Origin of the sequence: Rhodococcus sp. RD6.2 (assembly GCF_001040705.1) — a bacterium.
In the GTDB taxonomy this organism is placed as follows: domain Bacteria; phylum Actinomycetota; class Actinomycetes; order Mycobacteriales; family Mycobacteriaceae; genus Rhodococcus_G.
In genome coordinates this window covers 519045-632213 of sequence record NZ_CVQP01000001.1, presented here as the reverse complement: position 1 = coordinate 632213, position 113169 = coordinate 519045, and the positions used below count along the sequence as shown (strand labels likewise).

Annotated in this window: 110 protein-coding genes and 1 pseudogene (2 of these 111 running past the window's edge); 58 read left to right on the top strand and 53 right to left on the bottom strand. The window is 67.7% G+C overall.

The features are described from left to right. Positions 1 to 625, bottom strand: partial view of a LuxR C-terminal-related transcriptional regulator gene (locus RHCRD62_RS02815; protein WP_050063112.1) — the 5' portion only. 524 nt of this gene lie to the left of the window's left edge; the window shows 625 of its 1149 coding nt (coding positions 1-625); its start codon is at positions 623 to 625; its stop codon lies off the left edge, out of view. A gap of 113 nt (positions 626 to 738) precedes the next feature. Here RHCRD62_RS02815 and RHCRD62_RS02810 point away from each other — a divergent pair, with 113 nt between their 5' ends. Beyond that, positions 739 to 2151, top strand: a complete 1413-nt coding sequence (locus RHCRD62_RS02810; protein WP_050063111.1) for an FAD-binding oxidoreductase — start codon at positions 739 to 741, stop codon at positions 2149 to 2151. 84 nt (positions 2152 to 2235) lie between these two features. Next, on the top strand, positions 2236 to 2412 hold the full coding sequence (locus RHCRD62_RS26020; protein WP_171018702.1) for a hypothetical protein: 177 nt from the start codon (positions 2236 to 2238) through the stop codon (positions 2410 to 2412). Positions 2413 to 2422: 10 nt separating this feature from the next. Here the strand turns inward: RHCRD62_RS26020 and RHCRD62_RS02805 are convergent, their stop codons facing one another. Beyond that, on the bottom strand, positions 2423 to 2839 hold the full coding sequence (locus tag RHCRD62_RS02805) for a (deoxy)nucleoside triphosphate pyrophosphohydrolase (RefSeq protein ID WP_050063110.1): 417 nt from the start codon (positions 2837 to 2839) through the stop codon (positions 2423 to 2425). Between the two features lie 15 nt (positions 2840 to 2854). Here RHCRD62_RS02805 and RHCRD62_RS02800 point away from each other — a divergent pair, with 15 nt between their 5' ends. Next, positions 2855 to 3142, top strand: a complete 288-nt coding sequence (locus RHCRD62_RS02800) for a 4a-hydroxytetrahydrobiopterin dehydratase (RefSeq protein WP_050063440.1) — start codon at positions 2855 to 2857, stop codon at positions 3140 to 3142. Here RHCRD62_RS02800 and RHCRD62_RS02795 read toward each other — a convergent pair. Then, complete coding sequence (locus RHCRD62_RS02795) at positions 3087 to 4304, bottom strand: mannosyltransferase (protein WP_050063439.1); 1218 nt, start codon at positions 4302 to 4304, stop codon at positions 3087 to 3089. The two genes, RHCRD62_RS02800 and RHCRD62_RS02795, sit on opposite strands and share 56 nt — an antisense overlap. Before the next feature lie 435 nt (positions 4305 to 4739). Here RHCRD62_RS02795 and RHCRD62_RS02790 point away from each other — a divergent pair, with 435 nt between their 5' ends. The 4 genes from RHCRD62_RS02790 to RHCRD62_RS02775 all read left to right on the top strand — a co-directional run bounded on the left by RHCRD62_RS02790 (position 4740) and on the right by RHCRD62_RS02775 (position 7234). Then, positions 4740 to 5510 carry an Rv1157c family protein gene (locus RHCRD62_RS02790; protein WP_172670989.1) on the top strand — a complete coding sequence of 257 codons (771 nt, stop codon included), beginning with the start codon at positions 4740 to 4742 and terminating at the stop codon, positions 5508 to 5510. Positions 5511 to 5616: 106 nt separating this feature from the next. Then, entirely contained in the window at positions 5617 to 5955 is a 339-nt protein-coding gene (locus tag RHCRD62_RS02785) for a hypothetical protein (protein ID WP_050063109.1), read from the top strand. A 53-nt stretch (positions 5956 to 6008) separates the two neighbouring features. After that, on the top strand, positions 6009 to 6542 hold the full coding sequence (locus RHCRD62_RS02780) for a nuclear transport factor 2 family protein (protein WP_253277165.1): 534 nt from the start codon (positions 6009 to 6011) through the stop codon (positions 6540 to 6542). A gap of 206 nt (positions 6543 to 6748) precedes the next feature. Further along, positions 6749 to 7234, top strand: coding sequence for a hypothetical protein (locus RHCRD62_RS02775; protein WP_050063107.1), 486 nt, complete (start codon positions 6749 to 6751; stop codon positions 7232 to 7234). Positions 7235 to 7266: 32 nt separating this feature from the next. Here the strand turns inward: RHCRD62_RS02775 and RHCRD62_RS02770 are convergent, their stop codons facing one another. Further along, positions 7267 to 8037 carry a DUF1906 domain-containing protein gene (locus RHCRD62_RS02770; RefSeq protein WP_050063106.1) on the bottom strand — a complete coding sequence of 257 codons (771 nt, stop codon included), beginning with the start codon at positions 8035 to 8037 and terminating at the stop codon, positions 7267 to 7269. 153 nt (positions 8038 to 8190) lie between these two features. Between RHCRD62_RS02770 and RHCRD62_RS02765 the strand changes: the two genes are divergently transcribed. Together RHCRD62_RS02765 and RHCRD62_RS02760 are read left to right on the top strand one after the other, a co-directional pair. Then, positions 8191 to 8412: a hypothetical protein gene (locus tag RHCRD62_RS02765; protein ID WP_050063105.1), complete on the top strand. Its 222-nt coding sequence runs from the start codon at positions 8191 to 8193 to the stop codon at positions 8410 to 8412. A gap of 141 nt (positions 8413 to 8553) precedes the next feature. Then, the gene (locus RHCRD62_RS02760) at positions 8554 to 8862 is read left to right on the top strand and encodes a PLD nuclease N-terminal domain-containing protein (RefSeq protein ID WP_050063104.1); all 309 of its coding nucleotides are present in this window, start codon (positions 8554 to 8556) and stop codon (positions 8860 to 8862) included. Here RHCRD62_RS02760 and RHCRD62_RS02755 read toward each other — a convergent pair. Continuing rightward, a complete protein-coding gene (locus RHCRD62_RS02755) occupies positions 8849 to 9580 on the bottom strand; it encodes a CPBP family intramembrane glutamic endopeptidase (RefSeq protein ID WP_172670988.1) in 732 nt (243 codons plus the stop codon). The two genes, RHCRD62_RS02760 and RHCRD62_RS02755, sit on opposite strands and share 14 nt — an antisense overlap. Before the next feature lie 121 nt (positions 9581 to 9701). Here RHCRD62_RS02755 and RHCRD62_RS02750 point away from each other — a divergent pair, with 121 nt between their 5' ends. Next, entirely contained in the window at positions 9702 to 11399 is a 1698-nt protein-coding gene (locus RHCRD62_RS02750) for a fumarate hydratase (RefSeq protein WP_050063437.1), read from the top strand. 51 nt (positions 11400 to 11450) lie between these two features. Here the strand turns inward: RHCRD62_RS02750 and RHCRD62_RS02745 are convergent, their stop codons facing one another. Beyond that, positions 11451 to 11906, bottom strand: a complete 456-nt coding sequence (locus RHCRD62_RS02745; protein ID WP_050063436.1) for a carboxymuconolactone decarboxylase family protein — start codon at positions 11904 to 11906, stop codon at positions 11451 to 11453. A 77-nt stretch (positions 11907 to 11983) separates the two neighbouring features. Between RHCRD62_RS02745 and RHCRD62_RS02740 the strand changes: the two genes are divergently transcribed. Genes RHCRD62_RS02740 through RHCRD62_RS02730 form a run of 3 tightly spaced genes read left to right on the top strand, consistent with a single transcriptional unit; the run spans position 11984 to position 14484 of the window. After that, positions 11984 to 12883 carry a sigma-70 family RNA polymerase sigma factor gene (locus RHCRD62_RS02740; protein ID WP_050063102.1) on the top strand — a complete coding sequence of 300 codons (900 nt, stop codon included), beginning with the start codon at positions 11984 to 11986 and terminating at the stop codon, positions 12881 to 12883. Positions 12884 to 12938: 55 nt separating this feature from the next. Next, positions 12939 to 13322, top strand: coding sequence for a nuclear transport factor 2 family protein (locus RHCRD62_RS02735; RefSeq protein WP_050063101.1), 384 nt, complete (start codon positions 12939 to 12941; stop codon positions 13320 to 13322). A 37-nt stretch (positions 13323 to 13359) separates the two neighbouring features. Next, on the top strand, positions 13360 to 14484 hold the full coding sequence (locus RHCRD62_RS02730; RefSeq protein ID WP_050063100.1) for a DNA glycosylase AlkZ-like family protein: 1125 nt from the start codon (positions 13360 to 13362) through the stop codon (positions 14482 to 14484). Positions 14485 to 14556: 72 nt separating this feature from the next. On the opposite strand, the gene RHCRD62_RS02725 is transcribed toward RHCRD62_RS02730, so the two are convergent. Further along, entirely contained in the window at positions 14557 to 15903 is a 1347-nt protein-coding gene (locus RHCRD62_RS02725) for a WS/DGAT domain-containing protein (RefSeq protein WP_050063099.1), read from the bottom strand. A 110-nt stretch (positions 15904 to 16013) separates the two neighbouring features. Between RHCRD62_RS02725 and RHCRD62_RS02720 the strand changes: the two genes are divergently transcribed. Together RHCRD62_RS02720 and RHCRD62_RS02715 are read left to right on the top strand one after the other, a co-directional pair. Then, entirely contained in the window at positions 16014 to 16661 is a 648-nt protein-coding gene (locus RHCRD62_RS02720) for a hypothetical protein (RefSeq protein ID WP_050063098.1), read from the top strand. Next, the gene (locus RHCRD62_RS02715) at positions 16661 to 17836 is read left to right on the top strand and encodes a PrsW family intramembrane metalloprotease (protein ID WP_050063097.1); all 1176 of its coding nucleotides are present in this window, start codon (positions 16661 to 16663) and stop codon (positions 17834 to 17836) included. The genes RHCRD62_RS02720 and RHCRD62_RS02715 overlap by 1 nt, the downstream gene beginning before the upstream one ends. Positions 17837 to 17902: 66 nt before the next feature. Here RHCRD62_RS02715 and htpG read toward each other — a convergent pair whose 3' ends face one another. After that, positions 17903 to 19840, bottom strand: coding sequence for a molecular chaperone HtpG (gene htpG / locus RHCRD62_RS02710; RefSeq protein WP_084734036.1), 1938 nt, complete (start codon positions 19838 to 19840; stop codon positions 17903 to 17905). A 199-nt stretch (positions 19841 to 20039) separates the two neighbouring features. Here htpG and RHCRD62_RS02705 point away from each other — a divergent pair, with 199 nt between their 5' ends. The 3 genes from RHCRD62_RS02705 to RHCRD62_RS02695 all read left to right on the top strand — a co-directional run bounded on the left by RHCRD62_RS02705 (position 20040) and on the right by RHCRD62_RS02695 (position 21542). Further along, a complete protein-coding gene (locus tag RHCRD62_RS02705) occupies positions 20040 to 20660 on the top strand; it encodes an antibiotic biosynthesis monooxygenase family protein (protein WP_216596605.1) in 621 nt (206 codons plus the stop codon). A gap of 67 nt (positions 20661 to 20727) precedes the next feature. Continuing rightward, on the top strand, positions 20728 to 21069 hold the full coding sequence (locus RHCRD62_RS02700; protein WP_050063096.1) for an ArsR/SmtB family transcription factor: 342 nt from the start codon (positions 20728 to 20730) through the stop codon (positions 21067 to 21069). After that, positions 21066 to 21542 carry an SRPBCC family protein gene (locus RHCRD62_RS02695; protein WP_050063095.1) on the top strand — a complete coding sequence of 159 codons (477 nt, stop codon included), beginning with the start codon at positions 21066 to 21068 and terminating at the stop codon, positions 21540 to 21542. Before RHCRD62_RS02700 ends, RHCRD62_RS02695 begins: the two co-directional genes overlap by 4 nt. A gap of 9 nt (positions 21543 to 21551) precedes the next feature. Here RHCRD62_RS02695 and RHCRD62_RS26285 read toward each other — a convergent pair whose 3' ends face one another. Next, positions 21552 to 22055, bottom strand: coding sequence for an O-acetyl-ADP-ribose deacetylase (locus RHCRD62_RS26285; RefSeq protein WP_253277188.1), 504 nt, complete (start codon positions 22053 to 22055; stop codon positions 21552 to 21554). A gap of 45 nt (positions 22056 to 22100) precedes the next feature. Continuing rightward, positions 22101 to 23012: pseudogene (locus RHCRD62_RS26280) on the bottom strand (ADP-ribosylglycohydrolase family protein); the annotation flags it as partial. A 201-nt stretch (positions 23013 to 23213) separates the two neighbouring features. Here RHCRD62_RS26280 and RHCRD62_RS02685 point away from each other — a divergent pair. Together RHCRD62_RS02685 and RHCRD62_RS02680 are read left to right on the top strand one after the other, a co-directional pair. After that, positions 23214 to 23456 (top strand): hypothetical protein, encoded by a 243-nt coding sequence (locus tag RHCRD62_RS02685; RefSeq protein ID WP_050063094.1) that lies wholly within the window; start codon positions 23214 to 23216, stop codon positions 23454 to 23456. A 710-nt stretch (positions 23457 to 24166) separates the two neighbouring features. Beyond that, positions 24167 to 24958, top strand: coding sequence for a phosphatidylethanolamine N-methyltransferase family domain-containing protein (locus tag RHCRD62_RS02680; protein WP_050063093.1), 792 nt, complete (start codon positions 24167 to 24169; stop codon positions 24956 to 24958). Between the two features lie 74 nt (positions 24959 to 25032). Here the strand turns inward: RHCRD62_RS02680 and RHCRD62_RS02675 are convergent, their stop codons facing one another. From RHCRD62_RS02675 to RHCRD62_RS02665, 3 genes are all read right to left on the bottom strand, one after another. Continuing rightward, on the bottom strand, positions 25033 to 25905 hold the full coding sequence (locus tag RHCRD62_RS02675; protein ID WP_157050780.1) for an aspartate/glutamate racemase family protein: 873 nt from the start codon (positions 25903 to 25905) through the stop codon (positions 25033 to 25035). Between the two features lie 169 nt (positions 25906 to 26074). Continuing rightward, a complete protein-coding gene (locus tag RHCRD62_RS02670; protein WP_050063091.1) occupies positions 26075 to 27739 on the bottom strand; it encodes a long-chain-fatty-acid--CoA ligase in 1665 nt (554 codons plus the stop codon). A gap of 201 nt (positions 27740 to 27940) precedes the next feature. Next, positions 27941 to 28786, bottom strand: coding sequence for a TetR-type transcription factor C-terminal domain-containing protein (locus RHCRD62_RS02665; protein ID WP_050063090.1), 846 nt, complete (start codon positions 28784 to 28786; stop codon positions 27941 to 27943). A 525-nt stretch (positions 28787 to 29311) separates the two neighbouring features. On the opposite strand from RHCRD62_RS02665, the gene RHCRD62_RS02660 reads away from it, so the two are divergent. Together RHCRD62_RS02660 and RHCRD62_RS02655 are read left to right on the top strand one after the other, a co-directional pair. Further along, positions 29312 to 29881, top strand: a complete 570-nt coding sequence (locus tag RHCRD62_RS02660) for a VOC family protein (protein ID WP_253277164.1) — start codon at positions 29312 to 29314, stop codon at positions 29879 to 29881. Continuing rightward, complete coding sequence (locus RHCRD62_RS02655; protein WP_050063088.1) at positions 29878 to 30246, top strand: nuclear transport factor 2 family protein; 369 nt, start codon at positions 29878 to 29880, stop codon at positions 30244 to 30246. The genes RHCRD62_RS02660 and RHCRD62_RS02655 overlap by 4 nt, the downstream gene beginning before the upstream one ends. A 98-nt stretch (positions 30247 to 30344) precedes the next feature. Here RHCRD62_RS02655 and RHCRD62_RS02650 read toward each other — a convergent pair whose 3' ends face one another. The 21 genes from RHCRD62_RS02650 to RHCRD62_RS02550 all read right to left on the bottom strand — a co-directional run bounded on the left by RHCRD62_RS02650 (position 30345) and on the right by RHCRD62_RS02550 (position 52284). Further along, entirely contained in the window at positions 30345 to 31124 is a 780-nt protein-coding gene (locus tag RHCRD62_RS02650; protein ID WP_050063087.1) for an IclR family transcriptional regulator, read from the bottom strand. Then, entirely contained in the window at positions 31121 to 32743 is a 1623-nt protein-coding gene (locus tag RHCRD62_RS02645; RefSeq protein WP_050063086.1) for a long-chain-fatty-acid--CoA ligase, read from the bottom strand. Before RHCRD62_RS02645 ends, RHCRD62_RS02650 begins: the two co-directional genes overlap by 4 nt. Beyond that, positions 32707 to 33855, bottom strand: coding sequence for an alpha/beta hydrolase family protein (locus RHCRD62_RS02640; protein ID WP_050063085.1), 1149 nt, complete (start codon positions 33853 to 33855; stop codon positions 32707 to 32709). The genes RHCRD62_RS02645 and RHCRD62_RS02640 overlap by 37 nt, the downstream gene beginning before the upstream one ends. A gap of 2 nt (positions 33856 to 33857) precedes the next feature. Continuing rightward, positions 33858 to 34430, bottom strand: coding sequence for an NADPH-dependent FMN reductase (locus tag RHCRD62_RS02635; RefSeq protein ID WP_172670987.1), 573 nt, complete (start codon positions 34428 to 34430; stop codon positions 33858 to 33860). A gap of 414 nt (positions 34431 to 34844) precedes the next feature. Next, entirely contained in the window at positions 34845 to 35570 is a 726-nt protein-coding gene (locus RHCRD62_RS02630) for a 3,4-dihydroxyphthalate decarboxylase (protein ID WP_050063083.1), read from the bottom strand. Continuing rightward, positions 35567 to 36769 carry an NAD(P)/FAD-dependent oxidoreductase gene (locus tag RHCRD62_RS02625; protein WP_050063082.1) on the bottom strand — a complete coding sequence of 401 codons (1203 nt, stop codon included), beginning with the start codon at positions 36767 to 36769 and terminating at the stop codon, positions 35567 to 35569. The genes RHCRD62_RS02630 and RHCRD62_RS02625 overlap by 4 nt, the downstream gene beginning before the upstream one ends. Continuing rightward, on the bottom strand, positions 36766 to 36963 hold the full coding sequence (locus tag RHCRD62_RS02620; protein WP_050063081.1) for a ferredoxin: 198 nt from the start codon (positions 36961 to 36963) through the stop codon (positions 36766 to 36768). Before RHCRD62_RS02620 ends, RHCRD62_RS02625 begins: the two co-directional genes overlap by 4 nt. A gap of 39 nt (positions 36964 to 37002) precedes the next feature. Then, positions 37003 to 37785, bottom strand: coding sequence for a 3-(cis-5,6-dihydroxycyclohexa-1,3-dien-1-yl)propanoate dehydrogenase (hcaB, locus tag RHCRD62_RS02615; RefSeq protein ID WP_050063080.1), 783 nt, complete (start codon positions 37783 to 37785; stop codon positions 37003 to 37005). Beyond that, on the bottom strand, positions 37782 to 38093 hold the full coding sequence (locus tag RHCRD62_RS02610) for a hypothetical protein (protein ID WP_050063079.1): 312 nt from the start codon (positions 38091 to 38093) through the stop codon (positions 37782 to 37784). Before RHCRD62_RS02610 ends, hcaB begins: the two co-directional genes overlap by 4 nt. Continuing rightward, on the bottom strand, positions 38090 to 38677 hold the full coding sequence (locus tag RHCRD62_RS02605) for a 3-phenylpropionate/cinnamic acid dioxygenase subunit beta (RefSeq protein WP_050063078.1): 588 nt from the start codon (positions 38675 to 38677) through the stop codon (positions 38090 to 38092). Before RHCRD62_RS02605 ends, RHCRD62_RS02610 begins: the two co-directional genes overlap by 4 nt. Before the next feature lie 2 nt (positions 38678 to 38679). Beyond that, the gene (locus tag RHCRD62_RS02600; protein WP_050063077.1) at positions 38680 to 40107 is read right to left on the bottom strand and encodes an aromatic ring-hydroxylating oxygenase subunit alpha; all 1428 of its coding nucleotides are present in this window, start codon (positions 40105 to 40107) and stop codon (positions 38680 to 38682) included. Positions 40108 to 40318: 211 nt separating this feature from the next. Then, a complete protein-coding gene (locus tag RHCRD62_RS02595; protein ID WP_050063076.1) occupies positions 40319 to 41242 on the bottom strand; it encodes an ABC transporter permease in 924 nt (307 codons plus the stop codon). An 11-nt stretch (positions 41243 to 41253) separates the two neighbouring features. Continuing rightward, complete coding sequence (locus RHCRD62_RS02590) at positions 41254 to 42195, bottom strand: ABC transporter permease (protein WP_050063075.1); 942 nt, start codon at positions 42193 to 42195, stop codon at positions 41254 to 41256. Then, complete coding sequence (locus tag RHCRD62_RS02585; RefSeq protein ID WP_084734035.1) at positions 42195 to 43061, bottom strand: ABC transporter ATP-binding protein; 867 nt, start codon at positions 43059 to 43061, stop codon at positions 42195 to 42197. The genes RHCRD62_RS02590 and RHCRD62_RS02585 overlap by 1 nt, the downstream gene beginning before the upstream one ends. Continuing rightward, a complete protein-coding gene (locus RHCRD62_RS02580; RefSeq protein ID WP_253277163.1) occupies positions 43058 to 44257 on the bottom strand; it encodes an ABC transporter ATP-binding protein in 1200 nt (399 codons plus the stop codon). Before RHCRD62_RS02580 ends, RHCRD62_RS02585 begins: the two co-directional genes overlap by 4 nt. Before the next feature lie 265 nt (positions 44258 to 44522). Then, positions 44523 to 46103, bottom strand: a complete 1581-nt coding sequence (locus RHCRD62_RS02575; protein ID WP_084734034.1) for an ABC transporter substrate-binding protein — start codon at positions 46101 to 46103, stop codon at positions 44523 to 44525. A gap of 96 nt (positions 46104 to 46199) precedes the next feature. Then, positions 46200 to 47330, bottom strand: coding sequence for an alpha/beta hydrolase family protein (locus RHCRD62_RS02570; RefSeq protein ID WP_050063071.1), 1131 nt, complete (start codon positions 47328 to 47330; stop codon positions 46200 to 46202). A gap of 18 nt (positions 47331 to 47348) precedes the next feature. Continuing rightward, complete coding sequence (locus tag RHCRD62_RS02565; RefSeq protein ID WP_050063070.1) at positions 47349 to 48263, bottom strand: VOC family protein; 915 nt, start codon at positions 48261 to 48263, stop codon at positions 47349 to 47351. Next, positions 48260 to 49819 (bottom strand): class I adenylate-forming enzyme family protein, encoded by a 1560-nt coding sequence (locus tag RHCRD62_RS02560; RefSeq protein ID WP_084734033.1) that lies wholly within the window; start codon positions 49817 to 49819, stop codon positions 48260 to 48262. Before RHCRD62_RS02560 ends, RHCRD62_RS02565 begins: the two co-directional genes overlap by 4 nt. A 19-nt stretch (positions 49820 to 49838) precedes the next feature. Further along, positions 49839 to 51458 (bottom strand): SMP-30/gluconolactonase/LRE family protein, encoded by a 1620-nt coding sequence (locus tag RHCRD62_RS02555; RefSeq protein ID WP_084734032.1) that lies wholly within the window; start codon positions 51456 to 51458, stop codon positions 49839 to 49841. A 10-nt stretch (positions 51459 to 51468) separates the two neighbouring features. Then, positions 51469 to 52284, bottom strand: coding sequence for an enoyl-CoA hydratase/isomerase family protein (locus RHCRD62_RS02550; protein WP_157050779.1), 816 nt, complete (start codon positions 52282 to 52284; stop codon positions 51469 to 51471). Positions 52285 to 52615: 331 nt separating this feature from the next. Between RHCRD62_RS02550 and RHCRD62_RS02545 the strand changes: the two genes are divergently transcribed. The 7 genes from RHCRD62_RS02545 (at position 52616) to RHCRD62_RS02515 (ending at position 58714) form a co-directional block, all read left to right on the top strand. Continuing rightward, entirely contained in the window at positions 52616 to 53620 is a 1005-nt protein-coding gene (locus tag RHCRD62_RS02545; RefSeq protein WP_050063066.1) for an LLM class F420-dependent oxidoreductase, read from the top strand. Positions 53621 to 53631: 11 nt separating this feature from the next. Then, entirely contained in the window at positions 53632 to 54741 is a 1110-nt protein-coding gene (locus RHCRD62_RS02540; protein WP_050063065.1) for an acyl-CoA dehydrogenase family protein, read from the top strand. Between the two features lie 8 nt (positions 54742 to 54749). Further along, positions 54750 to 55922: an acyl-CoA dehydrogenase family protein gene (locus tag RHCRD62_RS02535; protein WP_050063064.1), complete on the top strand. Its 1173-nt coding sequence runs from the start codon at positions 54750 to 54752 to the stop codon at positions 55920 to 55922. A gap of 13 nt (positions 55923 to 55935) precedes the next feature. Further along, complete coding sequence (locus RHCRD62_RS02530) at positions 55936 to 56550, top strand: NADPH-dependent FMN reductase (RefSeq protein WP_050063063.1); 615 nt, start codon at positions 55936 to 55938, stop codon at positions 56548 to 56550. Further along, entirely contained in the window at positions 56547 to 57695 is a 1149-nt protein-coding gene (locus RHCRD62_RS02525; protein WP_050063062.1) for a CaiB/BaiF CoA transferase family protein, read from the top strand. Before RHCRD62_RS02530 ends, RHCRD62_RS02525 begins: the two co-directional genes overlap by 4 nt. Next, the gene (locus RHCRD62_RS02520; protein WP_050063061.1) at positions 57696 to 58163 is read left to right on the top strand and encodes a nuclear transport factor 2 family protein; all 468 of its coding nucleotides are present in this window, start codon (positions 57696 to 57698) and stop codon (positions 58161 to 58163) included. A gap of 131 nt (positions 58164 to 58294) precedes the next feature. Next, positions 58295 to 58714 (top strand): hypothetical protein, encoded by a 420-nt coding sequence (locus RHCRD62_RS02515; protein ID WP_050063060.1) that lies wholly within the window; start codon positions 58295 to 58297, stop codon positions 58712 to 58714. Between the two features lie 29 nt (positions 58715 to 58743). Here the strand turns inward: RHCRD62_RS02515 and RHCRD62_RS02510 are convergent, their stop codons facing one another. After that, positions 58744 to 60510, bottom strand: a complete 1767-nt coding sequence (locus RHCRD62_RS02510) for a GNAT family N-acetyltransferase (RefSeq protein WP_050063059.1) — start codon at positions 60508 to 60510, stop codon at positions 58744 to 58746. Positions 60511 to 60589: 79 nt separating this feature from the next. On the opposite strand from RHCRD62_RS02510, the gene RHCRD62_RS02505 reads away from it, so the two are divergent. The 5 genes from RHCRD62_RS02505 to RHCRD62_RS02485 all read left to right on the top strand — a co-directional run bounded on the left by RHCRD62_RS02505 (position 60590) and on the right by RHCRD62_RS02485 (position 63814). Beyond that, positions 60590 to 61369 carry an alpha/beta fold hydrolase gene (locus RHCRD62_RS02505; RefSeq protein WP_050063058.1) on the top strand — a complete coding sequence of 260 codons (780 nt, stop codon included), beginning with the start codon at positions 60590 to 60592 and terminating at the stop codon, positions 61367 to 61369. Positions 61370 to 61425: 56 nt separating this feature from the next. Continuing rightward, complete coding sequence (locus tag RHCRD62_RS02500; protein WP_050063057.1) at positions 61426 to 61692, top strand: GlsB/YeaQ/YmgE family stress response membrane protein; 267 nt, start codon at positions 61426 to 61428, stop codon at positions 61690 to 61692. Positions 61693 to 61804: 112 nt separating this feature from the next. Then, positions 61805 to 62242 carry a hypothetical protein gene (locus tag RHCRD62_RS02495; RefSeq protein WP_050063056.1) on the top strand — a complete coding sequence of 146 codons (438 nt, stop codon included), beginning with the start codon at positions 61805 to 61807 and terminating at the stop codon, positions 62240 to 62242. Between the two features lie 4 nt (positions 62243 to 62246). After that, positions 62247 to 62813 carry a hypothetical protein gene (locus RHCRD62_RS02490; protein WP_253277161.1) on the top strand — a complete coding sequence of 189 codons (567 nt, stop codon included), beginning with the start codon at positions 62247 to 62249 and terminating at the stop codon, positions 62811 to 62813. 26 nt (positions 62814 to 62839) lie between these two features. Beyond that, positions 62840 to 63814, top strand: coding sequence for a pseudouridine synthase (locus RHCRD62_RS02485; RefSeq protein WP_050063431.1), 975 nt, complete (start codon positions 62840 to 62842; stop codon positions 63812 to 63814). A 37-nt stretch (positions 63815 to 63851) separates the two neighbouring features. Here RHCRD62_RS02485 and RHCRD62_RS02480 read toward each other — a convergent pair whose 3' ends face one another. Then, positions 63852 to 65306: a phytoene desaturase family protein gene (locus tag RHCRD62_RS02480; RefSeq protein ID WP_050063055.1), complete on the bottom strand. Its 1455-nt coding sequence runs from the start codon at positions 65304 to 65306 to the stop codon at positions 63852 to 63854. Position 65307: 1 nt separating this feature from the next. Further along, a complete protein-coding gene (locus tag RHCRD62_RS02475; RefSeq protein ID WP_050063054.1) occupies positions 65308 to 67020 on the bottom strand; it encodes a DUF3556 domain-containing protein in 1713 nt (570 codons plus the stop codon). Positions 67021 to 67196: 176 nt separating this feature from the next. Between RHCRD62_RS02475 and RHCRD62_RS02470 the strand changes: the two genes are divergently transcribed. Then, positions 67197 to 67871: a TetR/AcrR family transcriptional regulator gene (locus RHCRD62_RS02470; protein WP_084734029.1), complete on the top strand. Its 675-nt coding sequence runs from the start codon at positions 67197 to 67199 to the stop codon at positions 67869 to 67871. Between the two features lie 72 nt (positions 67872 to 67943). Here RHCRD62_RS02470 and RHCRD62_RS02465 read toward each other — a convergent pair whose 3' ends face one another. Beyond that, complete coding sequence (locus RHCRD62_RS02465) at positions 67944 to 69161, bottom strand: DUF7373 family lipoprotein (RefSeq protein WP_050063052.1); 1218 nt, start codon at positions 69159 to 69161, stop codon at positions 67944 to 67946. A 261-nt stretch (positions 69162 to 69422) separates the two neighbouring features. Here RHCRD62_RS02465 and RHCRD62_RS02460 point away from each other — a divergent pair, with 261 nt between their 5' ends. The 7 genes from RHCRD62_RS02460 to RHCRD62_RS02430 all read left to right on the top strand — a co-directional run bounded on the left by RHCRD62_RS02460 (position 69423) and on the right by RHCRD62_RS02430 (position 77541). Next, positions 69423 to 71252 (top strand): dynamin family protein, encoded by a 1830-nt coding sequence (locus RHCRD62_RS02460; RefSeq protein WP_050063051.1) that lies wholly within the window; start codon positions 69423 to 69425, stop codon positions 71250 to 71252. 113 nt (positions 71253 to 71365) lie between these two features. Then, positions 71366 to 72775 (top strand): GTPase, encoded by a 1410-nt coding sequence (locus RHCRD62_RS02455; RefSeq protein WP_050063050.1) that lies wholly within the window; start codon positions 71366 to 71368, stop codon positions 72773 to 72775. A 177-nt stretch (positions 72776 to 72952) separates the two neighbouring features. After that, the gene (locus RHCRD62_RS02450; protein ID WP_050063049.1) at positions 72953 to 74800 is read left to right on the top strand and encodes an Hsp70 family protein; all 1848 of its coding nucleotides are present in this window, start codon (positions 72953 to 72955) and stop codon (positions 74798 to 74800) included. A 93-nt stretch (positions 74801 to 74893) separates the two neighbouring features. After that, positions 74894 to 75517 (top strand): hypothetical protein, encoded by a 624-nt coding sequence (locus RHCRD62_RS02445; RefSeq protein ID WP_050063048.1) that lies wholly within the window; start codon positions 74894 to 74896, stop codon positions 75515 to 75517. Positions 75518 to 75572: 55 nt separating this feature from the next. Then, positions 75573 to 76478: a C39 family peptidase gene (locus RHCRD62_RS02440; RefSeq protein WP_050063047.1), complete on the top strand. Its 906-nt coding sequence runs from the start codon at positions 75573 to 75575 to the stop codon at positions 76476 to 76478. A gap of 86 nt (positions 76479 to 76564) precedes the next feature. Beyond that, on the top strand, positions 76565 to 76906 hold the full coding sequence (locus RHCRD62_RS02435) for a hypothetical protein (RefSeq protein ID WP_050063046.1): 342 nt from the start codon (positions 76565 to 76567) through the stop codon (positions 76904 to 76906). 107 nt (positions 76907 to 77013) lie between these two features. Further along, positions 77014 to 77541 carry an RNA polymerase sigma factor gene (locus RHCRD62_RS02430; protein WP_050063045.1) on the top strand — a complete coding sequence of 176 codons (528 nt, stop codon included), beginning with the start codon at positions 77014 to 77016 and terminating at the stop codon, positions 77539 to 77541. A 162-nt stretch (positions 77542 to 77703) separates the two neighbouring features. Here the strand turns inward: RHCRD62_RS02430 and RHCRD62_RS02425 are convergent, their stop codons facing one another. The 4 genes from RHCRD62_RS02425 to RHCRD62_RS02410 all read right to left on the bottom strand — a co-directional run bounded on the left by RHCRD62_RS02425 (position 77704) and on the right by RHCRD62_RS02410 (position 83254). After that, positions 77704 to 78363 carry a DUF305 domain-containing protein gene (locus RHCRD62_RS02425; protein WP_050063044.1) on the bottom strand — a complete coding sequence of 220 codons (660 nt, stop codon included), beginning with the start codon at positions 78361 to 78363 and terminating at the stop codon, positions 77704 to 77706. After that, a complete protein-coding gene (locus RHCRD62_RS02420) occupies positions 78360 to 79919 on the bottom strand; it encodes an LVIVD repeat-containing protein (protein WP_050063043.1) in 1560 nt (519 codons plus the stop codon). Before RHCRD62_RS02420 ends, RHCRD62_RS02425 begins: the two co-directional genes overlap by 4 nt. A gap of 66 nt (positions 79920 to 79985) precedes the next feature. Continuing rightward, entirely contained in the window at positions 79986 to 82445 is a 2460-nt protein-coding gene (locus RHCRD62_RS02415; protein WP_050063430.1) for a beta-glucosidase, read from the bottom strand. A gap of 191 nt (positions 82446 to 82636) precedes the next feature. After that, complete coding sequence (locus tag RHCRD62_RS02410) at positions 82637 to 83254, bottom strand: TetR/AcrR family transcriptional regulator (protein ID WP_050063042.1); 618 nt, start codon at positions 83252 to 83254, stop codon at positions 82637 to 82639. Positions 83255 to 83373: 119 nt separating this feature from the next. On the opposite strand from RHCRD62_RS02410, the gene RHCRD62_RS02405 reads away from it, so the two are divergent. From RHCRD62_RS02405 to RHCRD62_RS02375, 7 genes are all read left to right on the top strand, one after another. Next, positions 83374 to 84378: a poly(ethylene terephthalate) hydrolase family protein gene (locus RHCRD62_RS02405; RefSeq protein ID WP_157050778.1), complete on the top strand. Its 1005-nt coding sequence runs from the start codon at positions 83374 to 83376 to the stop codon at positions 84376 to 84378. A gap of 136 nt (positions 84379 to 84514) precedes the next feature. Further along, positions 84515 to 85132 (top strand): TetR/AcrR family transcriptional regulator, encoded by a 618-nt coding sequence (locus RHCRD62_RS02400; protein ID WP_253277160.1) that lies wholly within the window; start codon positions 84515 to 84517, stop codon positions 85130 to 85132. Then, entirely contained in the window at positions 85129 to 86142 is a 1014-nt protein-coding gene (locus RHCRD62_RS02395) for a TIGR03617 family F420-dependent LLM class oxidoreductase (protein ID WP_050063039.1), read from the top strand. The genes RHCRD62_RS02400 and RHCRD62_RS02395 overlap by 4 nt, the downstream gene beginning before the upstream one ends. Then, positions 86139 to 86954: an enoyl-CoA hydratase/isomerase family protein gene (locus tag RHCRD62_RS02390; RefSeq protein ID WP_050063038.1), complete on the top strand. Its 816-nt coding sequence runs from the start codon at positions 86139 to 86141 to the stop codon at positions 86952 to 86954. The genes RHCRD62_RS02395 and RHCRD62_RS02390 overlap by 4 nt, the downstream gene beginning before the upstream one ends. Next, positions 86951 to 87883, top strand: coding sequence for an SDR family NAD(P)-dependent oxidoreductase (locus RHCRD62_RS02385; RefSeq protein WP_050063037.1), 933 nt, complete (start codon positions 86951 to 86953; stop codon positions 87881 to 87883). Before RHCRD62_RS02390 ends, RHCRD62_RS02385 begins: the two co-directional genes overlap by 4 nt. Before the next feature lie 66 nt (positions 87884 to 87949). After that, positions 87950 to 90184: an acyl-CoA dehydrogenase family protein gene (locus RHCRD62_RS02380; RefSeq protein WP_050063036.1), complete on the top strand. Its 2235-nt coding sequence runs from the start codon at positions 87950 to 87952 to the stop codon at positions 90182 to 90184. Between the two features lies 1 nt (position 90185). Beyond that, a complete protein-coding gene (locus RHCRD62_RS02375; RefSeq protein ID WP_050063035.1) occupies positions 90186 to 91043 on the top strand; it encodes an SMP-30/gluconolactonase/LRE family protein in 858 nt (285 codons plus the stop codon). Between the two features lie 7 nt (positions 91044 to 91050). Here RHCRD62_RS02375 and RHCRD62_RS02370 read toward each other — a convergent pair whose 3' ends face one another. After that, positions 91051 to 92082, bottom strand: coding sequence for a phosphotransferase family protein (locus RHCRD62_RS02370; RefSeq protein ID WP_050063034.1), 1032 nt, complete (start codon positions 92080 to 92082; stop codon positions 91051 to 91053). Next, on the bottom strand, positions 92075 to 93220 hold the full coding sequence (locus tag RHCRD62_RS02365) for an Rv3169 family protein (RefSeq protein WP_050063033.1): 1146 nt from the start codon (positions 93218 to 93220) through the stop codon (positions 92075 to 92077). Before RHCRD62_RS02365 ends, RHCRD62_RS02370 begins: the two co-directional genes overlap by 8 nt. A gap of 101 nt (positions 93221 to 93321) precedes the next feature. Between RHCRD62_RS02365 and RHCRD62_RS02360 the strand changes: the two genes are divergently transcribed. Continuing rightward, on the top strand, positions 93322 to 93969 hold the full coding sequence (locus RHCRD62_RS02360) for a TetR/AcrR family transcriptional regulator (RefSeq protein ID WP_253277159.1): 648 nt from the start codon (positions 93322 to 93324) through the stop codon (positions 93967 to 93969). 45 nt (positions 93970 to 94014) lie between these two features. Here the strand turns inward: RHCRD62_RS02360 and RHCRD62_RS02355 are convergent, their stop codons facing one another. The 5 genes from RHCRD62_RS02355 to RHCRD62_RS02335 all read right to left on the bottom strand — a co-directional run bounded on the left by RHCRD62_RS02355 (position 94015) and on the right by RHCRD62_RS02335 (position 97808). Next, on the bottom strand, positions 94015 to 94683 hold the full coding sequence (locus RHCRD62_RS02355) for a DUF6891 domain-containing protein (RefSeq protein WP_050063032.1): 669 nt from the start codon (positions 94681 to 94683) through the stop codon (positions 94015 to 94017). 174 nt (positions 94684 to 94857) lie between these two features. Next, positions 94858 to 95256 (bottom strand): hypothetical protein, encoded by a 399-nt coding sequence (locus RHCRD62_RS02350; protein WP_157050777.1) that lies wholly within the window; start codon positions 95254 to 95256, stop codon positions 94858 to 94860. 16 nt (positions 95257 to 95272) lie between these two features. Further along, complete coding sequence (locus tag RHCRD62_RS02345) at positions 95273 to 95710, bottom strand: VOC family protein (protein WP_050063030.1); 438 nt, start codon at positions 95708 to 95710, stop codon at positions 95273 to 95275. A gap of 381 nt (positions 95711 to 96091) precedes the next feature. Continuing rightward, positions 96092 to 97171 (bottom strand): redox-regulated ATPase YchF, encoded by a 1080-nt coding sequence (gene ychF, locus RHCRD62_RS02340; protein WP_050063029.1) that lies wholly within the window; start codon positions 97169 to 97171, stop codon positions 96092 to 96094. A 55-nt stretch (positions 97172 to 97226) separates the two neighbouring features. Further along, positions 97227 to 97808 (bottom strand): class I SAM-dependent methyltransferase, encoded by a 582-nt coding sequence (locus tag RHCRD62_RS02335; protein ID WP_084734026.1) that lies wholly within the window; start codon positions 97806 to 97808, stop codon positions 97227 to 97229. Between the two features lie 40 nt (positions 97809 to 97848). Here RHCRD62_RS02335 and RHCRD62_RS02330 point away from each other — a divergent pair, with 40 nt between their 5' ends. The 6 genes from RHCRD62_RS02330 to RHCRD62_RS02310 all read left to right on the top strand — a co-directional run bounded on the left by RHCRD62_RS02330 (position 97849) and on the right by RHCRD62_RS02310 (position 105312). Continuing rightward, positions 97849 to 99423 (top strand): FMN-binding glutamate synthase family protein, encoded by a 1575-nt coding sequence (locus tag RHCRD62_RS02330; protein ID WP_050063028.1) that lies wholly within the window; start codon positions 97849 to 97851, stop codon positions 99421 to 99423. Between the two features lie 90 nt (positions 99424 to 99513). Continuing rightward, a complete protein-coding gene (locus tag RHCRD62_RS02325; RefSeq protein ID WP_050063027.1) occupies positions 99514 to 101811 on the top strand; it encodes a carbon starvation CstA family protein in 2298 nt (765 codons plus the stop codon). Continuing rightward, positions 101811 to 101981 (top strand): YbdD/YjiX family protein, encoded by a 171-nt coding sequence (locus RHCRD62_RS25330; RefSeq protein ID WP_084734025.1) that lies wholly within the window; start codon positions 101811 to 101813, stop codon positions 101979 to 101981. Before RHCRD62_RS02325 ends, RHCRD62_RS25330 begins: the two co-directional genes overlap by 1 nt. 66 nt (positions 101982 to 102047) lie before the next feature. Then, positions 102048 to 103526 carry a DNA-3-methyladenine glycosylase 2 family protein gene (locus RHCRD62_RS02320; protein ID WP_050063026.1) on the top strand — a complete coding sequence of 493 codons (1479 nt, stop codon included), beginning with the start codon at positions 102048 to 102050 and terminating at the stop codon, positions 103524 to 103526. Continuing rightward, positions 103523 to 104026 carry a methylated-DNA--[protein]-cysteine S-methyltransferase gene (locus RHCRD62_RS02315; RefSeq protein WP_050063025.1) on the top strand — a complete coding sequence of 168 codons (504 nt, stop codon included), beginning with the start codon at positions 103523 to 103525 and terminating at the stop codon, positions 104024 to 104026. Before RHCRD62_RS02320 ends, RHCRD62_RS02315 begins: the two co-directional genes overlap by 4 nt. A 35-nt stretch (positions 104027 to 104061) precedes the next feature. Next, positions 104062 to 105312, top strand: a complete 1251-nt coding sequence (locus RHCRD62_RS02310) for an AI-2E family transporter (protein ID WP_050063024.1) — start codon at positions 104062 to 104064, stop codon at positions 105310 to 105312. A 9-nt stretch (positions 105313 to 105321) separates the two neighbouring features. Here the strand turns inward: RHCRD62_RS02310 and RHCRD62_RS02305 are convergent, their stop codons facing one another. The 3 genes from RHCRD62_RS02305 to RHCRD62_RS02295 are packed head-to-tail and all read right to left on the bottom strand — an operon-like array spanning position 105322 to position 110365. Continuing rightward, positions 105322 to 106173: a sulfurtransferase gene (locus tag RHCRD62_RS02305; RefSeq protein WP_050063023.1), complete on the bottom strand. Its 852-nt coding sequence runs from the start codon at positions 106171 to 106173 to the stop codon at positions 105322 to 105324. 23 nt (positions 106174 to 106196) lie between these two features. Then, positions 106197 to 109178 carry an AAA family ATPase gene (locus RHCRD62_RS02300; RefSeq protein WP_050063022.1) on the bottom strand — a complete coding sequence of 994 codons (2982 nt, stop codon included), beginning with the start codon at positions 109176 to 109178 and terminating at the stop codon, positions 106197 to 106199. After that, positions 109175 to 110365, bottom strand: a complete 1191-nt coding sequence (locus RHCRD62_RS02295; protein WP_050063427.1) for a metallophosphoesterase family protein — start codon at positions 110363 to 110365, stop codon at positions 109175 to 109177. The genes RHCRD62_RS02300 and RHCRD62_RS02295 overlap by 4 nt, the downstream gene beginning before the upstream one ends. 162 nt (positions 110366 to 110527) lie before the next feature. On the opposite strand from RHCRD62_RS02295, the gene RHCRD62_RS02290 reads away from it, so the two are divergent. Beyond that, on the top strand, positions 110528 to 111529 hold the full coding sequence (locus RHCRD62_RS02290) for a DUF6542 domain-containing protein (protein WP_050063021.1): 1002 nt from the start codon (positions 110528 to 110530) through the stop codon (positions 111527 to 111529). On the opposite strand, the gene RHCRD62_RS02285 is transcribed toward RHCRD62_RS02290, so the two are convergent. Further along, positions 111520 to 112530: a 4-hydroxy-3-methylbut-2-enyl diphosphate reductase gene (locus tag RHCRD62_RS02285; protein ID WP_050063020.1), complete on the bottom strand. Its 1011-nt coding sequence runs from the start codon at positions 112528 to 112530 to the stop codon at positions 111520 to 111522. The genes RHCRD62_RS02290 and RHCRD62_RS02285 overlap by 10 nt on opposite strands. An 86-nt stretch (positions 112531 to 112616) precedes the next feature. Between RHCRD62_RS02285 and RHCRD62_RS02280 the strand changes: the two genes are divergently transcribed. Next, positions 112617 to 113169: the 5' portion of a lipid droplet-associated protein gene (locus tag RHCRD62_RS02280; protein WP_050063019.1), read on the top strand. The gene runs 38 nt beyond the window's last position; the window shows 553 of its 591 coding nt (coding positions 1-553); the start codon lies at positions 112617 to 112619; the stop codon falls past the right edge of the window.

Below are 113169 nucleotides of genomic sequence, written 5' to 3'. Positions count from 1 at the left end.
GGTTGTGGTGGTCGAAGGTGAGGACTGCGGGACCGTCCACCCTTTCCGCAGCGAACCGCCCTCCCGATTCGACGCCGACCTCGCCCCCCAATGCCGCGTCCACGATCAGGCCGGCGCGAACCCCGACGGCGAGCGTCCCGGACAACCCCTGGAGGAAATCGGCCTCCGCCGGGCTGAACCCACTGCCACCCGCCCGCCGATAGACGGCCAGGCCGCCCCACACGTCTCCACCGGTCCGGATCGTCGCCCGCATCTCGTGCCCGAGGTCGAACATCGGCTCGAACAGGTCCCGGAACCGGGAGCTGCGCCTCGGATCGCCCCCGGTCTCCTCGTGCAGGATGCTCACTCCAACCTTGCGACGAGCCAGATCGGTGAAGAGACTGACGTTGTCCTCGACGTACTCGTGGAAGGCGAACTCGACCTCGCACGGGTTGTCGAGTCCGGACTTGACCGAACCGGTCACCATCGACGTCGCTGGATCGATCGTGCCGAAGCACGCCGCGTCGAACGGCACCGCCTTCGTCAACAACTCCATGGCAGTCAGGCCGAACTCCTGCCACGACCCACCGGCCCGAGACAGAGCGTCGAGCTTGGTGCGGACCGTTTCCGCGCGCATGGTCGTCATGGCGTGGAATCCTCCCGTGCGCGGCGCAATTCCGACACCCCAGGTTCCTGGGATGTCGAAAGCCCGGTCCCGAGGGATGTGCCCGGCCGTCGCACCGCCGGAGGCTGTCGGCCATGACATCGACACCGATCGACCTCGACGCCCATCGCTCCCGCACCCGCTCCGCCACCGCCGCGTGGGATCTGCTCGCCGCCGACCTCGACGGAACGCTCCACCTTCCGGGCGATCAGGACTGGCCGGCCGCGACCCTGGCGTGGAACGTGAGCGTGACGCAACATCCCGCCGCGGTCGTCACCGCCGCGACCGTCGCCGACGTCGTCAAGACCGTCCGCTTCGCCGCCGACTGCGGTGTCCGCGTGACGGCGCAGCCGGGTGGCCACGGTGCGAACAGGGCGCTCGACGACACCCTCCTGATCCGGACCGCTGCCCTCGACGACATCTGGATCGACTCCACCGCGCGGACCGCGCGAGTCGGAGCGGGCGTGAAGTGGGGTGCGCTGCAGTCCGCACTCGACGGAACCGGCCTGACCGGATTGGTCGGCTCGAATCCCGACGTCTCGGTGGTGGGCTTCTGCCTAGGCGGCGGACTGTCGTGGTTCACCCGCCCGTACGGGCCGGGATCGGGGTCGCTGAGCGCGGTCGAACTGGTCGACGCGGGCGGCACGCACCGGTGGATCAGCGACGACACGTCCCCCGAACTGATGTGGGCACTTCGCGGGGGAGGCGGCGAGTTCGGCATCGTCACCGCGGTCGAGATCGACCTGTTCCCGGCTCCCGAGATCACGGGCGGCCGAGTGGCCTTCCCCGCCACCGACGCCGCGGCGGTGCTACGCGCTGTCGCCGCCCTGACGGCCACCGCTCCAGCGGAACTGTCGGTATGGGCGTCGATCATGCACTTCCCCCCGATCCCGGAGCTGCCCGACGAGATCCGCGGGCAATCGTTCTGCTTCGTCGACGCGATACTGCTGGGCTCGGAGGACGAGCTCACGAACCACTTGGCCTCGATCCGCGCGACGGGCACGGTCCTGCGCGACACGACTCGCCCACTGCTGCCCGGCGACGTCGGCACGATCTGCGAGGAGCCGACGGATCCGTCACCGGGCGTGCACTCCTCGATGATGCTCACCGCGTTGGACGACGACCTCGTCGACCTGGTCGTCGAGCGCGCCGGTACGGCCGGCTCGCTTCCGCTGAGCCAGATCCAGTTCCGCCACCTGGGCGGTCCGTCGCGTACCGGGCGGGCGGGCGCATTCGACCTCCGGCCTCGTGGCGCCGAGTATGCGGTGATGACGCTGACCGTCGCGCCTGCACCCGATCTGCTCGCTGCCGGAGCGGAGGCGATGTCGACGTTGTTCGACGAGCTCGCCCCCTGGTCCGCGGGCCCCACCGTCCCGACGCTGCTCGGGCCGAGCGAGTCCCTGGACCGCGCTTTCGACGCACCGGTCCTGGACTCGTTGCGGCGCCTGAAGGAGTCGGTCGATCCGTCGCACGTGATCCGCGGCAACTACCCGGTGCACGGCCGCTGACCCGGCGTCCCAGGCGACTGAGGACACGCTAACCTCCCTCGGAGAGTCGCTTCGTGGTTGTCGAGTGGAAGGTCCCGGTCGCCAATGAGCAAGGTCAAGGCGAAGAAGGTGTCGAGCCTGAAGCCGAAGAAGAAGTGCTGCCGCAGCAAGACCCGGTGTGTGAAGTGCCCGGTCGTCATCATGCGGATGAAGAAGCTCGAGGATCAGGGTGCAACAGGCAAGGAACTCAAGAAGGGCCTGAAGAAGGCGCGTGCCGCCTGAGCTGACCGACCTACCTGACTGCGAGGAGGCCGATCAGCTCGGGCAGCCAGGCGCGATCGTTGGGTACGAGGTCGGCGCCCAGGAGGTCGGTGGCGCCGACCCACCGCACCGCGGCATGTTCGAGCGCGACCGGGACGCCCGATCTCAATTCCACGGCGTACGCCCGCAGCACCATTCCGTTCGGCAGCGGGACGTCCACACCGATCCGCGCGCCGACGACCGTCTCGACACCGAGCTCCTCGCGCAGTTCGCGTCGTAGTCCCTCGGCAGGCGTCTCGCCAGGTTCGATCTTGCCGCCGGGAAGTTCCCACCGGCCTGCCAGTTCCGGTGGGCTCACGCGCTGCGCGAGCAGCAGCCGGCCATCGTCGACGATCGCCGCGGCGGCCACTTCCCGCCGGTCGTCCCTGTTGCTCGCACCCGTGTGCATGGGACCATCATGACCATGGCCGAGTTGCTGACCGACGCAGAGGTCGCCGAGGCACTGACGGGGCTGCCTCAGTGGCGCCGCGACGGCGCGGCGATCGTTCGAACCGTCGAACTGCCCACGTTTCCCGCCGCGATCACCCTGGTCGACCGGGTGGCCGAGATCGCCGAGTCGGGCAATCACCACCCCGACATCGACATCCGCTGGCGAACTCTCACCTTCCGGTGCTCCACCCATTTCAAGGGCGGAATCACCGATCTGGACGTGACGCTGGCGCGGGCGATCGACCGGCTGGCCGCGGGCTGACCCGACCGGCGTAGATCACCCACAGGAAGAAGGCCGCCGTCCCGATGACGTCGACCGCACCGAGCCACGCCAGCAGGCCGGGCCGGGAGATCAGCCAGATCGAATCCTGGAAGAAGCTCAGCACCCACGGCACACCGACCAGGATCGACGTCAGCCACGCTCCGGCGAGGATCTTCGAGCCGAGACGGTCGGCGAGCGGACCGTGCACCAGCCAGATCGACATCGGGATCAGCCACACCCAGTGGTGCGACCAGGAGATCGGCGAGAGCAGCAGCCCGAACAGTTGGACGATCACCAGCGTGCCCAGCAGATCGTCACGCCCGAGAGACCGCCACGCCAACCACGCGAGCGCTGCCGCGACCGCGACCCCGACGAGCCACACGCCGCCGCTGCCGACGTCGTGACCGGCGACGCGGCTGATCGCGCCGCGCAGGGACTGGTTCCAGACCGACCCGACCGGCCCGATCCGCGACGCGTCTCCGAGCAGGTGCTCGAAGTAGGTGCGCGCCTCGTTCCCGATCAGCAGGTAGCTGAGGGCGACGGTGCCACCGAAGGCGACCGCGGCGAACACCGCGTCCTTCCAGCGGCGCCGCAGCACGAAGTACAACCCGGTTACTGCCGGAGTCAGCTTTATGCCTGCGACGAATCCGACGAGCCCGCCCGCAACCCACCACCGAGTCGAGCGCACCGCGACCATCGCCCCGAGCGCGAGGAAGACGTTGACCTGTCCGTAGTCCAGGGTGGTGCGGACCGGTTCCGTCCACATTCCGACCACGGTCCACAGAAGGGCGATGGAGGTCCATCGGTGGTCGAGTCCACGTGTCCACGCCGTTCGGGTGCCATGAAGCAGTTCGATGCTCATCCTGACCAGCAGGTAGAGCGCTGCGATCGTCGCGAGCTGCCATCCGATGCCGACGACCGGGAACGGCAGATAGTGCAGTGGGAAGAAGACGAGTGCGGCGAACGGCGGGTAGGTGAACGGCAGCGGGAAGTCGGGCGTCACCTCGGAGTACGTGAAGTCGTACAGGTCGCCCTGGAGCAGGGCCGCAGATCCGTCCACGTACACGTGCAGGTCGACGAGGTTCATGCCGTTGGCGCTGAGCAGGGACCATGCCATCCGCGCCGCGACCGAGACGAAGAGGAGCAGGGGTGCCAGCCGCAGGAACCGGTCCGCCCGTGTCCTGGGGCTGCGGGCCGGGGCGGCGTCGTTCGCCTCGGACGCAGGAGTCGTCTCGGACACTGTGCTCGTGTTCTCCAGGGTGGTGGTGTTCCTGCGGGCCGGACCCGACTTGGTCGTCGGCGAGCCTACGTCAGGGGCGGCGGACTCGATGCACGGCGACGGCAGCAAGTAACAGTTGCATCAACTACCTCAGAGTTCACTCCCGTAACACGCTATCGTCGGGACGTCGACATCGTCGGAAGTACCAGTGAGTAGACTTCCGCGGGTGCTCGCCCCTCGCCATTGCGTGGGACGGTCACGGCAAACGCTGTACAACGCCAGAAGCCCTGCATAGAGTGACCCTTCGACAACGAGGGGCCTACTGGGCCAGTCGTCGCCTTAGGGACGCCGACGTTTGACGACAAGGATGGGGACACCGTGCTTCGTACGCGAGGAACGCGCACATCGATCATTGCGCTGGCGATTGCCGCCGCCGCAGTCGCGCTACCGGCGAGCGCGTCCGCCGAGCCCACGGTCCCCCAGATCCCTGAGGGCCTGGATATCGAGGCCCTCGCCTCGCTCGCCCCCGCGATCGTCGGTGCAGCCGCGGGCCCGATCGAGCTCGGCGTGACGGACATTGCCAACCCGCAGGCAGATCTGCTCGCGCAGGCGAAGGCGCTGCTCGAGGCGTCCAACCTGCCCCCGCAGACGAAGTCGACCCTCCAGCGTGTCATCACGTTCCTCGACGGCAGCGGCGGCGGCGGCCCGGAGCTGCCCCCGGAGAGCGGCCCGGTCATCTCCCAGTTCCTGTACCCGACCATCGGCAAGGGCTGCATCGGCGGCAAGTCCGACTCGATCGGTGCGGCGCTCGCCGTTCCCGGGCCCGCGCACCTGCCCCCTCCGGGACCGAAGGCCGGCGAGACGGGTTTCGTGTTCACCGCGCTCGGCACCAGCAAGGCCACCGAAAAGCAGCCTGCGCCGCTGGTCGTCGACTGGGTCAACATCGACCACCCGAAGACCGGCCGCACCGAGCTGACCACCGCGTCCCGGATCAACCCGGACGGCCCGGCCACCCTGTCCGGCATCGCCCAGACCGGCCAGGGCCGCGTTCTCGCCGTGGTCTCCGGTGGGCTCACCACGGAGACCGAGGGCGGCGCAGCCGTTACCTGCAGCTTCCTCCCGACCGTCGGGACCGTGTACGTCCCCTGATCGGGAAGTTCCGATCGACGAACTCACGAAGGCCCCTCGCGTCACGCGAGGGGCCTTCGTTCATTCGCCGGGTCGTGCGGTGGGCCGCACCGTGGTAAACCGGGGAATGGCCACTCGCAGTCGACGCTCCGTCAAGTCCGTGCGCTCCAGTCGGTCGATCCTGTCCATCCGCTCGGAGGGATCCATCCTGTCGATCGGGTCCGCGTACTCGATCCTGTCGATCGGCTCCGCCTTCTCGATCCTCTCGATAGGGTCGATCGGATCCGCCGGTTCCGCGCTGTCGTCCGGCTCGTTCGGTAGCCTCGGTTCCGCGCTGTCGGGCCTGTCCCGATGGTCGGTGCTGTCCTGGCGGGCCGACGGCGAGGGTCCCGGAGACCGCCCACTTCACGTGCTGGCGGAGGAACCGGAACTCGCGGCGTCACCGCTCTCGCATACCCAGACCTGAGCCGAAACCGGGATCGCCCCATCCGGTTTCGACCGACACCGATGGAGGACCCCGTGACCCTGCCCGGCAACGACGCCACACTCGCCCCGACCGGAGGCCGCTGGAGCCGGGAGGAACTGGAGCAGGCATTCGCCGGCTACCAGCGCACGGTGGAGACCGCGAAGGAGACCGGGAACTGGGACCTGTTCGCGGACATGTTCACCGAGGACGCGAACTACGTGGAGCACGCATACGGCACGTTCTCCGGCCGCGAGGAGATCCGTCCGTGGATCAACCGCACGATGTCGAGCTTCCCCGGCAGTCACATGACGGCATTCCCGGCGCTGTGGCACACCATCGACGAGCAGCGGGGCTGGGTGATCTGCGAGATCGACAACCCGATGTGCGATCCGGGCGACGGATCGGTCCACGGCGCGTCGAACCTGACGATCCTGCACTACGCGGGCGACGGGCTGTGGTCCTGCGAAGAGGACGTCTACAACCCGATGAAGTTCCTTGCGATGGCCAAGAAGTGGTGCCGCGCCGCCGAGTCCGCGGGCACACTGCCGGACGAGGCCCGTCGGTGGCTCGCAAAGGTCGGCGGCTGACACCGACCGGCCCGTCAGGGGTTCTGCTGCTCCCCTACGCCTGCGGTCGAGCCTGCGGAGATCTCCTCGTAGAGGTTGGCTGCGAATGCATAGACGAGGTTGATGACAATGTCCACGTGTGATCGGTGTCCTTTCGATTGCGACTCGTTCTTCCCTACGTCGTCCACATCCGCCCCAGGCGTTACGTCCGGGGCTAGGCTCGACACATGAAGCGTGTAGCAGCAGCACTGTTCACCGCGACCGTCGTCTCTCTCACCGTCGCGGGATGCACCTCCGACAGCGAGAGCAGCGACACCACCGTCACCACGACGGCGGGCGTCCTCGATCGGGCATCCGATGCCGTCAGCTCGGCCGCGAACGCAGCCCAGGGCGCCATCTCGTCGGCGCAGGGAGCGGTCTCGTCGATGCAGTCCGCGGCGGCGGGCCTGACGAGTCGCGCGAGTGGCGCGGTCGACGCCATCCAGTCGGGTGCGTTCGTCGCCGCATTCCGGGCGGGCTATCCCGATCTCTCCGAGGGACGCGACGACGCCGCCATCGAGGACATCTACGCCGAGACGTGTGCGGCAATCGACGCCAACGTCGACGAGTCGACGGTGGTCTCCGAACTGCAGGTTCGGGCGGGCAACGGCGGCACCGAGGCGACTCCGGAGCAGGCGCAGCAGATCTACAACATCGCCAAGCCGCTCTGCTGACCTAGGACCGTACAACTACGGCCGGTGGTCGCTCAGGCGAGCGACCACTGGCCGTAGTCGGGCTTGAGGATCGTGTTGAGGTCGACTCCGACCCCGTCGATGGCACGCTTGTCGATCTCGTACTGGTGCAGGTGCGCGGCGGGGTGGACGTAGCCCTCGGGTGTCCCCCAGTCGTGCTGCCAGAAGAAACTTCCCGCGCCTGCCAGCCTCAGTGCGTCGATCGTGCCGGAGTTCGCGTAGACGCCGGTGTTCTCGCGTCCGATCACGGATTCCCAGCCGAGTACGTACGGCAGGACCTTCGTCGTGATGTCGACGGTGTTCGGGTTGTCGTCGATCGACGTGTAGATCGGGCGCCCTTCGGGTCCGCCCGCGGCGCGGTGCAGTTCGAGTCCGCGCCTGGCATGTGTGACACCCGCTTCGAATCCACCGCGCCAGTCGGCGGTCGCACCTTTGCCGAACTGGTAGCAGGAAACGATCTCGAGGCCGGCCTCGATCAACGCGGACGCCTCGTCGGCCCGGATGGGTTTGCCGACCATCCATTCGGCGCCCGGCCTGCGATCGGAGACGTATCGGATGGCGCCGACATGCCCTGCTGCTCGGATGGCGTCGGCGGACGGCACGCCGCCGGAGTAGTCGACCAGTGTGCCGAGCGGCGCGGCACCCGCGGCGCCGGTCACGCCCAGCGCCGCGGCACCGAGCGCGGCCGAGCCCACGGCTGCGAATCTGAACAGTTCACGACGGGTGACATGCACGGGGCGCCTCGCTTCATCGGATCGTCTGCGGTCGGCCTCGGTGAATTGCATCACAGCACAGTGGTGCCCGCCAGTCGCACGCGCCCTGTTGCGTCTCACCCGTAACCGAAGGTGCGGGTGCCGACGGCCGGTTCGGCGGTAGGCTCGGAACCGTATCCGAAGGGCAGCCGACCAGCAGGAAAACCTCCCCGAGGAGGGTGGGCCATGGCTAAGGAAACGTGGTGGGTGATCGCACCCGAGAGCCCGTTCACATTCGAGCAACGCCCCAACGGCGACCTCGTCGTCGCGAGCACCGAGGAAAACGAGGAACACGTTCTCCACGGCTACGAATGGATGCACATCACCCCGGACGACCCGAGTCATCGCATCAAGGTGCACGGCGAGGGGCCTCCGCCGTTCGGCCGGTGGGTTCCGTTCGACCTCTGAGACGAATCTCAGCCGTTCCTGAGGGTTCGCTAAGTCCGGTACGAACCCCGGGTGAAACAGCTCCCCCACCCCGTACCCTCCCTGCAGGGGGTCGACATCAGGTGGCTTCGACAGCCACGCGACGGGGGAGGAACCGAAATCGTGCAGAAGCAACTCACGCCGATGCTGGCCGCGGCGGTGATCGTGCCGCTCTGGGCTGGGACGCTCACGGATGCCGTCTCGCGACGGGAGTGGGAGATGTGCCGGGCGCGCCGCCGGACGTGGATCGCGGCGATCGCGCTGCTGCCGCCGGTCGGTCCCGCGCTCTGGCTGGCCTTCGGGCGACCACGCAAACGTGTTCCGCTTCCGGAACAGCAGCGGATGCACCCGGCGATGTACTTCGCCCTTCAGCGAGAGCTGGCGCGCGACATCGCCGAGTTCGAGAACGGTGGCAACGTCACGACAGGGTGACGTGCCAGACGAGGGCCGCCGCGAGGGCTCCCACTCCGTTGAGGGACCAGTGCAGCGCGATGGGCGCGAGGAGGCTGCCGCTGCGGCGCCGCAACCAGGTGAATGCGACTCCGGCGGCCGCGGTGGCGGCAACGGCGCCCGCGATCCCGACGATCTGCCCGAACAGTCCGGCGCCGAGGATCCCGGTGAGCCCCTGATTACCCGTGGTCAGTCCCAGTGACGACGCGATGTGCCAGAAGCCGAACAGGAGCGAACCTGCCGCGAAGACTCCGCGGGCGCCCCAGACACGTTCGAGCGTTCCGTGCAGGACACCACGGAACGCCAGCTCCTCCGGGATGACGGTCTGCAGGGGGATGACGATCATCGATGCGATCAGTGCACCCGAGACCGTCGCGTACCGGTTGCTCAGGAAGAACTGGCGGGTCAGCGGAAGCGCGATGGCCGCCGCGACCACGGCGAGGACCAGCGCGACCGCACCGAGCGCATAGAGGGTGCCGCGCCGCCAGTGCCGCGGCGAGAGTCCGAGTTCGTGCCAGCCCAGTCCCCGACTCCGGCCCAGACCGAGGAGGACCGCTGCCGCGATCGGGACGGCGGCCACCGACGCCCACACGGTGGTGAAGTGCGCGATCAGGTTCGTGCACACCAGGACCGCGACGACGACCGCGACGTCGAGATACGCGTGGAACCGCGGGCGATGGACGGCGATCGTTTCGGACACCCCGCCCAGTGTACGGACCCCACGAGCAGGGAAAGGCCCGTATGATCCCCGCCTTCGTCACACTCGACGGGCAGGTTTAGCCTGGATCCCGACCTTCACACGCCCATGCCCAGGAGAGATGATGGCCGACTTCCTCTACGAGGACCTGCTGCCGATCGGGGAAGATCCCACCGAGTACCGGCTGCTGACCACCGAGGGGGTGTCCACCGTCGAGGGACCGGACGGACGCACCTTCCTGAAGGTCGAGCCCGAAGCGATGCGGCTGCTCACCGAGACCGCGCTGCACGACATCTCGCACTACCTGCGCACCGATCACCTCAAGCAGGTCGCGAGCATTCTCGACGACCCGGAGGCCTCGGACAACGACAAGTTCGTCGCACTCGATCTGCTGAAGAACGCGAACATCTCCGCGGCGGGTGTGCTCCCGATGTGCCAGGACACCGGCACGGCGATCGTGATGGGCAAGCGCGGCCAGCAGGTTCTCACGCCTGGTGACGACGAGGAGTCGATCGCGCGGGGCGTGTACGACGCGTACACCCGGTTGAATCTGCGGTACTCGCAGAACGCTCCGATCACGATGTGGGAGGAGAAGAACACCGGCAACAACCTGCCCGCGCAGATCGAGCTGTACGCGGACACCGCGAAGGGCCACGAGAACTCCTACAAGTTCCTCTTCATGGCGAAGGGTGGAGGGTCGGCGAACAAGTCGTACCTGTATCAGGAGACGAAGGCGATCCTGAACCCGGACTCGATGATGCAGTTCCTCGAGGCCAAGATCCGGTCGCTCGGCACCGCGGCGTGCCCGCCGTACCACCTGGCGATCGTCGTCGGCGGCACCTCCGCCGAGTTCGCGCTCAAGACGGCGAAGTACGCGTCGGCGCACTACCTGGACGAGCTGCCCACCGAGGGCGCGATCACCGGCCGCGGCTTCCGGGACCACGAACTGGAGAAGCAGGTCTTCGAGCTGACCCAGAAGATCGGCATCGGCGCGCAGTTCGGCGGCAAGTACTTCTGCCACGACGTCCGGGTCATCCGCCTGCCCCGGCACGGCGCGTCGCTTCCTGTCGCGATCGCCGTCTCCTGCTCGGCGGACCGTCAGGCGAAGGCGAAGATCACCCCCGAGGGCGTGTTTCTCGAGCAGCTCGAGTTCAACCCCGGCCAGTTCCTGCCCGAGGTCACCGACAGCCAGCTCGACGCGGAGACCGACGGCATCTCGGGTACCGGCAAGGGCGCCGCGGTCAAGATCGACCTGACGAAGCCGATGCCGGAGATCCTCGCCGAGCTGTCGAAGCACCCGGTGAAGACGCGTCTGTCGCTGACGGGTCCGCTGGTCGTCGCCCGCGACATCGCGCACGCGAAGATCAAGGAACGCCTCGACGCAGGCGAGGAGATGCCGCAGTACCTGCGCGATCACCCCGTCTACTACGCCGGACCGGCGAAGACTCCCGAGGGACTTGCGTCGGGATCGTTCGGCCCGACGACCGCAGGCCGCATGGACTCGTACGTGGAGCAGTTCCAGGCCGCGGGCGGCTCGATGGTCATGCTCGCGAAGGGCAACCGCTCGAAGCAGGTCACCGACGCCTGCAACTCGCACGGCGGCTTCTACCTCGGTTCGATCGGTGGCCCGGCCGCGCGTCTGGCGCTGGACTGCATCAAGCACGTCGAGGTCGTCGAGTACGAGGAGCTCGGCATGGAGGCGGTGTGGAAGATCGACGTCGTCGACTTCCCCGCGTTCATCGTCGTCGACGACAAGGGCAACGATTTCTTCGCGCACACCGGCGAGGTCACCCTGACCGTGGGCAAGCGTCCCGGCCTGTAACCAGATGTGCGGCGGCGGCCCGGTGGGATTCCCACCGGGCCGCCGTCGTGTTCACCAGCCTGCGCCGGCGACCTGCTTGACGGTGGCGTTGAGCCGGTTCCACACATTGATCAGCGAGATCTGCATGATCAGCGCAGCGAGCTGCTGCTCGTCGTAGTGGTCGGCAGCGTCGTCCCAGACGTCGTCCGGGACGGGGTCGGGTCGGTCGGCGAGCCGGGTCACCGACTCGGTCAGTGCCAGCGCTGCCCGTTCGGCGTCCGTGAAGTACGGGGATTCGCGCCACGCGGCGACCGCGAGCAGGCGCTCGACGGTTTCGCCGTCCTTCATCGCCAGCTTCGGGTGCATGTCGACGCAGACGCCGCAGCCGTTGATCTGGCTGGCGCGCAGGTGCACGAGGTGCACGGTGCGGGTCGGCAGTCCGGTGTTCTCCGTCGTGCGGCCGACTGCCTGCAACGCCGCCACGGCGCCGGGCAGAACCATCGCGGGATTGGTCATTCGTGCCTGCATCTCGAACTCTCCTGTCACATCGGTTCTCGCATGTTCGTCACCCCTCTGACGGACCGCTACGAGAGAATGTGACAGCGATGAGTGAAGAGATTCTGGCCAGGCAGTTCGAGGAGCACCGCGACCATCTGCGGGCTGTGGGCTTCCGCATGCTCGGGTCGACCGCGGAGGCCGACGATGCGGTGCAGGAGACGTGGTTACGCCTGGCTCGGGTCGACAGCGACGAGATCCTGAACCTGGCGGGCTGGCTCACGACCGCCCTCAGCCGGGTGTGCCTGGACATGCTGCGCTCGAGGGGGTCGCGCCGCGAGGTGACGCTGGACGAGCCCGGCCGCCCCGATCCGGCCGATGCGGCAATCGGACCGGAAACCGAAGCGGTCCTTGCCGATTCGATCGGTGTTGCGTTGCTCGTCGTGCTCGACACCCTCACGCCCGCAGAGCGGCTCACCTTCGTGCTGCACGACCTGTTCGCGGTGCCGTTCGACGAGATCGCACCGATCGTGGACCGCTCCCCCGCCGCCGCGCGGCAGTTGGCGAGCCGAGCCAGGCGCCGCGTGCAGGGCGGTGGCGTCGCCGAGCCCGACGCGCCGCGGCGCAGGCGGGTGGTCGAGGCGTTTCTCGCCGCGTCCCGGGAGGGTCGTTTCGAGGACCTGCTCGAACTGCTCGATCCGGATGTCGTGCTGCGCGCGGACTCGGTGGCGGTGTCCGCGTCGGCGGCCGGGGTGGCCCACGGTGCGCCTGCCCTGTCGGCGATGGTCGCCGGAGCCCGCGGCGTCGCGGAGGCTTTCAGCGGGCGCGCTCGTGCCGCGCAGGTCGTCACTGTCGACGGGCGTCCCGCGGCGGCGTGGGCGCCCGACGGGCACGTCCGGGCGGTGTACACGTTCGTGGTCGAGGGAGACCGGATCGTCGAGCTGGTCGTGCTCGCCGATCCGGCGTCTCTCGCGGAACTCGACATCAATCTGGCCTCATCAGGGGTGTGATGCCGCTACCGGTGCCACGATGAACTGGACCGCCTCGACTGCCCGAAGGAGAGTCATGCAGCCGGAGATGTCCGAATCCGATCCGTCACTGTCCCCGAACAAGCGCGCCGTCGCCGCGTACGTCGAGGGTTTTCGCACGGGCGACCACGACGCGATCCTCTCCCTGCTCACCGAGGACGTGATCTGGGAGATGCCGGGCGACTTCTCGATCACCGGCAAGGCGGCCTTCCACAAGGAGATCGAGAACGACACGTTCACCGGGAAACCGACGTTGACGGTGATCCGCATGGTCGAGGAGAACGATGTCGTCGTCCTGCTCGGGACGGTGGAGGCTCGGTTCACCGACGGCGGCGAACTGCACGGCATCTTCAGCGACTACTTCCACTTCCGGGAAGGGTTGATCCGGCGGATCGAGTCGTATCAGGTCGACAACCGCTGACACGCCTGGTGTCGGTCACCGCTCCTACACTCGGCCCATGACCGCCGAGGTGTCCCGTGTGCAGGTGCTCGCGTATCGATGGCACGTGCAGCAGCTCGATCGCATGCCCGGTGTCGCCACCGACGCCGCCGACTGCGACCTCCTCGACCTCGGAATCCAGAACACCGGTCCCGACGGCGCAGCGTTGGCGCTGCACCTGCGCGGCACACCGGCAGACACCGGTGACGCGCTCGCGCTGGCGTGGACGCTGCGGGGTGCGCCGCACTGCTATCGCCGTGCGGACCTGCCGAAGGTGGCGGTCGCGACGGCCCCGCTGTCGGAGGCGGACGCCGCCAAGCGGATCTTCGATGCGAACCGACCACTGAAGGCGGCGGGTATTCCGACGTTCGACGCGCTCCGCGCCGTCGCACACGAGATGCGCGACATCGTCCACGAGCCCACTGTGAAGGGCGACATGTCGTCGCAACTCACCGCTCGGATGCCCGAGCCGTACCTCCGGTTCTGCCGGCCATGCAGCGCGACGCACATGTACGAGATGCCCTTCCGGCTGGCGGCGCTTCAGGCAGGTCTGGAACTGCGCCCGCACACGTCACCACCGGTCCTCGAACGCATTCCCGGCTGGCGCGGGGCGGCGTACGCGCACACGGGCACCGACGCCGAGCCGCGGTTCGACGTGATCCGCGGGTACCTGCACTTCTTCGGCCCCAGCGATCCGAAGGCGGTCGCGGCGTACGTCGACGCGCCCGTCCGGGACGTGAAGGCGAACTGGCCGGCCGACGCGGTCGAGGTGACGGTGGACGGGGTGAGCCGCTCGGCGCTCGCCGACGACGTCGACGCGCTGCGTACTTCTCCCCCCGACAGGTCGGTGCAGTTGCTCGGCCCGTACGACCCGTACCTGCAACTGAAGGACCGGGAGATTCTCGTGCCCGACGCGGCGAACCGGAAGTCCCTGTGGCCGACTCTGGGACGGCCGGGTGCGATCGCAGTCGGCGGTGACCTGATCGGCGAGTGGCGACCCCGGACATCTGGCCGCACGCTCACGGTCGAGACGGCGCCGTGGCGGGTGCTGTCGAAGGCGGAGCGCGCCGACGTCGAGAAGCGGTCGACGGCGCTCGCGGAGTTCCGCGGGGTGGCGTTCGGGGGCGTCACCGTCGCCGGGTGACGCAAGGCCTGCATGTCGGGCCCCGGCGGAGCCCCACGCCCACCGGGCCGATTGTCTGTGGTTCGCGGGCGATCAGGACCCGGTCCGATCACGGTCGGTGTGCAGGGCCTGCGCAACTTCTGCGACCGCGTCGCTCAGCAACCGTTCGTACGCGTCCACGTCGGGCAGCACCGCGGGTGAGGTCGCAACGGCGATCGTCACTCGGTCACCGATGCCGTGCACGCCGTGGGTCAGCCCCATGAAACGAGACAGTGCGGGGAATCCTGCCGTGAACCCGACCCGGCCACCCGCGAGGACGAGGTCGGCGGGACCACGGTCGACGCTGGAGACCACCGTGTGTCCGGTGACCTCGTCCGGGACGGCGGTGAAATCGAAGTGCTCGATGCCGTGTCGCAGTAGGGGCGCGGGCACGGCGTCGAGTGCGCGATCCTCGGCGGCCCGCGACGGGTGGTCCGCGCGCAACCTCCGCTCGCGAAGCGACTCCGCGATGGCTGCAGCGCGATCGGCGGGATCGTCGACCTCGGTATGAAGCTCGACGGCGAAGTTTCGGAAGTGATTGCGGGCGTACGGGATTCCCGGCCTGGCGACGGTGACCTCGGCGGCGAGCACCGAGGGGTCCACTCCTCGTTCGAGGAGGTACCTGCCGAGCGCCAACGAGATCGTCGTCAGCGCACCGACGGTGACACTGACGCCGGGCCCTCGCAGGTCGGCGGCCGGAACGACGACGGCTCCGAGGGTCCGCCGCTCGTCCGGTGCGGCATTCGTCGGCAACTTCGGCCGGCCGAGCGGCTTCGGCGGAACCAACCCTGCTGCTGTGTCGCGTTCGAGTTGGCGGTGTGCAAGGTGAGCTGGCCGGGCGCGCAGCAGCATCCGGCCTACCTGCATCGGCAGCCGGACCGCGGCTGCCACGGCGGCGAGGCGGGGACGCCACTGCGGCAGCGGTCGCGTCGGTGTCGGGGCCGCGTCGGCGAACAGGTCGCGGGCGATCGCCGCGGCGCGCCTCCCGTCGGCAAGGGCATGGGACATCTGCAGGACGGCTACCACGCACTCGGCGCCGCCACTGTCCGGTGCATCGACCAACGGTCCGAAAAGGTGGATCCGCCAGGGCGATTCAGCAGGATCGACCTGGTCGAGAACGAGTTCACCGAGAACGGTCAGGCAGTCCTTCCAGGTTCCGGTGTCCTCGTGCAGGCGGATCGACGAGGCGTCCGGCGCGGCAGGCGCCCAGTGAGGAACGTCGAGCCGTCGGGGAACCTCCCGCACCCGCAGGGACAGGTCGCCGATCGTCGCGGCGCGCGCCAGAAGCTGGTCCCGCGCGCTCGTCAGCGGCTCGGTCGTACCGACGAAGCAGTACAGCAGGAACTGGTCTGTCGGAATCCGGCGTGAGATCCAGTACGACTGCGCATCAGGGCTGGTCATCCGCGGCACCGGGTGACGATAGCAGCGGCAACGTGGCGGGGTCGCGAGTGTCGCGGCGGCGACGTGCCCGCCCACGCCCTACCGTTGCACCCAGCGACGCAGGAGGTCCGATGACGCAGGGTGTTTCACCGCCGACCAACCAATTCGACCCGGGTGACCGATGGGTGCCGGTGGACCGGCGGTGGTTGGGGCTCGACCGTGCGACCCTCCTGCCCGCCGTCGTGGTGCTCGCATTCGCCTTCGTACTCGCGGCAGTCCTGCCGGCTGTCAACAGTGCGGTCGAGTACGACGACACCGTCACGGCAGGCGACGTGATGGAGATCGCGGGCGGGGTGACGTTCGAGCCCGCGACCGACTGGGGCATCACCTCCGGCGTGCGGGCCGGCGACCGGCCCGCGACAGGGTCGTATCCGGCTTCCGCGACCGTCGAGGCCGATGACGTGTCCCTGACAGTCCGGACCGGTGCCTTCAGTGGCGATGCCCGCGCCCTCCTCGAACAGATCCGGGACACGACCACGGCGCTGGACGACAGCATCCACATCGACGGCACCCCAACGCCCGTCACGACCGACTCCGGGGAGCACGGATACGTCGCGCGTTACGCCGGGCCCCGGTTCTCCGGGGTCCTCGCGGCGTTCGTCGAGGACGGTCGGGGTGTCCAGGTCGTCGCCACTGGTCCCCCCGACACCGATCAATCACGGGCCGAGGAGATCTCCCGAATGATCACGAGCATCGACCGCGACAGGGAGGAGTCCTGATGACCGCCACCGCGACGGAACGTCGGGTCGCCGCGATCGAGGACTCCGGGTGGGGCCGGTCATTCACCTTCTATCAGCCGCGCAATGCGGCGTTCTGGGTGTATCTGCTGCTGGTGTCGCTCGGTGTGTTCAGTTTCGTGACGATGCTGGTGGGCGCGTCGGGCGCGTACGGACGTGCGATCGCGGTGTCGGTCGTGTTGTTCGGGGTGTACGGCGCCCTCTTCTGGGGATTCACCCAGCACATCGACCGATACTCCCGGCAGCCTGTCGGCATCGTCGTCGTGGCCTTCGGGTGGGGAGCGTTCGCCGCGACCTGGGTGCTGGCGGCGGAGGCCAACACTGCCGCGCTCGGACTGTTCGCGAAAGCGCTCGGGCAGTCGTGGTCATTGGCGTGGGGTGCCGGCCTCGTGGCCCCCGTCACCGAGGAGATCGCGAAGGGTCTCGGGCTGCTCCTGCTCATCGCGCTGGCGCCGCGGTTGATCCGGACCGCGTTCGACGGCTTCATCGTCGGGGCGTTCCTCGGCCTGGGATTCCAGATCGCGGAGGACGTCGTGTACGCGTTGAACTCGGCCGGATCGCAGTTCGGGGCGAACCAGGTGGCGGCAGCGATGGGGACCGTGTGGCTGCGCATGGCAGTCGGGGTCGCGGCACACATCCTGTACAGCGCGGTCTTCTGCGCCGGACTGGTCTACCTGCTCGGCCGGCCCGCCGAGCCACGCCGCGTCGGACGCGGGCTGGCGCTGATGGCGACCGCGATGCTGCTGCACGGGGTGTGGAATTCGCTGGCGGCACTCGCCGGGGGCCGGATCGTTCAACTCGTCGCGACGTGGGTCGTGGTGATCGTGGTGGCCCTGGCCATCGCAGTGCGGGTGTTTCGGATGACGGTCCCCCGCGAACGCGCGTTCCTCGGCGACGTGCTCGGTCCCGAGGTCGCGGTCGGGACCATCACGCCCGAGGAACTGATCGCAGTGTGCGGAGATCACAAGGTGCGCAGGGCGTTCCGCAGGATGGGCGTAGACAGGCGGGACCGCAGGCGCCGCGGCCACACCCTCGACGCGGTCGCCGACGTGGCGGACGCGCTCGCCGCGTCGGGCGGCCGCGACACCCCGGCGGTCGAGTTCGCCCGCACCGAGGTGGGCCGAATCCGGTCCGGGGTGCCGTCGACGCCGCGATGACGACGGACGACACGCCGAAGCGGCCCGGGCACGGCCCGGACCGCTTCGGCGCTGCGTCGAACGGCGTCAGACCGCGGCGGTCAGCCGGTTCGCCAGCAGAGCGGTGAAGCGTGCCGGGTCGGCGAGCTCGCCACCTTCCGCGAGAAGCGCCATTCCGTACAGCAATTCGGCGGTCTCCGCGGACGCCTCGTCCCCGGGGCGTTCGGCGTGCGCGGTGCGCAGCGCGAGCACGAGCGGGTGTTCGGGGTTCAGTTCGAGGATTCGCTTGGTAACCGGGACCGGCTGACCCGACGCCCGGTACATCCGCTCCAGCGCGGGCGACATGGAGAAATCGTCGCCGACGATGCACGCGGGCGAGGTGGTCAGGCGGGTCGACAGCCGCACCGACTTGACCTGCTCGTCGAGGGTCGTCGTCAGCCAGGAGAGCAGATCCGCGAAATCCTTCTCCTTCTCCTCACGCTCGGTCTCGGCGGCGGCCTTGTCCTCATCGCTGTCGAGGTCGACCTCGCCCTTGGCGACGGACTGGAAGGTCATCCCCTCGAACTCGGGCACCTGCGACGCCCAGACCTCGTCGACGGGGTCGGTGAGCAGCAGCACCTCGAGTCCCTTGGCCTTGAACGCCTCCAGGTGCGGCGAGTTCTCCAGCAGCTGACGGGATTCGCCGGTCGCGAAGTAGATCTGCTTCTGATCGTCCTTCATCCGGGACACGTAGTCGGCGAGGGTGGTGAGTTCGTCCTCGCTGGCCGTGGACGCGAACGACGAGATCTTCAGCAGCGTGTCGCGGTTGTCGACGTCGGAGATCAGCCCCTCCTTGAGGGCGCGGCCGAATTCGGACCACAGGGTGCGGTAGTCGTCGGGACGCGACGACGCGATGTCCGCGATCGTGGTGAGCACCTTCTTGGTGAGTCGACGCCGGATGGCGCGAATCTGCCTGTCCTGCTGCAGGATCTCTCGGGACACGTTCAGCGAGAGGTCCTGGGCGTCGACGACACCCTTGACGAAGCGCAGGTACTCGGGGAGCAGTTCGTCGGCGTCGTCCATGATGAACACCCGCTTGACGTACAGGTGGACACCGGTCTTGCCGTCGCGCATGAACAGGTCGAACGGCGCGTGCTGCGGGATGAACAGCAGGGCCTGGTACTCGAAAGTGCCCTCGGCCTTCATTGGGATCGTCTCGAGCGGCGAATCCCATGCGTGCGCGATGTGGCGGTAGAACTCGGTGTACTCCTCCTCGGAGACCTCGTCCTTCGACTTCGCCCACAGCGCCTTCTGCGAGTTCAGAGTCTGGGTTTCGACCTCGACCTTTTCCGGTTCCTCATCGGTCGCCGGGGTACGGCGTTCGACGTCCATCCGGATCGGCCAGGCGATGAAGTCCGAGTACCGGGTGACGAGTTCCTTGATCTTCCGCTCGGCGGTGTAGTCGTGCAGGTTGTCGTCGGTGTCGGCGGGCTTGAGGTGCAGCGTCACCGCAGTGCCCTGCGGGGCATCGTCCACCGTCTCGATGACGTAGGTCGCTTCGCCACTCGACTCCCAGCGGGTTGCCTGCCGCTCCCCGGCCTTACGCGTGAGCAGGGTGACCTTGTCCGCGACCATGAACGTGGAGTAGAAGCCGATGCCGAACTGGCCGATCAACTCCTCGCTCGCGGCTGCGTCCTTCGCCTCCTTGAGCTTGCGACGCAAGTCCGCGGTGCCCGACTTGGCGAGGGTGCCGATCAGGTCGACGACCTCGTCCCGGGACATGCCGATGCCGTTGTCGCGGATCGTCAGCGTCCGCGCGTCCTTGTCGATCGCGATCTCGATGTGCAGGTCGGACGTGTCGGCGTCCAGGTCCTTGTCCTGGAAGGCCGCGAGCCGCAACTTGTCGAGTGCATCCGAGGCGTTGGACACCAGTTCCCGCAGGAACGAGTCCTTGTTCGAGTAGATCGAGTGGACCATCAGGTCCAGCAACTGGCGGGTCTCCGCCTGGAACTCGAGCTGCTCCCGTTCTCCGGTGTGCGCGTTCAATCCGATTCCCTTCGACTGCTCACGAGGCACTGTGTTCGCCGGGATTTTACCGCCCCCACCTGCGCGGCAGACCTACCGGCCGGTAGTCGATCCCGGTCCCACGCAGCCATTGCCTCGGGCTCCGGCGCGGAGGAGGGTGAGAGGCGGGGGTATCCGGTGGCGCCGCCGGGGCGCTGCCTCGAGTGGAAGGGGTTCGATCGTGTACGCACGTTCCACCACGATCCTGGCGCACCCGTCCTTCATCGACGCCGGCATCAAACACATGAGTGACACCGTCATGCCCGCACTCGCGGATTACGAGGGCTGTGCCGGACTTTCGCTCCTCGTCGATCGCGACAGCGGTCGCTGTATCGCGACCAGTTCGTGGATGGACGAGGACGCGCTGCGCGGCAGTGAGGGACCGGTCCGCGCGTTGCGCGACCACGCCACGGAGATATTCCACGGCACGGCGACCGTCGAACGCTGGGACATCGCCGCCCTGCACCGCGATCACCCATCTCCCCACGGCTCGTGTGTCCGCGTCACCTGGCTGAAGCTCGAGCCCGGCCACCTGGCACGGGCAATCGACGTCTTCAAACTGACCGCCCTCCCGCACATGGAGGACCTGGACGGGTTCTGCAGCGCCGGCATGATGGTCGACCCCGCCGCGGGCCGCGCGGTGGTGTCGGTGACCTGGGACAGCCGTGAGGCGTTCGAACGCAACCAGGAGAAGGCCGACGGGATGCGCACCGCTGTGACCCGAGAGATGGGCGCCACGGTGCTCGACACCTGCCTGTTCGAACTGGCCATCGCTCACCTGCACGTGCCGGAAATGGTCTGATCGACGCGTTCCCGCTGACTACCCCCATGGGTTGACAGCGGTTATGCGCGGGGTAACACTGAACTAGATGGTTCAGTATCAACCGCTCGACACGACCTTCGCGGCGCTCGCCGATCCCACGCGTCGCGGAATTCTCGAACACCTCGACCGCTCCGACGCGACGATCACCGAATTGGCAGACGTCTTCGACATGACGCTCACCGGCATCGCGAAGCACGTACACCTTCTCGAACGAGCAGGCCTCGTGGTGACCGAGAAGCGGGGCCGGGTCCGGTACTGCCGCCTGGGCGGCAACACCCTCGACCTCGAGGCCGCGTGGATGGCCCGGCACCGCCGCGTCGTCGCCGAGCGACTGGACCACCTGGGAGCGTTCCTCGACCGCGAACCGAACCATGAGGAGGAGTCATGACCAGCACCACCAACGCAACAGTCACGACATCGGGCGATCGCGACTGCCATGTCGAACGAACCTTCGCCGCGCCACGCGACCGGGTGTGGGCCGCCTACACCGAGCCGGACCTGATCGCGCAGTGGTGGGGTCGCGGAAACCCGGTCGACGTGGAGCAGTGGGAACTCGAAGTCGGCGGCCACTGGCGGTTCGTCGAGCATCACGAGGGCGGCAGCGACGGATTCGAGGGTCGGTTCCGGGAGGTCGTCCCACAGGAACGTCTCGTGTATTCGTTCGAATGGGACGGCATGCCGACGCACGCATCGATCGACTCCGTCGATTTCGTCGACCTCGGCGACGGACGCACGAAGATCGTGGTGGAGTCACTGTTCCTCACGACCGAGGACCGGGACGGCATGCTCGGCTCGGGCATGGAGGAGGGCATGAACGCCAGCTACGCGGCCCTCGACGCACTGCTCACCCGGACCGCGTAGCGGCTGACGTCATTCCAGCCCACGCAGCAACAGATCCGCGGTCGCGGCGTCGAAGGCCACCAGCACGACACGCTCCACGGAACTGTCCGCGCCGCGGATCGCAGCGACGGCCTGCCGTACGGCATCCTGACGGGGCCATCCGTAGGAACCTGACGAGATCAGCGGGAAGGCGACGCTGCGTGCGCCGAGGTCGTCCGCGATGGCGAGGCTGCGGGTGTAGGCGGATCGCAGTTGCACGGAGCGATCCTCCGCGCGCGAGTGCACGGGGCCGACGGTGTGGACGACCCACGTCGCGGGAAGGTTGCCTGCGGTGGTCGCAACCGCGTCACCGACGGCCAGGCCATCCGGAAGAGTGGTGGACCGTATCTTCTTGCACTCCGCGAGAATTCGCGGTCCACCGGCATGATGGATCGCCCCGTCGACACCACCGCCACCGAGCAGCGATGAGTTCGCGGCGTTGACGACCACGTCGACGCGTTGCGTGGTGATGTCGCCGACGACAACCTCGATCACCGGGCCGGACCGTGCCGAAGCGCGGCCCCGAACCGAGGCTTCGGCGAGCCGCACCAGGTCCGGGGCGGAGAGGCCGGGCCAGCCGTGCAGCATCCGCCGCCAGCGGAGCGGAACCGCACCGGCGCCCCACCGCGCACCGAGCAGACCCCCGGCGATCGCCGCCGTGGTGTCGGTGTCGCCGCCCGCGCGCACGGCCGTTTCGAGGGCACGGACCAGGTGCCCGGAGTCCGAATCGTCGGTCGTGCTGATCGCCCACCACGCCGTCTGCAAGGCGTGCACCACCCATCCATTGTTGGAAAAGTCTGCGGGCGAGCCGGTTTCGGCCTGATCGAGGAGCGGCGACCAGAACTCGGCGGCGTCGGAGGGCGCCGTCTCCAGGAAGCCTCGCACACCGTCGAACGTCCCGTGCAGGACCGCATGGCGAATGGCGTGCGTCCACAACTGGCACGCCTCGGTTGCGCGCACGTCGTCGTGAGTGAGGGCGGAGATCGCGGCGGCGGCGTCGCGGCAGGCACGCTCGTCGTCGAGGTACGCCAGAGCGACCGGGGCGGTGCGCATCAGTGACCCGTTGCCCCCCTTGCGTCCGCGAACAGCCTGTGCGCGCGTGCGCATCGCGTCGGCGCCGGCGGGACGGGTCGACAACACCGCCCTCGTCTGGTTGCCGATGTCCGGCGGGTTCGAATCGAACCAGGCGACGAAGCGGGCGGCGATCGCGTCCAGTCCCGCATCGTGGCCGATCGGGGCCCCGGAGGCGGCGACTTCGGCGATCGCCAGTGCCATCGACGTGTCGTCGGTCCACTCCCCCGGCGCCCAGTCGAACGGCCCGCCGCCGATCATGTCGATCACCGCGTCCGCGGCCGGATGCGTGAATTCGTAGCCCGCACCCAGCGCGTCACCCGCTGCACCCGCGAGCAACACTCCGACGGCCCGGTCTACCTGCTGTTCGCTCAGTTCCACGTACACCCCACCCTATATAGATCACTATTGATCTAATCATAGCGCACGTCTCACGCGGCCGACAAGGCCGACCAACCGTCACCCGAAGCAAAAGAAACGCGCATTCCCCCGCAGGCTTCGAATCACTGCGCTAACGTCCGCGAGTCGACATTCAATTCCGAATGCCGACATCGAATGCGACCTTACAGGAGATTACTAATAATGAATCGCCGCTTCGCCGCAAGCCTGATGATTGTCACCGCCGGAATCCTGATGGCGCCCGCAGCCGGCGTCGCCTCGGCCGCAACCGGGTCCGTAATCTGCGACGAACCCAACGAATCGCACAACGAGGGCGGCATGTCCTGCGCCAACTCGGTGAACGAGGAAGTGGGCAACGGTTCCAGCGTCTTCGACATCGACCTCAGCGACTTCACCGCTCTGATCGAGTCGATCACCAAGGGCTGAGCGCGGCACACACCGCGATTCACGTGGCCACGCGCTCCGGCGCGGGCGCCGGTCCACAAGGACCTGCGCCCGCGCCGAGGCGTCCCCCGAACGAGCGCAGAAGAATTGAAAGAAGATGCGCGATGCGAATCCGAGGGAATGGGCATGAGCAATAGCGCACTATCCATGTGAATGAATCTCCGAATTACCGAAACGATCACCGCAACCTTACGTTCGCCGTCACAGGAATCGTTCCGCGTCGAGCAAACATTCCGAGCACGCGAATCCCTACCGAGAATCCGCTCGACTGCGTCCTGAACGCGCCTCGCGGCCACCGCGACCGCATCGATAGCCCGGCCGCCACCGGACATCCACACCCATGCTTCCCACCGGTCGCCGACAGCAAGTCGAAGAGCAGCGGCCGAACCGCATCCTGGACCTTTGTCCATGAAACCCCGCGGTCGGGTACTCGCGAGTATTCGGGATCACGAAATATCATCGCGGGCGCGCCGACGCGCCCCCTCAGCGCACGGCGTAGGCCCTCCCGCCCACCCCCCTCCTGGGCGGGTGGGCCGCCCCCAGGCCAGGAGCCTGCTTCGACACCACTCGGTTGCCCAATCACCCCCTGGACGCCCGTCCGGCATGGTAGAACACGTTACAAAAGTCACGGTCCCTGAACATGGGGCCGCGATGACGCCTACCCGCGGATGACTGCCCGCCAAAGGATTTCGATGAACTGGTACACCGGAAACACCGTCTACGACACGGTCCTGACGGCCGCGTTCGCGTTCACCGCATTCGTGATCATCGGTGGCTTCTTCGCGCAGAGTTCCTACGGCCGCTTCTCCTCCACGAACCTCGGATTCAACCTCAACCCGAAGCTGGGCTGGTGGTTGATGGAGATCCCGGCGACTGTGGTGTTCCTCGGCTTCTACCTCGCCGGACCGAACCGGTTCGAGCCCGCGTCCCTGGCGCTCGCCGGAATCTGGCTGCTGCACTACGCGAACCGCGGCTGGTACTTCCCCCTCGCGATCCGCCAGGTCCCCGGCAAGCGCAGCACCTTCAACGTCTCGGTGATCGTGATGGGCATGCTGGTCACGTCCATGCACGGCTACCTCAACGGCGCCCTGTTCAGCAACGACTACTTCGGCAGGTACACCACCGAATGGCTGACGGATCCGCGCTTCCTCGTCGGGCTCGCGATCTACCTGTTCGGCTTCGCGCTGTTGCTCAGCTCCGAGTCGATCGTGCGGAACCTGCGGGACAAGAACAACCCCGGCGCCACCGAGTACCGCGTCCCGTTCGGCGGCGGGTTCCGGTTCGTCACCAGCCCCGCGTACCTCGGGGAACTGATCGCATGGTCTGGATTCGCGCTGCTGACCTGGGCCCTGCCCGGCGTCGTCATCCTCCTCATCACCGCGGGCAACCTGATCCCGCGGGCGCTGGCCACCCATCGGTGGTACCAGGAGAAGTTCACCGACTACCCCACCGACCGCAAGGCCCTTGTCCCGTTCCTGGTCTGAGTGAGGCCAGCAGCGAAACGACCGCAACCAGATCGCGCAGCGACTGAATCCCCAACGGATCCGACGCGCGCCTGCTACCCCCGATCGAAGGCAGCAGGCGCGCTTACCGGCAGATCACACGAAGCGGTGCCGTCGGCATTCAGCACGCAGACGGGGCAATCCTCCTCATTCGCACCGAGCGCGAGATCGGCTGCCTTCACCATCTCCGTCAGGACGTGATGGCGATCCGATTTGGGTACGCGAGGATCGCGCGCAGGCTGCAGACCAAGTGCGACCATCGACTCGAGCTGCCGGTATCCGGCGGTGGTCGGATCCACGATCGGGACGCTCGCGCGCGATGCGAGCACATCGGCGACCGGGCTCATACAGTTGCAGCCGAGAATGACAGATGTGGCGCCGTCCTGCACCGCACCCTCGATCTCCGCGAGGATGCGCTCGATCATGTGTTCGCGACCGGACCTCATCTGTGTGAGGAAGTTGTCCTCGTCTGCCAGCGTGCTCTGCTCCGCGGGGGTGGAGACGTAGCGCACCGAAATGCACTGTCGGCCCACCGGATTCTCGCGGAGGAGGCGATCGTAGACGAAGCTCATCGTTTCCGGCCAGATCGTGACGATGCTGAACCGGCTTCCGAGCGCCGCGGCCACCAGCAGGCTGGCCTGACCGCTACCGATCACCGGAATGTCCACGGCCGCACGCGCGGCCGCGAGACCGTAGTCCGGCACCCCGCCGATCAGCACCCCCGAGTATCCGTCACGTTCGGCTCGAACGGCCGCTTCCGTGTATGCCATGTCGGAGAGAAGCAGGTCGGTCGCGTCCACGGGAGTAACCCGGATCTCGGTATCCACCACGTCGACGGCGAAGCCGGGCGCGATCACGTGCTCGGGGATCCGAGCCCCCTTCCGCTGAGCGCCGCCCTTCAGATCCAAATATGCGATCCGCTTGGTCAATTGACTCTCCTCTTCACGAATGTGAGCACCGTCACCACGGCGAGGTTAGCAGAAGTAACTTCTCTTCAGAAGAGGAGAACGGGAATCCGGCGGCAACGACGGCCGCACTCGACGACCGAATTGCTCTCCGCCGGAAGCATGTCGGCAGCGCACCGGCCACGACCCACACTCAGTGGTGGGCGCCTCGATAGACGTCCCCGTGCTCGACACGCATCACCTTCTTGTCGAGCTTCCCAACGCTCGTACGCGGAAGCTGATCGACGTACAGGACTGTGTCGGGAAGCTGCCACTTGGCAAATGCGCCGTCGAGCAGCGCGTGGATCTCGGCGAGCGCAACTTCCTCTCCGTCCGTGGTCACCATGATCACGACCGGACGTTCCTGCCATTTCGGATGCTCGACACCGATCACCGCGACCTCGACCACTCGAGGATGGGCAACGATCGCGTTTTCCATGTCGATCGATGAAATCCACTCGCCGCCACTCTTGATGACATCCTTGAGCCGGTCCGCGAGTTTGAGGTAACCGTTCTCGTCGATGGTCCCGATGTCCCCGCTTCGCCAGTAGCCGTCGAGGAATTTGTCGGCGTCGTCGTCGAGCTTGTGATAACGCGCGGTGATCCATGGCCCCCGCAGCAGGACCTCACCCTGACTGTTGCCGTCGTGCGGTAGGTCGTTGCCGTCCTGATCCACGATCCGCACATCGACACCACCGGAGGGCAAACCCTGATATCGCTTGATGTTCCACCATTCATCTTCCGTCACCTTGCCCTGCAAGGTCACCTTGCGGCCGTAGTTGACGAAAGCCATCGGAGCAGTTTCGGTAGCCCCATAGGCATGAATGAAGTCGGCACCGGTCAAGTCGTGGAACCCACGCATGAGGGAGAGCGCGGGCTCGGTGGCTCCGGACAGCAGCCGGGCGCGGCTGAAGTCCGGTTTGACGTCGAGCTTCTCGATGTAGTCGAGCATCGGCTGGAAGATCGCGGGAGCACCGTTCGCGACCGTCACGTTCTCTGCGATCATCACGTCTGCCAGCATGTCGGTGTCCTCCGCCGAATAGCGCCCGGGCAGAACGATCTTGGCCGCTACGTAAACAGCGGACTGCGGCAGACCCCAGGACTGGCTGTGGAACATCGGAGTAATCAGCATGACTGCGTCCGCGGCACTCATTCCGTAGGACGAGGCCTGGGTCAACGTATGCAGGTAGATCGCTCGATGCGAGTAGAACACGCCCTTCGGTCGGCCGGTGGTGCCGGTCGTGTAGCAGGCGCTGTAGGCGGAGCTCTCGTCGATCATCGGCCATTCGATTTCCGGAGAGGCCTTCGCCACCAGATCCTCGAAATGGCGGACGTTCGTCAACGTGGTGGCAATCTCCGAAAGCGGCTTGTCGGACATCACCACCCAGGTGACCTCAGGTGCAAACGACGCCACCGACTCCGCGACGCTCAGCAGGCTTTCGTCCACCAGGACGACAGACGCGCCGCTGTGCGTGGCGACGTATCCGACGTCCTCGGGTGCCAGACGCAGGTTCATCTGCAGCATCACCGCCCCGACACCGGGAATGGACCAGTACAGCTCGAAATGACGCTTGCTGTTCCAGTCCAGGATCCCCACCACGTCACCGGGTTTCACGCCCAGGTCGGTCAGCGCGTTGGCAATCCGCTTGATGCGCGCGTACGCGTCGGCGTAGGTGTAGCCGCCCCATCCTCCGTCGCCGTTGCGATAGACGATCTCGCGTTCGGGGTAGTTGCGTGCCGAATGGCGGATCAGCGTCGTCGTGTTGAGCTGATACGAGTCGTCATTCGTCGACGGATGCCCCGTGACAATCGCGGACATTGCGCGCTCCTCAAATCCGGTTGTTCTACTGGCGCCAGCGGGGGTGCCGGACGGCGGCCTCCCAGCACATGACCCGCGTTCTACGCGAACCGGCCACCCATCCACCACACAATTCTGTCATGCAGAATCATTCTCTTCTCGAAGAATTGCACAGGCCGAGAGCGTAAGTCAAGGATCGAAGTGCGAGGTACGACCGCTTCGTCAGCTCCGTGAGCCCGAGGGATCCGGCGAGCCCGCACTCACCATTGCCAGTGCAAGGTCCGTGTACTCCCGTGCGATCGCGTGCGGCGACGAACTTCCGCCCGGGTTGTACCAATCCGCAACGGCAACACACATCGTGACGATCGCCGTGGCGGTCGACGATGCCGGCACAGCCCCGACCTGCCCCGCGTCACGGCAGGCCTCCACGGCCGCCTGGACAATCGTCCGCACCTGCCGGCGCGCTTGTAGGTGCCGCATTCGGCCGGGCTCGCTGAGGGACCGCAGTTCGGTGGACGTGAGCACCGCCGAGGCCTGACGGTACGTGTGAAAGAGGATGATGCACTCGACGAGGTTCGCCAACCGTTCCTCAGGAGAATCCGCTTCGGCGTCAGCCGCCTGGCAGCGACTGATGAGCTCGGCCATCCCGCTCCGCAACAGCTCGGTGAGCAGAGCATCCTTGCTCTCCACGTGGTAGTAGACACCGGCCATGGACATGCCACACCGGTCGGCAATCATCCTGACCGTGGCAGCGTGATAGCCGACCTCCACGAAGACATCGAGTGCCGTCCGAAAGACCGGCGAGAGTTCCTGCCGTTCGAAGTCCCGCCAGTCGTCGAACCGGGCGGGATCGGGCGGACGTAGATCCAGGGGGACACCGAGCACGGTTGCGAGAGCCTGCAGACGCTCTGTCCCCGGCAGGCTCTTACCGTTCTCGAACTCGCTCAGCGACGACGGACTCATGCCAACCTGCCCCGCCAACTGGCGGAGCCCGACCCCACGCTCGATACGTGCCGCGCGCATCCGCGCGCCGAGTCCCTTCCCGCCGATTCGTCCCGCCCGCTCCATGCGCACCACGGTATCCCGCCGGCACGTGAGTATCCGGCCGTGCGGCCATCCATGGTCGTACACAAGCGATCTCCGGCGCAGGTGGGGACCACAGGGGGCGCGATCGCCGCGACAGCACGACACGACCCGTTCGAAACTTAGCGATCGTTAGGTCTTGACGAGCCGAACGAGCGACCCCTACGGTCTTCATGAGACATCCGAGGAATGCACGTCGGGACACAAGACGATGCGAGCCGGCCGGGACGGAATCCGGACGCCGGATCAGCGCCGAGGTTGGCAACTCGACGCCGTTTTCGCTGACCAGACCCGCACCGAAGCCGCCCGAGTCGGCAGGACACGGCACAGCTGGAACACGCGACCACTCGACACGCAAGGAGCGACCCGCGTGCCGAGGTCGGCTTTTACCATAACGACCCCATCGTTCGACACTTAGCGATCGATAACTTTTGACAAACCGAACGACCGGCAATACCGTCTTGCTCGAACAGCAGCGAGACGAGCGACACACGGCAAGGAGAATGTGACGTGACAAACACAGAGTTCGAGCTGGGCGGTGTGTGCCATCTGGCTCTGGTGTGCCAGGACATGGAGCGCACTGTCGACTTCTACACAAACGTCCTGGGCATGAAGCTGTCCATGACGCTCGCTCTCCCCAACGGCGGACAGCACTTCTTCTTCGACATGGGCGGCGGCCAGTTCATCGCGTTCTTCTGGTTCGCCGACGCAGCGCCGCACGCGCCGGGAATCGCTGCGCCGGCAGCCATTCCCGGTATCGGCAAGGAAATCGCGTCAGCACACGGCTCGATGAATCACGTCTCGTTCAAGATCCCGCTCGACAAGTTCGACGAGTACAAGGCCAAGCTCGAGGCCAAGGGCGTGCAGACCGGGCCGATGCTCAACCACGACCTGTCCGAGCGCGGAATCAGCTTCAAGGAGAGCGACTCCACGTTCGTGCGGTCGATCTACTTCTTCGACCCGGACGGCATCCTGCTCGAGTTCGCGGCCTGGACCCGTGAGCTGCGCGAGGACGACGTCAGGCACGCGCCGCGAACCTCCGACGGTGGCCTCGGCATGCCCGTCGAAGCAGCCAAGTGAGCGAGATGCTCGAGCTCGCGGACAAGATGTTCACTGCCCTCCAGCGGGGCGAGATCTCCGTCCTCGACCAGATTTACGCTCCGGACGTCAGGATCTGGCACAACTGGGACAACGCCGAGCAGTCCCGCGAGGACAACCTCCGCATCCTGTCGGGCATCCCCACCCGCTACGACGACTTCGGATACGACGAGCCGAGGTGCACGGTCCTCGTGGACGGCTTTCTGCGCCAGCACATCATCCGGGCGACCATCGGGGACAAGACCGTCAACGTCCCGGCGATCTTCCGGGTGTTCGTCGACGCGGGCAAGGTCAGCCGCATCGAGGAATACATGGATGCGGGCGAACTCCGCAAGGTCTTTGCCTGACCGAACCCACTCGAGAGGAACAGCCCCGCCGATCGAGAAGATCGGCGGGGCTGTTCCTTGTCATGGCTTGCTGCGCTGCAGGATTCGTTCCGTCCCGTTCACAGGAAGAACGCGGCAACCTCGTCCACGGCATGCGCCAGCGCGGCTGCGATCTCCTCGCGGGTCGGGTCCGACATTCGACTCTTCGGCGTTGACACGTTCAACGTGTAACGCGACCCGCCGTACTCTCCGAGCGAGACCGACACCGAGGTGACCTCGTCCTCGGACTCTTCGTCGCTGGTGGCGTACCCGACCCGGCGGATCTCCGCGAGTTGGCGCAGCAGTACCGACCTTTTGATGATCGAGTGCGAGGTGAGACCCGTCAGCTTCTCGCTGGGGTAGAGCTCACGCACCGCGCGGTCGTCCATGGTGGCGAGCAGTGCCTTGCCCGACGACGTGCAGTGGGCCGGCATGGTCATGCCCATGCGGGACCCGACGCGCACCGCCCGAGAGCTCTCCACCGAGTCCACGAAGGTCACCGTGTTCCCGTCGAGCCGGGCCAGGTGGACCGTCTCCCCCAGGCTGGCCGAGAGCCGCTCGAGCACCGGATGCACGCGCTCCCGCACGTCCGTGTGGCGAAGGACCGCGAACGCGATCGTCGTCAGTGCAGGGCCCGGTTCGTACGCACGCGAGCCCTCGACCTGGCGAACGAAGCCGCGGTACTGCAGCATCGCCAGCAACCGGTGGGCCGTCGACGACGCCACCGAGAGGTATTCACTCACCTCGGTCAACCGGATGCTGCGGCGCTCGCCCAGTAGCAGCAGAATCCGAAGCGCGTTGTCAACGGACTCGATCGGGTACTGCGGACGATTCGGTGGGGCAGCTTCCTTTGCGGTCACGCGGGTAGCGTAGCGGCCGGTGCACGCAACGTGTTCTTGATGACCTTGCCCGAGGCATTTCGCGGCAGCGCATCGACCACCACGAGATCGGTCGGCAGTTTGTACCGAGCCAGCCTTTCCCCTGCCCAGGAACGCAAGGCCTCGATCGTCAGGTCCGCGGCGCCCTGCTTCAGCGAGACCACCGCGACGGGGGTCTCACCCCATCTCTCGTGGTCCCGGCCGACCACGGCGACCTCGGCGATGTCCGGATGACCGGCCAGCGCATTCTCGACCTCGGCGCAGTAGATGTTCTCTCCGCCGGAAATGATCATGTCCTTCGCGCGGTCCACGACATAGATGAAGCCCTCGTCGTCCATCCGTACCAGGTCACCGGAGTGGAACCAGCCGCCGGCGAACGCCTCCGCTGTCGCCTCCGGGTTGTTCCAGTACCCCGACATGAGCCCCGGACCGCGATAGACGATCTCACCGACCTCGCCGGGTTGCACATCCACCATCTCGGAGTCGACGACACGGGCCCAGACCCCGGGTACGGGACGCCCGACGGACCCGAGCTTGCGGCGTGAGTCCTTGGCCTCGAGCACGCATGTCACCGGAGACATCTCGGTCTGCCCGAAGAGTGCGAGGCTCGACGAGCCCGGCAGAACCTCGGCCATCCTGCGGAGCAGAGTGTCACTGGCGGGTGCCGCACCCCAGGAGCTCACTCGGAGCCTGGACAGGTCACGCGGAGTCCGCTCTTGCTCGTCGCACACCGCCTGCCACTGCGTGGGGACGAGGAACGTCGAGGTGACCCGCTCGCGTTCCGCGACGTCGAGGAATGTTCCTGCGTCGAAGGAGATGCTTGGCAACACAACCATCGTGGCGCCCATGAGGATCGACGGCGCCACGAGGCCGAGTGTGCCGATGTGGAACAGCGGTGCGGCACAGAGGCTGACCTCGTCGTGCATCTCGATGCGGAACGCCATCACGTTCGTGGCCGACTGCGCCGCCAGGTTGCGATGCGTCAACACCGCACCCTTGGGGCGCCCGGTGGTGCCCGAGGTGTACATGAGCAGCGCCGACTCCGCTTCGTCTACCTCGACGACCGCAGCGCCGACACCGGCGTGGGCAAGGAGTACGTCGTACGGCGTCGTACCGTCAGCACTGTCGTCGCCCCCGCCGACCTCGACGACCAGGACCTGGCTCTCGGCCGCAGCGGCCGCCCCGATTCCGGTGGCGCCCGCCGACTCGTCCACGAATAGGACTGCAGACCCACTGTTGTCGAGGGTGAACGCCACTTCCTCGACGCTCAGCCGGAAGTTGATCGGCACGGCGATCGCACCGAGGCGGTTCGCGGCGATCATGATTTCGATGTACTCGGCCTGATTGCCCATCAGCAACGCGACGCGGTCGCCACGGCCAACGCCACGCTCGGCGAGTGCGGCAGAGACCGCTACCACCCGCTGCTGGAGCTCGGCCCAGGTGATCCGACGGTCACCGAAGACGATCGCGGTCAGGCCACCACGTTCGAACGCATGGCGAGCAACGTGGTTGACCCAGTGCTGCTTTCGCGCGAGCCGCAACTCGTCGGGCTCGCTGGTCGTCGTCACCACGACGCTTTCGGGAATCGGGCCGCGATCCATTCGCACATGACTTCGGATACTGCGGCGCGGGCGCCGGCCGGTTCCTCGAAGTAGTGATCCCCGGCCATGTCCTTGCGCTGCTTGTCCTCGCTCGCGATCGCGTCGAACAGCCGGTCTGCGTCGCTGGGAAACACACCCGAATCGCCATCCGGGTTGATGACGAAGGCCGGCACCGTGATCCTGGCCAGATGCTGTTCCGCCCGGCACTGGGATTCTTCGAGACTCCACATGTGCAACCAGTTCCGCAGGGTGGACCCGGCGCCGATGCCGCGGTCACCGCGGTTGGCGACCTCGGTGGCGCCGCGGTAGCACTCGCCCGCAGGCCGACTGCTGGGTTCCAGCGTAGCGTCGACCATCCGGGGGTCCGCCCAGGTCCGGGGGACGCCGAAGTGCCGGTCGTAGTAGCCCGCTGCGGTCACCCGGGCCAGCTCTTCCCTTGCCCACGCGGTGATCCGGTGGTTGCGAGCTACCTGCGCCGCACGGTACCGCTCGACGAACTCCTCGGAGTACGGCGGTCCGTTCTGCGGGTTGAACAGGTCGAGCTCCGGATCGGTGAGCGTCGGGTCGTCCTCGTCGACAACGGCCGCGTCCAGCCACGACGTCAGCACATCGGGCCGACCCCCGTGCGCAGCAAGCGAGATGTAGGCGTCCCCTGGGATGAGCTCGTCGATACCCACGGCGGGCTCCATGTCGCGGGCGGGCCGGATGCACGACTCGACGGCCTGCGCCTGATAGGCCGCCATCAGCGACCCTCCGCCCGAATTACCCAGCAGGATCACATGATCCACACCGGCGCACTCCTTCAACCAGCGAACACCCACACCGATGTCGACCAGTGCCTGATCGAGATTGAAGAGTTCCTCGTAGCCGCGGTACCGGGTGTTCCAGCCCAGGAATCCGATGCCGCGCTCGGCCATGAACTCGGCGATGTAGTGCTCCGAGAAGTCGATCTGGTAGTGCGTCGCGATCATCGCGATCCGGGGATTCTTGCCGGTCGGCGTGTAATAGAGCCCCTGACACGGGTAGCCCCCCGCCCCCGCGCGCCTCGCGCCCGGAGACTCGCTGCTGACGAACTCCTTGTGGATACTCGGACTGGTCACAGCACCGGTCATGGTCAGACAACCTCGTATTCGTTGAGACTTGCGTACTTCTTCAGATGCGCGAACATCAGATCGACCCGTTCGAGGACGATCGGATCAGTCAGATTGCCCTGCTCGTCAAAATGATCGGGCGCAAAGCTGAGGAGGATCTCGGGCCCCGGCAACACCGGAGATCGCGAGAAGACGAAGGTGTGACGCAGCTCGAACTGGCTGCGTGCCGTGCCGAGGCGGCCCGGTGTCGCGCCCATGAGCGCCACCGGCTTGCGCTCGAGCACCGAGCGGCCGAGCGGCAGCGAGAGCCAGTCGAGGGCGTTCTTCAGGACACCCGGGATGCCACCGTTGTACTCCGGTGTCGCGATCAACAGGGCGTCGGCGGCCTCGACCTCGGCGCGGAGCGCGTGGACGCTCGCTGCTTCGTTACCGAAGTCGTCTTCGTTGAGCATCGGAATCTCGCCCAGCAACTTCGTGATCCGTACATCGACATCGGCGGGCGCCATCGCCGCGGCCGCCTCGACAAGCTTGCGGTTCCACGAGTCTGCGCGGAGACTGCCTGCAATCGCGCAGACCACGAATTTTCCGTCATTCATCATGCAGCTCCCAGATAGACCGCGACGACTGCCTCGCCGCGAATAACCTCGGCGGGCCTACCGAGGACGATTCCGTGCCCGAAGTCGAAGACGCGGTTCGAGATGCGATGGCCATCCGCTGGTGGTATCCGGACCGGAACCGCTTTCCCCAACACCGTCAGCACATCCCTTCGGGGTTGTGACCCGCCCCACATCGAAACCATGTTCCTGAGCATTGAACAGGCAAGTACGTCACCGCGTCAAGGACTTGTCTATCGATCGCTAAGCGATTCTTCACATACTTGTGAACTGGCCTGATACACGCTGTTTGCTCTATACAGAAATAGCTTCTGCCGAACACGCAGGGTCGGACGACCCGGAGTGACGCTGCCGAGACCGGATCGCCGAACGCGATCCGGTCGATCACAGACGCCACTAATCGAGCCGGGCCACCTCATGGCGCCACGCGGCCCCCACGTTCAGACCGGCACCCAGATTCGGCAAGTCCGCCAGATCCTCGGCACCGATCGGCTTCAGGGTGCCGCCGGTCGAGACGATCGACACCGACAACGACGCGATCACGTCGACGGAGATGGCGCGAAGCACCGCCTCCTGCACCGATGTGCCGGTGGATGTGAGACCGTGGCCACGCATCAGCACCACCGGCCGATCACCGAGGGAATCGGCCACGTCGTCACCCAGGTCGGGATTGTGAATCAAAGCAGACCTCGGGAATACGGGAACTCCCCCGTGTGCCAACACCGCACCCGGAATGTCGTATGCCCCCACGATCGGCATGATGGACAACCCAGCGAGATCTGCGACCACCACATTGCGCGGATGCGCGTGAACCACCGATGTTACATCCGGACGCCGCAGGAGAATCCGGCTGTGCAGAGGCAGCTCGTACGGCACTGTGTAGCCGCCGTCCAGTTCACCAGCAGCGCCCGGCTCCCCGGTGAACCCGACCAACCGAATGTCGTCCGCGGTGGTGTGCGCGAGTCCCCGCTCCCGCGGTCCGCGGCACCGGATCAGCATCCGGGAATCGTCGACTCGAAAGCTGATGTGTCCCAATATCCCTGGCGCCAGATCCCGGGCGGAAAGAACCCGGCAGCCTTCGGCGACCAGAGCCCGCAGCTCGTCGAGATCCCCGGGCGTCATGCCTTCGCCGCCGCGTCGACGAGCTGTGCGTGGACCTGGCCCGCCGGGCCACCGGCTGCAATGGTTCGCCGCAGCTGAACCGAGGCCTTGGGCCAGTTCACGGTCAACCCGCCGCTGGCCCTGCCGTCCGCGGCCTGCCAGATCGCGGCGAGCCGGAATGGCTCCGACTGCTCCACGACGACCGGGTCTCCCGTGACGTCACGAGTGCCGAACAGGTGGATCTTCCAGTCGTACTGGTCACTCCAAACGTAGGCCACCGGGTCGTGTGCGACGGGAGTGTCGGGGGCGACGATGTTGCGCGCCAAGCAGTTCGCCTGCTCAACCGCGTTGGTCCAGTGCTCCACTCGAGCCGCCTTCCCCTGCCTCGGCTGGTACCACCGGGCAATGTCGCCGACGGCAAAGATGTTCTCGGCACCGGCCACACGGCCGTACTCGTCACACTCCACGCCGTCTTCCAGTGCCAGGCCGGAGGACTCCAACCAGCGCGTGTTCAGCACCGCGCCGATCCCGACGACGACGGCGTCCACGAGGACGCACGACCCATCCGAGAGTTGGGCTGTGATGCCGCCCTCCCCGTGCTCGATGGTGTCGACCATGGTGCCGAAGCGGGTGTCCACCCCGTGCGCACGGTGCAGCTGCGAGAAGTGCCTGCCCAGTCCATCTCCCACGACTCGCGCCATGGGAATGGGCGCCGGGTCGACGATCGTGACCTCGATGCCCTGCTTGCGTGCGAGGGAAGCGACCTCTGCGCCGATGAAGCCGGCGCCGACGACCAGCAGTCTGCTCGCGGCCCGCAGACTCGCGCGCAGCGCGCGAGCATCCGCGATGGTGCGGAGCACGTGCACACCGGGACCGGTCCACGGCGACGGCCGCGCGGCCGCGCCGGTGGCGATGACCAGCTCGTCGTATCCGAGGACGACCCCGTCGTCCAGCACTACCTGCCTGTCCTGCGGCCGCAGTTCGACTGCAGTCCTTCCCATTACCAGCTCGATGTCGAGTTCCCGCGTCTCCTCCGCGGTCAACAGCGGCACATGCGCGTCACCGTCGAGCGGAATCTTGGACAGCGGGGGCTTGTCGTACGGGAGCTCGGACTCGGCCTCGACCACCGTGACCCTGCCGACATAGCCCTCGTTGCGTAGCGCACGGGCCGTGCGAATGCCGCCGACCGAGCCACCTACGACGAGGACGCCGCCGCTCATTCGTCCTCCAGCCACAACGCGGAGGCCGGGCAGCTCTTCGCTGCGGTCTCGACGCGCTGACGATCCGACTCGTCCACGCGGGTCTTGAGCAGCACCACCAGGCCGTCGTCGTCCATGTCGTACACATCGTCCGCCGCGACGACGCAGTTCGCGTAGCCCTGGCACAGTTCGAGGTTGACCTTGAGAATTGCCATCCGAGATTCTTCCTTCCGTACGTCGCGCGGACACGACTTCTAGACTTTGATGCCCATCCCGCCATCGGAGTGGACGACGCGACCCGAGATGCCACGCGACCGGTCAGAGGCGAGGAACACGTAGCTCCAGGCATGGTCGAGGCCGTCGAGCGCCACACCCAACGGGTTTCGGCCCGCGAGCTCCTTCGCCCGGTCCGGCCCGTCGAGTCTGTTCCCGGTCAGGCCCAGTGTCGACAGCCCGCCCAGGTCGGTCCCCAGGGTGCCGCCGGGCGCGACTCCGTTGACCCGGATGTCGGGCGCCAGCTCGTAGGCAAGAGTGGTGACCAACCCACGCACAGCGAATTTCGATGCGACGTAGAGGGTTCCGCCCCTACCCGGGTAGTACGCCGAGGTGGACTCGGTGAGCACGACCGCGCCGCCCGATTCACGCAGCGCGGGCGTCGCGGCCTTCACGCTGTGCAGGTGTGACTTGACGTTGACGGCGAACATCTCGTCGAATGCCTGGTCCAGAAGATCGGCATCGATGCTCTCGAGCTTGCGGTAGAAGTCGAAGATGCCGACGCAGTTCACGAGGACGTCCAGGCCACCGAAGCGATCCACGACGGCGGAAACCGCAGCCTGGTTCGCCGCCGCTGTGGTGGCGTCGCCCTGAACAACCTCGACATCGGGGCGCTCGGCCGCGAGGACCTCGCACTTGGCCGCGTCGAGTTCGAGCACCCCGACGCTCGCACCCTCGGCCAGGAAGGCGTCGACCACACCGCGGCCGATGCCCGAACCGGCCCCGACGACAAGCGTGCGCTTGCCGTCGAGCCAGCCGGTCACGAGGCGTCCTCGCTGGGAATCAGCGACTGGAACGGCTTGCCGACCATGGCCGAGAGCGTCGTCTCGTTCTGCCAGGTCAGCGCCTCCAGTTCGAGTGCGTCCAACGTGATCCACTGACCGGACTTCGGCGACTCGATGAGCAACCGAACACCGTTGCGGGTGTGCACCTTCGAGATCCGCATGTCCGAGAACTCGTTCGCGATGACGATGGTCTCGCCGTCACGTCGGTCCTGGAGGACGCCCAACTGCGAATTGGCCCGGGCGGCCGCCGCCGCGTCCTCCGCCTCGCCTTCCCAGGAGAGCTTCACAGGAACACCGCCAGGTTCTGCATGCGCAGCACAGACTCGTCGGCGGCGATGTGCCGGCGGGCGAGCCGCCAGGCGCCGTCCTCGAGACGCAGCAGGTCGACGCGGCCGACCGAGAGCAGTGAGGGCTCGAGCACATCGCCGCGGCTACGGAACAACAGCACGGCCGACTCCACGACGAGCTCGTTCTCGTTGTCCGTCGCGAAGGTGCGGACGTTGGACAGGTGGTGGCGCAGACGCGAGGGCGGGTCCTCCGCCCAGGCGTGACCGGTGTCGAAGCGCGCGACGCGGCGACTCAGCGAATACTTGTCCTCGTCGAAGTGGGCCATGTCCTTGGCCGTGTCGTAGCCGGTGCCCAGCGCCGTGGTGACGCGGATCGGCATGAAGTAGTGGATGTCCTCGGCGAGAACCTCGAGCCAGGCGTCGTAGTCCTGCTGGTCCAGCAGGTAGGACTCTTCCACCAGCCAGCGATGCGCCGTCAGGTGCCGCGGGTCGTCGAAGGCCAGCGACGGACCCGCCGCGGCGGTCGTGGAAGCGTTCTGGCCGAGGGGCGAGCTGGCCGAATCGATCGGAATGTACGTCGACATGACTAGGCCTCCGCCTTCTCGCTGCTGCACTGCGCTGCCGCTTCGCTGCTGCACTCCGAATCAACTTGCGGTGCACCAACTTCGATGGACGACGGTGCGGGCGCCGGCATCTCCAGGTAGTCGGCCCATTCGTTGAGCAGGTGCCGCTGGTTGTACTCGCCGTAGCCGACGTGCGCGACGCCTGGACCGCAGAACTCGTCCTCGGTCAGGGGCGCGACGACGGGGCTGTCGTCGTGCAGCATCCCCATACGGCCGTTGAGCAGCAGTCGGCGAGCCATCGAACCGCCTGCCGTGTTGGTCAGCGAGACCCAGTTCTCGACGTCGTCCTGCTCGAACATTCCGCTGCTGCCGAAGCACATCAGGTAGGCCTTGTAGGACAGCTTCTTGAACTCCTCCGGCGCCTCCTTGTCGACCACGAACCAGGACAGGACTTCGGTCTCGTCGGCGCTGATCGGCTGCCACTGACGGATCGAGATGAACGGCAGGACATCGTCGCCCTCGGCGACCTTCGGCCAGTTGTGAACCAAGCTGATGTTCGGGAAGACGGAGGCCGCCGAGATCATGAAGCCGTCGCGTCCGATGACGTCGATCTGCTCCTGGGACCACTGCTCCTTCATCCGATCGACCATCTCGTCGGGGTAGCCGACGTAGTTCATCTTCTCTTCGAACGTGCCGGGAGGCAGCTTGTACGTGGTGCCACCCCCCTTGCCCGCCCAATAGGTGTTGCCGTCCTTGCGCTTCTCCGCCTTCGGCTCGCGGAACAGGCCGATCTCCACGACGGAAGTATGGGTCTGCGGCGTGTGGTACATGTCGCCGGCGAAGTTCTCCGCGCCGATCTTCCAGTTCGCCTTGACCCGCCAGCGCTGTGGTCCGCGGACCTCGACTCCGCTGGCGCTCTGCTTGGTGTAGTAGTCCAGATAGAACTTGAAGTCGCCGAGGAAGTCCTCGAGCGGCTCGGCATCCGGGTCCATCGACACGAAGATCAGGCCGTTGTAGATGCCCAGGCTCGGGGCGGGGAGCAGTCGCTGACCCTTGCGCGCGAACCCTTCCTCGCCACCGTAGGCCTCCTTGTGGAACGGCATGCCGACGATGCGGCCGTCGTTCTTGTACGACCAGCCGTGGTACGGGCAGCGGAAGTGTGAGGCATTGCCCTGCTCCGCGCGGCAGACCTGCATCCCGCGGTGGAGGCACATGTTGAACATCGCGTGGACCTCACCGGACTGGTCACGGCTGACGATGAACGAGTTGTCCATGACCCGGCGCACGACGTAGTCACCGATCTCCGGCAGCTCCGACTCGTGAGCAACGAACATCCACGCCCGGCTGAACAAACGCTCCTTCTCGGCCGCGAAGACCTCGGCGTCGTTGTAGATGTGTGCGGGGAGCATGCCCCGCCGGACGTTGGCTAGGACGTCGGCCGCGTCACGCATGGGACCTCACTTCGAAGAGGACTGGATGTTTCTGTATTGCAGAAACAGATTCTGCCTCGCGGGGTCAGTCGAGTCAACCCATTACCCGGAGACGAGACCCGGGATCCGAGATCCGAGATCCGAGATCCGAGATCCGAGATCCGAGATCCGAGATCCGAGATCCGAGATGTTCACGATTTCGGCACCGGGAAGCAGAGGGTTCGGCATCTCGTCACGTGTTTCGCCGCAACAGCCGGATCTTTCGGGTCGTGCCGGTGCCCTCCAGGGCGTCACGCAGACCGTCGCCGAACGTGGAGAAGGCAAGAACGGCCGCGACGATCATGACTGCCGGGGCGATCAACGCGGTCGGATCGGTGTAGACGTTGTCGAACGCGTCGCGCAACATACTCCCCCAGGATGTCTGCGGTGATTGGACGCCGAGACCGAGAAAGCTCAACGACGCTTCGGCGACGATCGCAACGCCCGCGGAGAACGTGAGCTGCACGAGAAGCGGGGATGCGGCGTTCGGGAGGACGTGCCGCCACAGCAACCGCCACCGCGAACAGCCGAGTGATCGGCAGGCCTCGATATAGGTTTCGGTGGAGACGGACTCTGCCGCCCCACGAGCAAGCCGAAACAGGGACGGCGCGAGGACGATACCGATCGCGAGCATCGCGTTGGTCAGCCCCGGGCCGAGCACACCGACGATGGCGACGGCCAGGATCAGGGTCGGCAGCGACTGCAACGCGTCGGAGATCCGCGACAGGACGGACCCGACCACGCCACCGAGCAAACCGGCGAGCAAACCGAACGGGATACCCAAGACTGCGGCAACACTCACGGCCTGGACGATCGAAGCGAAGGTCACCGATGCTGCGTCCAACAGTCTGCTGAGATTGTCGCGGCCGTACAGGTCGGTGCCGAGCAGATTCTCTCCGCCTGCGGGGGCGAAACTGTTCGACAGATCCTGAGCGTTCGGGTCGTGCGGCGCCAACATGCCGCCGAACGCGGCGAGCAGCGCGACGAGAACGAGAAATGCCAAGGCAGCCATCGCACTACGATTGCTGCGGAGCAGGCGGAGCGGCCTGCTGGTGGTCCAGAAGTGGACGAGGGGATTCGACCTGGGCGGCGCCGCGGCAACGGTCGTGCTGATCATGGTTGTGCCTTTCAGGCTCGGACGCGTGGGTTGAAGTAGCCGTACGAGGCATCGACGATCACGTTGATCATCACGATGAACACCGCACAGACCATGACGATGCCGAGGATCACCGGAACGTCGCGCGAGAACACAGAGTCGACGGCGAGGGTTCCCAGCCCTGGAAGCGCGAAGACGAACTCGACAGTCACGGCACCGGCGAGAACACGGGAGACCTGCAGTCCCAGCACGGTGACGATCGGAACACCGGCGTTCTTGAGGCCGTGCTTGCCGACGATCACCCTCTGCAGCAAGCCTTTCGCGCGAGCGGTGCGGATGAAGTCTCGTCCCAGCACGTCCACGAGGGAGGCACGCGTCTGTCGTGCCAGTTCGGCGGCAGAGATGGCGGCGATCGCGATCGACGGAAGGATCAGATGCTGCAGCCACGCACCGACTCCGTCGGCGAGCGGCGCGTATCCGGTGGCCGGGAAGATCGGGCTGAGGATCGCCAGGGGGATCACCAACGCCAACGCCACGATGAACGGCGGCACTGCCATCGCCACGCTCGAGAGCACGGTCAGCCCCCGGTCCAACCACGAGCTCGGACGCACCGCAGCGATGATCCCCGCCGGCAGTCCGACTGCCACCACGATCGCCATCGTCACGACGGTGAGCGAGAGCGTCACCGGAAGTCGCTCCCCGATCACCTGCACGACCGTCTGGGAACTGTAGAGCGAGCTCCCCGGATCTCCGGTCAACACTCCGCCGAGCCATTCGATGTACCGAACGATCAAGGGCTGGTCCAGCCCGAGCGCCTGCCGGGTCTGTTCGATCTGCTCGGGGCCGGCATTGTCACCGGCCAACTGTGTCGCTGCATCGCCAGGAACGAGATCGACCAGTGCGTAGACGAAGAAGCTCACGAACAACAACATCGGGATCGCCGAGACGATCCGCTTCGCGATCAGGTTCACCATCAGGACTCCTTCACGGAACCGGCGGTCATCGGCACCGCTCGGCCGAAACCGGACTCGGCGCGTCGAGCGAGGAAGTGGGCCCGCGGATCCGGGATCGCGTCGAGCAGCTTCTTGGTGTAGGGATGCTGCGGGTCGGTGAACACCTGTTCGGTGGGACCGGACTCCACGATGACCCCGTTCTGCATCACTGCCACCCGGTGCGCCAGGAACCTCACCAGCGACAGGTCGTGCGAGACGAACACGTACGCCAGTCCTCGCTCTCGTTGCAGGTCGATCAGCAGATTGAGCACCTGCGCCTGAATCGACACGTCCAACGCGGCCACCGGCTCGTCACACACGATGAAGTCCGGCTCCGTGGTCAACGCACGCGCGATCGCGATGCGCTGCAGCTGCCCGCCGGAGAACTCGCGCGGATACTTGTCGAGCTGGTCGGATCGGAGCCCGACCCGCTCCAGCAGCGCGGTCACCTCGGCGTCCCGCTCCGCTCTTTTCAGGCCACGGTGGATCGAGAGCGGTTCCCCGACCGCATCACGGATGGTCATGTGCGGGTCGAGAGACGAGAACGGATCCTGGAAGATCATCTGTGCCCGTTGCCGAAACGCGAGCAACTCCTTCCGGGACAGGCCGAGGACGTCGCGTCCTTCGAACATCACCGAGCCGGAATCGGGTTCGATCAATCGCAGCACGAGGCGGCCGACAGTGGATTTGCCGGCGCCGGATTCGCCGACGATGCCGAGAGTCTCACCCCGCTCGACGGTGAACGAGACATGATCGGTCACCACGGCACGTTCGCGCACCCGGCCGAGCATGTTCCGCTTCACCGGATAGGTCTTCACCAGATCCGACACTTCCAGTAGCGGGCTCATCCTGTAATTCCTTCCAAGAACAGATCATTCGCACGCACACACCGCACTGCATGCAGGGAGTCGGCCGGCGCGATGCTCGAGAGCGGGATCGAAGCGGCCTCGCATTCCGGTCCTGCATGGGGGCATCGCGGCGCGAACCGGCACGACTGCGGCCAGTCCCACGGCGCGGGCACCGCGCCCGGGATCGACTTCAGCGGGGTCAACCGATCCCGGTGATCCGGAATCGCATCGAGCAAACCCTGCGTGTAGGGATGCTGCGGGGAGAGAAAGAGACTCTCGACCGGTGCGGATTCGATGACCTGGCCCGCATACATGACGTTGACGACATCGCACATCTGAGCAACGACACCGAGGTCGTGTGTGATGAACAGGATCGACACGTCGACCTGCTGCTGCACATCACGCATCAGATCGAGCATCTGCGCCTGCACGGTCACATCCAGTGCGGTGGTCGGTTCGTCTGCAATCAGCAGTTTCGGCCGGCACACCATTGCGATCGCGAGCATCACCCGCTGGCACATGCCGCCGGAGAACTCGTGCGGGTAGGCATGGGCGCGACGTGTCGCATCGGCGATCCCCACCGCATCGAGCATCTCGACCGCGCGCTTCCAGGCGGCCTTCCGATCCACGCCTTCATGTCTTCGCACGACCTCGGCGATCTGGGAACCGACCGTGAAGGCGGGATCCAGACTGCGACGCGGCTCCTGGAAGATCATCGACACCTCGGCGCCCCGCACCTCCGCCAGCTCACGATTGCTCATACCGACGAGTTCACGGCCCGCAACCCGAATCGATCCCGACACCCTCGACGTCGCGCCGGGCAGCAACCCCATCACCGCCAGCGATGTCACCGTCTTGCCGGAACCGGATTCCCCGACGACACCGACCACCGACCCTGCCGGTATCGACAGGTCTATCCCGTCGACCACCCTGGTCCACCCGTGGTCGGTGACGAAGTCCACCGACAGACCCTCGATTTGCAGCACCGGTCCCGCATCAGAGCGCGCCGACGTCGATCGGTCAACGACATCGATACTCATGTAACAACTCCCGAACTCCGTGGGCCCGCGGCAAAGAACGCCCCGCAGCGCCGAGAAAATATGAGGCAGTTCACATCTCTGATCAAAGCTAGTGATCTTCTGCACAGCATGCAATAGCTCCGCAGAACAGAAACTCCAGACGCGACGCACCTGCATCGACCCATGCCTCGCACCACAATCACTGCCCACGAACATGATTGGGACTTCTCAGGTCAGAGGAAGTCGACACCAGCGCGGACCCTCGGATCACCCGACGAAGTCGGCGATATCGGTCCTGACCTGGCCGGAACAGCGAAAAACGCTGCGCTGGAATGAGATATCCAGCGCAGCGTTGTATTGGTCCATCACACGACTCATCGTCGGCGGTGAGGCCGTATCCTCACCGCCGACGGGTTCGGTAGCGTTCGTCCTCGGGTGCAGACTATTTCGCCACACCGACGTACCGCAGGTCAGGGACGCCCTGAATTCGGGACATCGCCATCTCGGTCGCCCCGATGACCTTGTCGGAGTATGCGAACTGGGTCGGGGTAGCACAGATGAAGACGTTCATCGCCTGCTCGGTTGCGATCGCCGCCGTGTCTTCGAGAGCTTGGTTCTGCTGGTCCGGGGTGAGGGCCGGGTCGAACGCCCGGTCCAGGGCCTCGTCGAAGCCGGCGGGGCGGGGGCCGGGGAACAGCTGCGGCGTCCGGTACCAGTACTGGAACGACTGCAGCGAACTCGGACGGGGTACTCGACCGTTGATGACCGCGTCGTAGGCGTCACCTCGACTGAAACGTGCGTTCATCTCAGCCTGATCGACTTCTTGGAAGTTCACCTTGATCCCGATGTTCTCGAACTGCGAGCGGACCGCGGTCGCGATCTCGACCACCGGTGAAACCCTTGCAGGAGCCATGATCTCGAGTTCGAGGCCGGCTACCCCTGCCGAAGCCAGGATCTGTTGGGCACGCTCAGGGTCGAAGCCGTACCGAACCGGCGGCTCATCGAGGTATCCGACAGTTCCTGGCGTGGCGGCTTGTGGATTGGGTGTGCACTGACCATGCAGGATCGACTTGTTGATGCCGTCCCGATCGATCGCGAAGTTCAACGCCTGGCGCACCTCCGGCCGAGCCATGTCGGCAGAGTTGGTGTTCACGTTCACGACGTACGCGGTGGACGGCGGGTACGAGTAGAACCCGAATCCGCGGCCGAGGTTCGACGCCTGGGCGTAGTCCACAGGCATTGCGTATGCGAGGTCGATCTGGCCGGAACGCAGCGCGTTCATGCGCGCGTTGCCGTCCGCGAAGCCCGTGATGGTGATTCGCTCCGGAAGCTGGGCGGACTTGTCCCAGTACCCTTCCCGGCGCACGTACGAGACCGAATCGCCGACGCGCAGGGTATCCAGAACGTAGGGCCCGGACCCGACCGGCCGCACGTCGAGGTCCGGGTTGCCGACGGCATTCGGGCTGATGAGCATCCCCTCGACGCCCGACAGGACGTAGGGCAGGTCCGACGCCGGGCGGTTCGTTCGAATCGTCACCGTCGACGGATCGACGGCGTCGATGCCCTCGACCATCGAGTAGTAGCTGGAGACTGTCGAGCCCGGCAGGCGCATTGCACGCTCGAGCGAGGCCTTCACTGCCGCCGAATCGAGTGCCGTGCCGTCGGAGAAGGTGACATCGTCGCGGAGCTTGAACGTCACGGACCGGCCGTCCGGACCGAACTCCCATCCGGTGGCAACCATCGGGCCCAGCACCGCGCCGTTCTCCCCGTTCACGATCTGGGTGAGGCGATCGTAGAGCGGGGTCAGGTAGGGGTACGCCGCGACGGTCGAGGGAACCGTGTAGGGATCGACGGGGCGAGGGGGCAGGAAGTAGCCCACCCGCAGGTGCCCGGACGGGTCGGCGTCGGCAGCATCCAGGCTCGCCCCTGCGCCGCTCTGCGCGGCAGGCTGACCACCACATCCAGTCACCGCCAGGGCGAGCATCACAGCGGCGCCGCACAGTTTCACACCTGGAAATCTCATGGATTGTTCCTCTCGCTGAAGTGCCTTCGAAGCCGGTACCCGAGCGACCGGGTCCGGTGGGTAGACGCGCTACAGATGTCCTACGAGGTCGTTGTGCTACGGCCGGAACCGCTGTCCGATCCATTCGGCGATGACGTCGGCGACCTCCGGGCGGGTGTCGGTCGGTCGGTCGAAGTAGTGGTCGCCTGGCATCTCCACGCCGGCCTTGTCCGCCGAGGCGAGGCCTTCGAGGAGTGCCTTGGCGTCGCTGGGGAACACCCCGGTGTCCGCCGCGCCGTTGACGACGAAACTCGGCACCGCGATGTTCGCCAGATGGGGACCGGCGTTGCACTGCGAGGTCTCCTGACTCCACATCGAGAGCCACGTCCGCAGCGTGCACGAGGTCACCAGGCCCCACGTCGAGCCGTTCGACTGCTTGGGCTCCCCGTGGTAGCACCAGTTCGGCTTGCGATCGTTGGCGTCGATGGTCGGGTCGACGAAACGCGGGTCGGCCCACGTCCGCGGCACGGTGAAGACACGATCGCGCTGGCCGGCGGCCGCGAGGCGTCGCAGTTCCGACTTGGCCCAGTCGGTGATCCGCGCGTTGCGATCTCGCTGCGCAGCCCGGTAACGGGTCAGGAACTCGGCAGTGAACGGCCGCTCGTGTTCAGGATTCCACAGGTCGAGTTCAGGATCGGTGAGCGTCGGGTCGTTCTCGTCGATCACGGCGGGATCGAGCTGACTGGTCAGCACGTCGGGGCGCCCCTGGTGCGCTGCGAGAGCAATGAACGCATCACCCGGAATCAGGTCGTCGATTCCGGGTGCGGGTCGCATACCCGGCAGGGCAACGACATTCGGCGTGGTCGCGTGTGACTGGTATGCCGCCATCAGCGAGCATCCCCCGGAGTTGCCGAGGATGATCACCGACTCGACGCCCATCTCTTCGCGTAGCCACCGCACTCCGACACCGATGTCGACGAGCGCCCGATCGAGGAGGAAGTGCAGCGGATCGTTGCGGAACCGGGTGTTCCAACCCAGGAATCCGAATCCGCGTGCCGCCAGGTGGTCGGCGATGTAGTGCTGGGAGAAGTCGACGTTGTAGTGAGTTGCGATCACGGCAACCTTCGGCCGAGTTCCGCGGGGGCGGTAGTAGACGCCCTGGCAGGGCCAGCCACCCGCTCCCGCTCTGGGCTGCCCCGGTGCGGCCAGGCCGACGAACGTGGTCTCGATCTCGGATAGCTGCGTCACGAGTTGCTCATGCCTCCATCAGGAATGCGGATCTGTCGAACCGGAGATCCGGGTAAGGAATTGGACGAAGGTGCCGGGTGATCGGGTGGGGTGCACCCAGAGCTGTCGGCACGGCCCCCAGGGAGACTGCGTGGGCGAATCGGTGGGCGGCCCCAGCGTCTCCACACCGGCGTCGGCCAATCGCTTCGCCAACAGATCGACGTCGTCGACCTCGAAGGTGGTCATGTAGTGGCCGGACCGCCCGGCGTCGAGTGCGCGCCGAAGTGCCGCGCCCTGAGGCCTCGCCGTGTCGGTCGGTACGGCGATCTCCATGTTCGTATCACCCGGCAGCTCGAATACCGTTGCGCGAAGACCCCATTGCGGTACCTCGTACGACGGGTTCGGGATCGAACCAAGCCCCGTCATCGTCGCGACGATCCGCTCGGAATCGTGTCCGACCAGGACCTGGGTGAACAGTCTGGTGCCGGGCGTCGTGGCCTCGAACTGCCGCGGTCCGTCGTGCAGTCGGAGGAGCTGCGTGAAAGCACCACCCATCGCCGACGGTTGCAACCACAGCATCTCGGCGCGTTCGCCGACCGAGGCCGGGGCGAACTGCGGAGGCCCCACGACGTCGATCCCGGCTTCTCGGACACGGTCGTAGGCGGCCGCCATATCGGCCACTTCGTAGCACGAGAGATAGGTTCGGGCACCGAAGCGCTCGACGAACGCTGCGATCGCAGCACCGTTGCGCTTGGTCGTGTCGACCCCGCTGACCAGCTCGAGGTAGCTCCCGTCGGCGAAGCCGAATGTTGCCACCTCGGCGCCCCATTCGGTGCGATACGAAAGGTTCGAGACCACGAAGCCCAGGCGCGAATACTGCTTGACCGCCGCGGTGAGGTCGGGAACGGCGATCGCCACCCCGACGTACCGCCCGATCGTCGAACCCACCGTCATGCCGTGGTCCGCGTGTGATCCCCGGTGAGGCCGAGGATTCGCAGGGCCTGCTCACGGACCTCGCTCTTGTGCACCTTGTTGGACATGCCACGAGGTAGCGGATCTTCTTGGAACAAGACGTACTTGGGCGCCTTGTAGCGCGCGAGGCGCTGGCGGCAGTATTCGATCAGCTCGTCCGCACTCGGGCGCTCGTCTGCGTTCGGGTCACGTCGGGCAATCAGCGCCGGCACCTCACCCCACTTCTCGTCGGGGGCCGCGATGACGACCAGTTCGACGATCCCGGGGTAGCCGGCGAGCACACGCTCGATCTCTGCGGGGTAGATGTTGACGCCGCCCGAGATCAGCATGTCCTTGGCGCGATCGACGACGTAGAAGTAGCCGTCCTCGTCCTGCCTGACGAGATCGCCCGTTCGCAGCCAGCCGTCGATGAACGCGTCCCTGGTCGCCACGGGATCGTCCCAGTAGCGCTCCATGATCTGAGGTCCCCGAAGCAACAATTCGCCGACCTTCCCCTGGGCGACGTCCTCGCCGAACGCGTCGACCACCCTGACCGAAGTCTGCGGCGTCGGGATGCCGGTCGAACCCAGCTTCGCCTCCGCCATCTCACCGGGCAGAGCCAGGCTCAAGCCGCTACCTTCGGTCAGCCCGTAGCCCTGGCACACGTACAGCCCTCTGCGCCCGAATGCCTGCAGCATCGCGACCGAGATGGCCTGGCCACCGGTGCCGAGCATCCGCAGGCTGGAAAGGTCGGTTGTCTCGAAGGTGCCGGCCTGAGTGAGCGCTTCCAGGATCGATCCGACCGCGATGAACTGGGTGATGCCGCGCCGCGCGAACACCTCGAGCGTCCGTTCCGGATCGAAGTCGTCTTCGAGCACGGTCTGGCCGCCCACCGAGTACAGCGGCATCCACATCGCGATAAGTCCACCCGTGAACGCGAGCGCGTACGGGAAGTACGTGCTGTCGGTCGAGTTCCAGGCATCGATCGCGATCCGCTCGGCGCACACTGCGAGCACGTTGCGGTGACTGAGCACCGCCCCCTTGGGCGCACCTGTCGTTCCCGATGTGTAGCAGATGAATGCCGGATGGTCTGCCGCGAACTCCACCCGCGGGTCCTCGGGCGAGGAAGTGGCGACCACCTCCTCGAACAGGCTCTCGCCTGCCCGCGGCGAGGTGGTCACGATGCGCGGAAGCTCACCGACCGACCGCTGGTCGTACTCGAGGAGGGCGTCCAGCATCGCGCGATCTGCGACGATCGCCGCCGCACCACAGCGGTCGATGATCTCGGCCAGCTCCGCAGGAGCGAGCCGGTAGTTCAACGGCACGAACGTCGCACCCAGTTTGAAACAGGCCAAGACGGTTTCGCAGAACTCGATGCAATTGGGCACCAGCGTCGCCACTCGATCCCCCGGCCCGACCCCGAGGCCGCGCAGCCCCTGCGCCAGCCTCGAGGTGCGGCCGTCCAGCTCCGCCCAGCTCAGTTCGCGATCACCCATCGCGATCGCCATTCGTTCCGGGTCACGCTGCGCCCAGTACCGCAGTGGTCCAGCAAGATTCATTTGGTTCCTCCCGGCAAATTCAGCTGCGAGCGACGCGGCGGACGCTCCCGTCGCCGTCGCATCCGACGATGATCGACCCGTCCTTGGCAAGGGTCACCGATGATCGGCGACCGTCATCGGCCTGCAGCCGGGGCAGTCCGAGGGGCAGATCCGATGCCACGACCTCACGTCGCTCCCCGTCGAGGCTTGCATGGACGACCTGTCTCGCCCCCTGGTCGGCGACCACCACACCGTCCTCGGTGAGCGCCACGCCCTGGGGTCGTTTGAAACCGTCGAGCGCGAGCGGTCCACCGTCGCCGAGAACGAGAACCGATCCGGCGTTCTCGTCGCTGACGACGATCGCGCCGTCGCGGCCGGAGATCGCCGTGACGGTCGCGAGGCCGGACGCTCGCCGGGACTTCACGGTGCCGTCCACATCCAGGACGACGACGTCGCCGCGGAGCATTCCCACCAGCAACTGTCCGTCATCGATGCCGATCGCGTTCACCCCGTCCGAGTCCTGCCCGAAGTACTCGGAGTTCGCGCCGTCGAGCGAGCCGTAGATCTTCACCCACTCACCCGAGTCCTCGAGCCGGAACACCTCCCCGGCCTGACTCAGCGCCACCAGGATTCCGTCGACCTCGGCGACACCGACTGCGACGAACGGTTGGTCGAGAAGCAGCCTGCTCAATCTTTCGAAGTTGCCGAGGCCGTCCATGCGACACACACTTCCGTGGTCGGCGACAACGTATCCTTCGGCGGCACTTGCGATCTGGTAGGGACCCAGGAAGGAACTCACCGAGAGGGCCTTGTCGAGTGCACCGGTCTCCATCGTGTATCGCGCCACACTCGCCTCCACGAAGTTGGAGACGTAGATGTTGCCGCGGTCGTCGATGTCGAAGTTGTCGACACCCGGAGCGAGACTCACCAACTTCTGCCGCTCGCCGGTGGCCAGATCCACCGCGGTCACCTCACCGAGGCTCGACTGCGTGACGACGAGCCGGCCGTCGGGTGCGAACTTGACCGCGGTCGGGTGCGCCAGGCCGTCGACCACGGTCTCGACCGCACCCGTTTCCGGGTCCACTGCCAACACCGTGCCGGCGAAGACCTGCGGCATGTACAGCCGCCGGTCCGGACCCATTTCCAGGGCATTGAGCCAGTCCAGGCCCTCAGCGATCACCCTGACCTGGTTTCGCTGGTGCCGGTCGATCTCCAGGACCCGGCCGCCCTCGCGCATCTCGTCGACATACAATCTGTCGGTCTCGGGATCGACGGTGATGCCGTTCACCGCAGGGCATTCGTCGACCAACACGAAGTACGAACCGTCGGCGCGTCGACCGCTCACCCGCCCGTTCATCGTCTCAGCGGCATAGACGGTTCCTTCGGAATCGAAGGCGATGTCGTCGGGACCTCGAAGCTCCGAACCCATCGGCGACACGTTGGACAGGACGTCGTTGTCCGCATCCCATGCTGAAAGATGTTCACCTACAAGCTCCGAGACCCACAGTCTCCCGTCTGCATGGAGCCGCACCCCGTTTGCCCCGAAGAGCCGGGACGGCTCCCGGATGGTCTCCATCGACCACCCGGGAGCCGCACTCGGTGAGGTGTCCAGATAGAGGTCGAAACGAGAGACCCTGGGGTTGCTCGACGACTCGCTCATCCAACGCCTCCTAGACTACGGCGGGAACATCGGAGAACACGGCCTTGCGCTTCTCGCGGAAGGCGAGCTCACCCTCGGCCAGATCCTGGCTCAGCACACAGACGACCTGGGTGCGATCCTCCATGGCGAGTGCGGCCTCGAGGCTTCCGATCTCCTGGGAGGCATTGAGCGCCTCCTTCGACATCCGCAGGGCCAGAGGCGCCTTCGCGGCCAGGACCTGCGCCACCTCCAGTGCGGCGTCGACGACACCGTCGGAGCACACCCGGCTCACGAACCCGATGCGTTCCGCCTCGTCGGCCTGCATCCGCCGTCCGGTCATCAAGATCTCTGTCGCGCGGCCGCCGACGATCCTGGGAAGCAGGTAGCTGGCGCCCATCTCCGAAACCGACTGACCGATATTGATCTGGGCCGCAGAGAAATACGCCTCCGGCGCGGCCAACCTGATGTCACTCGCCATCGCGATCGAGAAGCCGCCGCCGACAGCAGGCCCGTTGACGGCCGCGATCACCGGCTGAGGGATTCGGCGTAGCTTGGCGATCACACCGGAGTACCACGACTGGACGGCCGTCCAGTGCCGATTCGGGTCGCCTTCGACGCCGGTCGGGAACACCTCACCGGACAGGTCGGCACCGGAGCAGAAGCCACGGCCGGCGCCGGTGAGCACGACGACCTTGATGTCGTCGGCCCGCACGAGTTCATCGAGCTGCTTGGTGAGTTCGATGATCAGGCCGGGGTTGAGGGCATTGAGCCTGCTGGGGCGGTTCAGCGTGATCTGCTGGACTCCGGGGGCGGGCCTCGAAACGAGAATCAGGTCATCCATGGCCATAATCAGGGCTCCATTCAACGACTGCGGGCTCGAAACCGTCTCGGACGGCGGCCCTACTACCTGGTCGGTAATTTTCGATACCGATTGTGCGGCGCGCCTTTACGGGCGGATCGCGGTGTGATTTTCGGCGCAGACAGAGCATTACACGAGTTCGCGGAGGGCACAAGAGTTTTCAGAAAATCCCTCTGCACATCAGAATCTGCTAGTCTCCGGGGTGCAAGCGCGACATCAGGGATGACCTCCTTGACGAGCCCATTTCCCTCCGGCGGCGCCATCGGCCGCCCCCTCCGGCGGCACCTTCGTCCGCCCGAATCCGTGTTTGGAGGATGCCATGAAGCTCGGCCTGAATCTCGGCTACTGGGGCTCTGGACAAGACGACACCTTGGGACTGGTACAACTCGCGGAAGACGTCGGGTTCGACTGCGTGTGGTCCGGCGAGGCCTATGGGTCCGACGGCGTCACTCCTCTTGCCTGGCTCGCCGCGAGAACATCCCGGATCGGTCTCGGCACCGCCGTACTCGGGATGGCCGGCCGCTCCCCCACCCTCACGGCTCAGACCGCCGCCACGATGGATCACCTGTCGAATGGCCGATTCCGCCTCGGACTCGGCATGTCGGGGCCGCAGGTCGTCGAGGGCTGGCACGGCATTCCCTACGGCAAGCCGTTGAAGCGGACCCGCGAGTACGTCGACGTGGTTCGCCAGGCACTTCGCCGGGAGACCCACCTCGAGCACCACGGCACCTACTACGACATCCCGTACACGGGAAGCGACGGCACCGGCCTCGGCAAGCCGCTGAAGCTGATCCTCCATCCCCGCCGCGCCGATCTCCCGATCTATCTCGCCGCGATCGGCCCCCGGAACATCGAACTTGCATGCGAGATCGGGGACGGCTGGTTTCCGGTGTTCTTCTCTTCTCGCCGATACGACGCGATCCTTCCCTCCGGTTTCACACCGCGCCCCGACTTCGACCTGTGCCCGATCCTCGACGTGGTCGTCGGGGACGATGCCGCCGCATGCCGAGCCCAGGTCAAGCCGAGCATCGCGCTCTACGTCGGCGGCATGGGTGCTCGCGGGAAGAACTTCTACAACGACGTGGCACGCCGGTACGGCTACGAGGACGCGGCGGAGAAGATCCAGGACCTGTATCTCGCCGGGCGCAAGGAAGAAGCGATCGCCGCCGTTCCGGACGACCTGGTCGACGAAGTCGCACTGTGCGGCCCACCCGAACGGATCAAGGAGCTCCTCGACTTCTGGACGGCGGCACCGATCACCTCCATGTCCCTCATGACCCGACAGCCGGAGGCGGTCCGCCTCATGGCCGACCTCCTCAGTTAGGCGGAACGATCGTGCAATTCGGTTTCAATCCTGAGCAGGCCGCGCTCCGCGACAGCGTCGGTCGGTTCCTCGGCACCTCGGACCGGCAGCAGCTCCGAACCCTCGTGGACGCCGGCCTCCCGTACGACGAGGCATCCTGGCGACGAGCCGCGGACGAACTCGACCTGATGTCCGTGCCGATCCCGGTCGAGTACGGCGGGGCCGGTGGCGGAATGGTCGAGTTGGCGATCATCCTCGAGGAGTTCGGTCGCCATCTCGTCAGATCGCCGTACCTCGCAAGCGTCGGCCTCGCTGCCACTGCACTCCTCGCTTCCGGTGACTCCGCGGCCTGCGCCGACTTCCTTCCCCAGATCGCCAACGGCAAGCTGATCGCCACGTTCGCGCTCCCGGTCGGTGTCGGATCGATTGCAGCCCTTCCGATCCACGCCGACGGCAGCGCGCGGCTGACCGGCGTCGCCGAAGCGGTCATCGACGCGGAGACCGCGGATCTGCTGATCGTGCCGGCACGCACGCCCGACGGAACCGACCTTTTCGCTGTGCACCGCGCCGCGCTCACCGCTGCCATCGACGACCCGACAGCCGCCTACGACCTGGTCACCCAATCGGGCCGAATCCGCCTCGAGGACACCCCGGCGATCCGACTCGGCGCTCACGCCTCGGACAAGGTCGAGCGAGCATTCGCACTCGCGAGCGTCGCGCTGGCGGCCGAGCAGTTGGGCGGCGCCCAGGCCTGCCTCGACCAATGCGTCGAGTATGCCAAGACCAGAACCCAGTTCGGGCGGGCGATCGGGTCCTTCCAGGCGATCAAGCACCGGTGCGCAGACGTACTCATCAAGGTCGAGGGCGCACGCTCCCTGGTGTACCACGCTGCATGGCTCGCCGACCAGGGCGCGACCGAGGAGCTCAGCCTGGTGGCCTCGATGACCAAGGCGTGGTGCTCGGACGCCTATACGGAAGCCGCGGAGGCGAACCTCCTGACCCACGGAGGAATCGGATTCACCTGGGAACACGATGCACACCTCCATGTCCGTCGATCCCGCAGCCGCGCGCTGACACTCGGCAGCTCCGACGATCACCGCGACGCGGTCGCCGCCCGACTTCTGCTCGCGCAGACCCGATAGGAGCAACCATGGATTTCGCCGATTCGGCCGCCGACGTCGCATACCGAGAACGTGCCGCAGCGTGGCTGGCCACCAATGCACCTGCGTTCGAGGAGCCGGACACGGGCAGGCTGAGCGTCTTCGGCGCTCGCACCACCGAAGAATCCGTCCGACATGTGGAGCAGTCGCTCGCGTGGCAGGCGCGCAAGTACGAGGAGGGGTGGGCGGGTATCGGGATCCCCACCGAATTCGGCGGCGCGGGCGGTGATGTCCCTCAGAAGCTGCTGTTCACCGAGGAGGAAGGCCGCTACCGTCTCCCGCTCGACGCCCAGTCGGTCACGATGGGAATGATCGTGCCGACCCTGTCCCGGTGGGGTACCGCCGAGCAGCGCGAGCGATACCTGACGCCACTCCTGGCCGGTAGGCAACTGTCGTGCCAGTTGTTCTCCGAACCGGACGCCGGATCCGATCTCGCCGCCATCCGGACCACAGCACGCAAGACCGCGGACGGCTGGCTGATCAACGGGCAGAAGATCTGGACGTCCTACGCCCAGTACGCATCCTTCGGCTACATCCTCGCCCGCAGCGAAGATGCTCCCCGACACCACGGACTGACCGCGTTCCTCGTCGACCTGAGGCAACCGGGCGTCACGACTCGACCGCTCAAGCAGGCCACCGGGGCACACACCTTCAACGAGGTCTTCTTCGATGACGCAGTCGTCTCCGCCGACGCGGTCCTCGGCGAGCCCGGCCAGGGATGGGAGGTCGCGATGACCACCCTGATGGCCGAGCGATACTCGCTCGAACCGGAAATTGTCGGTGCACAACCACTGCTCGAGCTCCTGCGTTCCTGCGAGCACCTCACCGACCCTGCCATCGGCCGCCAGTTCGCCGACGTGCACACGATCCAGCACATCCTCGGCATCTTGAAGCTTCGGCTGCGCACTGCGGCCAACGAGGGCCGTCCACCCGGACCGGAGGGGTCGATCACCAAATTGCTCTCGACGACCGGCCAGTATCTCGCAGCGGACACAGCACTGCGCGCGCTCGGCCCGGACGGCGTCCTCCAGAACCCCTGGACCGAACTGCTTACCGGTGCCCTGGGGCTGCGGATCGGGGGAGGTACCGACGAGATCATGAAGAACGTCATTGCAGAGCGGGTATTGGGACTCCCCCGCGAACCACGACTCCAACAGCAGTGAGGGGCCCTAGACAATGACCAGCGATGTGACCATTCCCCGAAGGCTCCGTGCAGTTGCCATCGTGGGCAGCCTGCGGGCAGATTCCTACAATCAGTTGTTGCTGGACAACGTCATCCGGCTGAGCCCGGATGAACTGGAGATCCGTCAGTTCCCGCGGTTCGCGGAGATCCCGTTGTTCAACGAGGACCAGGCCCGCATCAGCACACCCGACGCCGTGGCAGAACTCCAGGCCGAAGTTCGCGCGGCGGACGCTCTCGTCATCGCAACCCCGGAGTACAACTACGGTGTCCCCGGAGTGCTCAAGAACGCACTCGACTGGATCTCGATGCCGCCGGGAAACTCGGGGCTCGAGGGCAAACCGGTGGCCCTCGTGGGCGCGTCGCCGAGCATCCTGGGTACGGCGCGCGCGCAATCCCAGCTGCGCCAGTCCTTCGTCTCCACACAGTCCCACGTGGTGAACACTCCGGAGGTCTTCGTCACCCGCGCGCACACCCGCTTCGAGGACGGGGTGCTCATCGATCCCGGCGCCACCAAACTCATCGGCCGCCTGCTGGACAACCTGGTGATGCTGGCGCGCACCGTGGGTGCGACGGACCAGCGGTCCACCGAACGGGTCGGAACACGATGAGCGGACCGCTGGCCGGACTTCGAGTGCTGGAAATCCAGGGCATGGGTCCCTTGCCTTTCGCCGGCATGCTGCTCTCCGATCTCGGTGCGGACGTCGTTCGCGTCGACCGCATCGCACCTCGCGGCGAAACGCTCGTCGAACACGAGCCGGTCGCCAGAGGCCGCCGCTCGGTGGCCCTCGACCTCAAGGATCCCGCAGGCGTGGCCACCCTCCTACGCCTCTGCGAGAGCGCGGATGCGCTGATCGAGGGCTTCCGCCCCGGTGTTGCCGAACGCCTCGGCATCGGTCCCGGGCCCTGCCGGGAACGCAACCCGCGACTGGTCTACGGGCGAATGACCGGCTGGGGCCAGGACGGTCCGTTGGCCCAGACCGCCGGTCACGACATCAACTACATCGCACTGGCCGGCGCCCTGCACGGCATCGGTCCACGCGATCGCCCCGTCCCACCGGGCAACGTGGTCGGCGACTTCGCCGGTGGCGGAATGCTGCTCGCCCTCGGTGTGGTCAGTGCGCTGCTGGAGGCGAAGTCGTCCGGGCGGGGCCAGGTGGTCGATGCCGCCATCGTGGACGGAGCAGCGCTGCTCACCACCGCCATGCACGAACTCATCAACTCCGGGGAGTGGTCCGAGGAGCGAGGTGACAACGTCCTCGACGGTGGCGCCGGCTATTACGACGTGTACGAGACCGCCGACCATCGCTTCGTGACGATCGGTGCCCTCGAATCTCGGTTCTTCGACGATCTGTGCACCCGTCTGGGCGTCGACGTCAACCGCACCGACGAGGAATCCACTCGTTCCGTGTTCACCGAGTTGTTCGCCAGCCGTACCCAGCAGGAATGGTGCGCGCTGCTCGAAGGTACCGATGCATGCTTCGCCCCGGTGCTCACACCGACGGAGGCGACCAGGCATCCGGCAAACCTCGCACGGGACGTCTTCGTCGAGATCGGCGGTGTCGTCCAACCTGCGCCGGCCCCCAGGTTTTCGCGCACGCCTCCCCACACCCCAGCACCGGGCGTCGCCCCCGGTACGAATACGCGCGCAGTTCTGGCCGAATGGGGCCTCGACGCCGTGGAGATCGACGGCCTGCTCGCCACCGGGGCAGCCGGCGAAGGTCCGCAAATCACCAGCACACGAAGGAGTCAGTGAATGAGCCAGGAGCGTTTCGATGCCGACGATCGCGCGGCGATCGTCGAGACCTGCACCAAGATGACCTACTACATCGACGAACGCAGGTGGGCTGACCTCCACACGGTGTTCACTGAGACCATCACCCTCGACTACGGCGACCTCTTCGGCGGCCCGCCGACCGACACACCGCGTGCGGTCTACGTCAAGAACGCCGAGCGGCTGCTCGGGAACCTGGACGCAACGCAGCATCTGGTGTCCGGGCATCTCGTGAGCGGCTCCGGCGACCAGGCCGGGTGCATCTCCCAGGTGGTGGCATTCCATGTGAAGCCCAACAGCTCCGGAGGGCCGATGTGGACCTCCGGTGGCCAGTACGACATGCGTCTACAGCGCTGCGAGGACGGCTGGCGTATCAGCGCGGTGCGTGCGGTCCAGCGCTGGTGCACGGGCAACCGCGAGGTCCTGCGGCTGGGCAAGCTCGACGCGTAGCGGCAGCCCCGGTGTGTCTGTGGGATTCGGCCGGATCACCCACGGACCAGCGAGCACCGGCGTACGCGACGAACACGTCGTTGCGTCGGTGCACAATGGGGGTTCACTCGGCGCACTGAGAGGAATCACTGATGAAACTCGTTGGCAAGCTCGGTGTCTGCGCGGCCACACTGACCCTCTCCGGACTGTGCGCGACAGGGCTCGCCGCAGCGACGACGATCCCGTTTCAGCTCGATCCTGCACCGTTCAGCAACCCCAACGGAAGTTTCGACGCACCGTCGGTGCGCTGCGTCGCCGAGGTCGGCGACCAGCCGGGCGACATGACCATCACCGGTGGCAAGCCCGGCGGATGGGGCTGCCTGCTCTCGTCCCAGGTCCGCTGGGTGAACCTGTCGACCGGGGCCTCAGGATCCGCCCGTCTGTCGGACGGACTCAACGGCATCCCCGCCGCGGCGACAGTGCACACGGGAACCGGGCAGGTCGCCGTCCTGCTCGATCCGGCGACACCGGGGCCGATCACGCCCGGTCTCGCGACGTTCTTCGTGCCGTAGCCCGCACTGCGGCAGGACCGTCGGCGGCGTCAGAGAGTCCGCTTGAGTCCGATGTGACTGTTGCCGTACCCGAGCCGCGCATAGAACGTGTGCGCCCGCTCGCGCTCCCGATCGGTCGTGACCTGCGCGAGGGTCGCACCGCGGTGCCGACCGTGCTCGTGCGCCCACTCGAGCATCGCGGTTCCGATACCGCGGGAGCGCTCGGAGGCCAGAACCCGGACCCCCTCGACCTGCAGTCGAGTGGTTCCGCCCCGAGACAGTCCGGGGAGGATGGTCAGCTGCATGGTGCCGACGACCCGGTCGTCCTCGTCACGCACCACCGCCAGGTAGTGCGACGAGTCGCGGCCGATGGCGTCGAACGCCTCCTCGTACCGGGCGAGCTCCGCTCCCTCGCGTGGGCGGCTGATCTCGTCGTCGGACAGCAGTTCGACAAGCGCCGGGACATCGTTCCGTCCGGCGCGCTGCACCCGATAGGTCCGGTCACCGAGCCGGAGCCTTCCACCGACGGATTCCCTTGCCCGCGAGCGCAGGTGGAAGATGAGCGTGTCCAGCCAGCCACCGACGTGCCGCCGGGCCTCGGGGGTGTCGGGATAGCGACACCGCAGGTGCAGGCCGAACTCGTCGAGAATGAACCAGAGCATCACGCCGTCGGTCCGGATCGACGCGCCGACGTACTGCGCCTCGAGACCGGTCGCATCGACCCGCACCGGCAACCTGCGCAGGTCCAGCCACGAGATCGCGAACATCCCCGGAACCTCGGGCATCCCACCCCACGGACGGAGGAGGTCCTCCAACGGCCAGGACCCCATTCGGACGGCCTCCTTCACCGCCTCCGCGCTGGCCCGGGGATCGGAGTCGGTCGACTCCAACACCGAGTTGGTGATGAACCAGCCGACCGAGTCGTGCCAGGTGGAGTCATACCGGCTGTGCACCGGAAACACCGCGCGCAGCGGGGCGTCCGCGAGCGATCGCGTCACCTCGGTCATCGCGGCCACCACCAGCGCAAGGGTCGAGACCCCCTCCTCACGGGCCTGAGCGGAGAACGCGGCGGTGTCGTCGACGTCGAGAACGTCGCGCACCTCGACCCGCTCCTGCTGCAACGTCGCCGGGCCGAGCGGCAGCGGGAACCGCGGCATCACGTCGCCACTCGCCGCCAGCACCTCGGCCCAGCGGCGGTGCACCTCGGGGGGCGCCGCCGGTCGGTCCCGCAGCGCACGGGTGTGCTCGGCGAAGGCGGGCGTGGGCGGCAACGACGGCGCTCGACCGTCCTGCACCTCCGCCAGTGCGGTCAGCAGGTCGCGTGCGATCACCAGCATCGACCACATGTCGACGTGCGAATGGTCCGCGGCGACAACCACCGTCGGCCCCACTGCGGTCTCGAGCACGCACAGTCGATACGAGGGACTGCTGTACGGCGAGCACGCGCGGTCGAGCACCTCACGCAGCGCGTCGTTGACGGCCTGCCCGGGGGCGATCGAGTGCAGGACCCACTGCCCGGGGAGGATCTCGACCTCGTGCAGCCGCGGCTCACCGTCTTCGCCCGGCACGAACACCGATCTCAGCGTGCCGTGGCGCGCGATCACCGCCAGCCATGCGGCCGCGAGCTCGTCGAGTGGTACCGATCGGGAAAGCCTGAACGACAACGCCATCCAAGAGCCGGCACGGTCTCCGGCTCCGACGTGACGTCGTTGGTCGAACGAGACAGGGAGCGATCGGCCCGGCGCTCCGACGGTCACGTCGTAGCCCAGCAGTCGGCCGAACGGCAGGCGCAGGTGCGCGACGTTGGTCAGCCGCATGGCGCTATCCTAGGCGCTTTCCACGAGTCACCCCGCTTTCACGAGCCACCCCGCTTTCACGAGCAAACCAGGAGGTACCGTGCCCACCTTCAGTGTTCCGGGTGCCGAGCTCGACGTGGAGTTGAGCGACGAGGGCGGCCACCCGGTCGTCCAACTCCACGGCCTCACCTCCAGCCGCCACCGCGACCGCCTGATGGACCTCGATCTCGGACGCGGACTCAACGGCACCCGGCTGCTGCGCTACGACGCGCGCGGGCACGGCCATTCGACGGGACGCGCAGTCCCCGAGGACTACCGCTGGCCGGTACTGGCCGACGACCTGCTGCGGCTGCTCGACCACTGGTTTCCCGGTGAGCAGGTCCACGGCGTCGGCCCGTCGATGGGGACAGGGACCCTGCTGCACGCGGCCGTGCGTGATCCGGACCGGTTCGTCGGCCTCACTCTGCTGGTGCCTGCGACCGCCTGGGAGACCCGCGTCGCCAAGGCCGAGATCTACCGGCGCAATGCCACTCTGATCGAGGAGCAGGGGCTGGACGCGTTCCTCGTGGCCGACCTCGCCGCCCCGCGGCCGCCGGCGACCGTGGGGACGCCCGAGACCGGGCCGGACGTCACCGAACGCCTGCTTCCGTCCCTGTTCCGAGGGGCCGCCCTCAGCGACCTGCCCGCACCGGACGCGATCGCCGCGATCGACGTGCCGACCACGGTGCTGGCCTGGATCGACGACCCCGGCCATCCCGTGTCCACCGCCGAGGAACTGGTCGCCCTGATGCCGAAGGCCACCCTCGCGGTGGCGCACACGCCCGCGGATCTCACCCGCTGGCCGAGCATCCTGTGCGAGGACGTGGCGCGACACGGATAGCACGCCCGACTTCACGACAACCGGCCCCGGCGGTATCCGAGCCATATACTCCCGCCATGTTGATCATCGGGATGATCCTGTTCGGACTGCTCATCGGCGCCGGCGCCCAGTTCCTCCTGGGCAGATCGAAGTCCGGAGTCGACTGGACCCTGGCGTTCGTGGCGGGCGTCGGCGGCTCGTTCGTGGGCGGTCTGCTGATCAGTCTGCTCGCGGGGGACGGCCTCGACTTGCGCCCCAGCGGCATCATCGGCTCCATCGCGGGCGCGGTCATCGTCACCGCGGCGTGGATGTGGTGGAAGGGCCGCTCCGTTTCGGCCGACTGACACGATCGCACCGAGCGGGCGGTGACCGGGACACGTACTCGACGTTCGTTCCGAGAACCGCCCGTTCGTCGTCGGTCCCACCGTCCGGCAGTTCACCGATAGGCTCGGCCCCGTGCCTCACAGTTCTCTTCCCGTACCGTCGGACTGGGGTGTCTTCACACGGGCCACCACCGTGCTCACCGATGGCGACACGCTGGTCCACGACTGGTTCACCGTGGACGGCGAGCCCGAACTCATGCTCCGCGCCACGGATTCCGCCGAGGCGACAGCACTGCTCCCGGCGCTCGGCGCGTTCTTCGCCGATCGTGCTGCCTGGCACAGGCGGGCCACCGACGCCGTCGTCACACGGTTCGGCGAGGGTGATCCGGAACCGACCGAACTCGACGACGCCGCGGACGACCTCGTCCTGGCCACCGTCGAGGTTCTTCCCGGACGCGAGGTGGTCCTGCACCTCGACGACTCGTGCGGTCAGCACTTCCCCGACGGGTACTGGCCCGCGGTCCGATTCGACGAGAGCGGTGCCGTTGTCGACGTCACCGTCGAGGCGTAGGGCGTTGGCCGACAACGAGTTCGAGATCTCCGAGGGCGACCACGCACTGACCGTGAACGGTCCACCGACCCTCGAACACATCGATTTCGTCGCGCTGGACTCCCACCGCTTCCCCGACGGCGGCGGCTTCCCCGACTCGTATCGCGTGTTCGTCAGGAAGGCCGGATGGGCGCGGTCCTTCGGACTCTGGTTCGTCTACCCGCCCGTCCGTTCCGGGTACGCCGACGGCTGGCACGCCCGAGCAGGCAACCTCACGTCGCATTTCCGGGCCACCTTCCAGGACGGCCGGAGCGAAGGGTTCGACTGGATGGTGGAACCCGACGCCGACTGGTCACTCACCGACTCCCTGCACGTCTTCGGATGGAGCGAGAACGGCAACGCATTGCTCTGGGACACGGCGGCACGCACCGCGGACGGGGAATTCCCAGTCTGGGAGTCCCGGTCGTTCAACTCACTGCATCGGCTCGGCGGAAACCTCCGCGACGCGCTCCCCCTCCTGCGTGCCCGGACTGTCGGCGCATCCGGGTCCCGCCCGTACGACATCGAACCGCTTCCGCCCACTCGCCTATGACGACAGCCGACCCAGCGGCCGGTGAGATGATGGCGTACGTGCCGATGCCCGCCCCGCTGCCCGTCAGGAACGGCGTCGGACCGACGCGGCTCCGCGTCCCGGCGTCCGGGCCGTGGGCGACGATCGCCGAGTACGTCGCCGAGAGGTTCGACCACCTGGCGGCCGACGAACTGAGACGGCGGTTCGAGGCCGGCGAGGTCGTCGGCGCCGACGGTCACCCGATCGATCCCACCGCCGCGCTCGGCACGCACACCTTCGTCTGGTACTACCGCGACCTGCCTGCGGAAGAGCCGATTCCGTTCCAGGAGCAGATCCTGCACACCGACGACGACCTCGTGGTGGTCGACAAGCCGCACTTCCTCCCGACCACCCCGGGCGGGCGATACCTGCACGAGTCCGCGCTCGTCCGGTTGAGGGTCCGGCTCGACAATCCGGCACTGACGCCGATCCATCGACTCGACCGCGCGACCGCGGGCGTCGTGATGTTCTCGGCCCGACCCGAGACGCGCGGCGCCTACCAGTCGTTGTTCGAGCAGCGAGCGGTCACGAAGGTCTACGAGGCGGTGTCGGCGCGACCGCCCGGATGGGATCCGGCCGCACCGACCCTCGCCGGACACGCCCTGCCCGTCGTCTACCGGAACCACATCGTGTCGCGTCGCGGCAAGTTCCGGGTCGGAGTCGACGACGACCGGGAACCCAACGCCGAGACGGTGATCGGGGTTCATCGGACGGGCATCAGTGCCTCTGGTCGCGAGGTGGTGCACACGGTCCTGCGTCCACGTACCGGGCGGATGCACCAGTTGCGGGTGCATCTGGCTGCACTCGGCGTCGGGATCCTCGGCGATCGTCTCTATCCCGACCTGCTGCCCGAGGCACCCGACGATCACCGCCTCCCACTCCAATTGCTCGCGCGGGAACTGGAATTCACCGATCCGCTGACGGGGAATCCGCGGCGGTTCGTCACCGAGCGCACGTTGAGCGAGTCGCCACCGTTGCGCTGAACCAGGCCAATCCAGAGGCCGCGTCGTCCCAGGCAGGTCAGTTGGTTCGCGGCCCGATCGGCTGCACGTCGACGCCCAGACTGCGCAACGCGCTGGCGGCAGCGCCGGCCCCGCACATGCCGTGCACACCCGCGCCGGGCGGCGTGGAGGCCGAGCACAGGAACATGCCGTCCACCCCGGTCGCGTACGGGTCGAGCCCGAATCCCGGTCGCCCGACCATCTGAAGCGGCGTGTTCGCCCCTCCCCCGATGTCGCCCCCGACGTAGTTCGCGTTGTATCGCTCGTACTCCGCGGGACCGGTGGCATGCACGGCGACGACCCGGCCACGGAAACCCGGCGCGTACGCCTCGATCTGGTCCAGCACGACCTCTGTCGCGTCCCCGTCGTAGCCGGACGGGACGTGCGCATACGCCCAGATCGGATGCACTTCCCCGGCTGATCGGGTCGGGTCGGCCAGGTACTGCTGCCCGACGAGCACGAACGGCCGCTCCGGCATCCGGCCGGCGACGACCGCGGCCTCCGCGGCCGCCACCTCATCGGCGGTACCGCCCAGGTGGACCGTCCCGGCCCGGCGCGCGGATTCACTGGTCCACGGGACCCCCTCGCGCACGGCCAGGTCCACCTTGAAGGCGGCGGGGCCGAACTTGTAGGACCGATACCGGCGCCTGCGTCGCCCGCCGAAGCGCTCACCCAGGATCTCGGCTGCCGCCTGCGGAGTCGTGTCGAACAGCGTGACGTCGGCCGCAGGCAGATCGGCGAACGACCTGACCGGAGCGTCGACCTCGATCTCCCCACCGCGCTCGCGCAGGATGGAGACCAGCGCCGACGTGATCGCCTGCGAGCCGCCCTCGGCGACCGGCCATCCGTGGCGATGTCCGGCCGCCACCAACATCACGCCCACCGACGCCGACAGCGGACGGTTCAGCGGTTGGAACAGGTGTGCCGCGCAACCCAGGAACAGGGCCCGGGCCTGTGGGGTACGGAAGGCCTTGGCCAGGACGGTGGCCGGGAGTCCCGCCCGAAGTCCGAACCTGGCCAACGCGATCGGGTGCCCGGGCACTCGCAGGAGCGGACCGAGCACGTCGGGCGCAAGCGCGTCGAAGGTGCGCGCAAGCGGCCCGAAGACCCGTCGCCATGCGCCCGCGTCCACACCCATTCCGGCGGCCGTGCGATCGACGTCGCCGACCAGCACACCTGCCGACCCGTCGGCCAGCGGATGGACGAGGTCGATCTCGGGCCATCGCCACCGCAGGCCGTGTTCAGCGAGCGGCAGGGTCGCCATATACGGCGAGGCGACCCCGAACGGGTGCACCGCGGAACAGACGTCGTGCAGCATTCCGGGCAGCGTCAGTTCGGCGGTGCGCGCGCCTCCTCCCGGACTGTCGGCACCTTCCAGCACCGTCACCTTCAGTCCGTGCCCGGCCAGCCGGACGGCGGCGGCCAGCCCGTTGGGGCCGGAACCGACCACGACTGCGGTCCTCGCGTTCGCCATGTCAGCGCGCACTAGCGTCGTCGCTCACCGTCACCGGCATGTCGTCGGCCCACGGTTGCCGGTTGACCATGTCCGCGACCCGAACCGTGCCCCGCTCGAACTCACCGGTGGCGGCGTCCAGCAACCGGTAGGCCTGGGTCTGCCTGTGGATCGGCTGGGCGTCCAGGACCAGCACCCTCAATTCACCCGGTTCGAAGGCACACAGGCCCTGGAGCGTCTCGACGAGCTGTTCGGAATGCAGGTGCCCGTCACCGAAGTTCCAGCCGAGCAGGACGCCGGCCACCGTCTCACCGTCGAGTTCGACATACTCCGTCGTGGGTTGGTCGGCCAGGAGTCGGGGCAGCAGGGCTGCGTGCGCGCGACCGTGCGTGTGGACCGCGCGGAACGCGAAGCCCGTGAGTCTCGTGACCCGGGCCTCGTCCTCTCCGCCGTAGACCTTCTCCAACTGGCGGTGCGGCAGCATCGCGAAGCGGATCGTGCCGTCGGTCAGCTTCTGCTCGCCGCTCGGCGAGAGGCACCACACGGTGGTGTCCCAGTTCCCGGCGTAGTAGCGCATCCCGAACAGGAAGCAGATCCTTTCGGGGAACAGGTTTCCGAGGATCACCAGAAGGAAGCTGACGGCCGGGATCAGCAGGACCGCGGGATGCACGAGATCACCGAGTCCCAGGGATGCCTTGTCCACGAACAACGTCAGCACGGCGAAGATCATGAAGACGTTCCACTCGAGCGGCGTTCCCATCGGAATCGTCACGATGATGTGCAGGTGGAACAGGATCATCACGGTCGCAGCCACCGTCGTGACGGCGCCGCCCCCGGACAGGATCAGCACGAGCGGGACGACGAACTCGATCGCGGTTCCGCCGTGGGCGAGCAGCTTAGAGAGCCCGGACGGGCGCAGGTCATCGGGGTACGACCGGGTGAAGAGGTGCTTGATGCGCTTCGTTCTCCACAGCGGGCTGTTCGCCTCCATCGCCTGCACCACCGACGGGAAGTGCACGTTGAGCTTCGAGACCGCCGCGCCCCACCAGATGCACAGCAGCACGAACTTGGCCGCCACGATGGAGTCGGGGAACGGCACGAGGAAGGTCACGGCAATCGCGCCGTAGACCTCCGCACGGGCGGCCAGGAAGATCGTCCGGTCGCGCAGTCCGATGACCGCGAGCACCCCCAGGACAACGGCCACCTTCTGCCACGGCAGCTGAACCGTCCCGGCAGCGGTCGCCGACACCAGCGCCATCAGCAGCGAGACGAGCAGCGCGGCGTACAGGACGATGTCGACGACGCCGCGCCGGTCTCCGGAGGTCAGCGGAACTCGCCGCGGCCACGGAGGCATCCGGATGGTCCCGCGGCGGAACCAGTAGAGGAACGAACCCAACGGCGGCAGGAAGCGCAGGTTCAGGGGCCCGAATCCGCAGCCGAGACCGGTGACCTCGAAGAGGATGCACCACAGCACCACCTTCTGCCAGACGACCGGCAGGGCCCACCACTGGCTGACGTCGAACAGGCCGTCCACGCCTGGCGTGGTCAACGCGAACAATGCCGCGCCGAGGATGAACAGAGCGATCTTCATGAGATAGCCGACGTACACCACATCGGGCGTCCCGAAACCTTGCGATAGGTAGTTCTCCGAGAGGATGCGCATCTGGGTGGATCGCCCACCGCGGCGCAACTCGTCCGCATCGATATCTGGTTCCACCGGTCGCAGGAAACCCATACGTCCTCCGCTGCGCTCACCGTTCCGACACGACGTCGACTCGGATGGCGACCGGGCCTCCGTACGGCCGGTCGTGGTGGAGAACGTAGGACTTGTCGGCAGTATTTGTAGACACTTCCGCAAAAGTGCCTACAAAAAGCCTCACCACACGTGCCCGGTCCTATGATCGAGCGGCGATGAGACCCCACTCCAGCGCCGTGCGCGACCGCATCCTCGATGCCGCCGAAGTCTGTCTGGCGCGCGACGGTATCCGCCGCACCACCGTCCGCGCCGTGGCCAAGGAAGCCGATGTCAGCCGCGCCTATCTGTACCGATTCTTCTCCGACAAGTCGACACTGCTGTCGGCGGCGCTGATCCGCCGGGGAGCGGACTTCTGGGAGGACGCACGCGATCGGATCGCGAAACAGGACAGCGTGTCCGGCATGCTGACCGAGGCCGTCGTGCTGTCGAGACAGAACCCTCTGGGGCCACTGGCCGTGGAACTGGCCGCCCGGGAACCCCACGAGTACGCCGAGATCATGGGCACCTACTCCCACGACGTGGTCGCCCAGCTGTCGGACTTCTGGGTGGACCGACTGCGTGATGCCCAGCAGCGCGGTCTGGCCCGCGAAGATCTCGACCTGCCCGGCGCGGCAGAATGGCTGATCCGGATGCTCGTCTCCCTGGTCGGGACGCCGGGAACCGCGGTCGATGTCGATGATCGGGACGCCCTGTCGGCCTACCTGCAGACGTTTCTCGGACCGGTGTTCACTTCCACTGTCCACCATGATGTTTCACCGACGTCGAGCGACCACGGTCGCGGCAGCGGCCCGCCCGGGTCGCCCGCGTCAGCGTCTCGACGGCGGACGTAACGACAACGGGCGGTTCCCGGGACGCGTCCTCGACATTCGTCCCGGGAACCGCCCGTTCAGCGGTCGGCTGCGTCAGTCTTCGGCAGCCTGAAGGATCAGGTACTGCGCGGCGGCCATCTGATGCAACTCCGGCAGGTTGTCGAGTCCACCGAGTTCACCGAGCCGCTTACCGAACTGCACGAGGCAGTAGTACTCGGTTCCGCTGTACGTCTTCGCGCTGAGGCAGGCGGCGCCGGGGACATTCGGTGGTGCGGCGTCTTCGGCCATGTCGTTTTCCGTCTTCATCTCCGCGAGGAACGCGTCCCTGAGTTGCTGCGATCCTTCCTCGGTCTCGGAGAGATACACGTTGGTGGCGTCCACCGCCTGGTGGGTGGTGCCCGTCCGCGTGAAGTTCTCGAGGTTGGCGAGAGCGTTGGTCGAGCGGTGCGCGGCGCCGCGCGAGCCGTACACGGCGAGGCTGCTCGTGGTCTGGCTGCCTTCCATCGGAAGCGTGTATCGCAGGACGCCGTCGACGTCGATCTCGAGGTTCGCGTAGTTCGCGGGATCGGTTGCCGGGAACTTCTCGATCATCGGAGCCTGGAGTTCGTATGCCTTGGCGATGACGTCGGCGGTCCAGTTCTTCTGCGCCGCAGGGGCACTCGCCCAAGTGTAGATGACGTACTCGTTGTGCGGGGTGAAGGCGTTCGCACTGAAGACCCCGCCGGATTCCGACGTGCTGGCGAGCGCCTGCGGGAGTGCGGTGATCTTCCCGACGGCGGGCAATCCGTTCCCGAAGTCGTAGCCGAGGACAGATTGGTGCATCGCGTTCGCTGCTTTCGTCGCGGCAGCCGCGTCGGGGAAGCGAAGGACGGCGTGGACAAGGGAGCTGTCGTTGGCCTTGCCGGGGGTCGACCTCGAAGTGCTGAATCCGACGAGCATGCCGTTGTCGGCTGCGACCTGCGGTGTCGGGCCCGGCAGGAGGATGCCGAGGGACTTGCCGTCCTTGATGACGTAGGTGGACATCGACGCCGACTCCGTGAGAGTCGGGTCGACCTCGGGAGGAAGGACGACGAACTCGGCCATCCGCTGGCCTTCGACGGATCGTCCGAGGAAGTCGTCGCCGACGGTGGTGAACGGTGGGCGGGGCGTGGTGGGGAAGGTGCCGGTGTCGAGGGACGCCGGGTCGACCGCCTCGGTGTCGCCGCCGGACTTGACTGCCTGACCGGTGGTCGTTCCGCCACCGCACCCCGTCAACACCAGTGCTGCCGCGACTGCCGCGGCGGCGATCGGGGCAAGCTTTGTCGCACGCATCTGTTCCTCAGTTCCCTTCGGTCGGGTGCTCGGGGCACCGCGTTCACCTCACCTGGTCGCGTCGAGCGTCCGGGGTCGGGTGTTCGTTCACATTCTTGGAGGCGCCTGGGACCCGGAAAGTTCCCGACGACTTCCCTCGCTCGGCGGCGGCTGCTTCTCCCGCGGTGCCTGCGCCGGGGTGGCAGGGCGCGGCACTCGCCGTTCGGTAACCTCTCGTGGCGGCCCTCCAAGCGGCCCGGGGACGTACGGACAGGTCGGGGGATGGTCGTGGAGTCAGCAGCCGGTACCGGTGTATCCACGTCGGCCGAGGATCCGGCCGCCGCGACGCTGGCGAAGGCGTGCACCGTCCTCCGCAAGTGCGGATACACGGCGGTCGCCGAGCTCGCCGAACGCAAGGCCTCGACCGAACTGCAGGTGCAGTCGATCGTCGTGGTCGGCGAGGTCAAACGCGGGAAGAGCTCCCTGGTCAACGCCCTCGTCGCCGAACGAAACGCATCCCCGGTCGATGTCGCGTCGAGTACGTCCGCGACGATCCACCTCGCACCCCCGGCGCCCGGCCGCGTCCCGGGGACGGTGGAACTGCTGTTCCCCGGGCAACCCCGCACCGTTGACCGGAGCGAGCTGGCGGACTGGGTGAGCACCTCTGGTGCCCGCGTCGTCGACCGCGGCACCGAAACACTGCCCACCGGCGCCGTGGTCACCACCCGCGCCGACACGTTCGGTGGGGCCGTCGTTGTCGACACTCCCGGTGTCGGAGGTCTCGACCCGTCCCATGCGCAGCTGGCGATGCGCACCGCGCAACGCGCCTGCGTCCTCGTCGTCACATGCGACGCGACGACCCCGCTGACGGCACCGGAGATGGAATTCCTCCGGGACGCCACGGCCACCGTCGACTCGGTGGTGGTTGCGGTGACGAAGACGGACAAGAACCTGCGGCGTTGGCGGCCGATCGTCGACGAGAATCGGCGACTGCTGCAGAAGCACCTGCGACGCCCCATCCCGGTCGTGGGGGTGTCGAGTCTGCGCGCCGTCGAAGCCGCCGAACGCACCGACCCGGAGACGCGCGCAGCGGGTGAGGAGTCGTCCGGCATCGCCGAGCTGCGCAGGCACATCCGCGCTCGCCTCGCTCTCGGGGAGAACCTTCCCACGGTCGACGGACTCCGAACGGCCCTGGAAGGACTGCGGAAGGTGCACGCCGCGTTCGCCGAAGACCTGGCGATCGCGCAGAATTCGGCCGCGGTACTGCCGGAGCTGACGGCCGAGCGAGACCGCCTGCAGGAACTCAAGGACCACTCCGGTCAGTGGGAGCACTACCTGGGTCGCGACCTCACCCTGGCCCGCCAGTCCGCTCTCACCTACCTCGACGAACAGCTCGAGCAGATCCGCGAGTCGTGGACGAACCGGATCAACAAGTCCGGGGTGCAGGTGCTGCGCCGCAACCCGCAGCATTTCACCGCGCAGATCGAGTCCGAACTGCGGGTGGCGATGGCGGCGACGGTGCAGCGGTTCCTCGATCAGACGCGCGCCGCGGTCACTCCCCTGTTCGGGTCCGATGTGCAGTGGGAGGAGATCCAGTCACGCACCCTGGGCGGACTCGACCCGCAGCTGCGGACGGGGCAGGTCGCATCGAAAAGCCAAGGGCTGCTCGACCCGTCGATTCTGACGATGGGCATGATCGGCACCTCGATGCTCGGCGCGGTGATCGGCGTCGGTGCCGTCGCCGGCGTCGTCTGGGTGGGCGTCAACCTCGGCTACAAGGCGCTGCGCAGTGGGAAGACGAACCTCCTGACATGGCTGCGGGAAACCCTGGGAACCGCCCGCACCAGCACAGCCCGCCTGCTCGAAGCGGCACTGTCCACGGCACGCCCGGAGGTGGTGATCCGGTATCGCGAGCACCTGGTTGCGACGATCGCACAGGTCCAGCAACGGATCACCGACGCGAAGGAGGCGGCGCGGTTGGACGAGGCCACCCGGGAGCAGACCGTCAAACGCCTCTCGACGAACGTGCGCGCGGTCACCGCGACGATCGCCGAGGTCGAGAACCTGATCGGCCGACTCTCGGCGACCACCGAAGGGCGGTCCGACACGTGAACGGCTACCCCGTAGGAGCCGCCGGTCAGCAGTGGAACGCGTCGGGACAGCAGTGGAATCCTGCCGGTCAACCCCCGGGCGCCCCACCCGCTCCCACTCCTGCGCTCGACCCGGTGCGCACGGTCCTGGACCGCTCCCTCCATTCGCTCGCCGCACTCGGCGGCGATCTCGTCGGGCACGCGAACCGGATCGGCGCGATCCTGTGGTCACCGCCGCGGGTGGTGATCCTGGGACGACTCAAGGCCGGGAAGTCGACACTGGTCAACGCGCTGATCGGGGCGCCGGTCGCCGAAACCGCTGCCCTCGAAGCGACGAACGTCGTCGCGATCTACACCGACGGCGCACCCTCTCGGGCGGAGGTCGTCGGACTGGACGGCGCCCGTCGGCCGTTGCGCGTCGAGTCGGGCATGCCGGTCGACCTCGGTTGCCCCGCAACGGAGGTCGCGTACATAGAACGGTGGATTCCGTCGCAGGCGATTCGCGGCCTCACCCTCATCGACACCCCCGGCCTCGCGACACTGACCACGGAGAACGAGACGGCGACACGGCGCGCGCTGATCGACGGATTCGAGCAGACGCGCACCGCCTCGGTGAACGCCGACGCGGCGGTGTTCCTGTTCGACTCCGTCCCCCGCGCGGACGAACTCGAATTCCTCCGCCAACTCGACTTCACCCCGCTGAACACACTCGGTGTGCTCTCTCGCGCGGACGGGTTCGGGGAAGGACCACTCGGACAGCGCGATCCGATCGCGTACGCCGCCGAGCACTCCGCGCCGATGGCCGCCGAACTCTCCGACACGGTCGGGACGGTGCTGCCGATCGCCGGACTCCTCGCCGAAACCGCTCTCACCGGGCAGCTCACCGAAACCGACGCGCGGGCGCTGGCGTCACTGGCCGGATGGGAACCGTTCGCCCTGATCGAGCGCCTCGACTCCGACTCCCCCGCGCCCCCACTCGACGCCGCGGTCCGGGACCGCCTGCTGGACCTCGTCGGCGAGTACGGCCTCGTCCACGCCCGTACCGTCGCCCAGGGTGGTGCGCACACCCTGAACCGGTGGCTGGCGACCGTGTCCGGTATCGAACGCTTCCGGCACGAACTGCACACGTCGCTGGCGCGGTTCGCGGCGATCCAGCGCGCAGGCCGGATCCTCACCGAACTCGACACCCTCGCCTTCCAACATCCCGCGCGCGATCACATTCGCGCGATCGTCGGCGCCGCCCGCCGCGATCCCGCGATGAACGAAGTGGTGCTGTTCGGGTGTCTGCGCGCGATGCTCGACGTGGACCACGACTCACCCGTCGTCGACGAGTTGACGCGAGTCCTGCGCGCGCGCAGCGACACCGACGTCGTCGGCCTCCCCGCCACTGCTGGGCCCGATCAGGTTCGGGTCGCCGCCGCGGAGCGACTGGCGTGGGTGCAGCGGCAGTCGCTGTCCACGATGTCGGCGGCGGCGGACTCCGCACTGACGGCGCTGCACGGCACCTACGCCGCGATCGGCCGCCGGACACAGCCGACGGGATGAGTTCGGCGTCCGGCCGATCGGCGGGACGCCGGGTGGCGGCGGCATCGACGTGTCGTGGCAGGATTCAGACCGCGCAGCGGGTGGGCTTGCTGCGGCCGCCCTCACGGGCGGCACCGCGACCTGGGGCGTCAACCGTCTCCCACGCGGGCACCGACCGAGCCGCGAGGGGAACGACTCATGTCCGGGGAATGGGTGTTGGGCGTCGATTTCGGCACCTCGAACACGGCAGCTGCACATCTCGACCTCGCCACCGGTTCGGTCGCCACCGTACCGCTGACCCATCAGGGCAACCTGATGCCGTCCGCGGTGTTCGTCGAGTCACCGGATTCGATCCTCGTCGGCGAGGTCGCACTGAATCGGTCGGAGTCGAATCCGGGTGGATTCATCCCGTCCCCGAAACGTGCCCTCGTGCAGGGCGTGCTGCATGCCAACGGATACGACCTGCCGCCCTCGGCCGCCGTCGCGGCGATCCTGTCCGCGGTGGTGACGCGCGCGACTGCGGCGCACGCCGGGCGTCCACCTGCGCGACTGGTACTCACCCACCCGGAGGCCTGGTCCCCCCGCGAGATCCAGGTGCTCCTCGACGCGGCCGCCACCATCGGATTCGATCGGACCCGGGTCACCACGATCTCGGAACCGCGGGCCGCAGCGCACTTCTACACCCGCGGTAACGCCCTCACCACCGGACAGACGATCGCCGTGTTCGACTTCGGTGGCGGCACCCTCGACGTCGCCGTCCTCACCGCCGGACCCGCGGGCGCCTTCGAGGTGATCGCTGCCCGCGGGGACAACAGCCTCGGCGGCAAGAACCTCGACGCGCTGATCCGCCGGTGGATCGACACGGAACTGGCCGACCGCAATCCGGAACTGCTCGACTACCTGCGCCGCGGTGCACCCGTGCACGTGCTCCGCGGACTCGAGGATTCCACCCGCCGCGCGAAGGAACTGCTGTCGGAAGCGCCGTCCGCGACTGTCACCATCTCCACGCCGGTCGGGCAGGAGACGCTCTCACTGACGCGCGGCGAGCTCGACGACCTGATCAGGCCGGTTCTCGACCAGGCCGTCGCGCTCGCTCGGGCGACATTCACCGATGCCCGACTGACCGGTCCCGGCGCCCTGTCCGCGTTGTACCTGACCGGCGGCAGCAGCCGGATTCCGCTGGTGCACACGCAGTTGGCCACCTTGGGTCCGATCGCGACTCTCGACGACCCGAAGACGGTCGTCGCGCAGGGAGCGTTGATCGCAGCCGCGAACGCCGGCGCCTTCGCCGCCGCAGCGCGGCCCGCCGACCGTGTCCCCGCCCCGGCTCCGCCGCAGTGGCCCGCCTCGTTCCCTGCCGCCCCAGCGACTGCGGCGAACACGCGGCAGCAGGTCGCGGCCGACGGACCCCGGCCGGACGGCGGTGACACCGCGAGATCGCAGATCGCTGTGCCGGCGCGGAAGTCGAAGCGAGGCCCGATCGTCGCAGGTGTTGCCGTCGTGGTCATCGTCGGAGCCGTGGTCGCCGCGATCGTCCTGTCCCCGGACGACACGTCGGATGCCACAGAGGCCTCCGGTGACGACACCGGTTCGACCTCGCAGACCACCACCGCGAGTGCGCCGCTGGTGGGCGCCGACGGCGTCAAGGCGGTCATCAATGCCCTGCCGCAGTCGCTGGAAATGGACAGCGACTGCACCGATGCCGGCCTGAGCAGCAAGACGCCGAAGGTTCAGAAGATCTCCTGCGAGGTCGACTCCAAGTCGTTCGCGGTGTACGAACTCAACCTCCCCGGGTATGTGACGTTCCAGGCGTCGATCGACAAGGACAACGCGAACAAGGCGATCGGGGGCTGGCGTGCCGGCAACATGGGTGGGGACCTCGTCGAGAACAAGGACGGTACCGCCGGTGCGTACATCAAGCCCGGCAAGAACTACGTCGAGTACGTCAGCACCGTCACCGGCCTCAATCTCGGGATGACGGTCCCCGGAACCGTCGACAAGGACGTGCTGGTCAAAATCCTCGAGCGTGCCGACATGTTGGATTGATCGAGAGTCGTCGGGAACTTTCCGGGGATCCGGCAACTCCTATCTGTGATACCAGCGGAAGCCGCCGCTGACGACGAGCAGAGGGAGCACATCATGACGAACCCGCAGCAGAGCTTCGAGGACAGCATCGACGACGTCACCGCCGCCCCGGACGTCCCGCAGGTCGACACGGCGACCGAGTCGACCTCGCCCACCGGCACCGCGCCGACCGCGGCACCGCAGCCGGAGGCCGCGTGGGTCGAGGATCCGTCGCAGCCGTACGTCTCCCCCCGTGACCTCGACGGCGACGGCAGCATCGACACCGTGCACATCGACCTCGACGGTGACGGCGTCACCGACGAGATCGCCCACGACACCAACGGGGACGGCAACATCGACGTCATCGAATCCACCACCGGCAACGGGCACTTCAACGTCGTCGAACGTGACACCGATTTCGACGGCGTGACCGATCGGCTCGACACCGACACCGACCTCGACGGCCTGACCGACAACGTCGCGTTCGACCACGACGGGAACGGGACCATCGACGAGATCGACGCCGACACCGATGGCGACGGGATCATCGACACCGTCATGCTCGACAGCAACACCGACGGGATCTTCGACTACCACGGGGTCGACACCGACGGCGACGGCAACGCCGACCACATCTACACCGATGCCGGGCAGACCGGCGACTGGAACGAAGTCCCCACTTCGACCGACCTGATCTGATCTCGCCCCGCGCGTACGTTCCGCTCGCCACCTTTCTGCTCGAGGAGCATCCACCATGGACGACATCGCCGGTACCGCACCGGATCTCGACCCGCCCACCTTCGACATCGGGGACGACATCGACCCGTTCACCGATGGCTCGGAGGTACCGTCGGGCGAGCCGTGGCAACCGAACGGCATGGGAACGATGCCGTCCATCCCGGACCTCATCGACGGAATCGACCTTCCCGCACCGGACCTCACCACGCCGGAGCCGGCCGCGCCCGCACTCCCCGAGCCCGAGCCGGCCGCTCCGGTACCACCCGAGTCCGAGCCTTCCGAGGATCCCGCGGAGCAGCCACCCTCGGACGGCACCTACGGCAACGCCTCGGCGTGGACGACGGAGTGGTTCTACCAGGAGGTCAACGGGTTCTGCGGCCCGTCGAGCGCGGCGCAGCTGATCTCCGAGTACACCGGCCTGGACATCACGAGCCCGCAGCAGATGGTCGACCGCGCACTCGAACTCGGACTGTTCCTCGGCGACGACCCCTCGCAGGGCATGACCCTCGACGGCATCGAGGCGCTGCTCGACGACCAGAACGTCCCCTGCCACATCGAGTCCGGCACCCTCGACGACCTGAAGACCAAACTCGATGACGGCTACGGCATCATCGCGATGGTCGACAGCGGCGAGATCTGGTATCCCGACGAGGAGATCGCCGAGGACAGCACCCCCGACCACGTCGTCGTGGTCGCGGGCATCGACGAGACCCGCGGCGTCGTCATCCTCTCGGACCCCGGCAGCCCCACCGGCAACGGACTCGAAGTTCCCATCGACCAGTTCATGGACTCGTGGGCCGACGGCGAGAACCAGATGATCGTCGCCGACGAACCCGACCCCGACCTGGACGCGACCGACGACAGTGTCGCGGCGCTGCAACCGAGACCGTGGGCGATTCTCGACCTCATCGGGTTGCAGTGATCGGACCGCTCACAATGGGGTGGGAACATTGACGAACCCGGCACATCGCACTTCCCTGCTCCTCGACACGAAAGGACGGACACGGCATGGACGACGCGGAATCACCATCGTTGTGGGATGAACTCGGTGTGAGCGCCGACGAGCTCACCCCGCCGATGCCCGAGCACCTCTGGGACACCGCGATCGCCGCCGCGATCGACCCGGACACCCCACCCCTCGACAGCGACCTCGTCCCGTACAGCGACGACGCCGCCACCGGTGCCGACGCAGCGGCCGGCGATCTCGGCTTCCCGGACGCCGACGTTCCCGGTGGATCCCACGACACCGCCGGATCGTTCGACGATGCCGGAGCCGATCCGGACGACTCCGACGGGGACTGGGGCGACGCACACGTCGACGACATCGACTTGGGCACGGACGGGTTCTGAACCGCCATGACCTCAGCGAACCGGCGTCACTCCCTGCGCGTACTGCGGGGTCGGTTACGATCCAGCCCGGCCCAGTGGAGGGCCGAACTGTTCCGGGGGGATCGACCATGACCGAAGCCGAACTGCTCGACCTGTGCCGCCAAGGTGACGCACGGGCATTCGCACAGCTCGTCGAACCACATCGCCTCAAGGTGTGGGCGGTGTGCAGCCGAATCACCAGGAACCAACAGGATGCCGAGGACGCGTTCCAGGACACCCTCGTCGCCGCCTGGCAGAACCTGCACAAGTTCCGGGGCGACTCCCAGCTCGGCACCTGGCTGCACCGCGTCGCTGCCAACGCCTCGCTCGCCGTGATCCGCCGCCGCAAGGACGTGCTCTCCGCTCAGGACGATTTCCTCGACGTGGTCGACCCGGCACCGTCGGTTGCCGACCGGGTCACCACAGTCGCGGCGGTCCGGGCCGCGATCGACACCCTTCCCGACGACTTCCGCGAGGCGATCGTCCTCCGAGAAGTCGCCGGGATGACCTATCAGGAGATAGCGGACCACCAGCGAATCCCCGTCCAAACGGTCCGAAGCCGCATCAGCCGCGCCCGCGCACGACTCGTCGCCGAACTCACGCCCTCGATCTCGTGACCGCTGCGCGGCCCTACGACTCGATCGGGTCGTACCAGTCCGCGTTCGCGAGCAGCACCCGCGTGCCCAGTTCGCGATTCCATTCCGGCTCGATCATGTCCGCAAGCCGCTGTTTCCGCGGCGGTGATGAATTCGGTGCGGCAACCCGCTGGTCGCGACCGGCTACGGGGTCGGGTGCCCGCCTCGCTGGGCGAGGAGGACACCCATCAGTCCGGCTTCTTGACTCTGGGTCGCCATCATGTCGCGCGCCGCTTGCTTGACCGGTCCACCGGTGAGTATGGCGTCGGCGGCCTGCGCCATCGCGACGCCGCCCTGGTGGTGGCGGTACATCAGCTGGAGGAACAGCACCTCGGCTTCGCGGCCACGGGCGGCGGAGAGGGCGTCGAGCTCTGTCATCGTCGCCATGCCGGGCATCGGTCCGAGTGGCGGGTCGGCGGCGCCCGCCGGTGCCGGATGATGGTGGGCCGCAGCGGCGTCTGCCGCCATCCAGGCCATCGGATCCCGGTTGGTGGGCGACGCATCGGCGAGGCGGAGCCAGCCGAGGAGCATGCCGATCTCCACGGACTGCGTGTCGTGGATCTGCCGGGCCAGGGCCACGATGCCGGGGTCGGCGCCCGGGTCGAGTCGTTGCACCATCTGCATGGCCTGCTGGTGGTGGGCCGCCATGTCCGCGGCGAAGCCGACCTCCGTGGCGCTGAGAATCGGGTCGGCGACGGCCGGGGCGGTCGGGGCGATCAAGGGCCGCAGGGCCGCGCCGATCACCAGCAGCAGTGCTGCCAGTGACACGAACGCGACCCCGCGGACGAGCGTGGATCTCGTCATGACCCGAAGGTCGACCGCTGGTTCGCCGGCGGGGTGTAGACGTCCTCGTCGAGGTGCAGGGCGAGGAAGCCGTTGTCGGAACAGGTGACCCAGAGGTCGTTGCCGCGCCATTCCGGCGGCGACATGCACCAGTCGGTGGACAGGTCGCCGCCGAGGAGCATGCCCGTGCGACTGCTCTCGGCCTGCGCAGGATCGAACACCCCGCGTTCCTTCGCTCCCTGCGCCGCGAGTTCGGAGAACACTGGGTATCCGAGGACCGACGCCAGCGCGTGCGGAGAGTTCCAGCGTTCCAGGTTGCGACCCTTCATCGCCGGCGGGTTGAAGTATCCGATCTCCTTCGCCGAGAAAGGATCCCGCACGTCGAACACTCGGATACCCGAGGACGCCCAACCGCAGGCGAGTGCCGTCGGATCCACGGGCCGATCCGCGGTGCAGTAGTGCGGGTCGTAGGTGAACGCCGATCCACCGGACGCCGACGCGATCTGACTGTCGACGTTCTCGGGAAGGTTGATCTCGAGCTTGATGCCACCCACGATCTTCGGTTTCGCATCGTCGGCGACGTCGATCAGTTTGACCCCGCCGGACGCGGCCTCGTCGACGACGAAGATGTACGGGTGACCGTCGTAGCTCACCGGGACGCTGTGCTGGGTGGCGATTCCGTCGGTCCACACCATCTGGGCCAGCACGGGCACCTGTGGATTCGGGTCGCGGCGCTGCACCGCGCTGGCGTCGAGGACGCGGAGGCCACCGGCGTTGTCCGCGAGGTACATCCGGTTGCCGTCCGGACTCATGCCGAAGCCGTGAGACGACGGGCCGGACAGGCCCTGCCAGATCACCCGCGGGTTGACGGGGTCGGCCAGGTCGACCGCGCTGACCAGGCCGGGGACCACTCCCGAGGACCAGTAGGTCATGCCGTCAGGCGAGAACCCACCCTCGTGGGAGGTGACGGGAAGGGGCATCTGAAGGTTGGTACCGGTTCCCGGGTTGAGCAACCGGGGGTGAGCACAGTCCGAGATGTCGTACACCGAGAGCAGGCCGGCTCCCGTCATTGCGGGAACCCCGGTGCCCACCAACAGCTTCCGGCCGGTGTGAACCTTGAGGCTCTCCCAGGTACCCGCGAGCATCGCCGGCTCGGTCAGGTTGACGGTCGGAACCGGGTTGGCGGGGTCGGAGACGTCGAGGACCTGGACACCCGGTGCGGGTCCGAGCAGGTCGCCGGGGAAGATCGTGCCGAGGTAGGCGCAGTGGTCGAAGCTGGCGGAGACGATACCTGCGCCACGTCCGGCGAACCCGCCGACCTGGGAGATGTTGCAGTCGTAGCCCTCGGTGCTGCGTCCGCTGTCCCGGTCGGCCGCGGGCACGTCCCCCTGCAACCCTGTCTCCGGTCGCGATCCGGGCCCGCAGTCCGCGGGCGCAGCCACGCTCCGGCTGACCTCGTGCGACTCGATCACCACCCCCGAGGGGTCACGCTGGGACGCGGCGGCACCGATCACAGGCACCAGTAGGGCCAGGGCAGCCGCGCCCGCTACGCCGCGAACGGCAGTCGAGAACCTCATACGTTGAATCTCCCTCGAATCGGACACCACTGTCCGAGCCAGATGTGCCGAAGTGTGGACGCGGTGTCAGCCGGCGGCCGTGATGCGCAGCGTGCGAGGACAGTTCGCGGACGAGGCGCCGACCTGGAGGTCGTACGCGCCGGGGCGGTGGACCCACTTCCGGCTAGTCTCGTCCCACGTCTCGAAGGCGCGCTGCGGCAATGCGATTGTGGCCGTGGCGGTTTCGCCTGCCATCGCCTCGATGCTCGCGAAGCCGGCAAGCGCACGGGCGGGCCGGGACGTGTCACCGTCGACTGGGGCGAGGTAGACCTGCACGACCTCGCGTCCCGGGCGGGATCCGGTGTTGCGGACGCGGACCGTGACGGTGTCGCCGTCCCACTGGGCGTCCTCGTACTCCCAGCTGGTGTAGCCGAGGCCGTGCCCGAACGAGTACGCGGGCGCGACGTCGGACCGGTCCCAGGCGCGGTAGCCGATGAACAGGCCCTCGGTGTAGTCGAGCTTGCCGTCAGTCGGGGTCACCTCGGTGACCGGGCAGTCCTCCAGCGTCGCGGGCCAGGTGGTGGGGAGCCGGCCGCCTGGCTCGGCCGCGCCGGTGAGGACCTCCGCGAGCGCCGCGCCGGCCTCCTGGCCGGGGAACCAGCTCAGCAGCACCGCGGCGACGTCGTCGCGCCACGGCATTTCCACGGGGGCACCGGAATTGACGACCACAACGGTCCGCGGGTTTGCCGCGACGACGCGGGAGACCAGCTCGTCCTGACGGCCGGGCAGCGCGAGGGTGGTGCGGTCGAAGCCCTCGGACTCCACCTTGTCGGTGGTCGCCACGACGACGACGGCCACATCGGCCCGAGCCGCAGCAGCCTCGGCCTCGGCCATCAGCTCCTCGGGGTCACGCTGCGGCTCGAGGTGCCCCAGGCTGAAGCTGACGACGGCGATCGGTGCGCCTTCCATCTTCATCGGGTCGTATCGCAGGGAGACCTCGACGGTGCGCCCCGCCTCGAGCTCGACGACGGCACGGTCCTTCGGCGAGCCGAAGAACATCTCGAACGGATCGAAGCTCTCCAGTGCCTGCTCGCCCTCGAACACCGTCTCGCCGTCGACGGCCAGGGTGAACCGGCCGATTCCCTTGGTGCCGAAGCGATGCGGGCCGGACAGCTCCGGCGTGAAGCTGCCGACGATCTCGACGGTCTGCAGCGACGGGTAGTCGATGCCCTCGGGGAGGTCGCCCATCCACATGATGTTGCCGTCCGCCAGCGGCAGCTCGCGCTGCAGCGTCCCGTCGGCGCTGAGGCAACGGGCGCGCAGGTCGAACCCGCGGTCGGCGACACCCATGTCCTCGCTCAGCACCGTGCCGACGCTGTAGCCCAGCGCACCGTCGGGCAGCGCCGCCGTCAGCCCGTCGAGCGGGGAGACGACGGTTTCGGGGAAGACCATGGCGGAGCCGCCGCCGAGCACGCGGGCGTCGCGAGCGGCCAGTCCGATGAGGGCGACCGTGGACTCGGCGGGTGCGATCGGCAGCACTGCACTGCCGGCGACCTCGGTGTTGCGGACGAGCACGAAGGACCGCCGGGCGACCTCCCGCGCGATCTCGCGGCCGTCGATCGCCGCGGGGAACTCGGTGACGGCGGCCGGTGCGCCCTCTAGCAGGCCGACGCGCGCGGCGAGCAGCAGGACGTGGCGGACGGCGCCGTCCACGACGGACTCGTCGACCTCGCCGTCCCGGACCGCCTTGACGAGGAGCTCGCCGTAGACGGACACCGGACCGGGCATGGCGACGTCGAGGCCGCCCATGATGGCGCCGACCGTCGAGCGGGTGCCCATCCAGTCGGAGACCACGATGCCGTCGAAGCCCCACTCGTCGCGGAGCACACCGCGCAGCAGCTCGGCATGCTCGCTCATCGTGGTTCCGTTGACGCTGTTGTAGGCGGACATGACGGCCCACGGGCCGGCGTCGCGCACGATCGCCTCGAACGGCGCGAGGTAGATCTCGCGCAGCGCCTCCGGGGAGACGATGTTGTCGACGAACATGCGGTCGGTCTCGGCGTCGTTGGCCACGAAGTGCTTGACGGTGGCGCCGACGCCGCCGGACTGCACACCGCGGACGAAGCCGGTACCGATGGCGCCGCTGAGCAGCGGGTCCTCGGAGTACGCCTCGAAGTGCCTGCCGCCGACGGGGGTCCGGTGCATGTTCACGGTGGGGGCGAGCAGCAGGTGCACGCCCTTGCGACGGGCCTCCTGCGCGAGCAGCGTTCCAGCACGGGCGATCAGCTCGGGATCCCAGGAGGCTGCCATCGCGGTGGGCGAGGGCAGCAGAACGGACGGGTCCTCCGGCCCCCAGCTGGCTCCGCGCACACCGACCGGACCGTCGGACATCACGAGGGAGCCGAGCCCGATCTCGGGGAGCGGCGGCAGCGTCCAGATGTCCTGCCCCTGGAGCAGTCTCGCCTTCGCGTCCAGATCGAGCTTGGCGAGTGCCGATTCGACGGCCTCGCGCGTCGCCTCGTCGTGCATCGTGGACTCCTTCGTCATCGACGGTTCGCCAGGCATCGATCGGAGCGGCACCGATGCGATCAATCCTTGGCGCACTTGCCTTTCCGATGGCGAGATTACCCAGCACACGCACGACAGCCGACCGGTTGCGAACACGGTGGTGTGGTCAGGCTAGCCGTTCACCTAACGGTGATTAAGTGTCGTTATCAAACCGTTACTCGATGGGTCGACTACCGTTCACCCGAATCGTTCCCGGCCCGGTCGACGGCGGTGAGCAGCGCAACGAAGTTGCGAAAAGCGGCGGACATGTCCACCTCATCCGGAGCCAGCAGCCACTGAATCTGCACACCGTCGATGACGGCGATCAGCAGAGGCGCCGCCTGTTCGGGGGTGAGATCACCGGGCAATCGGTCGCCGAATTCCGCCCTCAGCAACTCGGCGAGCCTGGCGCGCGCGGCAGCGTAGCGCTCGGTGAAGAACTCGCGTGCCGGATGCTGACCGGTCGTACTCTCGGCAGCCAAGGCAGTGAAGGTCTGGACAACGCCGGGTCGAGCAGCGTTGAATTCCACGACTTGCTCCAGGTGCGACAACCTCACGTCCGCCGAGGCCGCGAGCAGGGCGGCGGTGTCCCATCGGTCCCGAGCTTCGAGAACACCTATCAGCAGGTGTTCCTTACTGGGGAAATAGTGCAGGACACCCGGCTGGGTCAGTCCAACCCGCTCCGCAACGGCGGCAAGGGTGGTGGCGCGGTATCCACTCGCCGCGATCTCGGCCATCGCGGCGTCGAGAATAGCCTCACGCCGAGCCTCCGCCCTGGCTGCACGCCCACCCCGCCGTCGCTCGGTCACGGTGCGAGCCTAACGACAGGGTCGACGATCCAATTCTGCGACCGGTTCCGGGGAACCAATTTATAACGATGATGTAACAACCACTAACGACGACTAGGTGAATAGTTAGCCTCGTCGCCATGAGCAGTCGCTTGAGTAGAGGCGCAATCCTCCTCGCCGCAGCAACCCTGACCATGTTCGGGACCGGCGCCACGGCCACGGCCGGCGCGCCCGCCCCGAGCAGTCAGCCGACAACTTCGGTCGAGAGCACGTACTCCGAGCGCGGACCGTGGGAAGTGACCGAGCAGCAGGGTTTCGGTTGCTGCGACTCTTCCGGCCACAAGTTCGACGTCTGGTACCCCACCGACCTGGGCGCAAACGGTGAACGCCACCCGATCATCACCTGGGGCAACGGCACCTTCGCGCACCCCTTCCAGTACGACTATCTGCTCTCCCACCTGGCGTCCTGGGGTTTCGTGGTCATCGCCCCCGACAACACCAACACAGGCTCCGGCCAGGAGATGCTGCAGGCGGTGGACTTCCTCAAGGGGCAGAACGACGACCCGTCGAGCGTCTTCTACCAGGCACTCGACACCGACAACGTCGGAGCCATGGGCCACTCACAGGGCGCGATCGGCACCCTCAACGCCACGATCGCCGCCGGTGGCACCGTCAAGACCGCGGTCCCCATCGAACTGCCCGGGCAGTACATGTGCACGCTCAACCTGCCGAAACCCGAGGCGGCGATGACGATCTGCACGGATCCCACGAAGCTCACCACCGGCTCCGTCCTTTACGTCAACGGGTCCGGCAGCCCCATCTCGCCGTCCACCCAGCCGCTCCCGTTCGAGCAGATCGGCCCCCAGTCCGCGCAGGGCTACTTCGCCGCCACCCCGGACTCGGTCCAGAAGGCGATGGCGACGCTGAACGGCCCTAACCACAACGACATTCAGGGCCAGCCCGGCTGCCCCCCGAACGATCCGGGCTGCGTCAGCGGCGTGCAGGGCTTCCTCGGCACCCTCACCGCCTGGAACATGGACAAACTCCAGGACGACGAGTACGCACACAGCGCATTCGTCTCCGGGACGGGCGAACTCTTCAGCCGGCAGGCATGGAGCAATCAGGCGAGCAACATCGCCAACTGAGCCAGGGGGAACAGGGGGGACGGGCCACGGGAGCTGCACAGCAGCTCCCGTGGCCCGCTTGCATCAGAGGGGCAGGGCCGCGGCCGGATCGGACAAAAACCCTCGCCCGACTAACGTAACGGCTTACCATGTAATGGTGAAACCCCAGCCCTCACCTCGAATGGGGCGCCCCCGCGACCTCAGCAAGGACGAGGCGACCCTCGTCGCTGCCCGACGCCTCCTCGGCGAGGTGGGCTATCAGCAGACGACCGTCGCTTCGATCGCGCGCGCCGCAGGCGTGAACACCCCGGCGATCTACCGGCGGTGGCCCACACGGGAGGCCCTGATCGAAGAGGCCGTGCACGGGACGGGCGGCCATCCGCTGCCCGAGGAGTCCAGTGACCTGCGCTCCGACCTGGCGACGTGGGTGCGGATCTTCCTGATTCGCGCCGCGCGGCCGGCAGCGCGGGCGGGTGTGCCCGGCCTTCTCGCCGACTCGCAGACCGAGGAGGCACGCCAACGGTTGCTTGCCATCGGGGCGCCCGTCCGGAAGGCCTTCCAGGGCCTACTCGACGGCGCCGTCGACCGCGGCGAGATCGCGTCGGGTGTGGACGCGATGTTCCTGTTCGACCTGCTCTCGGGTGCCACGACGATGCGCGGGCTGACGCGGGGCACCGAAGACGAGGACGAGTTCGTCGAGTCCCTGGCCGGCGCCCTGTTCGTGCTGGCCGCACACGCCGCCGAGGCGGTCGACACCGGGCCGGTGCAGCGATGAAGGTCGACGTTCAACTGAACCGCCGACCGGAAGATGCCGCGGAACGCGCACAGGAACTCGTCGCGCTCGGCGCCGACGGACTGTTCACCTTCGAAGGGGCCCACGACGTGTTCGTCCCGCTCGTCGCGGCATCGGCGGTGACGTCGGCGGACCTGATGACGAACGTGGCCGTCGCACTGCCGCGCAGCCCCCTGCACCTGGCCCACACCGCCTACGACCTGCAAACCCTCAGCCGTGGGCGGTTTCGTCTGGGTCTCGGGTCGCAGGTGCGCCCGCACATCGAGAAGCGTTACGGCGCAGAGTGGTCCAGGCCCGCCGCCCGCATGCGCGAAGCGGTGCTGGCGATCAAGGCGATCTTCGCGGCCTGGGAGGGCCGGGCGCCGCTGAAGTTTCAGGGCGAGTTCAGCACACACACCCTGATGCCGCCCACCTTCAACCCCGGTCCCAATCCCTACGGTCCGCCGGAGATCTGCCTCGGCGCGCTGGGGCCGTTGATGACCCGGGCCGCGGCCGAGGTGGCGGACGGGCTGCTCGTCATGCCGTTCAACAGTGTCCGACACTTCCGGGAGCGGACCGTGCCCGCGATCGACGAAGGGCTCGAGCGCGGCGGACGCTCGCGCTCGGACCTCGCGATCTACCCCCAGGTCATCGTGGGTGTCGGCCGCACGCCTGCGGAACTCGACGCCGCGGCTCGCGGTGTGCGGGGCCTGCTCGGGTTCTACGGATCCACCCCGGCCTACCGGCCGGTGCTCGAGGTGGAGGGCTGGGCGGACATGCAGCCGGAGCTCAACACGCTGTCCAAGCGCGGTGAGTTCGCCGCGATGAGAGAGCTGATCGACGACGACATGCTCGCCACCCTCGCGGTGCACGGCACGCCCGAACAGTGTGCGGCGCAGATCGTCGCCCGCTTCGGCGACCACGCGGACCGGGTGTGCTGCTACTTTCCCGGCTACCCGGTATCGGATGTCCATGTCGCCGAACTGATCTCGGCCGTGAAGGCGGCGTCGTGACGGGCGGGGTGCGCGTCGAGGTCGAGCGCGGTGTCGCGGTGGTGACCCTCGACCGGCCCGAGCGACGTAACGCGTTCACCAAGGCCATGGGCCGGGCACTGGGCTCGGCCTATCGGATGCTCGACGACGACGACGCCGTCCGGGTCATCGTCCTCACCGGCGCTCCCCCGGCGTTCTGCGCGGGCGCCGACATGGCGGGCGGTGACGGCACCTTCGCCGCACCGGAGCACGACACGTTCACCGCGTCACCCGTCGACCCGCCGGCATTCGACCTGCGTAAGCCCGTCGTCGCCGCGGTGAACGGGCACGCCATCGGCATCGGCCTGACACTCGCGATGCAGGCGGACATCCGGATCCTCGCGACCGACGCCAAGTACTCGATCCCGCAGGTCCGCCGCGGGGTGCTCCCGGATGCCATGTCGCACTGGACCGTTCCGCACATTGCAGGGATGGCGGCGGCAGCGGACATCCTACTGACGGGCCGCACCTTCGACGGCGCCGAGGCGCTCGGGCTGGGCCTGGCGAGCCGTTCCCTGCCTGCGGACGACGTTCTGCCTGCCGCGATGGACATCGCCCGGGACATCGCCGTGAACGTCGCGCCGATGTCGGCCGCGCTGTCCAAGCGGCTGCTGTGGCAGACCATCGGGCGCGGCTACTCGCCGGAGCGCGTCGCGGAACTGGAGACGGAATTGCACCTACGGGTCATGGGCACCCACGACGCGACCGAGGGGGTGCGGGCGTTCACGGATCGACGTGAACCCCAATGGCAGTCGAAGCTGTCGCGCGACTGGCAGGAGGTCGATCCGCGATGACCGCCCCGACCACCGACCACGTCCTCGCCGGCATCGATCTGACCGGCCGTACCGCGCTGGTCACCGGCGCGAGCGGAGGGCTCGGCGCCGAGACCGCCCGCGCGCTCGCCGCCGCGGGTGCGCAGGTCGTTCTCGCCGCGCGGGAGGTCACCGCGGCCGCCGCGGCCGCCGACCGGATTCGTGAGACACATCCCGCCGCGAACCTGGAGACGTACGGCGTCGACCTCACCGACCTCGACAGCGTGCGCTCCTTCGTGGATCGGCTCACCGAGCGTTGCCTGCCGGTGGACTTCCTGATCAACAACGCCGGGGTGATGTACCCGCCGCTGCAGCGCACCAGGGACGGTTTCGAGGCGCAGTTCGGTGTCAATCACCTCGGCCACTTCGCACTCACGACGGCACTGCTGCCCGCGCTGACCGCCGCGGCCGACCGGTCCGGAGTCCCGGCCCGGGTGGTCACGGTGTCCTCGGATGCGCACCGCGCGCACCCCGTCGATCTGGCCGACCCGAACTTCGAGCGCCGCGGCTACGACAAGTTCGTCGCCTACGGGCAGTCGAAGTCCGCCAACGTCCTGATGACCGTCGAGCTCGAACATCGTTTCGGCAGCACTGGTGTCCATGCCTTCGCGGTGCATCCGGGAGTGTGCGCCACCGGACTCGCCCGGCACATGTCGCGCGAGGACTTCGCCGAGATGAAACGCCTCTCGGCGGGCACGCCGAATGCTCTGACCACTCTGAAATCCGTCCCTGCCGCCGCGGCGACGTCGGTGTGGGGAGCCACGGCGCCGGAGCTCGACGCGGCCGGCGGGACGTACCTCGTGGACTGCGCTGTCGGCACGGCCGCCGGCCACGCCACCGATCCTTCGACGGCGTCGACCCTGTGGGAGTTGTCCACCCGGTTGACCACGGTCGACGCGCAGCGGCTGTAGCCGCACCCGACCCCATCAGGTGTCGGCACTCCCGGCCCCGGCCGGCCGTTCCTTCGAGGAGGACTCATGGCTCTACCCATCGACGAGGATCAGCGCGCGCTCGCAGATTCCGTCGCGGCCTTCGCCCGCCGAGCGGCACCGGTTGCGGACACCCGTGCCCGGTTGGATGCCTTGTCATCCGGTACCGCACCGGACCCGGTGTGGGAGGCGGTGCTGCGTCAGGGACTGCACACCGTTCACCTCCCGGAGGTTGCGGGAGGTTCTGCGTGCGGGCTGCCGATGCTCGCTGTCGTCGTCGAGCAGCTGGGCATGGCCCTGTTCCCCGGGCCCTACCTCCCCACGGTCCTCGCCGGTGCGGTCGCCTCGACCGCCACTGCCGGTGCCTCGGAACTTCTCGCAGCGTTCGGCGAGGGCGCGACCGGCGCTCTCGTCACCGGGAGTCGCTTCACGGCACGGGAAGGCGACGGAGGATGGATCGTCGAGGGGACGTCCGATCCCACTCTCGGGCTTCCGGGTGCGGCGCGAGTGCTGGTGCGCGCGTCGCGGGAGAGCTCCGGTGCGAGCCTGTGGTTCTGGCTCGACGATACGGATCTCGGCAGGATGACCGCGGCCGTGACGGCATTGAAGGCGACCGACATCACCCGATCGGTCGGCCGGCTACATCTGACCGGACATCACGTCGCCCCCGCTCGGACACTGTCCGGACTGGACCAGGACCATGTCGACCTTGTCGTCGCGGCCCTTTTCGGCGCCGAGGCGAGCGGGATCGCCGCGTGGTGCCTGGAGACCGCCGTGGACTACGTGCGGGCCCGGCACCAGTTCGGTCGACCCGTTGGCAGCTTCCAGGCCGTCCAGCACAAGGCGGCCTTGATGCTCGTCCGTTCCGAAGTGGCGTGCGCAGCCGCGTGGGATGCCGCTCGCGCCGCGGAAGACACCCCCGACCAACGCCGCCTGGTAGCGGCACAGGCCGCCCTGACCGCAGCTCCGGCAGGAGTCGACCAGGCGCTCGACTGCATCAGCCTGCTCGGCGGTATCGGATTCACATGGGAGCACGACGCGCACCTGTACTGGCGTCGGGCCGTCGCCGTCGCCTCGGCAGTGGGCGCCGACGACACCTGGTCGACCCGGCTGGGTGAGGCGGCCCTGCACATCGAGCGGGACTTCTCGTTCATCGACGAGGACACCTTGCCCGCACTGCGGGCGCGGGTCTCGGCTGCCCTCGACGACGTTCTCGCACTCCCCGAGGACGAGATCGCGACGGAAGGGTGGGCCCCCTCGCGTGGCGGGGCCAGGCGGGCCAGATTGGCGGCCGAGGGCCTCACCGCACCGCACTACCCGCAGCCCTACGGCCTCGACGCGGGACCGGTGGAGCAGGCGGTGATCGCGGACGAATTCGCCCGGCGTGGGCTGGCGCGGCCGGACACGGGAATCGCGGAATGGGTGCTGCCCACCCTGATCTCGCACGGCAACGAGGAGCAGCAGAAGCGATTCGTGCCCGCAACCCTGCGCGGCGAACTCGTCTGGTGCCAGCTGTTCTCCGAGCCTGGCGCCGGCTCGGACCTCGCGGGCCTGTCGACCCGGGCCCGCAGGGTCGACGGGGGCTGGGCACTCACGGGACAGAAGGTGTGGAACTCGCAGGCGCGGGAGGCGGACTGGGGTGTGTGCCTCGCGCGGACCGACGCAGACGCGCCGAAACACAAGGGCCTGACCTACTTCCTGATCGACATGGCCTCGTCGGGGGTCGACGTCCGTCCGCTCCAGCAGGCCACAGGAGTGTGGGAGTTCAACGAGGTGTTCCTCGACGAGGTCTTCGTTCCGGACGACTGCGTCGTCGCCGGGCCCGGCGACGGTTGGCGTCTCGCCGTCACCACCCTGTCGAACGAACGCCTCAAGATGGGAACTGCGGGCTTCGGGCACGGCGCCGCGGACACCGTCCGGCAACTGCTCGACAGTGGAGAGTACGGCGCCACCCGCGACGAGGTCGTGCGGGTGCTCGGCCGAAACACCGGCCGTGAACTCGCTGTGTCGGCCATGAACCTGAAGTCGGTGCTCCATCGGCTGAACGGGTCGGAGGACACCACCGGCGCGTCCACGAGTGTGCAGAAGGTGTTCCATGCGATCGCGCAGCGCGACGGGTCCCGGGCGCTGGTCGCGTTGCTCGGCCCGCTCGGCTGTGTGGGAAGTCCGGACGAGCCGTATGTCCAGGACTACCTCGGCGTCCCGGCCGTGCTGATCGGCGGCGGCACCATCGAGATCCAGCTCAACGTCATCGCCCAGCGGGTGCTGGGACTGCCCCGCTGACATGGACGTCACGCTTCTCGCCGACGGCCTCGGCTTCACCGAGGGCCCGATTCTGCTGCCGGACAATCGGATCGCCGTGGTGTCCATGAGTCGTGGTTCGGTGCTCGTACTCGACCGCGACGGAACCGTCGCGGTCGAGTACCAGGTGGGAGGCGGCCCCAACGGTCTCGCCCTCGGGCCCGACGGCGCACTCTACGTCGCGCAGAACGGTGGCATCTGGGCGGCGCGGGCATCAGCCGAGCCGGGAATCCAGGTCATCCGGAACGGGGAGGTGTCCTACCTTGCGGCGGGGATGGACGCGCCGAACGACCTGGCCTTCGGGCCGGACGGACGGTTGTGGGTCACCGACTCGCGGGAGGAAGTCGACTTCGCCCACCCCGAAAGTGCGCTGCCCGGCAGGGTCTGGGCCGTCGATGTCGACAGCGGCGTGGCGGAGCTGATGCTCGAGGGGCCCGTCTTCGTCAACGGGATCGCGTTCGACGGCGTCCGGCTGTTCCTGACCGAGACCGTCAGCGGCCGGGTGACGGCATACGATCTCACGCCGGAACCACGCGCGACCGCGGCGCCGGTGTGCACGATCGTCGACGGGCACCCCGACGGACTCGCCATCGACGACACCGGCCGACTCTGGGTCGCCACCACCAGCGGCGACCGCATCGACGTCATTGGTTCCGGGGGTGTTCTCGAGGAGACACACCTCCTCGATACGGGCAGCATGCCCACCAACATCTGCTGTGGCCCAGCGGGTTCGGGAGAGTTCTACGTCACTGCCGCAGGGGCGGGGTCCGTCCTTCGGCTCACCGGCAAGGCACCGGCGCCCATCCCCCGGCGAACTCCACCCTGTTCGCCGGGGGTGTGAGCAGCGGTCAGGCGTCACCCAACAGTTGTGCGAGTCTTGCCAGGCAGAAGCCGTGGATGCTCACGTTGTCGCCGAGCTGCAGGTGCGTCGACAGTCGCAGCAGCGGCACGGAGAGCAGCACAGCGCCGAGCACCTCGTTGAACAAGAGGTTCCGCACCTTCCAACCGGTCAGTTCCTCGTAACGGGCGATGGTCTCCTCGCGCGTCGGAGTACCCGGCAGCGGCGGGTGGCCCTCGTACACACTGCACGCCCAGTCCAGGAACAGCACCCACGCCAGGTCGGCCTCGTGGTCACCCAGATACGCCATCTCCCAGTCGAGTACACCCGCCACGGCCAGGTCCGGCGTGTACAGGATGTTCGACATGCGGGCGTCGCCCCAGACCAGCGTCACGTGCTCCGGCTCGTAGACGTTGTCCTTGAGCCAGGTAAGGGCCCGCTCCATCACCGGCGGCAGTTCCGGTGCCGCCCAGCGCACCGCCCGGTCGAGGTAGTTCACGATCTGCTCGACCGGCGTGTCCCCGAACTTGGGCATCGCGAGGAACCCGAGCCGCAGTTCCTCGGGGTCGAGGGCGTGCACCTGCGCCATCGTCTCCACGCACTCCCACCACATCTTCGCCCGACCCTGCTCGTCGGCGTCGAAGTAGTTCCCTGCCGTGTGGTAGGACGGGAAGTCGCTGGGCGCCTCGGCATTTCCGATACGGTCCATCACGTAGTACGGACTGCCGAGCGGGTTGTCGTCCGCGTCGATCCACCGGACGCCGGGGACCGGGAGATCGGTCGGTGCGAGCCGCTCCGCGACCAGGTACTGGCGCCGTAGGTCGTAGTCCGGGAACAGTGAGACCTCGGGCGGCCGCCGGAAGACATACCCGGCCGACTCGTGCTCGGCACCCTCGAGGTCGAACAGATAGGTCTCGGTGGAGAACCCGCGTTCGGTGCGCTTCCAGTCGACGATCTTCGCGTTCTGTGCGCCCGGAATACGCTGCTGGACAATTGGTTCGAGGGCAGCCGCCAGGTCCTCCGGCGCGACCCGCTCAGCCATTGCTCTTACCCTCCCGGTTGGCGCTCCAGTCGGTGTAGCCGTAGCGCGGGTTGACGCCCATGAACACCATCTCCACGAGCCCGTGCCCGACCTTGTCGCCCATCCGGACCTCGCAGAGGGTCTCGCTGAGCATGCTCACCTTGCGGATCTCGTTCACGTCGGTGATGTCGACGTCGAAGCTGTCGCTGAAGTCCTTGCCGCGGTACATACCCGATGCGTAGCCGTTGTACTCGTCGTAGCCAGCGAGGCCCGGCCAGAAGTCGCACACGGGCGTGACCTCGATGACGTCGGTCGAGCGGTCGGCGCGGTGCACGGTGAACGTGCCGGACTTGACGACGCGGAGGTCGTCGCGGAAGTCCAGGTCGTGCTCGACGTCGATGATCGGCAGCGGCTCCTTGCCGGAGTCGATCGGGAAGAGCACCTCGCCCTCGAACTGCCAGCGCTCCCCGGTGTGGGTCTCGCGCTGCGCGAAGTGCACCACCTCGTCGTCGAACTGGAAGATGCCCATGTAGTAGAGGACGCCGGCAGGCACCTCGGAGGGCTGCATGTTCCCACCCTCGGGCAGGCTGCCGCCGCCGCCGCCGTGGCGCACGCCCCACGAGTGGTCGCGGCCGAACCACCAGTTCTCGGGGTCGATCTCGATGCGCTCGCCGTCGATCTCGATCCAGCCAGTGATGGTGCCGTTCTGGTAGAACCGGCGCGCATCCTCGCGGACCCGGCCGCGGCTGCGGTGGAAGGCCGCGGTCTGCTCGTAGACCGGGAAGTCGCCGGTGAAGTCGAGCTGCAAGCTCAGGCCGTGATCGTTGGACTCGACGGTGGAGCGCACCTTGCGCAGCGGCTCGACGATCTCGTACGTGTACGGGCCGACACTGAACGCGTTCAGGGCCCCGGTCTGGGGGTTCAGCTCGGTGGACAGGCGGACGACGCGGGCCTGTTCGCCCTTGCGGGTGACCATGGCGTAGGCGTCGAGGACGTTGCGGTTCGGGTACTTCGCCATGCCGGTCATGATGCTGATCTCGCCGGACTTGTCGAAGCCGTACATCACGATGCGCTCGGTCCATCGGAGGTCGCTCTGCGAGACGTGGTCGAGAGTGGTGGGGAGTTGGTGGATCAGCAGTTCGTCATGCGGAGTGATCATGGCCTGACCTTTCGTCGGGGAGGAGGGCTGACCAAAATCTATTACGGAGCGCTCCGCAACGTATTGGTTTCGACGAAAGACGTCCGGTACTGTCCGCGATTGTGGATGAGCGCAGAGATCGCCGGACCGGCACCGCCGGAGTGGGACGGCCTCGCGATCCACAGGTCGACGAGGCCATCCTCGCCGCGACCAGGGAGTTACTGGTGGAGTGCGGCTATCAGAAGACCACCATCACCGCTATCGCCCGCCGTGCGAAGCTGGGCACCGCCGCGATCTATCGGCGCTGGGCGACCCGGGAGTCGATCATCGAGGACGCGATCTTCGGGATGCAGGACGTCGCCCTGCCCGAGGCCACCGACGACCTGCGCGCGGACCTGCTCACCTGGACCCGGATGTTCCTCGTGCGGATCGCCGAACCCGCGACCCGGGCCGCGATCCCGGGACTGCTGTCCGCCTACCACTCCGACGACGGTGTCTACGAGCGCCTGGTCACTCGGTCCGAGGCGCCCGCGCGCGCCGCGCTCACCGCCCGGGTGGCCGCGGCCTTCCCGGAGCGTTCCGACGACACCAACACCGCCGTGTCCGACGCCGCCTTCGACCTTCTGATGGCCGCGACCACCATGCGAGGTCTCACCAGCGGGCTCGCAGACGCCGACACCTTCTGCGCCCGCACCGCCGAGTCGTTGACGCTGCTCGTGACCGTGGACCGCGCCGACACCGCCACCGATCGGTCGTCGAGCCGCACCTGACGGACGATCCTGCTCATCGCAGGCCATCTACGTGAATCTCGTGCCCTACGCCTCGATCGGGTCGTACCAGTCCGCGTTCGTGAGCAGCACCCGCGTGCCCAGGTCGCGATTCCATTCCGGCTCGATGCCGTGTCGCCGGAACACGGGAAACATCACGTCCTCGAGCAGCCTCGTCACGTCGGTACGGTAGAGGTCTTCCTTCGCAGTCTCGCTGAGCGTGTCATAGGCGTCCTCGTCGAAGTCCTCCGGCGGAAACGCGCCATAACCGATGTAGGTTTCGCCGTCCACGACGAGGCGCTCGGTGTCCTGCTGGTGGAAGTAGACATACCCCTTCCAGTGTCGACTGTCGTCGCGTTCGCCCCAGATCTCGCCGGATGCACAGGTTCCGCAGCAGGAGAAGTCCGCGCGGGCGACCACGCCGTGAGCATTCAGCTCGTCGAACGCGGCGATAGTCCGGGAGGCGTACGCACCGATCTCCGCCTGCTGCCGCAGCCGGGCGGTGCGCAGCGCGTCGAACGCCGCGGCGAGCTGGTCGTCGGTGAGGTCGTACTCGTCGCCGTAGATGTCGATGAAGTCGTCGACGTCGTCGCGGCCGGTGATCAGCTGCTCCCAGATCTGCTGGGTCAGCTCGGCGCGCGCGTCCTCGTCGAGGGCGAGGTCGGGGAGGGTCGCGTAGGGCGGAATCACGTTCGGGTTGTTCGATACTGGACTCACAGCGCCACCTCCGAATCAGGACGAAATCGGGCGAAGCCACCCGGCGGCGACGATGGTAGCCACCCCCGCCGACACAGTGTCGTCTCAGCCGTCGTCAGCCGTGCAGAGGCACGACGAGCATCTGCCGCACGGTGCCCGCCGTCACGAGGTGGTCGATGAATGCGTCAGAGATGTTCATTGCCCGGTGAGTGAGCCCGGTTCCGTGAGGAACACGATCTTGCGAATCTCTGCGTCCACGTCAACCGTCTTGTCCTTGGCGGCGATCCGCTCGATCATCTGTTGCAGCGCCAGGAAGATCGCCTGCCGCAGAAAGCCACTCAGCTCCGACGCATCGCGGATGTCGGAGCGGTTGACGCGAATCTGCGCCGTCATCCGGCGCTGCGCCACCGACACGCGGGGCGCGTACAGTCCGGTCGGGTCCGTGGTCGACGAGATCTCGCCGCCGACGTGCAGGAGGATGTCTAGCTCGTAGGCGAAGTCGATGTCACGCAAGCTCCGCTTGATGGCCGCCGTCGCCCCCACCCCGTCCGGATCCGGCCCGCCGAACACCGTGCGAAAGACCATCGCGCCCAATCGAGGAACCCACCCCTCAGCTCTTCGCCAACTCTTGGGCGAGCATCACGAGGATCCCGCTGGGACCGCGGACGTAGGTGAGTTTGTAGATGTCCTGGTAGTTGGCGACACCGCGGAGTGGGTGGCAGCCGTGCCTCGCGGCCACCGCGAGGGCGTCGTCGATGTCGTCGACGGAGAATGCGACACGGTGCATGCCGATCTCGTTGGGAAGGGTGGGTGTCGTCTCGATCGCCTCGGGGTGGATGTACTCGAAGAGTTCGAGGCGGCCATGCCCGTCGGGCGTCTGGAGCATCGCGATGTTGGCATGGTTGCCGTCGAGTCCGACTGCGGTGTCGGTCCACTCGCCACTGACCGTGTCGCGTCCGAGGACGCTGAGTCCGAGGTCGACGAAGAAGGCGATCGCCGCTTCGAGGTCCCCCACGGCGATACCGACGTTCTCAAGTTTGATGGCCATGCGCCCACGCTAGCGACTGGACGAAACCCGAACACGGATCTCGGCCGCGGCTCGCCCACACATGCATCGACGCCCGCCGCCTCTGGTGAGGCGACGGGCGTCGACGAATCGTGTGCTCAGGACCCCAACGCGTCCTTGACCAGGTCCGTCAGAACCTTCGACAGAACACCGATGAGGATCGTTTCCGCGCTGCCACCCATGTCTGCTCCTTAGCTGTATTTCGTGTTGCGTACAGAACAGTACGGGGTACGACGGCCACGCGGGTCTGTTTGCCGAACAAGCGTCCAAGACGTCCCGGCTACACGCAGCAAACGACGAACGGGCGATTACGGGGAAACGTACTCGGCCTTCGTTCCGGTAGCTGCCCGTTCGCGGTGTGGGTCAGACGTTGAAGCGGAACTCCACGACATCGCCGTCCTGCATGACGTAGTCCTTGCCCTCCATACGCACCTTGCCTGCGGCCTTGGCTGCGCTCATGGAGCCGGCCTCGACGAGGTCGGCGAAGGAGACGATCTCGGCCTTGATGAAGCCGCGTTCGAAGTCGGTGTGGATGACGCCCGCGGCCTGCGGGGCGGTGTCACCCTTGTGGATCGTCCAGGCGCGCGATTCCTTCGGCCCTGCCGTGAGGTAGGTCTGCAGGCCGAGGGTGTGGAAACCGGTACGCGCGAGCGCATGGAGGCCGGGCTCGGACTGACCGATGGAGTCGAGCATCTCCTGCCGGTCCTCCTCGTCTAGCTCGAGGAGTTCCTGCTCGACCTTCGCGTCGAGGAAGACGGCGTCGGCGGGGGCGACAGAGGCCCGGAGCTCGGCGACCTTGGCCTCGTCGGTGAGGACGGCCTCGTCGGCGTTGAAGACGTACAGGAACGGCTTGGTGGTGAGCAGGCTCAGTTCACGCAGGAGCCCGAAGTCGAGCTTGTCCTTCACGCTGAACAGCGTCTTGCCCTCGTCGAGGAACGCCTGAGCCTTGAGCGCCTCGTCGTGCAGGGGCTTGAGTTCCTTGTTCTTCTTCGCTTCCTTCTCCAGGCGCGGAAGGGCCTTTTCCAGGGTCTGCATGTCGGCGATGACGAGCTCGGTCTCGATCACCTCGATGTCGGACGCCGGGTCGACCCGGCCGTCGACGTGCACGACGTCGTCGTCGGCGAACACGCGGACCACCTGGCAGATGGCGTCGGCCTCACGGATGTTGGCGAGGAACTTGTTGCCGAGGCCTGCGCCCTCGGAGGCGCCCTTGACGATGCCGGCGATGTCGACGAAGGACACCGTCGCGGGCAGCAGGCGCTCGGAACCGAAGATCTCGGCCAGCTTGGCGAGCCGCGGATCGGGCAGCTCGACCAGGCCGACGTTGGGCTCGATCGTCGCGAACGGGTAGTTCGCAGCCAGCACGTCGTTGTTGGTCAGCGCGTTGAACAGGGTGGACTTGCCGACGTTGGGCAGTCCGACGATTCCGAGGGTAAGGCTCACGGTCTGCGATACTACGGAATGGGCGTCATCCCAGGTCGCGCCGGGCGGTCTACGGTCAGGCCGCCGGCATTCGCGCGACGGTCACCGCCCAGTCTGCGTCGTCCCGCCAGGGCCGAAGATCCCACGTCGCGAACCGTTGCTCGACACGGAATCCCGCCGCGACCAGGTCCCGGTCGAAATCGTCGACCGTGTACGGGCGGTCGGTGGCGAACCCCGTGACCAGCACTCCCCCGGGCCTCAGGTGGGCGGCGAGCCGCTCGCAGACCAGGCGCTCGGTGCCCGGTTCCACGAAAACCATCACGTTGCCCGCCGCGACCACGGCGTCGAACGTTTCCTCCGGCAGATCCAGCTCTGCGAGATCCGCCTGGACGACGTCGAGCAGACCCGTGGCTCGTGCGGCGTCGAGCAGCACCGGATCGAGGTCGACGGCGGTGACGCGGTGTCCGCGCCTGGCGAGCTCCGCACCCACCCGGCCCGTACCGCAGCCGGCGTCAAGCACCCGCGACCCCCGTGCCAGCAGCGCGTCGACCATCCGGGACTCGCCGTGCAGATCGGCTCCCTGTTCTGCCAGTTCCTCGAACCGCGTGACGTAGGCGCGCGAAGCGTCCTCGTCGCGTTCCCGTTTCCATCGCGTCACGTGGTCCAGACTAGGGCCAGGACCGAGGAAGGGGTGTCGGGTGAGGTGGTTGATCGTGGCCGGGGTGTGGCTGGTCGGCCTGGCGTTGGGCGCGCTCGCACCGATCGCCGGATGGGGTTTCTGGATCCTCGCGGCGCTCGTGCTGGTACTCGCGGGCACCGGAACCTACGACCTGATCCAGCGCAGGCACAGCATCCTGCGCAACTATCCGATCCTCGGGCACGCCCGCTTCCAGTTGGAACGGATCCGACCCGAGATCCAGCAGTACTTCATCGAATCGTCCACGGATGGAACACCGTTCGACCGCGAGACCCGCGACCTCGTCTACGAGCGGGCGAAGGGGACGAAGGACGCGGAGCCGTTCGGTACCGAACGCGACGTGCACGCCCCCGGCTACGAGTTCATGACGCACTCGCTGCGCGCCCGCCACGCCACCGATCTCACCCCTCGCGTCCGACTCGGGGGGCCGCACTGCACCCAGCCGTACGACATTGCGCTGCTGAATGTTTCGGCGATGAGCTTCGGATCGCTGTCCGGCAACGCCGTCGAGGCGATGAATGCGGGCGCCGCCCGAGGCGGATTCGCCCACGACACCGGGGAGGGCGGGATCAGCCCGTACCACCGCCGCCACGGCGGTGACCTGATCTGGGAGATCGGCTCCGGCTACTTCGGCTGCCGCACCGACGACGGCCGGTTCGATCCGGACCAGTTCGCCACGAAGGCAGTCGACCCCCAAGTCAAGGCCATCTCGATCAAGTTGTCGCAGGGCGCGAAGCCCGGCCTCGGCGGCGTCCTTCCGGGCGCGAAGGTCTCCGAGGAGATCGCCGCGACGCGCGGGGTCCCCGTCGGGAAGACCGTCATCTCACCTCCCGCCCACGGCGCCTTCGGGACACCCAACGAACTGATCGACTTCATCGTCACACTCCGAACCCTGTCCGGCGGCAAGCCCGTCGGCTTCAAGCTGTGCGTCGGGTCGCGGATCGAGTTCCTCGGCATCTGCAAGGCGATGATCGAGCGGGACATCACCCCGGACTTCGTGATCGTCGACGGTGCCGAAGGCGGAACGGGTGCCGCACCCGTCGAATTCGAGGACCACATGGGCACCCCGTTGACGGAGGGCCTGATGATGGTGCACAACGCGCTCGTCGGGTCGGGTCTGCGCGACCGCATCCGGATCGGCGCGTCCGGCAAGGTCGCCAGCGGCAGCGACATCGTCAAACGGATCATCCAGGGCGCCGACTTCACGCTCGCCGCGCGCGCGATGATGTTCGCCGTCGGCTGCATCCAGGCGCAGGCCTGCCACACGAACCACTGCCCGGTCGGCGTCACCACGCAGGACCCGGCGCGCACCAGGGCCCTCGACGTCCCCGACAAGTCGGCGCGGGTGTACCGCTTCCAGAAGTCGACGGTCGCGAGTGCCGCGCAGATGGTCGCGTCGATGGGCGTCGACTCCTTCTCCGACCTGCGGCCCTCGATGCTCAACCGCCGGGTCGACGCCCACACCACAAAGACGTACGCGGAACTGTACGAGTGGCTGCAGGACGGGGAACTGCTCGAGGATCCGCCCACGTCGTGGCGCAGCGACTGGATCGACGCGGACGCCGATCGATTCTGAGCACGGGCCCGGGCCACTCTGCCGGGCGTTGACCCTCCCGGCGTCCTAGTGTGAGGTGAGCCACATCCACGCACGGAGGGATGCCAGCACATGACGACGGCCACGAGTCCGACACCCAGCTCCGATCCGAACGTCGAGTACCTCTACACCGACCCGGACCTCCCTCCGGTCGGGGTGGTCGATCGCAGTCCGATCACGCCGGCGAAGAAGCTGATCTTCGCGGCGATCGGCGTCCTGGGCGCGGTGGCGTGGTCGATGATCGCGATCGTCCGCGGCGAGCAGATCAACTCGGTCTGGTTCGTCATCGCCGCCGTGTGCACGTACGTGATCGCGTACCGCTTCTACGCGCGGTTCGTCGAGAACAAGATCGTCAAACCCCGCGACGACCGCGCCACGACCGCGGAGATCATGGAAAACGGCAAGGACTACATGCCGACGGACCGGCGGGTCCTGTTCGGCCACCACTTCGCCGCAATCGCGGGCGCAGGCCCCCTGGTCGGCCCCGTCCTCGCCGCTCAGATGGGCTATCTGCCCGGGACGATGTGGATCATCATCGGCGTCGTGTTCGCCGGCGGTGTCCAGGACTTCCTGGTGCTGTGGATCTCGTCGAAACGGCGCGGCCGCAGCCTCGGCCAGATGGCACGGGAGGAACTCGGCCTGGTGGGCGGCATCGCGGCGATGGTCGGCGTCTTCGTCATCATGATCATTCTCATCGCGGTGTTGGCGCTCGTCGTGGTGAACGCTCTCGCGGAAAGCCCGTGGGGCGTCTTCTCCATCGCGATGACGATCCCCATCGCCCTGTTCATGGGCGTCTACCTGCGGTTCCTCCGCCCCGGCCAGGTGTCCGAGGTCTCGCTCATCGGCGTGGTCCTTCTTCTGCTCGCGATCATCTCGGGCGGCTGGGTCGCCGAAACCGCCTGGGGTGCAGACTGGTTCACCCTGTCCAAGGTCACGCTCGCGTGGCTGATGATCGCGTACGGGTTCGCCGCGTCGGTGCTGCCGGTGTGGCTGTTGCTCGCGCCGCGCGACTACCTGTCGACGTTCATGAAGATCGGCACCATCGCGCTGCTCGCGGCCGGAATCCTGATCGCGCAGCCCGCGATCCAGATGCCCGCCATGACGGAGTTCGCGAAGAACGGCGAAGGTCCCGCTTTCGCGGGTTCACTGTTCCCGTTCCTGTTCATCACCATCGCCTGCGGCGCCCTGTCCGGATTCCATTCACTGATCGCGTCCGGCACCACCCCGAAGTTGCTGGAGAAGGAACGTCAGACCCGGATGATCGGGTACGGCGGCATGCTCACCGAGTCGTTCGTCGCGATCATGGCACTGGTCACGGCCTGCATCCTCGACCAGCACCTGTACTTCGCCCTCAACGCGCCCGCCCCGCTGACCGGCGGCACCGCGGCGTCCGCACCCGACTACCTCAACAACCTGGGACTGCCCGGCGCCGACATCACTGCCGAACGACTCAACGAGGCCGCCGAGGCTGTCGGAGAGGAGTCGATTGTCTCGCGAACGGGCGGCGCACCGACGCTGGCGTTCGGCATGTCCGAGGTGATGCACCAGTTCATCGGCGGCGAGTCGCTCAAGTCGTTCTGGTACCACTTCGCGATCATGTTCGAGGCATTGTTCATCCTCACGACCGTCGACGCGGGTACCCGCGTGGCCCGGTTCATGCTCTCCGATTCGCTGGGCAACTTCGGCGGCGCCGCGAAGCGCTTCAAGGATCCGTCGTGGCGTCCCGGTGCGTGGCTGTGCTCGATCATCGTCGTCGGACTGTGGGGCGGCGTCCTGCTGATGGGCGTCACCGATCCGCTCGGCGGCATCAACACCCTGTTCCCGCTGTTCGGCATCGCCAACCAGCTGCTCGCCGCGATCGCGCTCACCGTCGTGACGGTCGTGGTGACGAAGCGCGGCCTGTTCAGGTGGGTGTGGATTCCGGCGGTCCCACTGGTGTGGGATCTCGTCGTCACGATGACCGCTTCCTGGGAGAAGATCTTCTCCGACGTCCCGGCGATCGGATACTGGGCCCAGCACAACGCATTCCAGAACGCGAAGGATGCCGGACAGACGTCGTTCGGTACGGCGAAGACACCCGAGGCGATGGACGCCGTCATCCGCAACACCTTCATCCAGGGCACCCTGTCGATCGTGTTCGCGGTGCTGGTTCTCGTCGTCGCCGTCGTCGGCCTGTGGGTCTGCGTCAAGGCCTGGCGGGCGGGCGGCTTGCCGGATACGGAAGCACCGACGGTCCCGTCGAAGATCTTCGGCCCGGCCGGTTTCGTTCCGACGAAGGCCGAGAAACAGATTCAGGAGCAGTGGGACGTGTTGATCGCCGAGGGCAAGGTCCGCGCACCCGGCGCCGCGCACACCGTGGAGCACCACTGATGAGCGGCCTGCTGTGGTGGGTGCGGACCCTGATGGGCGATCACGACTACGAGCGGTTCGTCGCGCACCGAGCGCGCGTCCACCCGGGCGAGCCGGTACCGACCGAGCGCGAGTACTGGCGCGCGCGGTACGCCGACGCCGACCGCAACCCAGGCGCCCGCTGCTGCTGATACCGAGCGACGGCGATGTCTGATTTCCGCTAGCGCGCGGCGCGGACGGCTGCCACGCTGGACGGCATGGACCTCGACTTCGACCGCTGCTACCGCGCCGTCTCGTCGCGGGACGTGCGCTTCGACGGGCAGTTCTACACCGCCGTCCGCACCACCGGCATCTACTGCCGACCGTCGTGCCCCGCGATCACACCGAAGCCGGGCAACGTGACATTCCTTCCCACCGCGGCAGCGGCGCAGCAGGCCGGATACCGGGCATGCCGTCGCTGCCTGCCGGACGCATCGCCCGGCTCACCCGAGTGGAACGTCCGCTCCGACCTGGCGGCGCGGGCGATGAGGCTGATCCGTGACGGCGCCGTCGAGCGTGACGGTGTCGCAGGCCTGTCCGCGACGCTCGGGTACTCGACGCGTCAGCTCACCCGGACCCTCACCACCGAACTCGGCGCAGGACCACTGGCGCTGGCCCGCGCACACCGCGCCCACACCGCGCGGACACTGATCGAGACCACCACCATGTCGATGGGCGACATCGCCTTCGCCGCGGGATTTGCGAGCATTCGGCAGTTCAACGACACCCTGCGCGAGGTGTTCGCCGCGACGCCGACCCAACTACGCGCGGGAGCACAGCGCCGCGCCGCCGTCCCGACGCCGGGCGCGGGCACGGTGTCGCTGCGACTGCCCTATCGCCCACCCCTGGACCGCACCTGGCTGACCTGGTTCCTGTCCGCCCACGCGGTTCCGGGACTCGAACACTGGTCGGAGGGCGTCTATCGGCGGACACTGGGACTGCCGCACGGCAGCGGTGTCGTTGCCGTCCGGTTCGACGACACCCATGTCCTCGCCGAGCTGTCCCTCGGCGACATGCGCGACCTGGCCACCGCCGTGTCCCGGCTGCGGCACCTCCTCGACCTCGACGCAGACCCCGTAGCCGTCGACGACGCGCTGCGCAGAGATCCGCACCTCGCGGCCGCAGTCGACGCCGCGCCGGGAATCCGGGTTCCCGGCTGCGTCGACCCCCAGGAGTTGCTGCTGCGCACCATGATCGGGCAGCAGATCTCGGTGGGCGCCGCGGCGACGCACACCGCGAGGCTGGTCGCCGCGCTCGGCGAGCCGATCCCAGCGCACCCGCACCTGACGCACACGTTCCCTGACCCGACGACCGTCGCCGAGCGGGGGCGAGAGGTCCTCACCGGTCCGGCCCGACGAGTCGACGCCGTGATCGCCGTCGCGGGCGCGCTCGCCGATGGCTCGCTGTCGATGCACGCCGGCCGCACCCGGGACGATCTGAGGTCGGATCTGGTGTCCCACCGGGGAATCGGACCGTGGACCGCCGACTACGTCGCGATGCGAGTGCTCCCCGACCCCGACATCCTGCTCGACACCGATCTCGTCGCCGTTCGCGGCGGCGACCTTCTCGGCGTCGACCTGGCCAACTCGAGCTCCTGGGCGCCGTGGCGTTCCTACGTCTCCATGCATCTGTGGCGTGTCGCACTGACCGCCCGCGGAGCCCTGTCCACCACACCCGATGAGGAGAATCACCGATGACCTCGTACCACTGCACCGTCGACACCCCGATCGGTCCGTTCACCGCCGTCGTCGATGCCGACGGCGCCGTCCTGGCGTCCGGATGGACGCCCGACACCGATGCACTGCTGCCGGTGATCCACCCTTCGCTGCGCCCGGGCACACTCGCCACGCGCACCGATCTGGGCGCCGTCACGCGCGCAGTGACCGACTATCACGCCGGTGACCTGCGATCCATCGATTCGATTCCCGTGAAACAACACTCGGGCCCGTTCCTCGAAACCGCATGGGACGTCCTACGGAAGGTGCCCGCGGGCGAACCCGTCACCTACACCGAGTTCGCGGCCCTGTCTGGGCGACCCGCCGCGATCCGCGGCGCGGCGTCCGCCTGCGCCCGCAACGCCGCCGCCCTCTTCGTGCCGTGCCACCGTGTCGTTCGGGTCGGCGGATCGCTCGGCGGATTCCGTTGGGGTTTGCCGGTCAAACGCTGGCTCCTCTCCCACGAGGGTTCCGCCGGGTAGATTCGCCCCGAGTGCCACGTCAGAAGGGACCGCCGGTGACCGAAACACAGCAGACCGCCGTCAAGCCACGACGCCGCCGATTCGCCGACCGCGGTGAGGTGATCGGAGTCGGCGGCCTGTGGTTGGCCAAATGGTCGCTGTGCCTCGTCGTCATCGCCGCCGGCGCCTGGGTGGTGTGGGAGATTCTCGGCGAACTGTGGGTCGTGGTGCTCCCCGTCCTGCTCGCGCTCGTCGTCGCGACGGTGCTGTGGCCGCCCACGGGCGCCATGATCAAGCGGGGCGTCCCACCGGCAGCGGCGGCGGGAATCACCATCGCCGCGTTCTTCGCGGTCCTCTCCGGGATCATCGCGCTCATCGTCCCGTCCGTCGTGGACCAGGCGCCGCAGATCGCCGACCGGGCCACCGAGGGCCTGTACAAGGTGCAGGACTGGCTGCAGGGCCCACCCGTGAACCTGCGCGAGGATCAGATCGACTCCGCGATCGACGCGATCACCTCGAAACTGCAATCGAGCGCACAGTCGATCGCCACCGGCGTGTTCTCCGGTGTCAGCGCCGCGGGATCGATGCTCGTCGCGATCTTCCTCGTTCTGGTCCTCGCGTTCTTCTTCATCAAGGACGGCCCCCGGTTCATTCCGTGGCTGCACTCGGTGAGCGGTGGGCGCGCGGGCCGCCACTTCGAGGCCGTCTCGATCCGCGTATGGGACACCCTCGGCGGATTCATCCGCACCCAGGCACTCGTCAGCTTCGTGGACGCATTCTTCATCGGACTCGGCCTGGTGATCCTCGGAGTTCCGTTGGCCCCGGTGCTGGCCGTGCTGACCTTCCTCGGCGGCTTCATCCCCATCGTCGGCGCCTTCGTCGCGGGCGCCCTCGCCGTGCTGGTCGCACTGGTCACGAAGGGCTGGACGACCGCACTGATCATCCTGATCATCGTGCTCGCCGTGCAACAACTCGAAGGCAATGTGCTGCAGCCAGTCCTGCAGTCCCGGAGCATGAAGTTGCACGCCGCGATCGTTCTGCTAGCCGTCACCGGCGGCAGCTCCCTGTTCGGCATCGTCGGCGCCTTCCTCGCGGTCCCCGTCGCCGCGTGCGTCGCGGTGGTGATCCGCTACATCGGCGAACAAATCGACCTGCAACTCGATGCGCAGGCCGAGCAGCCGGGTTCCGACCCCGACGGCGAGTCGGCCGCCGCGGACGACGATCGCTCGCCCTCCGACGATCCGGTGCCGTCCGACGATCCGGTGCCGTCCGACGATCCGGAACCCGACCCGGTAGAGGAACGCTGACCTCGGAGGTCAGGACGCTCCGGCACCCGTCTCCACCGGGTTCGCCGAATCCGATGACCACTGCGACCACGACCCCGGAAACAGTGCCAGCGGAACATCCGCGACTGCTGCCGCAGCCGCGAGAACCGCTGCGGTGACGCCGGATCCGCAGTAGGCGCCTGCGGTCACCGTCCCGTCCGTTCCGCGTGCACGGAACAGCGCCGCCAGCTGCTCGCGGTCAGCGAATGTGCCGTCCTCGCGGAGAATCGACGTGGACGGCAGGTTCACGGCACCAGGGATGTGACCGGCCACCGGATCCACCGGCTCCACCTCACCGCGGAATCGTTCGGGGGCACGGGCATCCAGCAACACCCCGGTGCTGCCGAGTTCCGCGGCATCCCCGGCGCTGAGCGTCGGTAGTGCACCCGAGTACAGGTCTGCGTGCCGCACCGTGACGGCGCCCTCGGCCACCTCCGACACGCCGGTCTGCACCGGCCCACCGGCGGCGCGCCACGCAGCCCATCCGCCGTCGAGAATCCGCACATTCGCGAGCCCTGCGGCCCGCAGCACCCACCAGGCCCGCGACGATCCCGCTCGGTTCCAGTCGTCGTACACGACAACCGTGTCGCCGTCATCGACTCCCCAGCGCCGCAACGCTGCCTGGAGATCGATCCCGGCCGGCAGTGGGTGCCGTCCGCGTCCGGAAACGGCATGGTCACTCAGGTCGGATTCGAGGTCGACGTAGACGGCGCCCGGAACGTGCCCGGCCAGGTAAGCCGCGTGCCCGTCGGGTTCGGCGAGCGTCCAACGGACGTCGAGCACCGAGACAGACGCGTCGGACGCGAGCAGCTCGACGAGTTCGGGCGCGGATACGAGTGTCATCGATGGTTCCTGTCGTGTGGTGGTCAGCCTGCGATCGACTCCAGCGTGGACCCGTTCCTGCCGCGCAGCACGTGCAAGCGGCTCGGGATGCGCTGGCGCATCTCGTCGACGTGGCTGACGATTCCGACGACCCGTCCGCCCTCCCGGAGTTCGTCGAGCACGCCCATCACGGCTTCGAGGGTGTCGGCATCGAGGGTGCCGAACCCCTCGTCGATGAACATGGTGTCGAGCACCAGCCCGCCCGATTCCGCGGCGACGACGTCGGCGAGCCCGAGTGCGAGGGCCAGCGACGCGAGGAACGACTCGCCACCAGAGAGGGTCTTCGCGGACCGCACCACACCGGTGTAGTCGTCGCGGATGTCGAGTCCGAGGCCGCCGCGCTTGCCGCGGGGCCCGGCACCGTCCTCGTGGACGAATTCGTAACGGCCACCGGACATCCTGCGGAGCCGCACGGACGCGGACAGCGCGACCTCCTCCAGCCTCGCGGCGAGGACGTACGACCGCAGCGACATCTTGCGCCCGTTCTGTCCGCGTCCCGCGACGACCTCGGCCAGCGCCGCGAGTTCTTCGTACCGCTGCAGCGCGGGACCCAACTGCTCGACCTCGGCGCGCAGTGCACCTGCGTAGTGCTCGACCTTCGCGGCGCGGTCGTCGGCGGCGGTGGCGGTCCGCATCGCCGCGTCGCGGGCTTGCGCCGCCGCGACGTGAGCGGCCTCGATGGCAGGCAGGTCCGCGGGTTCCTTGGCGATCGCGGCGACCACGGCCGGGTCCGCGAGGATTGCCTCGGCCCCCCGCCTGTCCTCGCGGGCAGCGGCGAGAAAGGCACCGATCTCGTCGATCCTGTGCTGCGCCCGGACCGCGGAGCGTGCGTCGGCGAGGTCCGCGAAGCCGGCGTCGGCCGCGACGTCGGCCGCGTCCGTGGCAGCAGCGGCGGCGGCCGTTGCCGCGCGTGTCGCCGACGCCCGCTGGTCGCGGAGGGCGTTCGCCGTCGACGCGAGCCCCTCGAGCCGGTCGCGCCGCGAGCGCAGATCGGTCTCGGCCCCGATGGCGAGTTCGATCTCCCGGTCCAGGTCGGCGAGGCGCCGGGTGTCGTCCGCGATGCGCTGTTCGAGGCCTGCGAGTTCGGCGGACAGTCCCTGGGCACGGGAAGCGAGATCGTCACCTTCGGCGCGCAGACGTGACAACGACTGCGCCGCAGCCGGTTCCGCCTTCTCCGCGGCGCGCGCCTCGGCATGCGCCTTCTCCGCAACGTCGAGTGCGGCGACGAGGCTGTCGTGGTCCGCATCGCCGACCCGGGCCGCGAGCACCTGAACCTGCCGATCCAGTTCGACGACCGCCGCGGCCTTGGTCTCGGCGTCACGCCCGCGTCGCTGTTCGATCGCCCGCGCCGCATCCTCGTCTGCCTTGGTGACGGCGCCGTCGGCGGGCAACGCGAGTGCGGGATGCTCGGCCGAACCGCACACCGGGCACTGGTCACCGGCGGCGAGCCCGGATGCCAGCTCCGCAGCCATTCCGGCGATCCGCCGCTCACGCAGGTCGGCCAGCACCTCCCTGGCATCGAGGTGGGCGCGGCGCGCCTTCTCGTGCCGGTCTGCCGCGGCCGCACACTCGACACGAACTCGTCCGAGTTCCGTTGACGCCGTGATCTTCTCGCGTGCCGATGCGAGGAGGTCGACTCGGTGCGGCACCGTGGCCGCGAGCTCACGCAGATCGGCCAACCGGGTTTCGCACTGTGCGACCTCACCGGGCAGCCGAGCGCGCCGCTCGTCCACCTCGCGTGCGACGGTGGACAGTTCGACCCGCCGTGCGCGTGCGGCGTCGAGGTCGGTGTGCGCCTGGCGCCGGGTCGCGTCCCGTGCGATCAGCTCGTCGAGCCGCGTCACGTCGGCGCCCCAGCTGCGCACCGCCTCGGCGAGCGTCGTCGCGTCATCTGCACCGTCGGGCCAGGACAGACGACCCACCAGCGCGGCGCCCTCGGGCTCGCGGGCGACGGTTCGGGACAGCGAATCGACCAGGCCGAGTTCGGCCTCGAGAACCGTCCGGGCCTGCGCCGCGCGAGCGTCCGCGGCGGCGACGGCGACGGCACGCACCGCGCGGGTGTGCTCGACCTCGAGAACGTCCCTGTGCTCGCGTCCCTCGTCGATCTCCGCGAGACGGGTGCGGGCCTGAGCGGCGCGGTCCTGCAGCTGCCGTACCTCGCGCGCCTTCTGCAGCATGGTCTCGGATCGGGACGCCGCATGCGTCGCCGCGGTCAACACCGTGCCCGCGGCGTCGGCGGCATCCCGTGCCTCGTCGACGAGCCTGCGCGACCACCCGACCGGGTCCGCGTCCGCGCCCGCCTCGATCCCCGCCGCCGCGGACACCTGCGCGGCAACACGATCCACCGCGTGCTTCTTCGAGGAGATCGCCGACTCCTCCGAGCGGCGCTGCGCCGCGAACCACTCCTCGACCGTGGCGAACCGGCCGGTGTCGAACAGCCGCTCGAGGAGCACACCGCGCTCCTCGGTGTCGGCACGAAGGAACCTCGCGAAGTCGCCCTGCGGAAGGAGGACGACCTGGAAGAACTGGTCCGCGCTCATCCCGAGCAGGCGTCCCACCACCTCACCGATCTCGTCCAGCCGGGTCAGGTTCTGCCCCTGGCCGTCGAGCCACTCGAGCGTCCCCTTGGCGTTCTCCTTCGTCGTGCCGGTGCCGCGAAGTTTCGGGCGCTGGTACTCCGGACTGCGCGTCAGACGCAGGCGCCTGCCGCCGATCGTCGCCTCCAGCACCACCTTCGGGGGCGTACCCGGGGCCGCGTGGTCCGACAGCAGCCGCTTGCCCTCCTGCCGCGCCCCGGGCACCCGGCCGTAGAGCGCGAACGCGACGGCGTCGAGGATGGTCGTCTTGCCCGCGCCCGTCTGCCCGTGCAGAAGGAACAGCCCATCGGCACCCAACTCGTCGAAGTCGACCCGCACGGTGTCGCCGAAGGGCCCGAACGCCGTGACCTCGAGATGATGCAGCCTCACGCGACGGACTCCCCCACACGGTCCTTCTCGGCGACGGCGCCGTCCGATTCCCTCGCCGCGACGCCGAGCGCCCGCTCGATCCACTGCAGTTCGCTCGCCGTCGGCTCGGCTCGCACATCCGTCAGGAAGCTGGTGACGATCTGGCGGTCCGTGCGACCCCGCACCTTGTCCCGGTACTTCAGGTCCGTGTCTCCTTGTGGACGAACCCATTCCACGTGAACCAGGTGAGGAAACCGCTGTTGCAGCACACGCATGGCGTCCACCGGCCGCACCGGATCGGTGAGCACCGCGGACACGTAGTCGCCGACGGCGGATTCGAATGCGTCGTCGCCCAGCAACTCGTCGACGGTCCCGGTCAACTGGCTCAGGCCGCGCACCACGGGAAGATCGCGTCGCGTGACCTCGGCGAGTCCGTCGGCGTCGAGATCGACGATCCACACCGCCTTGCGATGCGTGCGTTCACCGAACGAGTACGGCAGCGGCGAACCCGAGTACCGGACCCGGTCCGTCAATGTCTGCGGTGAGTGGAGGTGCCCGAGTGCCACGTAGTCGACGCCGTCGAACGCCGACGCAGACACCGTCTCCACACCGCCGACCGAGATCGAACGCTCCGATCCCGTCGCCTCGGCACCGACCACGAACGCGTGAGCGAGGACCACCGAGCGCACCGGCGTGCCCTCGTCCGTGCGCGCCGTCAGATCGCCCCGGATCCGGCCCATCGCCGCGTCCAGGATGTCCGCGTGCGAGCGCGCCGTGGGAACCCCCAGTTCGACACGTGTGGTCTCCGGCTCCAGATATGGAATGCCGTAGAACGCGACCGGACCGTGCTCGTCGGACACCACCACGGGCATCGCGACCTCGGCGACCCGGGTCATCAGGTGCAGGCCGCCCGCTGACGCGAACGCAGCTCCCGCGCCGAGCCGTGCGGGCGAGTCGTGGTTGCCCGACGTGGCCACGATCACGGCACCTGCGTCACGGATCGCCTCGAACGCACGATTGCACACCGTCACCGCATCGGCGGCGGGAACCGCGCGGTCGTACACATCGCCGGGAACCACCACGACGTCCACGCCCTCGTCCGCCACCAGCCTGGCCACCGCCTCCAGAGCCGCGGCCTGATCGGCCAGCAGGTCGACACCGTGGAAGGTGCGTCCCACGTGCCAGTCGGAGGTGTGCAGGATTCGCATGAGCCGACCGTAGACGAGGGCACCGACACTCTCCCCCGGCCCCGACCGCAACACTCCGGCCCGCAGCGCGGGAGCGTCGATCCGATCGGAATTCCGCGAGATCGTTCCCACAAACGGTCACGCCAGCGCGGGAATCGTGACCCGAGCCGCTAATGTCTAGGCGTGTCTGCAACCCAACGCGCTCGATCCGGGGTGCCGCTCGCACGAAGGTCCGCGCTGCCCACGATCCCCGGTGTACCGGCCTTGGGCGCTGTCGCAATCGCGGTGGGGGCCACATTCCTCGGCTTCCTCATCGATGCCATCCGCGGCACCGAACTGACATCCGCGTTCTCGGTCTTCTACTTCCTCGGATGCCTCGCCGCGGTTCTCGCCGTTCGAAACCGGGGCCTGTTCACCGCGATGGTGCAGCCACCGCTCCTGCTCGTGGTGGCCGTCCCGCTGGCCTATCAGTTCTTCACCCCGGGCGGCGGTGGCCTGAAGGATCTCGCGTTCAACGTCGCGATCCCCCTGGTGAACCGGTTTCCGCTGATGGCACTGACCACCGCGGCCGTGATTCTCGTCGGCGCGGGACGGATGTACATCCGCAGGCAGGCCGCAGCCGCAGCCCGACCTGCCCGGAAGTCGACCGCGGCGCGGCGAACGGCGGCTGCCACACGGACCGGCACCGACTCGGCCGACGCCACCTCGAACGTGGACCCGACGCCAGGTCAGGACGCCCGCGTCACGGAGCAGCCGACCCGCCGCGCCGAGACCCCCGCAGGCAGACCCGCGCACGCCCCGGGCAGCTTTCCCACCGGCCGGTACCCGAGCCGCTCCCGGCACAGCGGACCTCCGGAGGACGAGACCGAGACATTCGATCGGCCGCGGCAGTACGGGCGGTCACCCCGACCGGACGCCGACGTACGGGCCGAACGACCGCAGCAGCGCGAGCCGCGCCGAGCCGAACCGCCCCGCCGCGAGCCGCCGCGACACGAACCGCCCCGCCACGAACCGCCCCGCCAGGACGCGCCCCGGCGCGATCTCCCTCGCTACGAATCCCTGCAGGACCGGCGGCCGGCAGGGCCCTCGGACCGGCACCGCGATCCCGAGACGCCCCTGCACCCGATCCCGCAGGTCCGATACCGGGACCGCGACGAGCAGGACCCGCCCTACCGCTACCGCTGAGTGGCGGCAGGTTTGCGCAGTTCGCGAGGCAGGGAGAACACCAGCGTCTCGTTCGCGGTGGTCACCGTCTGCACGTTGGCGAAGTCGTGCTCGGCGAGCAGGTCGATGACACCGCGGACCAGAATCTCGGGAACAGACGCACCCGACGTGACGCCGACCGTCCGGACACCGTCGAGCCACGTGGGATCGATCTCGCGGGCGTAGTCCACTAGATGGGACGCCTTCGCACCAGCGCCGAGCGCCACCTCCACCAGCCGCACCGAGTTCGACGAGTTACGTGAACCCACCACGATCACCAGGTCGCACTCGGGTGCCATCGCCTTGACGGCGACCTGCCGGTTCTGCGTGGCGTAGCAGATGTCGTCGCTCGGCGGATCCTGCAGCTTCGGGAACTTCTCCCGCAGGCGCGCGACCGTGGCCATGGTTTCGTCGACGCTCAGCGTCGTCTGCGACAGCCAGATCACCTTGTTCTCGTCACGGACGGTCACGGCGTCGACCGATTCGGGTCCGTCGACGAGCTGCACGTGGTCGGGGGCTTCGCCTGCCGTCCCCTCGACCTCCTCGTGACCCTCGTGCCCGATCAGCAGGATGTCGAAGTCGTCGCGCGCGAACCGCTTCGCCTCCTGGTGCACCTTGGTCACCAGCGGGCAGGTCGCGTCGATCGTGTGCAGGCTTCGCTCGGCCGCCGCCTCGTGCACCGCGGGCGAGACACCGTGCGCCGAGAACACCAGCACCGACCCCTCCGGCACCTCGTCCGTCTCGTCGACGAACACGACGCCACGCTCGGACAGGGTGTCGACGACATGGCGGTTGTGGACGATCTCCTTACGCACGTAGATCGGCGCACCGTGCTTCTCGAGAGCACGTTCGACCGTCTCGACGGCACGATCGACCCCGGCGCAGTAGCCGCGGGGCTCGGCGAGCAGTACCCGCTTGCCGGTGGCCGCATCGGACACGCCGGAGCCGGTGATTCCCAGATTGAGGGGCACAGCGGAAGTCATGACACCAGGGTACGGGGGCCGACGCGTCGGGGTCCGTACCGCGTCCCAGCTACCAAATACCCGCGCCGTAGTGCACGCTGGACACCATGTTCCGACCTCCTTTCGCCGCCCGCGTGGCAGCCGGAATCGCAGTGACGCTCGTCGAAGAGGTGCAGAAGCTCCCCACGACGGCGATCACGCTGCCGATGACCGCCGTCAGCCAGGTGCTGCAGACGGGCATGCACGTTCAGCAGACCGTCACCGCCCTGGCCATCAAGGGCGACGAAGCACTGGCGGTCCTGTTCCCGCCGACCGACGATCAACCCTCGTGGGCGACCTTCGACGAGGACGCCCCCGCACCCGTCGCCACCAACGGTCGAGACGTCCCCGAGTCCCCCTCGAACACCTCGAACAACGGGCGCTTCGAGCTGTACTCGATGTCCCCGGCGGCCGACGGACAGGGCCCGGAATCGGCTGCCGAGCCGGAGGAACCGGTCGCCACCGCAACCGGTGAGCGTCCCGAGATCGCCGACTACCTCGACTACGACAACCTCACCCTCGCGCAGCTGCGCGCGCGACTGCGGAGCCTGTCGGTCGACGAGTTGACGGCGTTGCTCGACTACGAGAACGGCACCCGCGAGCGGGCACCGTTCCTGACGA

What these genes read in the sequence shown, in the direction of transcription:
- RHCRD62_RS02725 (WP_050063099.1), bottom strand. Translation starts at nt 15,903, where the DNA reads ATGACCAGCCCTGATGCGCAGTCGTACTGGATCTCACGCCGGATTCCG.
- RHCRD62_RS02480 (WP_050063055.1), bottom strand. Translation starts at nt 65,306, where the DNA reads ATGGCGAACGCGAGGACCGCAGTCGTGGTCGGTTCCGGCCCCAACGGG.
- RHCRD62_RS26020 (WP_171018702.1), top strand. Translation starts at nt 2,236, where the DNA reads ATGAGCAAGGTCAAGGCGAAGAAGGTGTCGAGCCTGAAGCCGAAGAAG.
- RHCRD62_RS02515 (WP_050063060.1), top strand. Translation starts at nt 58,295, where the DNA reads ATGAAACTCGTTGGCAAGCTCGGTGTCTGCGCGGCCACACTGACCCTC.
- RHCRD62_RS02680 (WP_050063093.1), top strand. Translation starts at nt 24,167, where the DNA reads ATGAACTGGTACACCGGAAACACCGTCTACGACACGGTCCTGACGGCC.
- RHCRD62_RS02445 (WP_050063048.1), top strand. Translation starts at nt 74,894, where the DNA reads ATGACGAACCCGCAGCAGAGCTTCGAGGACAGCATCGACGACGTCACC.
- RHCRD62_RS02385 (WP_050063037.1), top strand. Translation starts at nt 86,951, where the DNA reads ATGACCGCCCCGACCACCGACCACGTCCTCGCCGGCATCGATCTGACC.
- RHCRD62_RS02415 (WP_050063430.1), bottom strand. Translation starts at nt 82,445, where the DNA reads ATGACGAAGGAGTCCACGATGCACGACGAGGCGACGCGCGAGGCCGTC.
- RHCRD62_RS02745 (WP_050063436.1), bottom strand. Translation starts at nt 11,906, where the DNA reads ATGCAGGCACGAATGACCAATCCCGCGATGGTTCTGCCCGGCGCCGTG.
- RHCRD62_RS02425 (WP_050063044.1), bottom strand. Translation starts at nt 78,363, where the DNA reads ATGACGAGATCCACGCTCGTCCGCGGGGTCGCGTTCGTGTCACTGGCA.
- RHCRD62_RS02700 (WP_050063096.1), top strand. Translation starts at nt 20,728, where the DNA reads ATGGTTCAGTATCAACCGCTCGACACGACCTTCGCGGCGCTCGCCGAT.
- RHCRD62_RS02285 (WP_050063020.1), bottom strand. Translation starts at nt 112,530, where the DNA reads ATGACTTCCGCTGTGCCCCTCAATCTGGGAATCACCGGCTCCGGCGTG.
- RHCRD62_RS02580 (WP_253277163.1), bottom strand. Translation starts at nt 44,257, where the DNA reads ATGCAGGTGCGTCGCGTCTGGAGTTTCTGTTCTGCGGAGCTATTGCAT.
- RHCRD62_RS02765 (WP_050063105.1), top strand. Translation starts at nt 8,191, where the DNA reads ATGGCTAAGGAAACGTGGTGGGTGATCGCACCCGAGAGCCCGTTCACA.
- RHCRD62_RS02770 (WP_050063106.1), bottom strand. Translation starts at nt 8,037, where the DNA reads ATGCAATTCACCGAGGCCGACCGCAGACGATCCGATGAAGCGAGGCGC.
- RHCRD62_RS02530 (WP_050063063.1), top strand. Translation starts at nt 55,936, where the DNA reads ATGACCAGCGATGTGACCATTCCCCGAAGGCTCCGTGCAGTTGCCATC.
- RHCRD62_RS02315 (WP_050063025.1), top strand. Translation starts at nt 103,523, where the DNA reads ATGACCTCGTACCACTGCACCGTCGACACCCCGATCGGTCCGTTCACC.
- RHCRD62_RS02510 (WP_050063059.1), bottom strand. Translation starts at nt 60,510, where the DNA reads ATGCGGCTGACCAACGTCGCGCACCTGCGCCTGCCGTTCGGCCGACTG.
- RHCRD62_RS02370 (WP_050063034.1), bottom strand. Translation starts at nt 92,082, where the DNA reads ATGGCTGAGCGGGTCGCGCCGGAGGACCTGGCGGCTGCCCTCGAACCA.
- RHCRD62_RS02450 (WP_050063049.1), top strand. Translation starts at nt 72,953, where the DNA reads ATGTCCGGGGAATGGGTGTTGGGCGTCGATTTCGGCACCTCGAACACG.
- RHCRD62_RS02430 (WP_050063045.1), top strand. Translation starts at nt 77,014, where the DNA reads ATGACCGAAGCCGAACTGCTCGACCTGTGCCGCCAAGGTGACGCACGG.
- RHCRD62_RS02575 (WP_084734034.1), bottom strand. Translation starts at nt 46,103, where the DNA reads ATGAGATTTCCAGGTGTGAAACTGTGCGGCGCCGCTGTGATGCTCGCC.
- RHCRD62_RS02435 (WP_050063046.1), top strand. Translation starts at nt 76,565, where the DNA reads ATGGACGACGCGGAATCACCATCGTTGTGGGATGAACTCGGTGTGAGC.
- RHCRD62_RS02595 (WP_050063076.1), bottom strand. Translation starts at nt 41,242, where the DNA reads ATGATCAGCACGACCGTTGCCGCGGCGCCGCCCAGGTCGAATCCCCTC.
- RHCRD62_RS02730 (WP_050063100.1), top strand. Translation starts at nt 13,360, where the DNA reads ATGACCGCCGAGGTGTCCCGTGTGCAGGTGCTCGCGTATCGATGGCAC.
- RHCRD62_RS02685 (WP_050063094.1), top strand. Translation starts at nt 23,214, where the DNA reads ATGAATCGCCGCTTCGCCGCAAGCCTGATGATTGTCACCGCCGGAATC.
- RHCRD62_RS02620 (WP_050063081.1), bottom strand. Translation starts at nt 36,963, where the DNA reads ATGGCAATTCTCAAGGTCAACCTCGAACTGTGCCAGGGCTACGCGAAC.
- RHCRD62_RS02405 (WP_157050778.1), top strand. Translation starts at nt 83,374, where the DNA reads ATGAGCAGTCGCTTGAGTAGAGGCGCAATCCTCCTCGCCGCAGCAACC.
- RHCRD62_RS02395 (WP_050063039.1), top strand. Translation starts at nt 85,129, where the DNA reads ATGAAGGTCGACGTTCAACTGAACCGCCGACCGGAAGATGCCGCGGAA.
- RHCRD62_RS02640 (WP_050063085.1), bottom strand. Translation starts at nt 33,855, where the DNA reads ATGACCGGTGCTGTGACCAGTCCGAGTATCCACAAGGAGTTCGTCAGC.
- RHCRD62_RS02545 (WP_050063066.1), top strand. Translation starts at nt 52,616, where the DNA reads ATGAAGCTCGGCCTGAATCTCGGCTACTGGGGCTCTGGACAAGACGAC.
- RHCRD62_RS02460 (WP_050063051.1), top strand. Translation starts at nt 69,423, where the DNA reads ATGGTCGTGGAGTCAGCAGCCGGTACCGGTGTATCCACGTCGGCCGAG.
- RHCRD62_RS02720 (WP_050063098.1), top strand. Translation starts at nt 16,014, where the DNA reads ATGACGCAGGGTGTTTCACCGCCGACCAACCAATTCGACCCGGGTGAC.
- RHCRD62_RS02590 (WP_050063075.1), bottom strand. Translation starts at nt 42,195, where the DNA reads ATGGTGAACCTGATCGCGAAGCGGATCGTCTCGGCGATCCCGATGTTG.
- RHCRD62_RS02475 (WP_050063054.1), bottom strand. Translation starts at nt 67,020, where the DNA reads ATGGGTTTCCTGCGACCGGTGGAACCAGATATCGATGCGGACGAGTTG.
- RHCRD62_RS02635 (WP_172670987.1), bottom strand. Translation starts at nt 34,430, where the DNA reads ATGAATGACGGAAAATTCGTGGTCTGCGCGATTGCAGGCAGTCTCCGC.
- RHCRD62_RS02380 (WP_050063036.1), top strand. Translation starts at nt 87,950, where the DNA reads ATGGCTCTACCCATCGACGAGGATCAGCGCGCGCTCGCAGATTCCGTC.
- RHCRD62_RS02560 (WP_084734033.1), bottom strand. Translation starts at nt 49,819, where the DNA reads ATGAATCTTGCTGGACCACTGCGGTACTGGGCGCAGCGTGACCCGGAA.
- RHCRD62_RS02740 (WP_050063102.1), top strand. Translation starts at nt 11,984, where the DNA reads ATGAGTGAAGAGATTCTGGCCAGGCAGTTCGAGGAGCACCGCGACCAT.
- RHCRD62_RS02465 (WP_050063052.1), bottom strand. Translation starts at nt 69,161, where the DNA reads ATGCGTGCGACAAAGCTTGCCCCGATCGCCGCCGCGGCAGTCGCGGCA.
- RHCRD62_RS02520 (WP_050063061.1), top strand. Translation starts at nt 57,696, where the DNA reads ATGAGCCAGGAGCGTTTCGATGCCGACGATCGCGCGGCGATCGTCGAG.
- RHCRD62_RS02375 (WP_050063035.1), top strand. Translation starts at nt 90,186, where the DNA reads ATGGACGTCACGCTTCTCGCCGACGGCCTCGGCTTCACCGAGGGCCCG.
- RHCRD62_RS02440 (WP_050063047.1), top strand. Translation starts at nt 75,573, where the DNA reads ATGGACGACATCGCCGGTACCGCACCGGATCTCGACCCGCCCACCTTC.
- RHCRD62_RS02305 (WP_050063023.1), bottom strand. Translation starts at nt 106,173, where the DNA reads ATGACACTCGTATCCGCGCCCGAACTCGTCGAGCTGCTCGCGTCCGAC.
- RHCRD62_RS02695 (WP_050063095.1), top strand. Translation starts at nt 21,066, where the DNA reads ATGACCAGCACCACCAACGCAACAGTCACGACATCGGGCGATCGCGAC.
- RHCRD62_RS02735 (WP_050063101.1), top strand. Translation starts at nt 12,939, where the DNA reads ATGCAGCCGGAGATGTCCGAATCCGATCCGTCACTGTCCCCGAACAAG.
- RHCRD62_RS02485 (WP_050063431.1), top strand. Translation starts at nt 62,840, where the DNA reads ATGATGGCGTACGTGCCGATGCCCGCCCCGCTGCCCGTCAGGAACGGC.
- RHCRD62_RS02800 (WP_050063440.1), top strand. Translation starts at nt 2,855, where the DNA reads ATGGCCGAGTTGCTGACCGACGCAGAGGTCGCCGAGGCACTGACGGGG.
- RHCRD62_RS02645 (WP_050063086.1), bottom strand. Translation starts at nt 32,743, where the DNA reads ATGGATCGCGGCCCGATTCCCGAAAGCGTCGTGGTGACGACGACCAGC.
- RHCRD62_RS02585 (WP_084734035.1), bottom strand. Translation starts at nt 43,061, where the DNA reads ATGAGCCCGCTACTGGAAGTGTCGGATCTGGTGAAGACCTATCCGGTG.
- RHCRD62_RS02600 (WP_050063077.1), bottom strand. Translation starts at nt 40,107, where the DNA reads ATGCGTGACGCGGCCGACGTCCTAGCCAACGTCCGGCGGGGCATGCTC.
- RHCRD62_RS02320 (WP_050063026.1), top strand. Translation starts at nt 102,048, where the DNA reads ATGGACCTCGACTTCGACCGCTGCTACCGCGCCGTCTCGTCGCGGGAC.
- RHCRD62_RS25330 (WP_084734025.1), top strand. Translation starts at nt 101,811, where the DNA reads ATGAGCGGCCTGCTGTGGTGGGTGCGGACCCTGATGGGCGATCACGAC.
- RHCRD62_RS02810 (WP_050063111.1), top strand. Translation starts at nt 739, where the DNA reads ATGACATCGACACCGATCGACCTCGACGCCCATCGCTCCCGCACCCGC.
- RHCRD62_RS02365 (WP_050063033.1), bottom strand. Translation starts at nt 93,220, where the DNA reads ATGATCACTCCGCATGACGAACTGCTGATCCACCAACTCCCCACCACT.
- RHCRD62_RS02565 (WP_050063070.1), bottom strand. Translation starts at nt 48,263, where the DNA reads ATGACGGTGGGTTCGACGATCGGGCGGTACGTCGGGGTGGCGATCGCC.
- RHCRD62_RS02470 (WP_084734029.1), top strand. Translation starts at nt 67,197, where the DNA reads ATGAGACCCCACTCCAGCGCCGTGCGCGACCGCATCCTCGATGCCGCC.
- RHCRD62_RS02785 (WP_050063109.1), top strand. Translation starts at nt 5,617, where the DNA reads ATGGCCACTCGCAGTCGACGCTCCGTCAAGTCCGTGCGCTCCAGTCGG.
- RHCRD62_RS02775 (WP_050063107.1), top strand. Translation starts at nt 6,749, where the DNA reads ATGAAGCGTGTAGCAGCAGCACTGTTCACCGCGACCGTCGTCTCTCTC.
- RHCRD62_RS02420 (WP_050063043.1), bottom strand. Translation starts at nt 79,919, where the DNA reads ATGAGGTTCTCGACTGCCGTTCGCGGCGTAGCGGGCGCGGCTGCCCTG.
- RHCRD62_RS02630 (WP_050063083.1), bottom strand. Translation starts at nt 35,570, where the DNA reads ATGACGCCCGGGGATCTCGACGAGCTGCGGGCTCTGGTCGCCGAAGGC.
- RHCRD62_RS02325 (WP_050063027.1), top strand. Translation starts at nt 99,514, where the DNA reads ATGACGACGGCCACGAGTCCGACACCCAGCTCCGATCCGAACGTCGAG.
- RHCRD62_RS02715 (WP_050063097.1), top strand. Translation starts at nt 16,661, where the DNA reads ATGACCGCCACCGCGACGGAACGTCGGGTCGCCGCGATCGAGGACTCC.
- RHCRD62_RS02750 (WP_050063437.1), top strand. Translation starts at nt 9,702, where the DNA reads ATGGCCGACTTCCTCTACGAGGACCTGCTGCCGATCGGGGAAGATCCC.
- RHCRD62_RS02525 (WP_050063062.1), top strand. Translation starts at nt 56,547, where the DNA reads ATGAGCGGACCGCTGGCCGGACTTCGAGTGCTGGAAATCCAGGGCATG.
- RHCRD62_RS02605 (WP_050063078.1), bottom strand. Translation starts at nt 38,677, where the DNA reads ATGTCGACGTACATTCCGATCGATTCGGCCAGCTCGCCCCTCGGCCAG.
- RHCRD62_RS02535 (WP_050063064.1), top strand. Translation starts at nt 54,750, where the DNA reads ATGGATTTCGCCGATTCGGCCGCCGACGTCGCATACCGAGAACGTGCC.
- RHCRD62_RS02345 (WP_050063030.1), bottom strand. Translation starts at nt 95,710, where the DNA reads ATGGCCATCAAACTTGAGAACGTCGGTATCGCCGTGGGGGACCTCGAA.
- RHCRD62_RS02550 (WP_157050779.1), bottom strand. Translation starts at nt 52,284, where the DNA reads ATGGCCATGGATGACCTGATTCTCGTTTCGAGGCCCGCCCCCGGAGTC.
- RHCRD62_RS02555 (WP_084734032.1), bottom strand. Translation starts at nt 51,458, where the DNA reads ATGAGCGAGTCGTCGAGCAACCCCAGGGTCTCTCGTTTCGACCTCTAT.
- RHCRD62_RS02670 (WP_050063091.1), bottom strand. Translation starts at nt 27,739, where the DNA reads ATGTCCGCGATTGTCACGGGGCATCCGTCGACGAATGACGACTCGTAT.
- RHCRD62_RS02805 (WP_050063110.1), bottom strand. Translation starts at nt 2,839, where the DNA reads ATGCACACGGGTGCGAGCAACAGGGACGACCGGCGGGAAGTGGCCGCC.
- RHCRD62_RS02625 (WP_050063082.1), bottom strand. Translation starts at nt 36,769, where the DNA reads ATGAGCGGCGGCGTCCTCGTCGTAGGTGGCTCGGTCGGCGGCATTCGC.
- RHCRD62_RS02500 (WP_050063057.1), top strand. Translation starts at nt 61,426, where the DNA reads ATGTTGATCATCGGGATGATCCTGTTCGGACTGCTCATCGGCGCCGGC.
- RHCRD62_RS02295 (WP_050063427.1), bottom strand. Translation starts at nt 110,365, where the DNA reads ATGCGAATCCTGCACACCTCCGACTGGCACGTGGGACGCACCTTCCAC.
- RHCRD62_RS02665 (WP_050063090.1), bottom strand. Translation starts at nt 28,786, where the DNA reads ATGGAGCGGGCGGGACGAATCGGCGGGAAGGGACTCGGCGCGCGGATG.